The 113,892-nt window shown below is 61.4% G+C and carries 105 protein-coding genes, 2 pseudogenes and 1 riboswitch (1 of these 108 only partly in view); of the genes and pseudogenes, 47 read left to right on the top strand and 60 right to left on the bottom strand.

The window, feature by feature from the left end; all coding sequences use genetic code 11:
- On the top strand, positions 1–763 hold the 3' portion of the coding sequence (locus HT585_RS07290) for an inositol monophosphatase family protein (RefSeq protein ID WP_176352294.1). Its footprint begins 62 nt before the window's first position; the window shows 763 of its 825 coding nt (coding positions 63–825); its start codon lies beyond the left edge, outside the window; its stop codon occupies positions 761–763.
- Between the two features lie 71 nt (positions 764–834).
- On the opposite strand, the gene HT585_RS07285 is transcribed toward HT585_RS07290, so the two are convergent.
- The 8 genes and pseudogenes from HT585_RS07285 to HT585_RS07250 form a co-directional block, all read right to left on the bottom strand.
- Positions 835–2,127 (bottom strand): multidrug effflux MFS transporter, encoded by a 1,293-nt coding sequence (locus HT585_RS07285; RefSeq protein WP_176352293.1) that lies wholly within the window; start codon positions 2,125–2,127, stop codon positions 835–837.
- Between the two features lie 54 nt (positions 2,128–2,181).
- Positions 2,182–3,417 (bottom strand): multidrug effflux MFS transporter, encoded by a 1,236-nt coding sequence (locus tag HT585_RS07280; RefSeq protein ID WP_176352292.1) that lies wholly within the window; start codon positions 3,415–3,417, stop codon positions 2,182–2,184.
- A gap of 392 nt (positions 3,418–3,809) precedes the next feature.
- Positions 3,810–4,148 carry a Grx4 family monothiol glutaredoxin gene (gene grxD, locus HT585_RS07275; RefSeq protein WP_025427160.1) on the bottom strand — a complete coding sequence of 113 codons (339 nt, stop codon included), beginning with the start codon at positions 4,146–4,148 and terminating at the stop codon, positions 3,810–3,812.
- Between the two features lie 134 nt (positions 4,149–4,282).
- Complete coding sequence (locus HT585_RS07270) at positions 4,283–4,525, bottom strand: hypothetical protein (protein ID WP_176352291.1); 243 nt, start codon at positions 4,523–4,525, stop codon at positions 4,283–4,285.
- Between the two features lie 7 nt (positions 4,526–4,532).
- Complete coding sequence (locus HT585_RS07265) at positions 4,533–4,766, bottom strand: BolA/IbaG family iron-sulfur metabolism protein (RefSeq protein ID WP_053247510.1); 234 nt, start codon at positions 4,764–4,766, stop codon at positions 4,533–4,535.
- Between the two features lie 19 nt (positions 4,767–4,785).
- On the bottom strand, positions 4,786–7,026 hold the full coding sequence (gene purL / locus HT585_RS07260; RefSeq protein ID WP_176352290.1) for a phosphoribosylformylglycinamidine synthase subunit PurL: 2,241 nt from the start codon (positions 7,024–7,026) through the stop codon (positions 4,786–4,788).
- Between the two features lie 196 nt (positions 7,027–7,222).
- Positions 7,223–7,402, bottom strand: a pseudogene (locus HT585_RS07255) (acyloxyacyl hydrolase); the annotation flags it as partial.
- Positions 7,374–8,792, bottom strand: a complete 1,419-nt coding sequence (locus HT585_RS07250) for an aminotransferase-like domain-containing protein (protein ID WP_176352289.1) — start codon at positions 8,790–8,792, stop codon at positions 7,374–7,376. The gene HT585_RS07250 and the pseudogene HT585_RS07255, both read right to left, overlap by 29 nt.
- A 31-nt stretch (positions 8,793–8,823) precedes the next feature.
- On the opposite strand from HT585_RS07250, the gene HT585_RS07245 reads away from it, so the two are divergent.
- Complete coding sequence (locus HT585_RS07245) at positions 8,824–9,129, top strand: DUF1127 domain-containing protein (RefSeq protein WP_246707598.1); 306 nt, start codon at positions 8,824–8,826, stop codon at positions 9,127–9,129.
- Positions 9,130–9,236: 107 nt separating this feature from the next.
- Here HT585_RS07245 and HT585_RS07240 read toward each other — a convergent pair whose 3' ends face one another.
- From HT585_RS07240 to purC, 4 genes are all read right to left on the bottom strand, one after another.
- Positions 9,237–9,644, bottom strand: a complete 408-nt coding sequence (locus tag HT585_RS07240) for a hypothetical protein (RefSeq protein WP_176352288.1) — start codon at positions 9,642–9,644, stop codon at positions 9,237–9,239.
- 55 nt (positions 9,645–9,699) lie between these two features.
- On the bottom strand, positions 9,700–10,371 hold the full coding sequence (gene purQ / locus HT585_RS07235; protein WP_176353223.1) for a phosphoribosylformylglycinamidine synthase subunit PurQ: 672 nt from the start codon (positions 10,369–10,371) through the stop codon (positions 9,700–9,702).
- Between the two features lie 259 nt (positions 10,372–10,630).
- Positions 10,631–10,873: a phosphoribosylformylglycinamidine synthase subunit PurS gene (purS, locus tag HT585_RS07230; RefSeq protein ID WP_112804939.1), complete on the bottom strand. Its 243-nt coding sequence runs from the start codon at positions 10,871–10,873 to the stop codon at positions 10,631–10,633.
- Positions 10,874–10,907: 34 nt separating this feature from the next.
- Positions 10,908–11,672, bottom strand: a complete 765-nt coding sequence (purC, locus tag HT585_RS07225; RefSeq protein WP_025427151.1) for a phosphoribosylaminoimidazolesuccinocarboxamide synthase — start codon at positions 11,670–11,672, stop codon at positions 10,908–10,910.
- 390 nt (positions 11,673–12,062) lie between these two features.
- Between purC and HT585_RS07220 the strand changes: the two genes are divergently transcribed.
- Positions 12,063–12,380, top strand: coding sequence for a DUF1476 domain-containing protein (locus HT585_RS07220; RefSeq protein WP_173420056.1), 318 nt, complete (start codon positions 12,063–12,065; stop codon positions 12,378–12,380).
- Between the two features lie 57 nt (positions 12,381–12,437).
- Here HT585_RS07220 and HT585_RS07215 read toward each other — a convergent pair whose 3' ends face one another.
- The gene (locus tag HT585_RS07215; protein WP_176352287.1) at positions 12,438–14,990 is read right to left on the bottom strand and encodes an EAL domain-containing protein; all 2,553 of its coding nucleotides are present in this window, start codon (positions 14,988–14,990) and stop codon (positions 12,438–12,440) included.
- A gap of 91 nt (positions 14,991–15,081) precedes the next feature.
- Positions 15,082–15,636, bottom strand: a complete 555-nt coding sequence (locus HT585_RS07210) for an RBBP9/YdeN family alpha/beta hydrolase (RefSeq protein ID WP_176352286.1) — start codon at positions 15,634–15,636, stop codon at positions 15,082–15,084.
- 161 nt (positions 15,637–15,797) lie between these two features.
- Here HT585_RS07210 and HT585_RS07205 point away from each other — a divergent pair, with 161 nt between their 5' ends.
- Positions 15,798–16,613, top strand: a complete 816-nt coding sequence (locus tag HT585_RS07205) for a DUF2189 domain-containing protein (RefSeq protein ID WP_176352285.1) — start codon at positions 15,798–15,800, stop codon at positions 16,611–16,613.
- A 57-nt stretch (positions 16,614–16,670) separates the two neighbouring features.
- On the opposite strand, the gene HT585_RS07200 is transcribed toward HT585_RS07205, so the two are convergent.
- The 7 genes from HT585_RS07200 to HT585_RS07170 all read right to left on the bottom strand — a co-directional run bounded on the left by HT585_RS07200 (position 16,671) and on the right by HT585_RS07170 (position 22,707).
- A complete protein-coding gene (locus HT585_RS07200; RefSeq protein WP_176352284.1) occupies positions 16,671–16,976 on the bottom strand; it encodes a PilZ domain-containing protein in 306 nt (101 codons plus the stop codon).
- Between the two features lie 227 nt (positions 16,977–17,203).
- Positions 17,204–18,505 (bottom strand): adenylosuccinate lyase, encoded by a 1,302-nt coding sequence (purB, locus tag HT585_RS07195; RefSeq protein WP_176352283.1) that lies wholly within the window; start codon positions 18,503–18,505, stop codon positions 17,204–17,206.
- Positions 18,506–18,568: 63 nt separating this feature from the next.
- Complete coding sequence (locus HT585_RS07190; protein ID WP_246707597.1) at positions 18,569–19,126, bottom strand: hypothetical protein; 558 nt, start codon at positions 19,124–19,126, stop codon at positions 18,569–18,571.
- Positions 19,123–19,866 (bottom strand): DUF2259 domain-containing protein, encoded by a 744-nt coding sequence (locus tag HT585_RS07185; RefSeq protein WP_176352281.1) that lies wholly within the window; start codon positions 19,864–19,866, stop codon positions 19,123–19,125. The genes HT585_RS07190 and HT585_RS07185 overlap by 4 nt, the downstream gene beginning before the upstream one ends.
- Complete coding sequence (gene rpe, locus HT585_RS07180) at positions 19,863–20,540, bottom strand: ribulose-phosphate 3-epimerase (RefSeq protein ID WP_176352280.1); 678 nt, start codon at positions 20,538–20,540, stop codon at positions 19,863–19,865. The genes HT585_RS07185 and rpe overlap by 4 nt, the downstream gene beginning before the upstream one ends.
- 74 nt (positions 20,541–20,614) lie before the next feature.
- Positions 20,615–21,622, bottom strand: coding sequence for a P1 family peptidase (locus HT585_RS07175; protein ID WP_176352279.1), 1,008 nt, complete (start codon positions 21,620–21,622; stop codon positions 20,615–20,617).
- Positions 21,619–22,707: a branched-chain amino acid ABC transporter substrate-binding protein gene (locus HT585_RS07170; RefSeq protein ID WP_176352278.1), complete on the bottom strand. Its 1,089-nt coding sequence runs from the start codon at positions 22,705–22,707 to the stop codon at positions 21,619–21,621. Before HT585_RS07170 ends, HT585_RS07175 begins: the two co-directional genes overlap by 4 nt.
- 338 nt (positions 22,708–23,045) lie before the next feature.
- On the opposite strand from HT585_RS07170, the gene HT585_RS07165 reads away from it, so the two are divergent.
- The 7 genes from HT585_RS07165 to HT585_RS07135 all read left to right on the top strand — a co-directional run bounded on the left by HT585_RS07165 (position 23,046) and on the right by HT585_RS07135 (position 28,818).
- The gene (locus tag HT585_RS07165; protein ID WP_246707635.1) at positions 23,046–23,495 is read left to right on the top strand and encodes a flavin reductase family protein; all 450 of its coding nucleotides are present in this window, start codon (positions 23,046–23,048) and stop codon (positions 23,493–23,495) included.
- A gap of 121 nt (positions 23,496–23,616) precedes the next feature.
- Positions 23,617–24,546: an AAA family ATPase gene (locus HT585_RS07160; RefSeq protein WP_176352277.1), complete on the top strand. Its 930-nt coding sequence runs from the start codon at positions 23,617–23,619 to the stop codon at positions 24,544–24,546.
- Between the two features lie 2 nt (positions 24,547–24,548).
- A complete protein-coding gene (locus HT585_RS07155; protein WP_176353221.1) occupies positions 24,549–25,838 on the top strand; it encodes a vWA domain-containing protein in 1,290 nt (429 codons plus the stop codon).
- A 1-nt stretch (position 25,839) separates the two neighbouring features.
- Positions 25,840–26,172: an XdhC family protein gene (locus HT585_RS07150; protein ID WP_176352276.1), complete on the top strand. Its 333-nt coding sequence runs from the start codon at positions 25,840–25,842 to the stop codon at positions 26,170–26,172.
- A gap of 3 nt (positions 26,173–26,175) precedes the next feature.
- Positions 26,176–26,883 (top strand): XdhC family protein, encoded by a 708-nt coding sequence (locus tag HT585_RS07145; protein WP_176352275.1) that lies wholly within the window; start codon positions 26,176–26,178, stop codon positions 26,881–26,883.
- Entirely contained in the window at positions 26,880–28,496 is a 1,617-nt protein-coding gene (locus HT585_RS07140; RefSeq protein WP_176352274.1) for an NTP transferase domain-containing protein, read from the top strand. Before HT585_RS07145 ends, HT585_RS07140 begins: the two co-directional genes overlap by 4 nt.
- Before the next feature lie 4 nt (positions 28,497–28,500).
- Positions 28,501–28,818: a TfoX/Sxy family protein gene (locus HT585_RS07135; RefSeq protein WP_176352273.1), complete on the top strand. Its 318-nt coding sequence runs from the start codon at positions 28,501–28,503 to the stop codon at positions 28,816–28,818.
- Positions 28,819–28,910: 92 nt separating this feature from the next.
- Here the strand turns inward: HT585_RS07135 and HT585_RS07130 are convergent, their stop codons facing one another.
- From HT585_RS07130 to bcp, 5 genes are all read right to left on the bottom strand, one after another.
- The gene (locus tag HT585_RS07130; protein WP_176352272.1) at positions 28,911–29,348 is read right to left on the bottom strand and encodes an NUDIX hydrolase; all 438 of its coding nucleotides are present in this window, start codon (positions 29,346–29,348) and stop codon (positions 28,911–28,913) included.
- Between the two features lie 7 nt (positions 29,349–29,355).
- Positions 29,356–30,864, bottom strand: coding sequence for a DEAD/DEAH box helicase (locus HT585_RS07125; RefSeq protein WP_176352271.1), 1,509 nt, complete (start codon positions 30,862–30,864; stop codon positions 29,356–29,358).
- Positions 30,865–31,062: 198 nt separating this feature from the next.
- Positions 31,063–32,394 carry a peptidoglycan DD-metalloendopeptidase family protein gene (locus HT585_RS07120; protein ID WP_176352270.1) on the bottom strand — a complete coding sequence of 444 codons (1,332 nt, stop codon included), beginning with the start codon at positions 32,392–32,394 and terminating at the stop codon, positions 31,063–31,065.
- 88 nt (positions 32,395–32,482) lie between these two features.
- The gene (locus HT585_RS07115; RefSeq protein WP_176352269.1) at positions 32,483–33,313 is read right to left on the bottom strand and encodes a ferritin-like domain-containing protein; all 831 of its coding nucleotides are present in this window, start codon (positions 33,311–33,313) and stop codon (positions 32,483–32,485) included.
- A gap of 20 nt (positions 33,314–33,333) precedes the next feature.
- Positions 33,334–33,801: a thioredoxin-dependent thiol peroxidase gene (bcp, locus tag HT585_RS07110; protein WP_176352268.1), complete on the bottom strand. Its 468-nt coding sequence runs from the start codon at positions 33,799–33,801 to the stop codon at positions 33,334–33,336.
- A gap of 276 nt (positions 33,802–34,077) precedes the next feature.
- On the opposite strand from bcp, the gene HT585_RS07105 reads away from it, so the two are divergent.
- Positions 34,078–37,524, top strand: coding sequence for a YhdP family protein (locus tag HT585_RS07105; RefSeq protein WP_176352267.1), 3,447 nt, complete (start codon positions 34,078–34,080; stop codon positions 37,522–37,524).
- A 51-nt stretch (positions 37,525–37,575) separates the two neighbouring features.
- Here HT585_RS07105 and tyrS read toward each other — a convergent pair whose 3' ends face one another.
- A complete protein-coding gene (gene tyrS / locus HT585_RS07100; RefSeq protein ID WP_176352266.1) occupies positions 37,576–38,829 on the bottom strand; it encodes a tyrosine--tRNA ligase in 1,254 nt (417 codons plus the stop codon).
- A gap of 124 nt (positions 38,830–38,953) precedes the next feature.
- On the opposite strand from tyrS, the gene HT585_RS07095 reads away from it, so the two are divergent.
- A complete protein-coding gene (locus HT585_RS07095; RefSeq protein ID WP_176352265.1) occupies positions 38,954–40,090 on the top strand; it encodes an anhydro-N-acetylmuramic acid kinase in 1,137 nt (378 codons plus the stop codon).
- Between the two features lie 137 nt (positions 40,091–40,227).
- Positions 40,228–41,430: a GGDEF domain-containing protein gene (locus HT585_RS07090; protein WP_176352264.1), complete on the top strand. Its 1,203-nt coding sequence runs from the start codon at positions 40,228–40,230 to the stop codon at positions 41,428–41,430.
- 18 nt (positions 41,431–41,448) lie between these two features.
- Here the strand turns inward: HT585_RS07090 and HT585_RS07085 are convergent, their stop codons facing one another.
- Positions 41,449–42,126, bottom strand: a complete 678-nt coding sequence (locus HT585_RS07085) for an alpha/beta hydrolase (protein WP_025427123.1) — start codon at positions 42,124–42,126, stop codon at positions 41,449–41,451.
- A 222-nt stretch (positions 42,127–42,348) separates the two neighbouring features.
- Here HT585_RS07085 and HT585_RS07080 point away from each other — a divergent pair, with 222 nt between their 5' ends.
- The 9 genes from HT585_RS07080 to HT585_RS07040 all read left to right on the top strand — a co-directional run bounded on the left by HT585_RS07080 (position 42,349) and on the right by HT585_RS07040 (position 51,520).
- Complete coding sequence (locus HT585_RS07080) at positions 42,349–43,515, top strand: cysteine desulfurase family protein (protein ID WP_176352263.1); 1,167 nt, start codon at positions 42,349–42,351, stop codon at positions 43,513–43,515.
- 152 nt (positions 43,516–43,667) lie between these two features.
- Entirely contained in the window at positions 43,668–45,137 is a 1,470-nt protein-coding gene (gene sufB, locus HT585_RS07075) for a Fe-S cluster assembly protein SufB (RefSeq protein WP_176352262.1), read from the top strand.
- Positions 45,138–45,214: 77 nt separating this feature from the next.
- Positions 45,215–45,970, top strand: a complete 756-nt coding sequence (gene sufC, locus HT585_RS07070) for a Fe-S cluster assembly ATPase SufC (protein ID WP_112804995.1) — start codon at positions 45,215–45,217, stop codon at positions 45,968–45,970.
- 22 nt (positions 45,971–45,992) lie between these two features.
- Positions 45,993–47,270 carry a Fe-S cluster assembly protein SufD gene (gene sufD, locus HT585_RS07065; protein ID WP_176352261.1) on the top strand — a complete coding sequence of 426 codons (1,278 nt, stop codon included), beginning with the start codon at positions 45,993–45,995 and terminating at the stop codon, positions 47,268–47,270.
- A gap of 27 nt (positions 47,271–47,297) precedes the next feature.
- Positions 47,298–48,539: a cysteine desulfurase gene (locus HT585_RS07060; protein ID WP_176352260.1), complete on the top strand. Its 1,242-nt coding sequence runs from the start codon at positions 47,298–47,300 to the stop codon at positions 48,537–48,539.
- A 71-nt stretch (positions 48,540–48,610) separates the two neighbouring features.
- Complete coding sequence (locus HT585_RS07055) at positions 48,611–48,991, top strand: SUF system Fe-S cluster assembly protein (RefSeq protein WP_173420028.1); 381 nt, start codon at positions 48,611–48,613, stop codon at positions 48,989–48,991.
- Positions 48,992–49,089: 98 nt separating this feature from the next.
- A complete protein-coding gene (gene sufA / locus HT585_RS07050; RefSeq protein ID WP_176352259.1) occupies positions 49,090–49,482 on the top strand; it encodes a Fe-S cluster assembly scaffold SufA in 393 nt (130 codons plus the stop codon).
- 93 nt (positions 49,483–49,575) lie between these two features.
- Entirely contained in the window at positions 49,576–51,081 is a 1,506-nt protein-coding gene (locus HT585_RS07045; RefSeq protein ID WP_176352258.1) for an ATP-binding protein, read from the top strand.
- Between the two features lie 10 nt (positions 51,082–51,091).
- Positions 51,092–51,520: a response regulator gene (locus tag HT585_RS07040; protein WP_176352257.1), complete on the top strand. Its 429-nt coding sequence runs from the start codon at positions 51,092–51,094 to the stop codon at positions 51,518–51,520.
- Positions 51,521–51,558: 38 nt separating this feature from the next.
- On the opposite strand, the gene gcvP is transcribed toward HT585_RS07040, so the two are convergent.
- Genes gcvP through gcvT form a run of 3 tightly spaced genes read right to left on the bottom strand, consistent with a single transcriptional unit; the run spans position 51,559 to position 55,941 of the window.
- Positions 51,559–54,423 carry an aminomethyl-transferring glycine dehydrogenase gene (gene gcvP, locus HT585_RS07035; protein WP_176352256.1) on the bottom strand — a complete coding sequence of 955 codons (2,865 nt, stop codon included), beginning with the start codon at positions 54,421–54,423 and terminating at the stop codon, positions 51,559–51,561.
- Entirely contained in the window at positions 54,423–54,785 is a 363-nt protein-coding gene (gene gcvH / locus HT585_RS07030) for a glycine cleavage system protein GcvH (protein WP_025427112.1), read from the bottom strand. Before gcvH ends, gcvP begins: the two co-directional genes overlap by 1 nt.
- Positions 54,786–54,801: 16 nt before the next feature.
- The gene (gene gcvT / locus HT585_RS07025; protein ID WP_176352255.1) at positions 54,802–55,941 is read right to left on the bottom strand and encodes a glycine cleavage system aminomethyltransferase GcvT; all 1,140 of its coding nucleotides are present in this window, start codon (positions 55,939–55,941) and stop codon (positions 54,802–54,804) included.
- Between the two features lie 145 nt (positions 55,942–56,086).
- A riboswitch (glycine riboswitch) is annotated at positions 56,087–56,174 on the bottom strand.
- Between the two features lie 161 nt (positions 56,175–56,335).
- On the opposite strand from gcvT, the gene HT585_RS07020 reads away from it, so the two are divergent.
- Both HT585_RS07020 and HT585_RS07015 read left to right on the top strand, forming a co-directional pair.
- Entirely contained in the window at positions 56,336–56,725 is a 390-nt protein-coding gene (locus tag HT585_RS07020; protein ID WP_176352254.1) for a hypothetical protein, read from the top strand.
- Positions 56,726–56,819: 94 nt separating this feature from the next.
- Positions 56,820–57,797 (top strand): DUF1775 domain-containing protein, encoded by a 978-nt coding sequence (locus HT585_RS07015; protein ID WP_176352253.1) that lies wholly within the window; start codon positions 56,820–56,822, stop codon positions 57,795–57,797.
- Between the two features lie 30 nt (positions 57,798–57,827).
- On the opposite strand, the gene HT585_RS07010 is transcribed toward HT585_RS07015, so the two are convergent.
- The 3 genes from HT585_RS07010 to HT585_RS07000 form a co-directional block, all read right to left on the bottom strand.
- On the bottom strand, positions 57,828–58,187 hold the full coding sequence (locus HT585_RS07010) for a hypothetical protein (protein WP_176352252.1): 360 nt from the start codon (positions 58,185–58,187) through the stop codon (positions 57,828–57,830).
- Positions 58,188–58,596: 409 nt separating this feature from the next.
- Positions 58,597–58,911 carry a chaperone modulator CbpM gene (locus tag HT585_RS07005; protein WP_176352251.1) on the bottom strand — a complete coding sequence of 105 codons (315 nt, stop codon included), beginning with the start codon at positions 58,909–58,911 and terminating at the stop codon, positions 58,597–58,599.
- Entirely contained in the window at positions 58,908–59,828 is a 921-nt protein-coding gene (locus tag HT585_RS07000; protein WP_176352250.1) for a DnaJ C-terminal domain-containing protein, read from the bottom strand. The genes HT585_RS07005 and HT585_RS07000 overlap by 4 nt, the downstream gene beginning before the upstream one ends.
- Before the next feature lie 253 nt (positions 59,829–60,081).
- On the opposite strand from HT585_RS07000, the gene HT585_RS06995 reads away from it, so the two are divergent.
- A complete protein-coding gene (locus HT585_RS06995) occupies positions 60,082–60,324 on the top strand; it encodes a hypothetical protein (protein ID WP_176352249.1) in 243 nt (80 codons plus the stop codon).
- 299 nt (positions 60,325–60,623) lie between these two features.
- Positions 60,624–60,755, top strand: a complete 132-nt coding sequence (locus HT585_RS32055; protein ID WP_256372322.1) for a hypothetical protein — start codon at positions 60,624–60,626, stop codon at positions 60,753–60,755.
- 219 nt (positions 60,756–60,974) lie between these two features.
- On the opposite strand, the gene HT585_RS06990 is transcribed toward HT585_RS32055, so the two are convergent.
- Positions 60,975–63,071 carry a catalase gene (locus HT585_RS06990; RefSeq protein WP_176352248.1) on the bottom strand — a complete coding sequence of 699 codons (2,097 nt, stop codon included), beginning with the start codon at positions 63,069–63,071 and terminating at the stop codon, positions 60,975–60,977.
- A gap of 411 nt (positions 63,072–63,482) precedes the next feature.
- Between HT585_RS06990 and HT585_RS06985 the strand changes: the two genes are divergently transcribed.
- Positions 63,483–64,652, top strand: coding sequence for an extracellular catalytic domain type 1 short-chain-length polyhydroxyalkanoate depolymerase (locus tag HT585_RS06985; protein WP_176352247.1), 1,170 nt, complete (start codon positions 63,483–63,485; stop codon positions 64,650–64,652).
- A gap of 195 nt (positions 64,653–64,847) precedes the next feature.
- Here the strand turns inward: HT585_RS06985 and HT585_RS06980 are convergent, their stop codons facing one another.
- The 6 genes from HT585_RS06980 to uvrA all read right to left on the bottom strand — a co-directional run bounded on the left by HT585_RS06980 (position 64,848) and on the right by uvrA (position 74,861).
- Positions 64,848–65,276: a GNAT family N-acetyltransferase gene (locus HT585_RS06980; RefSeq protein WP_176352246.1), complete on the bottom strand. Its 429-nt coding sequence runs from the start codon at positions 65,274–65,276 to the stop codon at positions 64,848–64,850.
- 123 nt (positions 65,277–65,399) lie between these two features.
- On the bottom strand, positions 65,400–65,816 hold the full coding sequence (locus HT585_RS06975) for a peptidase associated/transthyretin-like domain-containing protein (protein WP_176352245.1): 417 nt from the start codon (positions 65,814–65,816) through the stop codon (positions 65,400–65,402).
- A 180-nt stretch (positions 65,817–65,996) separates the two neighbouring features.
- Entirely contained in the window at positions 65,997–69,800 is a 3,804-nt protein-coding gene (locus HT585_RS06970) for a vitamin B12-dependent ribonucleotide reductase (RefSeq protein WP_176352244.1), read from the bottom strand.
- Positions 69,801–70,581: 781 nt separating this feature from the next.
- Entirely contained in the window at positions 70,582–71,385 is an 804-nt protein-coding gene (locus HT585_RS06965) for a DUF72 domain-containing protein (protein ID WP_176352243.1), read from the bottom strand.
- Positions 71,386–71,421: 36 nt separating this feature from the next.
- Positions 71,422–71,892 (bottom strand): GNAT family N-acetyltransferase, encoded by a 471-nt coding sequence (locus tag HT585_RS06960; protein WP_176353220.1) that lies wholly within the window; start codon positions 71,890–71,892, stop codon positions 71,422–71,424.
- Between the two features lie 47 nt (positions 71,893–71,939).
- Positions 71,940–74,861 (bottom strand): excinuclease ABC subunit UvrA, encoded by a 2,922-nt coding sequence (gene uvrA, locus HT585_RS06955; protein WP_176352242.1) that lies wholly within the window; start codon positions 74,859–74,861, stop codon positions 71,940–71,942.
- A gap of 280 nt (positions 74,862–75,141) precedes the next feature.
- Between uvrA and HT585_RS06950 the strand changes: the two genes are divergently transcribed.
- A complete protein-coding gene (locus tag HT585_RS06950) occupies positions 75,142–75,693 on the top strand; it encodes a single-stranded DNA-binding protein (RefSeq protein ID WP_176352241.1) in 552 nt (183 codons plus the stop codon).
- 194 nt (positions 75,694–75,887) lie between these two features.
- On the opposite strand, the gene HT585_RS06945 is transcribed toward HT585_RS06950, so the two are convergent.
- Positions 75,888–76,517 carry a MarC family protein gene (locus HT585_RS06945; RefSeq protein ID WP_176352240.1) on the bottom strand — a complete coding sequence of 210 codons (630 nt, stop codon included), beginning with the start codon at positions 76,515–76,517 and terminating at the stop codon, positions 75,888–75,890.
- A 324-nt stretch (positions 76,518–76,841) separates the two neighbouring features.
- Here HT585_RS06945 and gyrA point away from each other — a divergent pair, with 324 nt between their 5' ends.
- The gene (gene gyrA / locus HT585_RS06940) at positions 76,842–79,619 is read left to right on the top strand and encodes a DNA gyrase subunit A (RefSeq protein WP_176352239.1); all 2,778 of its coding nucleotides are present in this window, start codon (positions 76,842–76,844) and stop codon (positions 79,617–79,619) included.
- 64 nt (positions 79,620–79,683) lie between these two features.
- Here the strand turns inward: gyrA and HT585_RS06935 are convergent, their stop codons facing one another.
- The gene (locus HT585_RS06935) at positions 79,684–80,580 is read right to left on the bottom strand and encodes a LysR family transcriptional regulator (RefSeq protein ID WP_176352238.1); all 897 of its coding nucleotides are present in this window, start codon (positions 80,578–80,580) and stop codon (positions 79,684–79,686) included.
- Between the two features lie 93 nt (positions 80,581–80,673).
- Between HT585_RS06935 and HT585_RS06930 the strand changes: the two genes are divergently transcribed.
- Positions 80,674–81,708, top strand: a complete 1,035-nt coding sequence (locus HT585_RS06930) for an SDR family NAD(P)-dependent oxidoreductase (RefSeq protein ID WP_176352237.1) — start codon at positions 80,674–80,676, stop codon at positions 81,706–81,708.
- On the opposite strand, the gene HT585_RS06925 is transcribed toward HT585_RS06930, so the two are convergent.
- Positions 81,698–82,651, bottom strand: a complete 954-nt coding sequence (locus tag HT585_RS06925) for a lytic transglycosylase domain-containing protein (protein WP_176352236.1) — start codon at positions 82,649–82,651, stop codon at positions 81,698–81,700. The two genes, HT585_RS06930 and HT585_RS06925, sit on opposite strands and share 11 nt — an antisense overlap.
- A 79-nt stretch (positions 82,652–82,730) precedes the next feature.
- Entirely contained in the window at positions 82,731–83,240 is a 510-nt protein-coding gene (locus tag HT585_RS06920; protein ID WP_176352235.1) for a GNAT family N-acetyltransferase, read from the bottom strand.
- A 36-nt stretch (positions 83,241–83,276) separates the two neighbouring features.
- On the opposite strand from HT585_RS06920, the gene HT585_RS06915 reads away from it, so the two are divergent.
- Complete coding sequence (locus HT585_RS06915) at positions 83,277–83,846, top strand: helix-turn-helix domain-containing protein (RefSeq protein ID WP_176352234.1); 570 nt, start codon at positions 83,277–83,279, stop codon at positions 83,844–83,846.
- A gap of 131 nt (positions 83,847–83,977) precedes the next feature.
- Here the strand turns inward: HT585_RS06915 and HT585_RS06910 are convergent, their stop codons facing one another.
- From HT585_RS06910 to trxB, 4 genes are all read right to left on the bottom strand, one after another.
- A complete protein-coding gene (locus HT585_RS06910; RefSeq protein WP_176352233.1) occupies positions 83,978–85,099 on the bottom strand; it encodes an alkene reductase in 1,122 nt (373 codons plus the stop codon).
- Between the two features lie 43 nt (positions 85,100–85,142).
- The gene (locus HT585_RS06905) at positions 85,143–85,433 is read right to left on the bottom strand and encodes an ArsR/SmtB family transcription factor (RefSeq protein ID WP_173420003.1); all 291 of its coding nucleotides are present in this window, start codon (positions 85,431–85,433) and stop codon (positions 85,143–85,145) included.
- A 617-nt stretch (positions 85,434–86,050) separates the two neighbouring features.
- Positions 86,051–86,947, bottom strand: coding sequence for a LysR family transcriptional regulator VtlR (locus HT585_RS06900; protein WP_038577011.1), 897 nt, complete (start codon positions 86,945–86,947; stop codon positions 86,051–86,053).
- A gap of 116 nt (positions 86,948–87,063) precedes the next feature.
- The gene (gene trxB / locus HT585_RS06895; RefSeq protein WP_176352232.1) at positions 87,064–88,038 is read right to left on the bottom strand and encodes a thioredoxin-disulfide reductase; all 975 of its coding nucleotides are present in this window, start codon (positions 88,036–88,038) and stop codon (positions 87,064–87,066) included.
- A gap of 335 nt (positions 88,039–88,373) precedes the next feature.
- On the opposite strand from trxB, the gene HT585_RS06890 reads away from it, so the two are divergent.
- The 4 genes from HT585_RS06890 to HT585_RS06875 all read left to right on the top strand — a co-directional run bounded on the left by HT585_RS06890 (position 88,374) and on the right by HT585_RS06875 (position 91,256).
- Positions 88,374–88,745: a hypothetical protein gene (locus tag HT585_RS06890; protein ID WP_176352231.1), complete on the top strand. Its 372-nt coding sequence runs from the start codon at positions 88,374–88,376 to the stop codon at positions 88,743–88,745.
- Between the two features lie 105 nt (positions 88,746–88,850).
- Positions 88,851–89,321, top strand: coding sequence for an Lrp/AsnC family transcriptional regulator (locus tag HT585_RS06885; protein ID WP_176352230.1), 471 nt, complete (start codon positions 88,851–88,853; stop codon positions 89,319–89,321).
- An 83-nt stretch (positions 89,322–89,404) separates the two neighbouring features.
- Positions 89,405–90,226: a glycosyltransferase family 2 protein gene (locus tag HT585_RS06880; RefSeq protein ID WP_176352229.1), complete on the top strand. Its 822-nt coding sequence runs from the start codon at positions 89,405–89,407 to the stop codon at positions 90,224–90,226.
- 7 nt (positions 90,227–90,233) lie between these two features.
- A complete protein-coding gene (locus HT585_RS06875; RefSeq protein WP_176352228.1) occupies positions 90,234–91,256 on the top strand; it encodes a glycosyltransferase in 1,023 nt (340 codons plus the stop codon).
- A 20-nt stretch (positions 91,257–91,276) separates the two neighbouring features.
- Here the strand turns inward: HT585_RS06875 and HT585_RS06870 are convergent, their stop codons facing one another.
- Positions 91,277–92,332 carry a glycosyltransferase gene (locus HT585_RS06870; protein WP_176352227.1) on the bottom strand — a complete coding sequence of 352 codons (1,056 nt, stop codon included), beginning with the start codon at positions 92,330–92,332 and terminating at the stop codon, positions 91,277–91,279.
- Positions 92,333–92,417: 85 nt separating this feature from the next.
- Positions 92,418–92,894: a transcription elongation factor GreA gene (gene greA, locus HT585_RS06865; protein ID WP_025427081.1), complete on the bottom strand. Its 477-nt coding sequence runs from the start codon at positions 92,892–92,894 to the stop codon at positions 92,418–92,420.
- 301 nt (positions 92,895–93,195) lie between these two features.
- Here greA and HT585_RS06860 point away from each other — a divergent pair, with 301 nt between their 5' ends.
- On the top strand, positions 93,196–94,680 hold the full coding sequence (locus tag HT585_RS06860; RefSeq protein WP_425513733.1) for an MFS transporter: 1,485 nt from the start codon (positions 93,196–93,198) through the stop codon (positions 94,678–94,680).
- On the opposite strand, the gene HT585_RS06855 is transcribed toward HT585_RS06860, so the two are convergent.
- The 3 genes from HT585_RS06855 to HT585_RS06845 form a co-directional block, all read right to left on the bottom strand.
- Entirely contained in the window at positions 94,681–95,001 is a 321-nt protein-coding gene (locus HT585_RS06855; RefSeq protein WP_176352225.1) for a DUF6894 family protein, read from the bottom strand.
- Between the two features lie 245 nt (positions 95,002–95,246).
- On the bottom strand, positions 95,247–98,738 hold the full coding sequence (gene carB / locus HT585_RS06850) for a carbamoyl-phosphate synthase large subunit (protein WP_176352224.1): 3,492 nt from the start codon (positions 98,736–98,738) through the stop codon (positions 95,247–95,249).
- 218 nt (positions 98,739–98,956) lie between these two features.
- Positions 98,957–99,985, bottom strand: a complete 1,029-nt coding sequence (locus tag HT585_RS06845; protein WP_176353219.1) for a zinc-dependent alcohol dehydrogenase family protein — start codon at positions 99,983–99,985, stop codon at positions 98,957–98,959.
- Positions 99,986–100,253: 268 nt separating this feature from the next.
- Between HT585_RS06845 and HT585_RS06840 the strand changes: the two genes are divergently transcribed.
- Positions 100,254–100,538: a DUF2306 domain-containing protein gene (locus HT585_RS06840; RefSeq protein WP_176352223.1), complete on the top strand. Its 285-nt coding sequence runs from the start codon at positions 100,254–100,256 to the stop codon at positions 100,536–100,538.
- Positions 100,539–100,640: 102 nt separating this feature from the next.
- The gene (gene ypfJ, locus HT585_RS06835) at positions 100,641–101,588 is read left to right on the top strand and encodes a KPN_02809 family neutral zinc metallopeptidase (RefSeq protein ID WP_176352222.1); all 948 of its coding nucleotides are present in this window, start codon (positions 100,641–100,643) and stop codon (positions 101,586–101,588) included.
- Between the two features lie 66 nt (positions 101,589–101,654).
- Here the strand turns inward: ypfJ and HT585_RS06830 are convergent, their stop codons facing one another.
- The gene (locus HT585_RS06830) at positions 101,655–102,650 is read right to left on the bottom strand and encodes an aldo/keto reductase (RefSeq protein WP_176352221.1); all 996 of its coding nucleotides are present in this window, start codon (positions 102,648–102,650) and stop codon (positions 101,655–101,657) included.
- Positions 102,651–102,766: 116 nt separating this feature from the next.
- On the opposite strand from HT585_RS06830, the gene HT585_RS06825 reads away from it, so the two are divergent.
- The 3 genes from HT585_RS06825 to HT585_RS06815 all read left to right on the top strand — a co-directional run bounded on the left by HT585_RS06825 (position 102,767) and on the right by HT585_RS06815 (position 106,683).
- Positions 102,767–103,675, top strand: coding sequence for a LysR family transcriptional regulator (locus HT585_RS06825; RefSeq protein ID WP_176352220.1), 909 nt, complete (start codon positions 102,767–102,769; stop codon positions 103,673–103,675).
- 168 nt (positions 103,676–103,843) lie between these two features.
- A complete protein-coding gene (locus HT585_RS06820) occupies positions 103,844–105,142 on the top strand; it encodes a TCR/Tet family MFS transporter (RefSeq protein WP_176352219.1) in 1,299 nt (432 codons plus the stop codon).
- A 143-nt stretch (positions 105,143–105,285) separates the two neighbouring features.
- Entirely contained in the window at positions 105,286–106,683 is a 1,398-nt protein-coding gene (locus HT585_RS06815; protein WP_176352218.1) for an MATE family efflux transporter, read from the top strand.
- 132 nt (positions 106,684–106,815) lie between these two features.
- Here HT585_RS06815 and HT585_RS32050 read toward each other — a convergent pair whose 3' ends face one another.
- Complete coding sequence (locus tag HT585_RS32050) at positions 106,816–106,944, bottom strand: hypothetical protein (RefSeq protein WP_281410667.1); 129 nt, start codon at positions 106,942–106,944, stop codon at positions 106,816–106,818.
- A gap of 361 nt (positions 106,945–107,305) precedes the next feature.
- Between HT585_RS32050 and coaD the strand changes: the two genes are divergently transcribed.
- The 5 genes from coaD to tgt all read left to right on the top strand — a co-directional run bounded on the left by coaD (position 107,306) and on the right by tgt (position 111,233).
- Complete coding sequence (gene coaD / locus HT585_RS06810) at positions 107,306–107,800, top strand: pantetheine-phosphate adenylyltransferase (RefSeq protein ID WP_176352217.1); 495 nt, start codon at positions 107,306–107,308, stop codon at positions 107,798–107,800.
- Between the two features lie 36 nt (positions 107,801–107,836).
- The gene (locus tag HT585_RS06805) at positions 107,837–108,409 is read left to right on the top strand and encodes a peptidylprolyl isomerase (protein WP_176352216.1); all 573 of its coding nucleotides are present in this window, start codon (positions 107,837–107,839) and stop codon (positions 108,407–108,409) included.
- Between the two features lie 22 nt (positions 108,410–108,431).
- Entirely contained in the window at positions 108,432–108,941 is a 510-nt protein-coding gene (locus HT585_RS06800; protein ID WP_176352215.1) for a peptidylprolyl isomerase, read from the top strand.
- A gap of 78 nt (positions 108,942–109,019) precedes the next feature.
- Positions 109,020–110,102 carry a tRNA preQ1(34) S-adenosylmethionine ribosyltransferase-isomerase QueA gene (queA, locus tag HT585_RS06795; RefSeq protein ID WP_176352214.1) on the top strand — a complete coding sequence of 361 codons (1,083 nt, stop codon included), beginning with the start codon at positions 109,020–109,022 and terminating at the stop codon, positions 110,100–110,102.
- The gene (gene tgt, locus HT585_RS06790) at positions 110,103–111,233 is read left to right on the top strand and encodes a tRNA guanosine(34) transglycosylase Tgt (RefSeq protein WP_176352213.1); all 1,131 of its coding nucleotides are present in this window, start codon (positions 110,103–110,105) and stop codon (positions 111,231–111,233) included.
- 13 nt (positions 111,234–111,246) lie between these two features.
- On the opposite strand, the gene HT585_RS06785 is transcribed toward tgt, so the two are convergent.
- From HT585_RS06785 to HT585_RS06770, 4 genes and pseudogenes are all read right to left on the bottom strand, one after another.
- Positions 111,247–111,669, bottom strand: a complete 423-nt coding sequence (locus tag HT585_RS06785; protein ID WP_176352212.1) for a DUF4864 domain-containing protein — start codon at positions 111,667–111,669, stop codon at positions 111,247–111,249.
- Positions 111,670–111,893: 224 nt separating this feature from the next.
- Positions 111,894–112,418, bottom strand: coding sequence for a hypothetical protein (locus HT585_RS06780; protein ID WP_176352211.1), 525 nt, complete (start codon positions 112,416–112,418; stop codon positions 111,894–111,896).
- Positions 112,419–112,835: 417 nt separating this feature from the next.
- Positions 112,836–113,078: pseudogene (locus HT585_RS06775) on the bottom strand (helix-turn-helix domain-containing protein); the annotation flags it as partial.
- A 175-nt stretch (positions 113,079–113,253) separates the two neighbouring features.
- Positions 113,254–113,892 (bottom strand): IS30 family transposase (locus HT585_RS06770; protein ID WP_176352210.1); only part of this gene is annotated, 639 nt, incomplete at its 5' end.

Genomic DNA, 113,892 nt, shown 5'->3' with positions numbered 1-113,892 from the left:
AATCCTGCCGCGGTTTCGCAATCTCGGTGCGGGCGATGTCCGGATGAAGTCGGAAGCGATCGATCTCGTCACCGAAGGCGACGAGGCGGCCGAGCGGCTGATCAAGGCGCGCATGGACGAGATTGCGCCGGGTGCAGTGTTCATCGGCGAAGAATCCGTTGCGGCCGACCCGGCCTTGCTCGAAAAGCTGGCGGACGCCGATCTCGCCGTCGTCGTCGATCCGATCGATGGTACCTTCAACTTCGCAGCCGGCCTGCCGCTCTTCGGCGTGATGGCGAGCGTCGTGTCCAAGGGCGAGACCGTCGCCGGCATCATCTACGATCCGCTGGGCAACGACTGGGTGATCGCCGAAAAGGGCTCGGGCGCCTGGATGTGCCGTCCTGACGGTTCGCAGGAGCGCATGGCAGTGACCGCAGGCGTTCCGCTCGAATCCATGGTTGGCGGCGCGTCGACGGGCTTCTACAAACAGGAAGCGCGGCGCGAGGTCATGGCCAACATGGCCAAAGTGCGGATCGCGACGAGCTACCGCTGCGCCGCACACGAATACCGCATCCTTGCCGGCGGCTACATCCACTTCCTGATGTACCAGAAGCTGATGCCCTGGGATCACCTGGCCGGCACGCTGATCGCCCAGGAGGCGGGCGCCTATGCCGCGCGTTTCGACGGTTCGCCTTATCTGCCTGCCCATCTCAACGGCGGCCTGCTGCTCGCCACCGACAAGGACAGCTGGGAAACGCTGCGCCGCGAGGTCTTCACCGTTTAAGGCTATTGCCCAGAAAACAGGAAAGCCCGCCTGGATCGCTCCAGGCGGGCTTTTTGTTGGTTTGGCCGATGTCACATATGGCCGCCGCCATGGTCGAGCGAGACGTCCTTGTCGCCGGGATGGGTGAAGAGCTTGCCCTTCTCAGCCCAAAGGGTGGCCACGATCGTCACGGCGCCGAAGAGCGCAAAGCCCCCGAGCAACGGTTGCAGCGTGCCGTTGAACAGCTGGCCGACGACGCCGCCGATCAGCGCACCGCCTGTTGTCGAGACGAAGCCGGTGATCGCCGTCGCGGTGCCGGCGAGGTGTCCCATCGGCTCCAGGCTGATCGCGGTGAAGTTGGTGGCGATGACCGCGAAGAACATCAACAGCACCGAGAACATCAGGTAGCTGACGACGAAGGCCGGCGTACCCGAAAGCGCCATGGCAAAGCCGATGCCGGAAATCAGCGTGAACAGAATCATCGACACGTGCGAGATGCGACGCATGCCGAAGCTGCGCACGAAGAAGCCGTTGGCGAAGTTGGCAACGGCAATGCCGCCCGCAGTACCGGCAAAGGCGATCGGCAACCATTCACCGAGGCCATAGACCTCGCCGAAGATCTGCTGAACGGTGACGATGTAGGCGCAGATGACGGCGGTGAACATCGTCATGCCGATCATGTAGCCGCAGGTGATGCGATTGGTCAGCACGGTCTTGAAGCCGGATGCGACCGACTTGACGGACAGCGGCAGGCGCTCTTCCTTCGGCAGCGATTCCTTCATGCGGGCGAGTGCCCACACGAAGAGGATCGCGCCGATGATGCCGATCAGGATGAAGATCCAATGCCAGTTGGCATAGAGGATGACCAACTGACCGATTGACGGAGCGACGATTGGAACGACCATGAAGACGATCATGACGTAGGACATCACCCGCGCCATCTCGCGGCCGCCGAAGCAGTCGCGCACGATCGCCATGGTGGTGATGCGCACGGCGGCCGCGCCAATACCCTGGACGAAGCGCAACACCAGCAACATCTCGAAGCTCTGGGTGAGGGCGGCTGCAAACATCGACACGGTGAAGAAGGCAAGGCCGCCGAGCAGCACTGCGCGCCGTCCGAACGTGTCGGACAGGCTACCGAAGAAAATCTGCGAAAGGCCAAAGCCAAGGAAGAAGACGCCGATGACGAGCTGTGTGTCGTTTGAGTTGGCGACATTAAGCGACTGGCCGATGCTCGGCAATGCCGGCAGCATGCTGTCGATGGCGATCGCCACGCTCGCTGTCATGACGGCGATGGTGATGATGAATTCGAGGAGGCCCATGTTCAGGCGCGCGGCGCCCGAAACCCCGTCGACATGGTCTGATTGTGTGGTGATCGTGGTCATTGTGCGTACCCGTAAAGAGCAGATCTGGGAGGAGAATCTGTTGGCGGGCTCAAATCAGCCCGCCGGATTGTGTGCCTTGAACAGCTTTCCGCGTTCGGCGATGAGAACGAAGACAATGCCGATCGCCGCCACTGTGAAATAGCCGATTGCAAGCGGTGCGGCCGTTCCGTCGAAGGCCTGGCCGATGAAGGCGCCGATGACGCCACCGCCGATGGTCTGCGTAAAGCCGAGCACCGAGGAGGCCGTGCCGGCAACGTGGCCGAGCGGCTCCATCGCCATCGCGTTGAAATTCGACGCGATCAGCCCGAACTGGAACATCGCCGCGCCGTAGAGCACCACGAAAAGCGGGAAGGGCACCGGCCCGTAGAGCGATGCCAACATCCAGAGGAAACTCGCAAAGGCAAAGCCGAGCAATGCGGCGTGAGACAGTGCCCGCATGCCGAATCGCCGAACGAGCTGCGAGTTGGTGAAGGACGCTACCGCCATCATGCCGGCAAATGCAGCGAACACGACCGGGAACCAGAGGCCCAGGCCGTAGACCCCGACCAGAATCTGCTGCGCAGAATTGATGAAGCCGAAGAGCGCGCCAAGGATCACGGATGTCGCCAGCGTATAGAACAGCGACAAGCGGTTGGTCAGAACGATCTTGAAGCCGCTGAGGATGACCGAAGGCGTGAACGCGCGGCGATGATCCGGGTTCAGCGTTTCCTGGAGTCGGAACACGACAAGCGTGGCCATCGCAAAGGCAAAGACCGCGATGACGACGAAGATCATGTGCCACTCGGCAAAGATCATGATCAGCTGCCCGATGCTCGGTGCCACGACCGGCACGATCATGAACACCATCATGATTAGCGACATCACTTCGGCCATGCGCCGACCACCATAGACGTCGCGAACGATCGACACGGTGATGACGCGGGTGGCAGCTGCGCCGATGCCCTGGACGAAGCGGAGCGCCAGCAGGGCGCTGAAGGTCGGCACGATGGCGATTGCGACCGCGCAGAGACCATAGATGCCGAGGCCGGCAAGCAGCGGTCCCTTGCGGCCGAAGCGATCCGACAACGGGCCGAAGAACAGCTGCGCCACACCCATGCCGATGAGATAGGCGGTGATGACATACTGCCGATGATTTTCGTCGGTCACGCCGAGGCTCGCACCGATCTGCTGCAGACCCGGCAGCATGATGTCGATCGAGATCGCATTGACGGCCATCAACATCGCCATCAGCGCGATGAACTGAAATTTGCTGAGGCCGGGTGCGGCCGCTTCGTCTGTCGTGCTCGTCATAGGCAAAATCCTTGCGGCGCGCCGGGCGCAACCGAAATAGGTCAAGACCGGAGTTTGTTCCGGAAAGAGGCGACGTCGGCTGGCAAAATGCCGGTCGGCATGTCGAGTGTCGTTTGAGGGGACGGGCCTGGTCCGGCAAAGCGGTGCAAGCGGCATCCGATGTGAAGCGAAAGGGACTTTCGACGACGGCAGCCGGGCGAAGCCGGAGCGTGGGGACGGGCAAACGCCCTTTCAAGCTGCTTATGCCGAGTTATCGCGACCGCTTCATGACAGAACGAGAGTGCGTTCCACCTAGAAAAGAACAACGAAAATTAGATGATCCGGATATATTTCCGGAATCAAAAAAGGCGGTCACCCGCCTTTTCCGACAAGATCGGAGTTGGCGGCCTGACTTAGGCAGCGGCACCCTTGACCGAAATTCCCTGTTCCTGCAGGTGCGACTGAAGCTCGCCAGCCTGGAACATCTCGCGGACAATGTCGCAACCGCCGACGAACTCACCTTTCACGTAAAGCTGGGGAATGGTCGGCCAGCTTGAGTAGTCCTTGATGCCCTGGCGCAGGTCCGCATCGGCAAGGACATTGATGCCCTTGTAGTCGACGCCGATGTAATCGAGAATCTGAACAACCTGACCGGAGAACCCACACTGTGGGAACTGCGGCGTACCCTTCATGAAGAGCACCACATCGTTGGTCTTGACTTCGTTCGCGATGAATTCGTGAATTCCGCTCATCTTTTCATCCTTCCTGCGCCGGCTTCAAGGACCGGATATCTGTTTGGCCTTAGATAGCATGCATATCGGTGATTTTCACCACCCAAGTGCAACAAATATTGATGGGCCTCAAGATGTGGTTTTAATACAACTTCTCAGGCCGGGCGTCGGCGTGTCTTGCTGCGCGCGCTGGCTGTTCGCGGCCGGCTCACCTGCTTCTTCGCCGGTTTGCCGATGGCGGCTTCCAGGATATCGCCCAGAATGCCGCCGGTCGCCGCCTTTCGCGTCCGGCGCTTGGTCCGCTTCGTCGCAGTCCGCTTGACGCCGGTCTTCTTCAGGATTTCCTTTAGCGCGCTATCAACGACGCCACTGACCAGTTCCTTGATCAGGTCGGCCATATCAGGCTTACTCCGGCGCGCTGGTCTGAAGGGCAAGGGCGTGCAGAACGCCGCCCATGTTGCCCTTCAGCGCATTGTAGACCATCTGGTGCTGCTGCACACGGGTCTTGCCGCGAAACGCTTCGGCTACGACTTCGGCGGCGTAGTGGTCGCCGTCACCGGCCAGATCGCGGATCGTGACCTTGGCGCCGGGGATTCCTGCCTTGATCATGTCTTCGATGTCGCCTGGTGCCATGGGCATGATACGCCTACTCCCTTTCTTATTCGGCGGCGGCAGCAGCGTTGCTGGAGCCGTCCATGAAGTCAGGGAACCACGATTCATGGGCAGAGCGCAATTGCTGAATTGCGACAGCGCGCGCTGCACCAAGCTTGACCGAATCGCCACCCGTCTTGCCGATTTCCGGCAGGGAAACGCCCGCCTTGTCCGCACGGGCGCGAACGGCAGCGACGTTGGCGTCGGCGACCGTCAGCACGTAGCGGCCCTGGTCCTCGCCGTAGAAAACAGCAACCGGATCATGGCCTTCGACAGCATCGACCGTCGCGCCGATATCCGACGACATCGCCATTTCCGCAACGGCAAGAGCGAGGCCACCCGACGAGCAATCGTGAACTGCGGTCGCCAGACCGTCGACGATCAGACTGCGGACGAAGTCACCGACCTTGCGCTCATGCGCCAGATCCACATAGGGTGCCGGACCATCGGTGCGGCCATGAACATCGCGCATATAGACGGACTGGGCGATATGCGAACCAAGCCCCTCAGGCGCACCGGCAAGCAGGATCGTTTCGCCGGCGGCGGCAAAACGGATGCGCGCCATCGTCGACCAGTCCTTGATCAGGCCGACGCCGCCAATGGTCGGGGTCGGCAGGATCCCCTGGCCGTTGGTCTCGTTGTAGAGCGACACGTTGCCGGAAACGATCGGGAAATCGAGCGCCGTGCAGGCTTCGCCGATGCCCTTGATGGCATGAACCAGCTGGCTCATGATTTCAGGGCGTTCCGGGTTGCCGAAGTTGAGGTTGTCGGTGGCAGCCAGCGGCAGCGCGCCGGTTGCCGTCAGGTTGCGCCAGCATTCGGCGACCGCCTGCTTTCCGCCTTCGAACGGATCCGCCTCGACATAACGGGGCGTCACGTCGGAGGAAAAGGCCAAGGCCTTCGTCTGGTGGCCCTCGACGCGCACGACGCCGGCGTCACCGCCCGGCAGCTGCAGCGAGTTGCCCTGGATCAGCGTGTCATACTGTTCGTAGACCCAGCGGCGCGATGAATTGTTGGCGGAGCCGACCAGCTGCAGAAGCGCGTCAGCAACATCCGCCTGCGGGATGTCGTTGGTCGCAAGTGCTGTCGGGACCTTCGCCGGCGTCCAGGGACGGTCATACTCGGGCGCTTCGTCGCCCAGTTCCTTGATCGGCAGGTTCGCGACTTCCTCGCCCTGGTGCAGAATGCGGAAGCGCAGGTCGTCGGTGGTCTTGCCGACGATGGCGAAGTCGAGGCCCCACTTGACGAAGATCGCCTTGGCGACTTCTTCCTTTGCCGGTTCCAGCACCATGAGCATACGCTCCTGGCTCTCGGACAGCATCATTTCGTAGGCGGTCATGCGCTCTTCGCGCACTGGCACGGTATCAAGGTTGAGCTCGATGCCGAGGTCGCCCTTGGCGCCCATTTCGACGGCCGAGCAGGTGAGACCGGCAGCGCCCATGTCCTGGATGGCGATGACGGCGCCGGTCTGCATCAGCTCGAGGCAAGCCTCCAGCAGGCACTTTTCGGTGAAGGGGTCGCCGACCTGCACGGTCGGGCGCTTTTCCTCGATCGATTCGTCGAACTCGGCCGATGCCATGGTTGCGCCGCCGACGCCGTCACGGCCGGTCTTGGCGCCGAGATAGACGACGGGCAGACCCACGCCTTCAGCTTTGGAGTAGAAGATCGCATCGCTCTTGGCGAGGCCAGCGGCAAAGGCGTTGACCAGAATGTTGCCGTTGTAGCGGGCATCGAACTCGACTTCGCCGCCGACGGTCGGCACGCCGAAGGAATTGCCATAGCCGCCGACGCCGGCAACGACGCCCGAGACGAGGTGGCGGGTCTTCGGGTGATCCGGCGCGCCGAAGCGCAGCGCATTCATAGCGGCAACCGGACGGGCACCCATGGTGAAGACGTCGCGCAGGATGCCGCCGACGCCGGTCGCAGCCCCCTGGTAGGGCTCGATGTAGGACGGGTGGTTGTGGCTCTCCATCTTGAAGACGACACAGTCACCGTCATCGATGTCGACGACACCGGCGTTTTCGCCCGGCCCCTGGATGACGCGCGGCCCCTTTGTCGGCAGCGTGCGAAGCCACTTCTTCGAAGACTTGTAGGAGCAGTGCTCGTTCCACATCGCTGAGAAGATGCCGAGCTCGGTGAAGGTCGGCTCGCGACCGATCAGGCCGAGAATGCGCTCGTATTCATCGGGCTTGAGCCCGTGCGAGGCGATGAGTTCCGGGGTGATGGGGCGGGTGTTGGAAATCGTCATCGTCGACCGTCAAATCCTTCGGGCGGCGCGCAATCCTTCCACGGGATATGGCGCGTGCGAACCGCAACAGACACAGGGGGCGCTTTGCGGCTTCTTTAGCGTATGCTGCGGCGCGGCGCGACAGAAAAATACGGGCGATCAACAGCGGTTGCAGCGCTTTTTCGAGGCACTCGGGCGTCTCGCCGCTGCCAACCCGTCAGAACGCGTAGCCGAGGGCGAGACCGGCGCGGGTCAGGCCGTCGTTGGGACCGTCGCAAAGTTCGGCGTGGGAGGCATGCTCCACCGTCGCCGACAGGCTCCAATGCTCATCGAATTGGACGACGGCCGCACGTCTGTGCTTCGGGTTATCACTCGAAACTATCGTAGCCCGCCCGTCCGCTGTCGAGCAGGCGCCTCAATGTCTGGAAGCCGCGGCGCACTTCGGCGCGATCGGCCGGTGAGGAGAAGCCGATACGGATGCGGTGAAAGACGCGATCGGCGCGGCCGGCCTTGAACTCGTCCTCGTCGTCAACGAGCACGCCCTCCTGCAGAGCCGCCTGTTTGAACGTGCCGGAAAGCCACGGCTCCGGCAGCTTCATCCAGAGGAAGGGCACGCACGGGTGGGAGCTGAAGTCGATGCCCTCGAACACTTCACGGGCGATCGCCTCCCGCGCCCTTATTTCCTCGATGCCTTTGGCACGCAGGATGCTGGCCGACCCCGATAGAACCAGCCGCGAACACAACTCTGCCAGGATGAACGGCAGGCCGCCGCTGACCATCTTGTGGGCGATGCGGATGCGCTGGCTGAAATGCGGCGGGCAGGCGACCCAGCCGCCGCGAACGCCAGCGGCGACGGACTTGGAGAGACCACCGACCAGAAAGGTACGCTCGGGCGCAAGCTCAGCCAAAGGCGGCAAGGGATCGCCGGTCATGGCACCGTAAAGATCGTCTTCGACCAGCCATACGCCATATTTGCGGGCGATGTCGGCAATCGCCTGGCGCCGTGAAAGCGGCATGACGGCGACGGTCGGGTTCTGGGCGCTCGGCATCAGGAAGGCGAGCTTCGGATGCTGCTGCGCGCAGACCCGCTCGAAATCCTCCGGGATCAGGCCGAACTCATCCGATTCCATCAGCGTCGTGCGCCGCCCAATGAGGCCGGCGCTGCGGCTGACCTGGGAATAGGTCAAGGTCTCGAAGGCAATGCGGTCACCGGGCGAGGTGACTGCCGCAATCACGGCAATGACGGCTGCGTGCGCGCCCAAGGTGGGAACAATCGTTTCAGGCGAGGGACGAAAGCTGCCGCGCGCCAGCCACTGGCAACCGGCCTCAAACCAATGGTCCGGAAAATTGCGGGCGTAACTGGCAATATCGGCGTGGTGATCGCGGCTGATTTCGCTCAGGAGATCGCTCAACACGAAGCCCTGGCCGATATCCGGCGCCGCGGTGCTGTCGAAGCGCAACTTGCCGGCAGGTGCAATCAGCGGCCGGGTGCCAGCCAAGGACGTGGTCAGCGGGTCCGCCTGCTCAGGCGGGCGGCTTTCCTGGTGGTCGAGCACGTAAGTTCCACGTCCGACCTCGCCGCTGACGAGTCCCCGTTCGCGCACCATATTGTAAGCGCGCCCGATGGTGCCAATGGTGACACCAATGTCATAGGCAAGGTTGCGCTGCGGCGGCAATTTCGCGCCGACGGGCAGGGCGCCTTCGCCGATTGCCTGTTCGATCTGGTCCGCGATCCGCGCATAAAGCGGACCATGACCCTGCTGAATGTCCGGGAGCCAATTTGTCATAGTGACAATTATCTAGATTACACTACGAATTATGTCAATTATCACCAACGCAATGATGTCAATCGATGCATTGGAACAAACAATGAGTACAATCGATACAATTTGCTCAACTGCCGTCGAAAAACCCGCTCGCGCGCGACGCAAGACCGGATTCGACGTCGATTTTTCGGGACGCGCGAAGAACACGCTTCACCAGCTCTGGCGGCTTTACTGCTTTTTGGCAGCCAAACGGCGCAGCCGCCTTGCGCTCGAAGAGATGAGTGACTGGCAACTGAGCGATATCGGCGTCAGCGAAAGGGATGCACGGCGGGAATCGTCAGTGCCGTTCTGGCGATAGGGCTTTTCCGAGAGGATTCGCGGCAGCGTCTCGCCACTCGACGGACGCAAACAAATGGGCGCTGCAGGTGTCAAACCTGCAGCGCCCGTTTTTTTACGGTACTCTGATTATTTGCAGCCCTGGCCGCCAGCCGCCCAACGGCGGATATCTGCACTCATGCGCGTGCCGACGGGTTCGCTCATAAGCGGTCCGAACGCCTGCAGTCGCGCCGGCTGGCCTTCCGCCTGGACCACGGCCAGCGGCCGGGCTTCGGGCGACTTGCGCGGCACGATCAGGATGCGGGGACGACCCGAGAAGGAGTTGAGCTCAGGCGCGAGCCGGTAACTCTTGAATGCCGGGTCGCCCGATTTGAACCAGCAGCTGTTCGCACCAAGCGCAACGCGCTCCATCGTCGGCAGTGCCGCCGTGTTTGCCGTCGGCGCCGGTGGGCGCGGCGATTGGCATGACGCCAGAAGCGCCACGGCGAATGCCGCGCAAGCAGGGCCGATCAGGCGTCCAGTAAAGAATGAAGGCATCGACGGTCTCGCTTGCGTTAAGGGGATGGTCGGATGCCTTCTATCAGCGGGACAGTTAAGCGGCGATTACTTCGAGAGCCGAAGCGAAGATGCCACGACCGTCGGATCCGCCATGGGCGGCCTCGATCAGGTTCTCCGGGTGCGGCATCATGCCAAGCACGTTGCCGGCCTTGTTCATCACGCCGGCAATGTCACTCATCGAGCCGTTCGGGTTGGTGCCTTCGGCATAGCGGAAGACGATCTGGCCGTTGCCTTCGATCGACTTCAGCGTTTCCGCATCGGCGAAGTAGTTGCCGTCATGGTGAGCGACCGGGCTGCGGATGATCTGACCCTTGGCGTAGGCGCGGGTGAAATCCGTATCGGCGTTGACGACCTCGAGCTTGACCTCGCGGCAGACGAATTTGAGCGAGGCATTGCGCATCAACGCGCCGGGCAGGAGACCGGCCTCGACCAGGATCTGGAAGCCGTTGCAGACGCCGAGGACCTTGACGCCCTGTTCGGCCTTGGCCTTGATCGCCTGCATCACCGGCATGCGCGCAGCAATGGCGCCGCAGCGCAGATAATCACCGTACGAAAACCCGCCGGGGATGACGATCAGGTCGACATCAGGCAGCTCCGTTTCCGTCTGCCAGACGGTCACGGGCGCCTTGCCGGAAATCTTGGTGAGGGCGGCGATCATGTCGCGATCGCGATTAAGGCCTGGAAGCTGGACGACGGCTGACTTCATGGTGCGGTTCAAACCCTGCCTGCGCCTCTTGAAGCTCATGCAATTCGAGGCGGTTTCCGATGCGGCCAAAGCGCTATTCTACGCGATCGGGCCGATATTCGATGCAATACGCATCCTGCTACTTCGAAACTACCGAGCCGCGGAGCAAACATCCATCTGCAACGCTTGGTCCGATCTGCTTGAGCGGCCCACGATGGCCCGCTCAAAACTCAGAGATCAGCCAAGCCGCACATTGGGCGATCCGCAGCACTCCCCGCCGTTAGGCGAAAGAGATGCTGTAGTTTTCGATCACCGTGTTGGCGAGCAGCTTTTCGCACATCGCCTTGAGGTCGGCTTCGGCCTTGGCCTGGTCGCCGGTTTCGATCTGCAGATCGAATACCTTGCCCTGGCGGACCTGGCCTATGCCGTCGAAACCGAGTGCGCCGAGTGCGCCTTCGATTGCCTTGCCCTGCGGATCGAGAACGCCGTTCTTCAGCGTCACGGTTACACGTGCCTTGATCACTTTACACTTTCCCCGAACTAACTTTGACCAGAACTTACTTGACCAGAACCGGACCGGTGCCACGCACGGGCTCGTTCTCGTTCATGATGCCGAGACGGCGGGCCACTTCCTGGTAGGCTTCGACCAGACCACCGAGATCGCGGCGGAAGCGGTCCTTGTCGAGCTTTTCCTTGGTTTCGATGTCCCACAGACGGCAGCTGTCCGGCGAAATCTCGTCGGCCAGGATGATGCGCATCATGTCACCTTCGAACAGGCGGCCACATTCGATCTTGAAATCGACGAGCTGGATGCCGACGCCGAGGAACAGGCCGGTCAGGAAATCGTTGATGCGGATGGCAAGCGCCATGACGTCATCCAACTCCTGGGGGCTTGCCCAGCCGAACGCGGTGATGTGCTCTTCCGAGACCATCGGGTCGTCGAGCGCATCGGCCTTGTAATAGAACTCGATGATCGAGCGGGGAAGGACGGTGCCTTCCTCGATTCCGAGACGCTTCGCCAGCGATCCGGCGGCAACATTGCGCACGACGATCTCAAGCGGGATGATCTCGACTTCCTTGATCAACTGCTCGCGCATGTTGAGACGGCGGATGAAGTGCGTCGGAATGCCGATGCGGTTCAGATGCGTGAAGATATACTCGGAAATCCGGTTGTTCAGCACACCCTTGCCGTCGATGACGTCATGCTTTTTCTTGTTGAAGGCGGTCGCGTCGTCCTTGAAAAACTGGATCAGCGTGCCCGGCTCGGGACCCTCATAAAGGATCTTTGCCTTGCCCTCGTAGATACGGCGGCGACGATTCATGGATGTTGTCTCTGTGGTTGTTGGCGCTCTTGGGTCGCGCTAGTGGAGTCTTGTCCGGGGGTCCATAGCTGAAATGAACAGATTTAACAATCGGTGCATCTTCCGATCCCCTGATTTACCCAAAGCGTGTCACCACCTACCGGATTCACTCCTTGCGCCCTAGATCCCTGGTTTGTGGCAAGCGGTGATCGCAAATGCGCTTCGCACTTTTCCGCAGCATGCTTTGCAATCTTTCGCATGCCGTTGTCGGAAAACCGCTGCACACTTTTCAGCAGCATGCTTACGGTACCACGAAAGTCGCGAAAGAAGAAAACTTCGCATTGCACTTTGACCACTGTTTTGGTTTATGGCCATAACTCTTCACGGCATGGAATTCTCACGGGAGATCAATTGATGACTGGTATGCAGGATCGCGAAAAGGCCTTCGAAGCGAAGTTTGCGCTGGACGAAGAACTGAGATTCAAGTCGGAAGCACGCCGCAACAAGCTGCTAGGCCTTTGGGCTGCCGGTTTGCTCGGCAAGTCCGATGCGGAAGCCTATGCCAAGGAAGTCGTTGCGGCCGATTTCGAGGAAGCCGGCCACGAGGACGTCGTACGCAAGATCAAGGCGGACTTCGATGCAGCCGGCGTTGCGCAGACCGAGGAGCAGATCCGCGTGCGCATGCTCGAGCTTCTGGGCGAGGCGATCGAGCAGATCCAGAACAAGTAGTTTCTGGCAGACAGAAGACCCAGACATCGCCGCTCGGCCGAAAGGCCGGGCGGCGTTTTATTTTGCGGCCCTTATGCGCGGCCGCTTCTGCGCCGTCGCATCGCCTTGCGGCGAGGGTTTCCAGCCGCGTTTGATACGGTCCTCGAAATCCTGACGGCTCATCGGCCTTGCCAGCGCGTAGCCCTGCAGAATGTCGCAGCCAAGATCCTTCAGGATCGCCGCATGCTCCCAGGTCTCGACGCCCTCCGCCACCACCTTGATGTTGAGCGAGTGGCCGATGTCGATGATGGCGCGGACGAGTTTGGCCTGCTTGGCGCTTTCGGTGATCGGTCCCACCAGCGCCCGGTCGATCTTCAGGCGGGCCGGGTTGAGGTTGAGCAGGCCGATGATCGAGGCGTGGCCTGTGCCGAAGTCGTCGATCTCGATCTCGATGCCGAGTGCGTTGAGCGCAGCGATCGTCTCGGCAATCTCGTCTTCGAGATCATCGAGGAAGATGGATTCCAAAAGCTCGAACGACATGACATCGGGTGGAATGCGCATGGCGCGAAGGTCGGAGATCAGGCTCTGGTCGCGCAGCCGCCGCGAGGAGACGTTGACCGAAATCTTCGGCACCACCAGACCGGCACGGCGCCAGGCTTCAAAATCGGCATAGGCCATCTCGACGATGTTCTTGTCGATCGCGGGCAGGGCGTTGATCTCTTCGGCCACCTTCAAGAAATGGATCGGGGCGAGGATGCCGCGTTCAGGATGGTCCCATCGCACCAGGGTCTCGACGCCGGTGAGTTCCAGTGAGCGGGCGTCGAATTGCGGCTGGTAGTAGGGCACGAACTGCCCTTCCTCGATCGCCTGGCGAATATCGTCGCCGGTTCGCTTGGCGCTGAGGATCTGGTTCTGGATCTGCTCTGAAAACGCCTCGAAGCGATCACGGCCAAGGCTCTTGGCTCGATAGAGCGCGATATCGGCATTCATCAGCAATTGTTTGGGATCCGTGTCGCTCTCGCCCCTCCAGGCAATGCCGATGCTGGCGCCAAGCCGGCAAAGCTGGCCGTCGTAAGGGATGGGGCGCCGGAAGGCGTGTACGATGCGGGCAGCGAGATCGCCGAGCTCGTCGAGGCTGCGGCCGCGCCGGCAAAGAATGACGAATTCGTCGCCGCCGATGCGGGCGATGAAATCGTCCTGGTCGGCATGAGACCGCAAGATCGCGGCCGCATGGGTCAACATCGCATCGCCGGCCTGATGCCCCAGCGTGTCGTTGATCTGCTTGAAACGATCGAGGTCGAGATGGAGGATGGCGTTGAGCGTCGGGTCGTCAGCCAGAATCTGGTCCAGATAACGCCGGTTCGGCAAATCCGTCAGATAGTCGTGCAGTGCATTGTATTCGATGCGGATGCGCGCTTCCTCGAGCTCGCGGTTGCGGGCCTCGGTTGCGGCCTTGGCCTTGCGCAGTTCCTCCTGCAGCGCGATGTCTTCGGTCACGTCCCAATTGGCCCCGATCAGCTTGCGGGTGCCGTCGCGGTCGACGTAAAATGCGGTGTTGGCACGAATGTGCCGGATTTCACCATCCGCCAGGATAATGCGGAAGGCATTGGTGAAGGGCGCCCCCGCCGCAACGCCTTGGTTGACGCGCGCAATCGCCATCTCGCGGTCATCGGGATGCAGCATATCCTCCCAGCTGCCGCCGCTCGGTGCGCCGTCATCAGGATTGAGACCGTAGATGGCCAGGATACGTTCATCCCAGATGGTCTCCTGGGTTTCGAGATTGTGGTCGAAAACACCGATCTTCGAAACGTCGAGCGCAAGCCTCAGGCGCCGCGAGATTTCCTCAAGGCGCGCTTCGGCCTCCTTTCGTGGGGTGATATCCGTGTCGGTGCCGATGATGCGGCTGGGCTTGCCGTCCGGCCCGTATGCGACGGACGCACCTCGGCTTTCGATCCACACCCAGTGACCGTCCGCATGGCGTTCGCGGTACTGGAATGTGTTGTAGGTGACCTGCCCAGTGTCCTGACGTTCGATCGAGGCCAGGACGTGGGCTCGATCGTCCGGATGCACGTTCTCAATCCAGGTATCGAGCGAGCCGTCGACGACGGCATCTTCCGCCATGCCGCGAAGACGCTTCCATGTCGCGGAATAGAAGAGGTTTCCGGTCGAAAAATCGTGGTCCCAGACGCCTTCGAGCGCACTATCCAGAGCATATTTCCATCGCGTCTCGTCGTTGCGAAGCCCGGCAATCTCGCAGATCAGGTGGTCGACCGGGAGCATCAGCAGCAAACTGTTGTTTGCGATTGCCGAAGAGGTGCATACCACCGAAACGGTGTCGTCTGCGCCATGCAAGCGGATTGTCTGGGCGGACGCGGACGTTTGTGACATCGCCGCTGAGGCCAGCAGGTGATGGTCGTCGGCATGAACGATTTCATGGATAGACCGGTCGAGCAACTCAGACGGCGGCAGGCGAAGAAGGTCACAGAGATAAGGGTTCGCCGAAACGATTTTCCCTTCCTCGTCGACAACGAGGGCTGCCATCGGCAGCTGGTCCAGCGCCGACTGTGTCAGAATTTTCGGCTTCGCCAGCACGCGGCGTTCACCCTTGATGGGATCTTTCGGTCCTGTCACGTATCCCACGATCCAGCATTGTTGCCGGCAGATCATGATCGCGGACCATGAACTTCGGATTAATGCCGAGTCGTCTTATTCGCAGTAGGGGTCAGGGCTGAAGACGGCTGAGGAACTGTGCAAAGACCATCGTGCCTTCCGGCCAGGGGCCGTGCCCGGACTCGGTATTGAGATGGCCGGATTCCCCGGCGTCCACCAGCAACGAACCCCAGGATCGCGCAATCTCGTCCGCATGTTCATAGGAACCGAACGGGTCGTTGCGGCTTGCGACCATCAGCGACGGGAACGGCAACGGGTCGCGCGGATAGGGGCCGAACGTCATCAGGTGCTTCGGTCGGATCGCCGCGTTGGCAACATCCGGCGGGGCGACCAGGAAAGCGCCGGCGACTTTCTTCTCAAAATGGGGCAGGGCATGGACTGCGGTCGCGACGCCGAGCGAATGGGCCACGATGATCACCGGCTTTTCGGCGGCGTTGACCTCTTCCACCATGCGCGCCACCCAATCCTCGCGAACTGGCTTGGCCCACTCGGCCTGCTCGACGCGGCGTGCGGTGGACATTTTTCGCTCCCAGCGGGACTGCCAATGGTCAGGGCCGGAATTGGTGTAACCGGGAACGATCAGGATATGGGCGTCGGAAAGTTTCATAATGGCCGCGATGTGGCGTCGAAAATCGTCGAAGTCAAGGCGTAGGCGACAGAGGCCGCATTTTATGTATAATCGACAATGCAGGTCGCGGTCGATGCGGCTCGAGTTTTGCCGTTGTCGCTGGTCCGTGGCCGCCCTGTGGTGGTTGAGGAGTGTGAGCCATGACAACATTCCATGTTCTGTCGGGAGCGGACGCTAACGTCGCCCATCCCGGAATAAGAAAGATCGGCCTGGCGGACGTGATGGACGCGTTGCGCCTCGGGTTCAACGACTTTCGCGAAAAGCCGTCTCACTATGTTTTTCTCTGCTTGATCTACCCCATCGCCGGCGCCGTGCTCATGACATGGAGCGCGGGCGCCAACATGCTGCCGCTGCTCTATCCGCTTGCATCCGGCTTTGCCCTTATCGGGCCGGTCGCCGCGATCGGGCTCTATGAAATCAGCAGACGGCGTGAACTCGGCATGGACACATCCTGGCCTCATGCGCTCCGTCTGCATCGTTCTCCGGCGCTGCCATCCATCATCGCCGTCGCGGCGATGCTTTTTGTCATCTTCATCGCCTGGCTACTGGTCGCACAGGCGCTCTACGTCCGGATCTTCGGCGCCGAACCGCCGGCGTCGCTCGCCGCCTTCTGGAACGGCATCGTCAGCACGGAGCAGGGCTGGAATCTGATCCTGGTCGGCAACGCCGTCGGCTTCGTCTTTGCCGTCATCGTGCTGTCGATCAGCGTGGTGTCGTTCCCGATGCTGATCGATCGTGACGTCGGCGCGGTGGCTGCCGTCGAGACCTCGATCCGCGCAACCCTCGTCAACCCCATACCGGTTGCCTTCTGGGGCCTGATCGTCGCGGCCGGCCTCCTGATCGGGTCGATCCCGGTCTTTGTCGGCCTCGCCGTGATCATGCCGATCCTCGGCCACGCGACATGGCACATGTATCGCAAGATGGTTGAGCCTCAGGTTCGCAACCGGCCACGATAACGACAAAAGGCCAGCCCACGGAAGGCTGGCCCTTTCTCGCGCAATGATCGCTCGATCCTACTTGAAATGTTTGTAGTAGGAGGAAATCTGGGCGGCTGTGTTCGACGAGAGATTGAGCTTGATGCCGATCTTGTCACCGCGATACCAGCGCACCATTCCGGTCAGGAATCCGAGCTCTTCGCTGCGGATCGTCACTTCTTGCCCAGTTCGTGCATTGATGTCGAAATAGAGCTGAAAGCAGATGCCTTCGGCGGAAAGATCCGTGACGATACCGTTGCTTGCGCCGGTCTTGACGGTGACCGTCCCGGTAATCTTCGTCTGCGTGCGCGCTGCCGTGCGCTGAACACTGTCCTTGTAGGCCATGTGAACCCTCGATCTGGATTGATCAGCCTCGATCATCTCACGCAAAGATTGAATTCCTCGCTAACAAAAAAGCCCGCATTCGAGCGAATTGCATCAAATGCGGGCACATTAGCGAACCACAACAGAAACGTGCTGGTTCTCACACGAACCGGGCGGTTTGCGCGCCCGGCTCTTATGTCTTGCGTCTGTGGTCGCAAAAGCCGCAGCGCAGCTTTGCGCGGCGTGCGTCAGCCAAACACCCGGCCGAAGATCGTGTCGACGTGCTTGGTGTGGTAACCGAGGTCGAACTTTTCGCGGATGTCGGCTTCCGACAGGGCCGCGCGGACCTCGGCGTCGGCAAGCAGCTCCTCAAGGAAGTCCTTGCCCTGTTCCCAGACCTTCATCGCATTGCGCTGAACGAGACGATAGGCATCCTCGCGCGACACGCCGGCCTGCGTCAGGGCGAGCAGGACACGCTGCGAGTGAACGAGGCCGCGGAACTTGTTCATGTTCTTGGTCATGTTGTCCGGGTAGACGAGCAGCTTGTCGATGACGTTGGTCAGGCGCGCCAGCGCGAAGTCGAGCGTCACCGTCGCATCGGGGCCGATCATGCGCTCGACCGAGGAATGTGAGATATCGCGTTCGTGCCAGAGGGCCACGTTTTCCATTGCCGGAATGGCGAATGCGCGGACCATGCGGGCAAGACCCGTCAGGTTTTCCGTCAGGACCGGATTGCGCTTGTGCGGCATCGCCGAAGAGCCCTTCTGTCCCGGCGAGAAATACTCTTCCGCTTCGAGGACTTCGGTGCGCTGCAGGTGGCGGATTTCGGTTGCCAGGCGCTCGATCGAGGAAGCGACGACGCCGAGGGTGGCGAAATACATCGCGTGGCGGTCGCGCGGGATGACCTGGGTGGACACCGGTTCCGGCTTCAGGCCAAGCGCCTTGGCGACGTGTTCCTCGACGCGCGGGTCGATATTGGCGAAGGTGCCGACAGCGCCGGAAATGGCGCAGGTCGCGATTTCTTCACGGGCCGCGATCAGGCGCTGCTTGCAGCGGTCGAACTCGGCATAGGCGAGCGCCAGCTTGACGCCGAAGGTCGTCGGCTCGGCATGGATGCCGTGCGAGCGGCCGATCGTGACCGTGTCCTTGTGTTCGAAGGCGCGGCGCTTCAGCGCTTCCAGCAGCTTGTCCATATCGGCCAGCAGCAGGTCGGTCGCGCGCACAAGCTGGACGTTGAAGCAGGTGTCGAGCACGTCGGAGGACGTCATGCCCTGATGGATGAAGCGGCTGTCCGGACCGACGAACTCTGCCAGATGCGTCAGGAACGCGATCACGTCGTGCTTGGTGACGGCTTCGATTTCATCGATGCGATCGACGTCGAACGTGGCGGCGCCACCTTTTTCCCAGATCGTCTTTGCGGCATCTTTCGGGATCACGCCGATTTCGGCCAGCGCATCGCAGGCATGGGCCTCGATCTCGAACCAGATGCGGAACTTGGTTTCCGGCGACCAGATGGCCACCATTTCCGGTCGGGAATAACGGGGGATCATGGGCTCTCAGCTTTCGTCATCAGTGGAGGATGGCTGTGCCTCTAGCAAAGATGCCCGGCAAGCTCAACGTTGTTGACGCGGTTGCGCGCTTGCAAGCCACAGGCTGACAGCAAGAAGTGCGGCGCCGCCGACGGGAAGATAGAGCCGAACGCCCAGCACCAGGAACTGGTAGAAAGCGACAAGCGACGTGAACGCGAACTGGTAGAGCCAGGTCCGAGTACCTGTATCGGCATGCCAGCGCGCGTAGAAGACGCGATAGTCGAGCGCAAACAGCATCGCTGTCACTGCGATCGTGCCGAGTGACAGGCACAGCAGATAAGCGGCGAACCGGGTCTCGGCGGGACGGCCAAGCGTTGCGAAACGCGCGAGAAAAACGGCAAGCGGCCAGGCCAGCATACCCCCCAGGCCATACATGACCAGCAATTCCGTCAGATGAAAGGTCAGGCCGCCCTCGCGCAGCCAGAGCGCAGCCCAGGCGGAAGCGACCATCAGCAAGCCCCACGCTGGGGTGCCGAAAACAAGTTCTGATGCGGACGGGAATGCCCGCACGAACCGCGAGCGTTTCGGGGCCGGTGCAGCATATGCTGGTTTCACGTCAGCCCCGGCGCCCGTGTCATTCATTTTGCTATCCGTGTCGGAACCGCAATCCATCGTCCATCGGTCGTACCCTCAAACCCGAGTGACTTGACCAGCATCATCACAACATGGGTCTGCGTGCCGTCGTCGTTCATATGGGTCATCGCACCACCGATGCGGTAACCCGTCGGGCAACGGCGGCTTTCCGGTACGCGCGTATCGTCCTGAAGCACGTCGGCTGCCGGCTTTCCAGCCTTCATCGTCATGGACAGGCGGAAACCTTTGACCTCTTTCAGAAAATCCTTGCACAGCCCGCCCGGTTCGAAGCTCTTTTCCTCGAGTTTCAGGCTGTAGGTCTCGCGGAAAGCGTCGTCAGCTGGAAAGGCATCGTAAGTCAGCGCCAGCGGCGTTGCGTTGGCTTCCGTAATCGGATTGTAGGCCGCAAGCAGGCCCGGCGCATCGGCCAGCCTGTAGGCATCGATCAAGGGGGCTGCGCGGCGATGCGCCTCGTGTCTCGTCCGGTGCAGCGGAGCGCCGTCCTCGCGACCGACGGCGCGCACGGGCGCGCCCGGCATGAACGTGTCATTGCGCGTATCGATGACATAGATGGTCGAATAGGGGAAACCAGAGCCGTCCTGAACGCCGTATTCCTCAAAAGCGAAGACATTGCCGTCGGACGAAAAACCGATTGGCTGGAAGGCTGCGTAGTCACCGGCCGACGCCTGCGACGCCACAAGCGCAACCGCCCCCAAAAGCAGCCCTGACGTCGCCAGGCGCGCCGTCATCGGCGGGCCTTTTCGGCGGGGGCGCGGATCGCCTGGATGGCCGAACGATAGGCCTCGACCGAACCGCCCTTGAAGATCGCAGAACCGGCGACGAGCACGTTTGCGCCAGCGCCGGCCGGGATTGCTGCCGTTTCCGGTGAAATGCCGCCGTCGACTTCGATCTCGATCGGCCGGTCACCGATCATCGCCTTGATCCGGCGGATCTTTTCCGCCGTCGCGTCGATGAACTTCTGGCCGCCGAAACCTGGGTTGACCGTCATCACCAGCACCAGGTCGACGGTGTCGAGCACATATTCGATGGCGCTTTCCGGCGTTGCGGGATTGAGCGAGACACCCGCCTTCTTGCCGAGCGAGCGAACGGTCTGCAGCGAGCGGTGCAGGTGCGGCCCGGCTTCGGCATGAACCGTCAGGATATCGCAACCGGCCTTGGCAAAGGCTTCGAGGAAACCATCGGCGGGCGAGATCATCAGGTGGCAATCGAAGGTCGCCTCGGTATAGCGTCGCAGCGACTTGATCACGTCGGGCCCAAAGGTGATGTTGGGCACGAAGTGGCCGTCCATGACATCGAGATGGATCCAGTCCGCGCCGGCATCCACGACATCGCGGACTTCCTGTCCGAGCTTGGAGAAATCGGCCGCCAGGATCGACGGTGCAATGCGGATGGGATGGGTCATGGGAAGCTCCGGCTGTTTCCCGCGCAATAGCACTCCGCAGCCGCGCAAACAACATGCGCGGTGGCAATCGCGCTTTATCTGCGGCTCGACCAGCTCGGCAATGGATCGTTTTCCGCAGGTGTCGCGTCATGAACGCCGCGGGCGATCGCACGCGCCATCGTCGCCGCGGCAGCCGCGCCGAGGTCGATGAAATCCTCGAGCTCCAATGTCCTGCCGCTTGCGCCGGTCGCCAGCGCGAAGACCAGGTCACCGTCGAGCGGCGTGTGCGCCGGCCACAATGCCCGGGAGAAACCGTCATGCGCCGCGATGGCGAGCCGCTTGGCCTCAGCCTTCGTCAAAACCGCGTCGGTGGCGATGACCGCGATCGTCGTGTTGGCGGCTGCCGACAGGTTGGGGCGCAGTTTCGTGCGGATATCGGATGCATCAGCCGGCAGGGGATGGGGTAGACCGAGCCCGCCGAACTCTTTGAGTTTCTCGAAGGGAGCAGCCCAGAAATGCCGGGTGCCGCCGACGGTCGCCGAGCCGAGTGCGTTGACGGCAACGAGCGCGCCGATGGTGATCCCGTTCGGCAGCACGATCGAGGCGGAGCCGAGACCACCTTTGAATGTCGCGGTCAGGGCGCCGGTGCCGGCGCCCGCCGAACCCGTCGTAAAGCCCGGGCCGGCCTTGCGCACGGCTTCATAGCCAAGGTCGCGATAGGGCGGAAACTTGCTCCAATCTTTCTCACCGCCGTTGATCAAGTCGAAGAGAATGGCCGACGGTACGATCGGCACGCGGTGCGGCCCGACGGCAAATCCGCGCCCCATCTCCCTGAGCGCCGCCTGCGCACCGGAGGCGGCATCCAGCCCAAAAGCCGAACCACCTGACAGAATGATCGCATCGACCGTCTGCACGGTGTTGTGCGGCTCGAGCAGATCCGTTTCGCGCGTGCCGGGCGCGCCGCCGAGCACCTGAACGGCAGCCGTTGCCGGCGGATCGCAAACGATGGCGGTTACGCCGGATTTCAAACGATGGTCTTCGGCGTTGCCGGCGGAAAGACCGGCGACATCGGTGATGAGGTTGCGCGGGCCCGGCAACATCATTGCGCTCCGGCAGGGTCCGCAACCGGCACCAAGCGACCGGCCTGCCACTGCATCAACCGATAGGGATTATCGGCGCGCTCATGCCCGGCATCGAAAGCTATCGGCCCCAGGACGGTCGGGTAGGGTCCATTGAGCAGGGCTTCCAACAACGGTTTTTCGTCCTTCTCAGCCTGGTCCTTGGCCTGTTCCAACACAGACATGGCGCCGAATGCCGGCAGCACGTAGCCTTCCGGCTCGATACCGGCTGCACGCATGGCGTCGGCGACCGGCTTGCCTTCGGCCGACTGTGCCGCATCGGGCAATGTAACAGCCAGAACGCCATCGGCCAGCGGCACGCTCACGTCGGCTGCGTTCAACGTATCGCCGCCGAGCAGGGTCAGGTTTGCGCCTTCCTCCGTCGCATCGCGCGCGATCACGGCGGTATCCTGCCGGTCGCCACCGGTGAAGACATGGGTGGCGCCGCTCTTGACGAGGCGGCGTACGAGACTGACCTGCTGCTCCTGTGCAGGGCGATAGGCATCCGTGAAGACCGGTGTCAGCCCTATTTCGCTAAGCGCTGTGCGCACGCTTTCGACCAGTTCGCGGCTATGGATGGTGCCGTCGTCGATCAAGGCGATCGGCTTGTCCTTCCAAAGCGCGGTAATGGCGGCAACGATGCTTGCGGATTCGGCCTTGCCGCTGGGCGCCAGGCGGAACAGCGGCCAATTCTTCTTGAGCACGTCCTCCATCAGGATGTCGGAGCGCACACTCAGCGTCATCGCTGGGATGTTGGCCTCTGCGAGTGCCGGCAGTGTCGCCTGGAGGCTCTCGGTGCAGAGGAAGCCGATGGCCGCCTCGACGCCTGCCGCCAGAAGAGCCTTGGTCAGCGCATCAGCGCCAGCCGCATCGCAAGTTTCCGGGATGACGACGATTTCGCTGCCGCGATCGCTCGCCTGGAAGGAGGCGCCATCGATGATCTGTTTGCCGAGCAAGGCGAACGGCCCTTCGACGGGTGCGACGACCGCAACCTTGACACCGGCAGCGGCGGCAGGTGCGGCTTGTGCCATTCCCGCTACGATGAGGCTCAAAACGATCGATCGAAGCATGCAATTCCCCGCTGCTGCATAATTCCAAGCCCGGAATGGTTTCAAGGAGCGGTTATGCAGCGAGTCTAAAAAGGCTACCGCTTTCCTCGGCGTGACCTTCATCACCCGCGGCGCTGTCGTTGCCGCATGTTTTAAGGATGTGGCCACCGGCGTCAAAGGAAAAGATGCGAGTGGAAACAACCGCCATCCGATCCGCGCCATGGCCATGTCGCGCATCTGCAAGAATCTCCGTCCGGCGGGTTTCATATTTTCCACCAGCGGCTATATGTGCCTGACATCGCCCGGAGAGAGATGTGTTGGAGAGAACCCGACTGGACCCGATAAGTTATCGCGACGCGATGAGCCGCCTGGCTGGCCACGTGCAGCTCATCACCGCCGCCAATGGTGGCGAGCGCCGCGGCGTGACAGTCACGGCCTCCTGTTCGGTTTCCGACAGTCCGCCGACCGTCCTCGTCTGCCTTAACGGCGCCAACCCGCGCAACGACATCTTCGTGCGCGGCGACAGCTTTGCCCTGAACCTGCTTGGCGACGAGCATCGTGCGCTTGCCCATGCCTTTTCCGGCCGCGACCAGCTCGACATGGACCGCCGCTTCGCTCTCGGGCAATGGACGCAACTGGCAACCGGTTCACCGATCCTCGTCAATGCGACGGCCGCGTTCGATTGCCGGCTGATCGAGGTCAAGACAATCGCAACGCATCTGGTGCTGTTCGGCGAGGTCGTCGACGTCGCGCTCGGCCCGACGCGTCCGCCGCTCATTTATGTAGACCGCGGATATCACTCGCTGTAGGTTCTCAAGAGAGGCGACACGTCCTCTACGAGAACATGAGAAAATTTCTGCAAGTAGATGATATAAGAGATCATCTCTAAGACGCTTCCTAGTGACTGAAACTGGCCGTGGCGGAGGATGCATGGCGGCACCGGCGACAGGCGTATTGCCCCAATCCATCGACGAAACGATGGCGATGCTTGAGGCACAGGATTATCTCGCCGGTACGGCATTGGCGACGGTGCTGTTTCTGGCGCTCAGGATGAAGCGCCCGCTCTTTCTCGAAGGCGAGGCCGGTGTCGGCAAGACCGAGATTGCGAAGGTGCTTGCCCGCGCCCTTGATCGCCCCTTGATCCGCCTTCAGTGTTACGAGGGGCTGGATGTCGCCTCGGCCGTCTACGAGTGGAATTACCCGGCGCAAATGCTGGAGATCCGGTTGTCGGAAGCGGCCGGAACAGTCGACAGGCGCAGGGTCGAAAGCGACATATTCTCGGAACGATTTCTCATCCGGCGCCCGGTGCTTCAGGCCATTTCCGGTGAGAGCGGCCGGGCACCGGTGTTTCTGATCGACGAGCTCGACCGCACCGACGAAGCCTTCGAGGCATTCCTGCTCGAGGTCCTCTCGGACTTCCAGGTGACCATTCCGGAACTCGGCACCATCCGCGCCACTGAGCCGCCCGTTGTCATCATCACCACCAATCGCACGCGTGAGATCCACGACGCCTTGAAGCGACGCTGTCTCTATCATTGGGTCGATTATCCCAAGGCGACCCAGGAACTCGAAATCATCCGCCGCAAGGTTCCGGGCTGCAACGCGGCGCTGTCGCGCGAAATCATCGCCTATGTGCAGCGACTCCGTACGATCGATCTTTTCAAGAACCCCGGCGTCGCTGAGACGATCGACTGGGCAACAGCCTTGACCGAGCTTGACCGGCTCGCGCTCGACCCCGAAACGATCGCCGATACGCTGGGCACGCTGCTGAAGTATCAGGACGACATCGCCAGGATCGACGGCGCCGAAGGGCGCAAGCTGCTCGCCGAGGTCAAGGCCGAACTGCTGGCGGCCGGTTGACCATGGAGCCGGGAGAACATCCGCCTGATGGTGCCATTCTCCCGCCGATCCCGCCCGGCGACGGAAAGCTCGCCGATAACATCGTGTACTTTGCCCGCGCCCTGCGGCGCGCCGGGATGAAGGTCGGGCCTGGGGCAGTGGCCGACGCCATTGATGCGGTCACGCTGATCGGCATCGGTGCCCGCGACGAATTCTACGCGGCCCTTCAGTGTATTTTCGTCAAGCGCCACGAGGATCAGCCGGTGTTCGACGAGGCTTTTCGGCTGTTCTGGCGTTCGCGCGGCCTGGTCGAGAAGATGATCGCGATGATGTCTCCGCTCGCACCGGAACGCGACAGCGAGCGGCAGCGGCGACGGGCAGGCGAGACGCGTGTCAGCGATGCGTTGATGTCCGGCCATGATCACGCCCGGCCGCCGCGCGAGGAACCGGAGATCGAGGTCGACGCCCGCTATACCGTTTCGGGCCGGGAGCTTTTCCGAAAGGCTGATTTCGCCCAGATGACCGCGGCCGAGATCACCGAGGCGAGGCGAGCGCTATCGTCATTGGTGCTGCCGCTCGACCAGGTGCGCACCCGCCGATACCGGCCCTCCTCGCGGCAGATCCGCATCGATCCGCGCGCGACGATGCGCGACGCCATGCGCTTCGGCGGCGAACTGATCCTGCCGCGCTTTCGCGAACGGCGGCTCGTTCACCCGCCGCTGGTCGTGCTTGCGGACATTTCCGGGTCGATGAGCCAATACACCCGCATCTTTCTGCATTTCCTCCATGCGCTGAGTGAAAAGCGCCAGCGCGTTCACACCTTCCTTTTCGGCACGCGGCTGACGAATGTTTCGCGGCCGATGCGAAACCGCGACCCGGATGTCGCACTCGACGAATGCATCTCTGCGGTCAAGGACTGGTCCGGGGGCACGCGCATCGGCGAAACCCTGCATGAGTTCAACCGACGCTGGTCGCGGCGGGTGCTGGGACAGGGCGCCATCGTGCTTTTGATCACCGACGGGCTCGAGCGGGACGACACGTTGGAGCTGGAGCGGGAGATGGACCGCCTGCACCGCTCCTGCCGTCGACTGATCTGGCTCAATCCGCTGTTGCGATTCGACGGCTTCGAGGCACGGGCTCGCGGCGTCAAAGCGATGCTGCCGCATGTTGACGAATTCCGGGCCGTGCACAATCTTGAGTCAGTGGGCGAGCTCGTCAAATCGCTGTCGGGCCAGAGGTCGCGGGAGGCCGACCCTCGACGGTTCATGGACGAGCATCGCACCGTGCTGGGTGGCCGGGCTGGGAGGACGTGACATGCAGGCATTGGTCGATACCCTCGATCCACTCGCGGTTGCCGAAGCCTGGGTTGGCGAAGGGCGCCAAGTGGCAATTGCAACGGTGATCGAAACCTGGGGGTCCGCACCGCGCCCGGTCGGCAGCCATCTGGTGATCGACGGGGCCGGCAATTTCGAAGGTTCGGTTTCCGGCGGATGTGTCGAGGGTGCGGTGATCAGCGAAGCGGCGGATATTCTGGAGACCGGCAAGGCAAAAATCCTTGAATTTGGCGTAGCCGACGAGACCGCATGGCGTGTCGGTCTTTCCTGTGGCGGCCGGATCCGGGTGCTTGTCGAGCGGGTTGACGGCTGAGCCATGGATCGCGCAACCCTTCAGGCATTGAATGCAGCGCGCGCGGGCAGGCGAGCCGCCGTCGTCTTTACCGACCTCGAGACCGACCGAAGCGTGCTCTGTGTCGAGGGTGAACGCTGTGCGGACGAATGGATCGATGCGATGACCGCCGCACTTCGGTCTGGCAAACCCGGAATGATCATGGCCGGCGGGCGGTCCCTATTCCTCAATGTGTACCTGCCGCCACCGCGCATCCTCGTTGTCGGCGCGGTCCATATCTCGCAAGCGCTTGCGCGGATGGCGGCTATCGCCGGCTTCGACCTTACCATCCTCGATCCGCGCACCGCCTTTGCGACGGCCGAACGCTTTTCCGGCGTCGAACTGATCGCGGAGTGGCCGGAAGACGTCCTCACGGCCCGGCCGCTTGATCGGTTCACGGCGGTGGTCGCCGTCACACACGACCCGAAGATCGATGACGAACCGATCCGGGCAGCCCTTACTGCTGGCTGTTTCTATGTCGGCGCCCTTGGCAGCAGAAAGACGCATGCAAGCCGCGTCGAGCGCCTGCGGCGGCTCGGGGTCTCCGACGACGCGCTCGCCCAGATCAAGGCGCCGATCGGGCTCGACATCGGCGCGGCGAGCCCGGCGGAGATCGCGGTTGCGATTCTCGCCGAAATCATCGAAGCGCTCAGGCGGCGGCATATCCTGTCCGGTAGCGAGGCGCATCGATGAAATTTGGGTCCACCAAGCTTTCCGCGGCTGAAGGCGCCGTGCTCGCGCACGCCGTCAAGGCCGGCGACCTACGCTTGCCGAAAGGGCACGTGCTCACCTCAACAGATCTTGCCGTGCTGATGCAGGCGGAGATCGACGAGATTATCGTCGCCCAACCGGATCGGGGCGATTTGCTGGAAGATGAAGCGGCGGCGCGGATCGCCGCGGCGATTGCTCCCGACCATCTGCGGTTTTCCTCGGCGGCAACCGGACGCGTCAATATTTATTCGCGGGTACACGGGCTATTCGTCGCCACCCGCGAAACCGTCGACCGGCTGAACCGCATTGATCCGGCCATCACGCTCGCCTGCCTCGCCGACCATGTGCCGGTGCAGCCTGGCGACATGGTGGCGACGATCAAGATCATACCCCTGGCAGTGGCAGGATCGCTGGTGGAGCGGGCAGAGATGTTGCTTCGCGATGCCAATGCCTTTGCGGTGAAACCTTTTTCCGCGCGCAATGCCGCACTGATAGCAACTGAGTTGCCTTCATTGAAACGCCAGGTCATGGACAAGACCCATGCGGTGCTCTCCGCACGCCTGCGGCAATCCGCAAGCGCGTTGGCAACCGAGCGGCGCGTTGCCCACACGGAAGACGCCGTGGCTGCGGCCATCGGCGATCTGAAGGCCGACCACGACCTCATCATCGTCTTCGGCGCCTCGGCAGTTGCCGATTCGCACGACGTCATTCCCGCTGCGATCCGCAGGGCAGGCGGCATTGTCGATCACGTCGGCATGCCGGTCGACCCCGGCAATCTCATCGTGCTCGGCCGCGTCGGAACCGTGCCGGTGATCGGCGCACCGGGCTGCGCCCGCAGCCCGCGCGAGAACGGTTTCGACTGGGTGCTCGATCGCATTCTCGCCGGCGAGTGGCCGAGCCCGCATGACATCACCGGGCTCGGTGTCGGTGGCTTGCTGAAGGAGATACCCACCCGGCCACAGCCGCGCGAGCCCGCCGCGCCTGTGGCTTTGGGGCCGTTGGAAATCGTCGTGCTGGCGGCAGGCCGCGCCAGCCGTATGGGCCCTGAGGGCGGCCACAAGCTGTTGGCGACCTTCGATGGCGTTCCGCTCATCCGCCGCACGGTCGTCAGTGCGCTTGCAGCCGATATCGGCCGGGTGATCGTCGTCACCGGACATCGCGAGCCGGAAATCCGGGCAGCGCTCGGTGATCTGCCGGTCGTTCTCGTCTCCAACCCGGATTACCTGTCCGGCATGGCGTCGTCGCTGACGGCTGGCCTTGCCGCGCTCGATCACGCAGCCGGCGGCATGCTGGTGATGTTGGCAGACATGCCGGGGATAACGGCGGCGGACCTGCGCCGGATCGCCGATGCGTTCGTCGCGGAAGGGGGGCGTGCCGTGATCCGCGCCACGGCTGACGGTCAGCGTGGCAACCCGGTTGTCCTGCCGCGCCAGACGTTTCCAGCCGTGAGCCAATTGCTTGGCGATGTTGGCGCAAGGCATATCATCGAGAGATGCGGACTGCCGGTCATCGATGTCGAGTTAGGTGCTGCCGCCCGTCTCGACCTCGACACACCAGAGCAAATCATCGCTGCCGGCGGAACTTTGGAGGAATAGGCGCTTGGAAAATGCTGCAATCGAGGAAATGTTCGAAACGCTTGGACCCGTGACCATCAAACGCATGTTCGGCGGCAAGGGCGTCTATTTCGAAGGCGTCATCTTCGCGCTCGAAGTCGATGGAGAAATTCTCCTGAAGGGCGACGACAGGACAGGCCCGACCTTCGAGGAGGCCGGATCCCGGCGATGGGCCTATGACGGCAAGGGAAAACCGGTGAAGATGCCCTATTGGAGCATCCCGGAAGAGGCCTACGACGATCCCGATGAAATGGCGCGCTGGGTCAGACTAGCCTACGAGGCGGCGTTGCGGGCCAAGAAATAGGCGGGCCGACACGCCTAACGTTTCTGGTTCGGAAACCACGTAAACGCTCCATCTCTTTGTTTCTGGTATTCCCCGACGGGAAACCGCTTCGCTCAGACAGCGCCAGCGAGCGCCTTCGTATGCGTGCTGATGGCGCGGACGGCGTCAGCGGCAAACCGCGAAAGCGGTTGGGGTAGGGCATCGAGATCGTACCAGCCGATGTCGGACAGCTTGTCCGGCTCGGTCAGTTGCGGTTCGCCCGAAAAATCGTCGGTCACGTAGATCATCGAGATCCAGTGCTGACGATCGGCTTCGATCAATTGCTCGCTGAGGCAGAGAAAGCGGGACGAACGGATCGACAGGCCGCTTTCCTCTTCCGCTTCACGGCGCGCGGCAAGTTCGCTGCGCTCCATGTGATCGACCTTGCCGCCCACAATATTCCAGTGGCCGGCTTCGGGCGCCTTCAAGCGCTTGCACAGCAGCAGCTTGCCGTCGCGCATAATCGCCAGTCCGCAGCCGAAGCCCGGAAAGTCGATGCCTGGCCGACCCATTTCTGGGTCAGGCCTTGCCGGCGATCAGCATGAAAGCAGGGATTTCGTCGCCGAACCCAACGGGAGTCGGGCCGTCGTCGTGGTCGCGACGGTGGCGATTGCGGCGATCACGGTTGTCGTCGTTGGCGGGGCTTGCCGCACGAACCGGACGTTCCGGGCGGTGGCCGTTGCTCTGCTTTGTCTCTGCGTTGCGTGCCGGTTTCACCGCTTCCACCCTTTCGACGACTGCTTCAATTTCTGCCTCACTATCGGCACGAACCGTATCGGTTTTGTGATCGGAACGGCCACGCGGTGCGCGGTCCCCATCTTTTTTCCGGTCCTTGCGACCGTCACGACCGCGTTCACGGCGACCGGTGTCGTGGCTTTCCATCGGTTCGGGAAGGTTCGACAGATCACCGTTCAGCCACTCGACCTTCTGGCCGATCAGCTTCTCGATGGCGTCGGAGAACTTCATGTCGCGCTTGGTGACCAGCGTGAAGGACGCACCGGAGCGGCCGGCACGGCCGGTACGGCCGATGCGGTGAACGTAATCTTCCGCATGGATCGGCACGTCGAAATTGAAGACATGGCTGACATCGGGGATATCGAGACCGCGGGCAGCCACATCGGACGCAACGAGCAGCGTGATGAGGTTGTCCTTGAAGCCGGCAAGCATAGCCATGCGCGAGCGCTGGTCCATGTCGCCATGCAGGGCGCCGACCGAGAAGCCATGACGCTCGAGCGAGCGGAAGAGATCGGCGACATCCTTCTTGCGGTTGCAGAAGATGATCGCGTTCTTCAGGTCGTCCTGGGCGCGGATCAGATCGCGCAACACGGCGCGCTTTTCGTAATCCTTGCCGTGCGTGGCGACGAAGCGCTGCGTCACCGTCTGCGCCGTCGATGCCGGACGGGCAACCTCGACGCGCTCCGGGTTCTGCAGGAAGCGGTCAGCAAGCTTCTGGATCTCCGGCGGCATGGTCGCCGAGAAGAACAGAGTCTGGCGCGTGAAGGGGATCATCTTGGCGATGCGCTCGATGTCGGGAATGAAGCCCATGTCGAGCATGCGGTCGGCTTCGTCGATCACCAGGATCTCGACGCCGCTCATCAGGAGCTTGCCGCGCTCGAAATGGTCGAGCAGGCGGCCGGGCGTGCAGATCAGCACATCGGCGCCGCGCTCCAGCTTGCGATCCTGCTCGTCGAACGAGACGCCGCCGATCAGAAGCGCAATGTTCAGCTTGTGGTTCTTGCCGTACTTGTCGAAGTTCTCAGCGACTTGGGCCGCCAGTTCGCGCGTCGGCTCCAGAATCAGCGTGCGCGGCATACGCGCACGAGCACGACCCTTTTCGAGCAGGGTCAGCATCGGCAACACGAACGAGGCCGTCTTGCCTGTTCCCGTCTGCGCGATGCCGAGAATATCACGGCGCTGCAACGCCGGAGGAATGGCGCCAGCCTGGATCGGGGTCGGGATTGTGTAGCCCGCATCGGTTACTGCGGAGAGAACTTTTTGGCTAAGGCCAAGGTCAGCAAAATTGGTCAAAGGGAAATCTGTTTCCGTTCCGGTTCGATAAGAACACTGCTCGATCGGTGGAAAACACACCACCGCGTGGCCGGGCTCTTAAGCCGAATACGGTCGAAAGTCAAGAAATCCAGCACGTTGAAGCAGGAAAAGGTTGATGGCAACGAATCTGTTGTGTTTCTTGTCAAGTGGCGGGGGCAGAACGCGTCGGCATCCTAGTCATTTCATGTAGCTCGCGAGCTTGGTGCCGGCGTTGAGAAACCGCATGGGATCGACTGCCTGACCGTTCAGCCGGATTTCGTAGTGCAGGTGCGGACCTGTCGAACGGCCCGTATTGCCGGACTTTGCGACGACATCTCCGGCCTTGATCCGGTCGCCGACCTTGACCAGAACCGTCGAGAGGTGCGCATAGCGGCTGGCAACGCCATTGCCGTGATCGATCTCGACCATGTTTCCGTAGCCGCCCGTCTGGCCGGCATTGGTAACGGTGCCCGGAGCTGTCGCGCGGATGCGGGTGCCGACCGTGGCGCGAAAGTCGATACCTGCGTGCAGCGCCAGGCGACCGAGAAACGGATCAAGCCTGTTGCCGAAGTCGCTGGTGATATCGCTTGCCGGCGACGGGTTGCCGAAGGGCAGTTCGCGGACCTGAGAACGCGTCCGCTCGAGTTCGATGAGAGCCGAATCGAGCGCTGCAAGCGACTGGCCGAAGCCGTCGTCGTTGACCGGCTCGACGAAGGGGCCGCCGATCGCGGCGTCCGTGGAACTTGTCGCTTCATCTGCGGGCGCCAACTCTGCGACGTCATTTTCGGGAAGCGCAACACCTGTGCGCCCGACGATCTTGCGGATCGCCTGCGACGTTCTCGCGGCGCCATCGGTCAGTTGCTCGAGCCGCTGCATCTGGTCACGCTCCACATCTTTCAACGAGAGCGTCACCTTCGAGAAAAGCCGATCGGCGCGATCGGAGGTGCTTTCGCCTGGCGAAGGCCGAGCGTAGGCAAGGGCGGCGACACGGGCAGGTGCGGCAGCTTGCCCACGGCTCAACCCCATCAGCTTTTCGATCGCCTGCACACCACCGGTGACATCGGCACGTTTTTCGTAGGCGAGGGGTTCGACCGGTGCCGGCTGGGTGAAGTCGGTCGACAGTCCGGAATTTTCCGCCCGCTCGATCAGCGCGCCGAGCTTGCCGTTGCGAGAGGAAAGCGCCTGCTGCTGCTGAAGCAGCTTCTCGACCTTCTCTTCGACGACTTGCTGATCCAGTAGCTGTCGGCTTGTCACGCGATCGACCTGAGCCCGCAGCGCGGTGATTCGGTCTTCGTATTCGTGCTGCATGCGCGCCTGGCGTGCGATCGTCCCGCCGATCAGATCATCGCGAAGAACGAGATAGGAGGTGGCTGCGAGGTAGCCGATGCTGAAGACGCCCACCGCCGAAACGGCAAAGGCAGCCATCCACGGACGCACCGTCATATGGCGAACCTTGTCGCCGCTCGCCAGGATCAGGACATGGTTTTGCGCGCGCTTTCCGAAGGTGCGATTTGCCGAACGTGCAGACACTCCACCACTCCCGCCATCTGCGAATTGTCTCGCATTGCTTGACGGGCATTACACTTCGTTAGGGTTAATATTTGGTTGAGTGCCTGCATTACGAGAGGTTGGTGGAAGCCGTCATCGAGCGGTAGAAGGATGGTGTCAGGCCGGCTTCGGCGCGGGCGATGTCGTTGAACGGCGCCTTGAGCGGGCCGCGAAAATTGGCGCGAACGAGCTGCTGGAAGGTCGCTGCGGGATCCTTCTTTTCCCGCGCGCAGAGGAAGCGGAACCATTTGGCGCCGACGGCCACATGGCCTTTCTCGTCCTCGTAGATGACGTCGAGTACGGCTGCGGTCTCGAAGTCTCCGGTCTCACGCATCCGCGCCTGCAGCGCCGGCGTCACGTCCAGCCCGCGCGCCTCCAGAATCAACGGTACGACGGCAAGCCTCGCGGTCAGGTCGTTGCGGGTGTCGTGCGCAGCTTGCCAGAGACCATCGTGGGCAGGCAGGTCGCCGTAGTCGGCGCCGAGGTCGTTCAGCCGCTGGCGCACCATACGGAAGTGCTTGGCCTCCTCGAACGCGACCTTCATCCATCCGTCGAAGAACGAATTCGGCACTGATTCGGACGCAAAACGCGCGACGATATCGAGCGCGAGATCGACGGCATTGAGTTCGATATGGGCGATCGAATGCAGGAGGGCGATGCGCCCCTTGAGAGAGCCCAGCGATCTCTTCTTCACTTGGGTTGGCGGTGTCAGAACAGGTTTCTCGGGCCGCCCCGGCCGGAGCGGAACAGGTCGGTCGAGCGGTGAACGCAATGACAGCGCGCGGCGCTGCCAACGGCGCGAGGCTTCCTGGGCAAGCTCGGTCTTGACGTCGAGGTCTGCGGCACTGATCGCCTCGACAGCGGCTCCACGCAGGCTGTGGAAGATGGGAAGGGTCGTCATCGCGGTCTCTTCGCTTTCACTCAGAGCGCCTTTGCGGCCCCGAGCACTTCATTGGCGTGGCCGTCGACCTTGACCTTCTCCCAAACGCGAGCAATCCGGCCATCGGCCGCGATCAGGAAAGTGGTGCGTTCGACGCCCATGTATTTGCGGCCGTAGAGGCTCTTTTCCACCCAGACGCCATAGGCGTTGGCGACGGACTTTTCCTCATCGGCAGCAAGCGTGACCGTCAGATTATATTTTTTGGCGAAGCGGTCGTGACGTTTCACCGAATCAGGCGAGAGCCCGATCAGCTCGACGCCGGCTGCGGTGAATTCCGGAGCAAGCTCGGTGAACGAGATCGCCTCCATCGTGCAACCTTTGGTGTCGTCCTTGGGATAAAAGAACAGCACGACAGGGCGACCGCGAAACGCCGAGAGAGAAATCGAACCGCCGCCGTCGCGCGGAAGTGTGAAATCAGGAGCGAGATCTCCGGTGGTGAGTCCTGCCATGAATAAACCTTCCTTGCGCCAAGATTTGTGAACAATCGCCGGCTAGGGCATATCGAAATTCGGCGACCGGCGTCCAGCGGATTTGTGCTAGATTTGACAGGTTCCGGATGGGTTGCGCCGCTAGGACCCTTCGCCCGGCATTCGCTTACGCGAAACCCACGGATGTGTGAATGCTTTCCACAGCATGGTCGGCGCGGCGTGGTGACACCGTCCGGCCAGATGTGGTCTACGTGACGGTGACAATGACCCGTCGACCCATTGCCGCATGATGCGTCGATGGGAGAGGCGGGCTTTCTCGTCTTGAACTGGAGGGCGTCCGCGCCGATGAGTGATATCCGCGGCGAAAAAGTCGGCTTTCGCAAGAAAGACATCGTCGCTTTGCATGCGTTGCCCTCGGCGCAGGCACACGAACCCGTTATCGTGCATGCACCACACAAGCGCGGGCTGCTGCGCCTTCTCAGCAAGATCGCTCTTTGCGGTTTTCTGTTCACCTTCATCCTTGCAGCCGGCCTGATCGCCGTCGTTGAGAGCGGCGCAATCGACCGTACGCTCAACGCGCGCGCCCGCACTGCCCTGAACGCAGCACTCGGCGGGGCCTATCGCGCCGAGGTTGGCAGCACCGTCGTACGGATGACCTCAAATGGGGCACTGGCCCTGAAGGCCCGGGAAGTGGCGCTGAGCGAAACCACATCCGGTCAGCCGGTCGCAAACTTGAGTTCCATATCCATTGCGCTCGACCCTATCGCGTTGCTGACGGGCCGGATTGCGGTTTCGCGCCTCGAAGCGGAAGGCGGTGACTTCGACACCGGCCTGCTACCTCGCGGCAAGCCTATCGATCTGACCAAGATCAAGATCGCGGATGTCGGCGAGGCACTGGAGACGCTCTTTGCGCACGTCGATCGCATGTCGCAGATGGCTGCGGGGCGCGGCGACCAGACGGTCTTGCTGTCCAATTTTTCCTTCACGGTTGCCGGTGCGCGTGACTACATCGTGCCTGTTGATGCGAAGGAACTGGAGTTCAATCGTGATGTCGATGGCTCGATGCATGTCAAAGGCAGCCTCACCGTCGACGGCGTCGATGTCGATCTGAACGCCAACGCTCTTGGCGCGAAGAATCATGTCGCCGGTTTCGAAGCGTCGATCTCCAACCTTCCATTGAAACCGTTCTTCTATCACGGCCCCTTCGGAAAAGAGGCAGCCTTCGGCATCGACGCGACAGCGGGACTGACGCTTACGGCGACGCGCGCCGCCGAGGGCGCCAAGCCAGATCTTCGCGTTGCTGTCAGGACGTCCGAAGGCGCGTTCCACGCTGGCGGACTCGTCTCGACGATCAATCCCTCCCAGATGGATATCGCCTATGATTTCGAGCGGGCTTCGGTCGAAATCCTGCCGTCCACCGTCAATGTCGGCCGCTCTGTTTTCCCCTTTACCGGCGCTGTGAAAGATCTTGATCGGATCGCAGGCGCAACCGACCAGGGCTTTGCGATCGACCTCCTCTTCAGGAACGCCAGCTCGGCGCCGGAGGATATTGCCGAACGCCCCTTGATCTTTGACGCCAAGGCGAGCGGTCGCTTCACATCCGACGCGCGCCACCGCCTGATCTTTGATCAGCTCGCCGTTTCCAGCCCGCTCGGCTCGATGTTCGGGTCGCTCTCGGTCGCCTTCGGCAAGACCTCGCCGCAGGTGAGCTTTGCCGCCATCAGCGATCGAATGCAGCCGACGGCCGTCAAGCAGCTCTGGCCGTGGTGGCTCGCGAAGGGCGCCCGCCGCTGGGCGATCCGCAATCTCTTCGGCGGCACGGTTACAGATGCGCGCATCGAGGTGTCGGTGGCGGAGGGGCGGATCGCCGCCAACGAAGGCGAGCTGAAGCTGGACGAGAAAGAACTGAACATCACGTTCAATATCGACGATACACGCATCAACATCGCCGGCGAGATTCCGCCGCTGCGCGACACATCGGGCACGTTCAAGCTGAGCGGCCAGCGCATGGAAGTCGGCGTCAAACAGGGGGCGGCCTATTTCCCCTCCGGGCGATCGGTCGCGCTCAACGGCGGCGACTTCATCATTCCCGATGTCTACACCAAACCATTGATTGCCGAGATGAAGATCGAGGTCGGCGGCGAGGCGGATGCGATCGCCGAACTCGTCACCTTTAAGCCGATACAGGCGCTGCAAAAGACACCCTTCGTGCCCGGCGACTTTTCCGGCCAGGTTACGGCACAGGTCGGCGCGCGGTTTGGCCTGGTGACCGACCAGCACCCGCCGCCGCCACTCTGGCAGGTGGAGATGCAACTCGATGACGTTGCCGTCACGCGCCCGATCGCCGGACGCGCCCTCTCCAACGTTACCGGTACATTCCGGGTCGACAATGAGCAGGCCGTCCTTGATGCCCAGGCAATGGTCGAGGGCGCCAAGATCAAACTTGCATTGATAGAACCCGTCGACAGCAAGTCGAAGGTCAAGCGCAAACGCGAAATCAGCGGTACCATCGATGATGCCGCCCGGGAGAAGCTTGCACCCGGCCTGTCGCGGATCATTTCCGGGCCGATGGGCGTCGATCTGGTGATCGACGAGGCGAATATCCAGCATGCCACCATCGACCTGACCAAGGCTAAGCTCTCGCTCCCGTGGATCGGCTGGAGCAAGGGCGCAGGCATTGCTGCCGAGGTGCGATACACATCCGATATCAACGACAGCGTCACAACCATCAAAGACTTTGCAATCGCCGGCGATGGTTTTGGCGCACGCGGCACCCTGCAAGTTGACGCCGCCGGCATCGCGAACGCCAAGCTCAGCAACGTCCGCCTGGCACAGGGCGACGACTTCAACGTCACCATCGATCGCCGCAAGGGCGTCCATGTCGTGACATTGAGCGGAACGGCCGCGGATATTCGCCCGATCCTCGCCCAGATGAAGAGCAGCCCAGGTGGCAACGGCGGTGGCGGTGGCGATGACATAACGATCCAGGGCCAGCTCGGTCGCGTTGTCGGCTTTAACGGCGAGGCGCTGTCAAACGTCAACCTCGTCTATTCGGAACGCGGCCAGCAGATCGAAGACATCAATCTGTCAGCCGTGACCGGTAGCGGCCAGGCGCTCGTGGCCAAGCTCGCCAAATCCGGCGCCGACAACATCCTTGAACTGACGACCGGCGATGCCGGTTCGCTTGCCCGCTTTGCCGACATCTACAGCAACATGCGCGGCGGCCTGTTGAACCTGAAGCTGCGTGATCGCGGCGGACGATCCTGGCGCGGCTCGATCGACATCCGCAAGTTTTCACTCGTCGGCGAGCAACGCCTGCAGTCGATGGTGTCGACCCCGGCTGGCCAGGACGGACGGAGCCTCAACCAGGCGGTAAAACGCGACATCGACGTCAGCACCGCGCGCTTCGAGCGCGGTTTTGCCCAACTGGCGCTTGATCGTAGCGCCATTCGCGTCGACGGCGGCGTTCTCCGCGGAACCGATGTCGGAGCAACCTTCCAGGGAACCGTGCGTGACGGCAACGGCATCATGGACATGACCGGCACCTTCATGCCCGCCTACGGTTTGAACCGCATTTTCGGGGAATTGCCGTTGATCGGCGTTCTACTCGGCAATGGCCGCGACCGCGGCTTGCTCGGCATCACCTTCAAGCTCAACGGCCCGTTCAACCAGCCGAATTTGACGATCAATCCGCTTTCGATCATCGCGCCCGGCGTCTTCCGCAGCATCTTCGAGTTCCAATGAAAAAGGCCGGCGCAACGGCCGGCCTTCGATACGATCTGACGTTCGCTTAACTCAGGCGGGGCGAACCAGGATGTGTTTCTTCTTGCCGAGCGACAGCTTGACGATGCCATCCGACGTCACGTCACCGCTGCCGATCAGCCGGCGTTCGTCGCTGATCGCCTGGTCGTTGATGCGCACGGCGCCACCTTGAACGTGGCGGCGGGCTTCACCGTTGGATGCGGCAAGTCCGGCACGAACAACCAGCGACAACAGGCCGATACCGGCGTCAAGTTCGGAGGCAGGAACATCGACCGAAGGCAGGTTTTCGGAGACGGCACCTTCTTCGAAGGTCTTGCGGGCCGTCTCTGCTGCCTGTTCCGCAGCGGCGCGGCCGTGCAGCATGGCGGTGATCTCGGTCGCGAGGATCTTCTTGACCTCGTTGATCTCCGAACCGCCGAGCTTCGAAAGCCGCTCGATCTCGACCATCGGCAGCGTCGTGTAGAGTTTCAGGAAGCGCGTTACGTCGGCATCCTCGGTGTTGCGCCAGTACTGCCAGAAATCGTAGGCCGACAGCATGTCCGGGTTGAGCCAGATCGCGCCGTTGACCGACTTGCCCATCTTCGCGCCAGACGACGTCGTCAAAAGCGGCGAGGTGAGGGCATAGAGCTGCGTCGTTCCCATGCGGTGGCCAAGGTCGATACCGTTGACGATGTTGCCCCACTGGTCCGAGCCGCCCATCTGCAGCCGGCAACCCGTGCGCTTGTGCAGTTCGACGAAGTCGTAGGCCTGCAGGATCATGTAGTTGAACTCGAGGAAAGACAGCGACTGCTCGCGCTCAAGCCGTGTTTTGACGCTGTCGAACGACAGCATGCGGTTGACCGAGAAGTGACGGCCGACATCACGCAGGAACTCAAGGTAGTTGATGCCAAGCAGCCAGTCGGCGTTGTTGATCATCAGCGCGTCCTTGGGGCCGTCGCCGTAGGTCAGGTAGTTCGAAAACACCGTCTTGATACTGGCGATGTTGGCGTCGATTGTCGCCGGCGTCATCAGCTGGCGCGCCTCGTCCTTGAATGAGGGGTCGCCGACCATGCCGGTGCCGCCGCCCATCAGCGAGATCGGCCGGTGGCCGGTCGCCTGCAGCCAATGCAGCATCATGATCTGGATGAGGCCGCCGGCGTGAAGGCTCGGCGCCGTCGGGTCGAAGCCGATATAGGCAGTCACGGTCTCCGTCCGGAACAGATGGTCGAGGCCGGCATCATCGGAACTCTGATGAATGAAACCGCGCTCGCTGAGGGTGTGGAGGAAATCGGACTTGAACTCGGACATGACCTGTCTCTTTCGGCTGGGTAGAACGTCTGCGCGCGGCGTTTAGCATTGTTTGGGCAAAAGTGCACGTCTTTGCTTGGGCGATGTTTTTGCTATGTAGACAAGCAACGCCTTGGAGGAATGCATGGGCAAGATCATGGCAGCGATCGGCTTGATGAGCGGGACGAGCATGGACGGGATCGACGTGGCGCTGCTGCGCACCGACGGCGACGCGCTTGTCGAGCGAGGGCCTTCTGCCGGCTACGCCTACGATCCCCGTTTCCGCGACACGCTGAAGCAGGGCCTCGAAGACGCAAGGTCGATCACAAGCCGCGAGCAGCGGCCAGGCAGCCTGGCCGAACTGGAACAGGAACTGACTCTGAGGCACGCCGAAGCGGTAAAATCCTTCATTCAGAATAACAATATTTTACCAGATGATATTGATATCATTGGATTTCATGGACAAACAATTCTTCACCGGCCCGACGATGCCTTGACCGTCCAGATTGGCGACGGGGCGCTGCTCGCTCGGGAAACGGGCATCGATGTCGTCTATGACATGCGCGCCAACGACATGGAGCATGGCGGCCAGGGTGCGCCGCTCATCCCCGCCTACCATGCAGCACTCGCCCACGGTGCGGCTGCGACCGGCGCGCTTGTGGCACCGGTGGTCTTCGTCAACATCGGCGGCATCTCCAATCTGACGTTCATCGGATCGGATGACGGGCTGATTGCCTACGACAGCGGCCCCGGCAATACGCTGATCGATCAATGGGTCGAGGCACATGCCGGCATTCCCTACGACCAGGGCGGTATGATCGCCAGCGAAGGCAGCGTGCTGCCGCTGCTCGCCGAACGCTATCTGCTCAATCCCTTCTTCTCGGCGCACAGGCGTCGTTCGCTCGATCGCAACGATTTTGCACCGCCAGAAGGAAAAGACGCCAATCTCGAAGACGGCGCGCGCACGCTGGCCTATGTGACGGCAGCCGCGATCATCAGATCGGCCGGTCACCTGCCAACAACGCCCCGGACCTACATCGTGTGCGGCGGCGGTCGGCTCAATCCGGTGATCATGCGGGATCTCGAGTCGCAGGCGAAAACCCATGGCGCAAATGTGCTTGCGGCCGAAGCGATCGGCTTCAATGGCGATTCGATGGAGGCAGAGGCCTGGGCTTATCTCGCTGTGCGCGCGCGGTACGGGCTGCCGCTCACCTATCCCGGCACAACCGGGGTGAGACAACCGGTTACCGGCGGGAAGTTCGCTTTCCATAGCGCGGGCTGACGGCGAGTTTGCTCGCTGCGCTTTCCTTTGACCGATTAATCAAATTTTCGCCTGCCGCTCTTAGTATCGTCCGGCGCTGCCATATGCGGTGGCGCGAAACGGCCCTGCCGTAGCAACAGACAATTCAGGTTCCGTCGATGGGTGGTGCTATTTCTCTGCTGGCTGTGAACTTCGTCATCGCCCAGATTTTCACTGCAGCCTTTCTTGTTATAGCGGCAAAGAGCCGGTCCAGACGGGCCGCACTCTGCTGCGCCGGCGGTTTTGCCGTTGCATCCCTCGCGGCTGTGTTCGAAACCGTCGTGCCGTTTACATCCACTCCACGTCTCTTCGCGATAGGCGCGTTTGCGAGCGTGCTGGCCGGTTTCTGCCTGCTGCGTTTTGGCTTGGGTGTCTTTTATCGCGTACCGGCCAACTGGCAGGTGCTTGCCGCGTTTTTCCTGGCTTCGGTCGCCCTTGATCTGGTCATCTATCCATGGCCGAGAGGAACGCTGCAGCACTCGGCCCTTTATCAGTTGCCGTTCTTCATGATTCAGGCGTGGTCAGCGTCCGTCGTCATCCGCTCCAAGCGACGCTCGGCGGCGGATAGAGTATTGCTGTCTCTGCTGGCTCTGACCGCCGGCTACTACGTGCTGAAGGTCTTTGTGGCTGTGGCCGCCGGATCGGGAGCAACGGCGCAGGACTATGTTTCAAGCCCCTTCGCGCTGATTTCCCAGGCGCTCGGCGCGGTCCTTATCGTCGGCACAGGTCTTGCCATCCTTGGCGTGATGGTCATGGAAATTGTCGACGACGCACGCGCTCGCTCCGAGATCGACCTGCTTTCCGGGCTCTTCAACAGGCGTGGGTTTACCGAACGGGTCGCCCCTATGCTTCAACGTCGCGAAGGCCGCCTGCCGGGCACTTTGATTCTGGCGGATCTGGACCGCTTCAAACTGGTGAACGATAGCTACGGCCACCACACCGGTGACGAGGTGATCCGCCAGTTCGCGCGCGTGCTGAAGGATGTCATGCCGAACCACGCGGTTGCCGGTCGTCTCGGCGGCGAAGAATTTGCCGTGTTCCTGCCGTCGACCGAGCTGGAGGAGGCGCGGGTGGTGGCGCACGGAATGCGCGCCGCGATGATGTCACAGCAGATCGACGGTCTGGCGGAACAGGCGAGGGTGGTGACGGCAAGCTTCGGCGTGGCAGCCATTGCAAAGGACGAGCCGCTCGAACAGACGATGCAGCGCGCCGACAAGGCTCTCTATGCGGCGAAGGAAAACGGTCGCAACCGGGTGGAATGCGCCGCAGCGCCGCAGACCGTGGTCAATCCACAGGTCCCACAATGGATCGGGCGGCCTTGAGGGCCGCCCGGATCTTGATCAGCGGATGCGCTTGGCAGCCGGTTCCGGCGTCAGTTCGCCGTTGAGGCGGCGATCGAGGTAATCCTCGCATTCCGCCATCAGGCCTTCGACCTGGCCGTTGAAGAAATGGTTGGCGCCCGGCACGGTCTTGTGGGTGATGAGAATACCCTTCTGCGCCTTCAGCTTTTCGACCAGTCCGTTCACGTCCTTCTCGGGTGCCACCTTGTCCGAATCACCATTGATGATGAGACCGGAGGACGGGCAGGGCGCCAGGAACGAGAAATCATAGGTGTTGGGCTGCGGCGCGACGGCCATGAAGCCTTCGATCTCCGGACGGCGCATCAGCAGCTGCATGCCGATCCAGGCACCGAAGGAATAACCGGCAACCCAACAGCTCTTCGAATCGGGATGCAGGCTCTGCACCCAGTCGAGCGCCGATGCGGCATCCGAAAGCTCGCCGGCGCCGTGATCGAATTCGCCCTGGCTGCGGCCGATGCCACGGAAATTGAAACGCAGCGTCGTAAAGCCGCGCTTCTGGAACATGTAGAAAAGCTGGTAGACGATCTGGTTGTTCATCGTGCCGCCGAACTGCGGGTGCGGATGCAGGATGATGGCGATCGGGGCGCTCTTCTGCTTCGAAGGCTGATAGCGGCCTTCGAGGCGGCCGGCAGGTCCGTTGAAGATAATTTCGGGCATTGGCTCTCCGGGGGGGTTCCTGGTTCGAATCTTGGTTTCGGATCGCGATGAGTCTTGACGCAAGCACTCAGCTTTTCTAAAACCTAGTTTAGAACCGTTCAAAACTTCTGTGCGGGCATTCCGCCGTGTCTCGTCTCATAAGGCAAGCGGTGCGGAAAATTCAAGGAAAATGCATCGTCAGTGGTTGTCTGCGATGAGCCTATTGTTCTAGCGAAGGAAATTATGTCGACCTCGCGCATCTATATGGACTGGAACGCCACGGCGCCGCTTCTCACCGAAGCGCGCACTGCGTGCCTGTCTGCGCTCGACCTGGTCGGCAATCCTTCCTCGGTCCATGGCGAGGGCCGGACGATCCGCACGCTGATCGAAAACGCCCGGCGCGACGTGGCAGCGCTTTGCGGCGCAAAGGCGGCGAGCGTGATCCTTACCAGCGGCGCGACTGAAGCGGCCAACATGGTGCTGACACCCGATTTCCGCATGGGTCGCACGCCGCTTAAAATCGGCAGGCTCTATGCGTCTGCGATCGAGCACCCGGCGGTGCGCGAGGGCGGGCGCTTTGCGCGCGAGGCCGTATCGGAAATCCCGGTGACAGCAGCCGGTGTCGTCGATCTCGAAGCCTTGCGTGCACTCCTGACCGCCCACGATCGCGAAAGCGGGTTGCCGATGATCGCGGTGATGCTGGTCAACAACGAAACCGGCATCGTCCAGCCCATTGCCGATATTGCCGAGATCGTTCGCGGCCACGGCGGCATATTTGTCGTCGACGCGGTGCAGGCTGCCGGCCGTTTGCCGCTCGCAATCGAAGAGCTTGGCGCGGATTTTCTGATCATCTCGTCGCACAAGATCGGCGGCCCCAAGGGCGCTGGCGCGCTCGTTGCCCGGGGCGAGATCATGATGCCCGCGCCGTTGATCCGCGGCGGCGGTCAGGAAAAAGGCCATCGGTCGGGCACCGAAAACGCAGTTGCGATCGCCGGCTTTGCTGCAGCAGCCCGCAAGGTGGCAGACAACCTCACTGACCGGATGATTTCCGTCGCAGCACTTCGCGACCGGCTGGAGCAGGACATGCAGGCCTCGGCACCGGATGTGGTGATCCACGGTCGCGACGTTTCGCGCGTTGGCAACACCATTTTCTTCACGCTTCCTGGCATGAAGGCGGAGACCGGACAGATCGCGTTCGATCTCGAAGGCGTGGCCTTGTCTGCGGGCTCGGCCTGCTCGTCCGGCAAGGTCGGCCAGAGCCACGTGCTGACGGCGATGGGCTACGACCCACGTCAGGGTGCGCTGCGCATCTCGATCGGGCCGACCACAACGGAAGCCGAAATCGAACGTTGCGCGGCGGTGTTCGCCAAGGTCGCCGCGAGGCGCCGAACGACAGGTCAGGCCGCATGAGAACGCGTCGTTGAACGAAATTGCGGAAAAGCAATTTTCCGCTTGGCAAATGGGGTGAAAAGCGCCTTTTAGCCATTACATAAGCGGTGCGCCAAGTTCGCATCGTGTTGACAAGCTACCGGACCTTGGATCCGGAAAGATTGGAGAACGACATGCCTGCCGTGCAGGAGACTATTGATCAGGTCCGTCAGATCGACGTAGACCAGTACAAATACGGTTTTGAAACCACCATCGAAGTCGAGAAGGCGCCGAAGGGCCTTTCCGAAGACATCATCCGTTTCATCTCGGCCAAGAAGAGCGAGCCGGAATGGATGCTCGAATGGCGCCTTGACGCCTACCGCCGCTGGCTGACGATGGAAGAGCCCACCTGGGCGCGCGTCAACTATCCGAAGATCGACTTCAACGACATCTATTACTACGCCGCGCCGAAGGGTACGACGGGTCCGAAGTCGCTCGACGAGGTCGACCCCGAACTGCTGAAGGTCTACGAGAAGCTCGGCATTCCCTTGAAAGAACAGGAAATGCTGGCCGGCGTGCAGAAGTCGAAGATCGCCGTCGACGCCGTCTTTGACAGCGTTTCGGTTGTCACGACCTTCAAGGAAGAACTGAAGAAGGCCGGCGTGATCTTCATGTCGATCTCGGAAGCGATCCGCGAGTATCCCGATCTCGTGAAGAAGTATCTCGGCTCCGTTGTACCGCCGACCGACAACTACTACGCGACGTTGAACTGCGCCGTCTTCACCGATGGCTCCTTCGTCTACGTGCCAAAGGGCGTTCGCTGCCCGATGGAACTGTCGACCTACTTCCGTATCAACGAGAAGAACACCGGTCAGTTCGAACGCACGCTGATCATCGCCGAAGAGGGCGCCTACGTTTCATACCTCGAAGGCTGCACGGCGCCGCAGCGCGACGAAAACCAGTTGCACGCGGCTGTCGTCGAACTGGTTGCGCTGGATGAGGCCGAGATCAAGTATTCGACGGTCCAGAACTGGTATCCTGGCGACAAGCACGGCAAGGGCGGCATCTACAACTTCGTCACCAAGCGTGGCGATTGCCGCGGCAAGAACTCCAAGATCTCCTGGACCCAGGTGGAAACCGGTTCGGCGATCACCTGGAAGTATCCGTCCTGCATCCTGCGCGGCGACGGTTCGCGCGGCGAGTTCTACTCGATCGCCGTATCAAACGGCCATCAGCAGATCGACTCGGGCACCAAGATGATCCATCTCGGCAAGAACACGTCGAGCCGCATCGTCTCCAAGGGCATCGCTGCCGGCGTTTCGGAAAACACCTACCGCGGCCAGGTTTCGGCCCACCGCAAGGCCGAGAACGCCCGCAACTTCACCCAGTGCGATTCGCTTTTGATCGGCGACAAGTGCGGTGCGCACACCGTGCCCTACATCGAGGCGAAGAACTCGACGGCACAGTTCGAGCACGAAGCGACGACCTCTAAGATCTCCGAGGACCAGCTGTTCTATTGCCTGCAGCGCGGTATCCCGACCGAGGCGGCGATCGCGTTGATCGTCAACGGCTTTGTCAAGGAAGTCATCCAGGAGCTGCCGATGGAGTTTGCCGTCGAAGCGCAGAAGCTGATCGGCATCTCGCTCGAAGGCTCGGTCGGCTAAGGCTTCGAAACCACAATTGAATGGCGCGCATCGCCTTGCGCGCAAACAGACGTTCGTTTCCCAAGAGGACGATAGAAATGCTTGAAATCAAGAACCTGCACGCCCGCATCGCCGAAGACGGCACCGAAATCATCCGTGGCCTGAACCTGACCGTGAAGGCCGGCGAAGTCGCCGCCATCATGGGCCCGAACGGCTCCGGCAAGTCGACGCTGTCCTACATCCTGTCCGGCCGTGAGGACTACGAAGTCACCGAAGGCGAAATCCTTTACAACGGCGAGAACATCCTTGAGCTGGAGGCTTCCGAGCGCGCCGCCAAGGGTATCTTCCTGGCCTTCCAGTACCCGGTCGAAATCCCGGGTGTTGCCACCATGCAGTTCCTCAAGGTCGCGATGAACGAACAGCGCAAGTATCGCGGCGAAGACGAACTGACGACGCCTGAATTCATGCGTCGCGTCAAGGAAGCAGCAGCCGAGCTGAAGATCGCGCCGGAAATGCTGCGCCGTCCGCTCAACGTCGGCTTCTCCGGCGGTGAGAAGAAGCGCGCCGAAATCCTGCAGATGGCGCTGCTCGAGCCGAAGCTGTGCGTGCTCGACGAAACCGACTCCGGCCTCGACATCGATGCCCTGAAGATCGTCGCCGACGGCGTCAACGCGCTGCGTTCGCCCGACCGCGCCGTGATCGTCATCACCCACTACCAGCGCCTGCTCGACTACATCGTCCCGGACACGGTCCACGTCCTCTACAAGGGACAGGTCATCAAGTCGGGCGACAAGACGCTTGCACACGAACTCGAAGCCAACGGCTACGCTGACATCATCGAAGCTGCAGCCTAGGGCCTGTTGAAGGAGTGTTCGAATGAATATGCAACAGGCAATCAAAATGACGGCAGCCGAAACGGCGCTCGTCGATGCCTACACCGCGCAGATCGGCGATCTGCCCGGCGACGGCTCGGTGCTGTCGGTTCGTGACACCTTGGTGCACGAACTGAAGACAGCGGGCCTTCCGACCCGCCGCGTCGAATCCTGGCACTATACCGACCTTCGCACGCTGCTGCGCGCGGTGCCGGCCGCCGACCCCTCGGCTTTCGCCGATCGCGTCGACGCGCTCGTCACGGGCGCGACCGTGCTTTCGGTGCGCAACGGCCATGCCGACGTCAAGGGCAATGCGCCCGAAGGGGTGACGATCCGCTCCTACACGGACAGCCTGCTTGACGGCTCTGCCGCCGCCGGCCTTGCCGTGCTCGGCTCGGACGACGCCATCGGCCGCATCAATGGCGGCCTCGTGCGTGGTGGTCTGGAGCTTTCGATCGCGGATGGAACCGAGCTCGAAGATCCGCTGGAAATCCAGCTGGTGCAGAGCCTCGGACAGGCGCATACGCGATTCCCGGTCTCCTTCGGTGCAAATACGAAGGCGACCGTGATCGAGCGCCACCTGTCGACCAATTCCGCGGAAAGCCTGATCTCGTCGGTCAGCGACATCGTGGTTGGCGAAGGCGCTGACATCACCTGGATCGTCCTGCAGCAGCAGGGTGCGGCTGATACCCATCTCGGTCAGATCCGCTTCGATCTCGCCAAGGACGCCAAGCTGCATCTCTTCCTCATCAATGCCGGTGGCAAGCTGGTGCGCCAGGAGATTCACGGCAAGACGAGCGGCGAGGGTGCTGATTTCAAGCTGCGCGGCATCAACCTGCTCGGTGGCGAAAGCCACACGGACGTGACCTTCACGCTCGGCCACAACGTTCCGCACACCACATCGACGGAAATCATCCGCAACGTCGTTTTCGACCGCGCCAAGGGCGTGTTCCAGGGCAAGATCCTGGTCGCAAAGGATGCGCAGAAGACCGATGCGAAGATGGCCTGCAACACACTCCTGCTTTCGGACGATGCCGATCTGTCGGCAAAGCCCGAGCTCGAAATCTTCGCCGACGACGTGCAGTGCGGCCACGGCGCCACTGTTGCCGATATCGACCACACGCAACTCTTCTACCTGATGGCGCGTGGCATACCGGAGAACAAGGCGCGGGGCATGCTCGTCAATGCCTTCGTTGCCGAGATCGTCGAAGAACTTGATGACGAGCCGCTGGTCGAAGCGCTGGAAAGCGTGATCTCGACCTGGCTCGAAAAGCACGCCTGATCGGCGCGTCTGATTGGATTGAATGACATGGAACACACTGTGCCGGTGCCCGCCTACGACGTCGAAGCGATCCGCAGGGATTTTCCGATCCTGTCGCGGACCGTCTATGGCAAGCCGCTTGTCTATCTCGACAACGGCGCATCGGCGCAGAAGCCGCAGTCGGTTATCGACGCGGTGAGCCATGCCTACTCAAGCGAATACGCCAACGTGCATCGCGGGCTGCATTTTCTCTCCAATGCCGCCACTGAAGCCTACGAAGCGTCGCGCGAAAAGGTGCGCCGCTTCCTGAATGCGCCATCGGCCGACAACATCATCTTCACCAAATCCTCCACCGAGGCGATCAATACGGTCGCCTATGGCTACGGCATGCCGAAGCTCGGCGAGGGCGACGAGATCGTGCTGTCGATCATGGAGCACCACTCAAACATCGTGCCGTGGCATTTCATCCGGGAACGCCAGGGCGCCAAGCTGGTCTGGGCGCCGATCGACGACGACGGTGCCTTCCACATCGAAGATTTCGTCAAGTGCCTGACGGAGCGCACCAAGCTCATCGCCATTACCCACATGTCGAATGCGCTCGGCACCGTGGTTCCGGTCAAGGAAATCTGCCGTATCGCCCGCGAGCGCGGCATTCCGGTGCTAGTCGACGGCAGCCAGGGCGCCGTCCATATGCCTGTCGACGTGCAGGACATCGATTGCGACTGGTACGTGATGACCGGTCACAAGCTCTACGGGCCCTCGGGCATCGGCGTGCTTTACGGCAAGATGGACCGCCTGAAGGAAATGCGCCCCTTCATGGGCGGCGGCGAAATGATCGAGGAAGTGACGGAAGACCGCATCACCTACAATGATCCGCCGCATCGTTTCGAAGCCGGAACGCCGCCGATCGTTCAGGCGATCGGGCTCGGCTATGCGCTCGACTACATGGAAAAGATCGGCCGGGCGGCGATTACCCGGCACGAAGCCGATCTGACCGCCTATGCCACCGAGCGCCTCTCCAGGATCAATTCGCTGAAGGTGTTCGGCAATGCGCCGGGCAAGGGCAGTATCTTTTCCTTCGAGATCGCAGGCGTTCACGCCCATGACATCTCGACGGTCATCGACCGTGCCGGTGTTGCCGTGCGGGCCGGCACCCATTGCGCGCAACCGCTCTTGAAACACTTTGGCGTCACCTCCACATGCCGAGCATCCTTTGGCCTCTACAATACGCGGGCCGAAGTGGACGCGCTGGCTGACGCGCTGGAACATGCGCGCAAGTTCTTCGCCTGATCGAATTTGGAAAGTGGTTCATCTTTGCCATTCAAGCATCTGAACCAAAAGAGAAAGTCTAGGAGGCCGATATGAGCCTGGATGCAACGCAAGACAAAATCGACGTCCGCGAGGGCATTGTGCATTCGGCAATCCCGGCCGAAGAACTGGCACGGCTGAGCGATGATATCATCAGCGCGCTCAAGACGGTCTACGACCCGGAGATCCCGGCTGACATCTTCGAACTCGGCCTGATCTACAAGATCGACATCGAAGACGACCGCATGGTCAAGATCGACATGACTCTGACGGCACCCGGTTGCCCCGTTGCCGGCGAGATGCCCGGCTGGGTCGAAAATGCGGTTGGCGCCGTCGAGGGTGTGTCGGGCGTCGAGGTCGCGATGACCTTCGACCCGCCGTGGACACCGGACCGCATGTCGGAAGAGGCCCAGGTGGCAATCGGCTGGTACTGACCGCAAGGCGCCATATTGATCCGTTAAGCTGCGGACACTACATTTGATTCTGGAAGGCGCCGGGCCTTAACCCCGGTGGCGACAAGGAGATAAGGCCGATGGGCTTTGCCGTGATGAGCTTGACTGATGCTGCCGCCAACCGCGTCCGGTCGATCGTGGAGAATGCCGGTGACGATGCCCTCGGCATTCGTGTCGGCATCAAGAAGGGCGGATGCGCCGGCATGGAGTATGCCGTGGATCTGGTCACCGAGCCCAATCCGAAAGACGATCTGATCGAGCATGGCGGCGCAAAGGTTTGGGTCGCGCCTGAAGCGGTGCTTTACCTGCTTGGCACGCAGATGGACTACGAGGTAACGACGCTTCGCTCCGGTTTCACCTTCAACAATCCCAACCAGACCTCAGCCTGCGGATGCGGCGAATCGGTCGAGCTGAAGCCTGCCGACCTGGCAGCGCTTGCCGCGCGCGGCGACGCCGTGGTGCCGGCGAACTGAGACGCTTATTGCGTTGCAAGAGATGGCAGGCCCGGGTTTTCGCCGGGCCTTTTTTCTGTTGATATGCAGCCGGATGACGGAGGGGAGAAGGGCGTGACGGCGTTCGACGAGGAGCTTGTCTTCAAGGCGCTCTATGAGACCTTTCCGGATCCGGTGATCATCCTTGATGCGCAGCGCATTATTCGCTCGGCCAACCCGGCGGCTCTGGCGCAATTCGGCTACGCAGCCGATGCGTTCATTGGCCAACCGGCGCGCCTGATCTATGCCGACGACAGCGAATATGCGAGGCGCCTGCACAATCGCGCGACGAACGTCGACGAGAGGATCGCACGCACCTCGACCTACAGCTATGTCAGGCGTGATGGCTCGACATTCTCCGGTCATTTGCGCACAACACCGCTCGTCGATGCGGGCGGGCGGGAACTGGCCCTGATAGGCATCATTCGCGATGTCTCGGACCTCGCCAAGGCAGTGCTGGAGCGGCAGCAGGCGTCGGACATGCTTGACGCAGCGCTCGACGTCATGCCCGAGGGCTTTGCGATCTTCGATGCCGAGGAAAGGCTGCTGGTCTACAATCGCGCCTATATAACGGTCTGTGGCCCGGCCGGCCCTTTGCTTCGCCCCGGCATGACCGCTGAAGAGATCCTTCTGCTTGCACAGAGAGCTGGTCACTATCCCGAAGCCTTGCCGGGCAACCCGGACTGGCCGGCCTGGGTGGCGCACCGTCTGCAGGACTTTCGTCAACCGGACAACCAGCCGAAGATCTACCGCTATGCCGACGACCGGTGGCTGAGGGTGGAAAATATCAAGACCAAGGACGGAAACACCGTCGTCCTGCGCGTCGACGTAACAGAACTGAAGCGCGCGGAACTGGCGCTCGAGCGCCAGCGACAGGAGCTTGAGCACAAGAACGAGGCTCTCGATCAGTTCACGGCAACCGTGTCTCATGATCTGAAGGCGCCTCTACGGCACATCTCGATGTTCTCTGAGATGATCGAAGACGAGTTGGCTGCCGGCAACCAGCATGAGGTTTCAGCCAGCGCCCGCCACCTGCGCGACAGCGCCAAGCGGATGAACCGGGTTATCGACAGCCTCCTCGATTATGCGCAGATCGCCTATCAGATCAGCACCTGGTCCGATGTCAACCTCGGCGAAATCGTCACCGACACGCTGAGCGTTCTCGGCAGCCACGCTCGGGAGGCGAATGTTACGTTCGAGGTCGGTGCGTTGCCGAAGGTCCAGGGCGATCCGGAGCTCTTGCGCCGACTGGTGCAAAACCTTGTTGGCAATGCCATCAAGTATCGTCATCCGGATCGCGGCGCCGTCGTGCGCGTCAACGGCCGCACCTCCGGCCAGCAGGTGGAGCTTGTCGTCGAAGACAATGGCATCGGCATCGACCCTCGATTCGCGACGCGAATCTTCGAAGTGTTCCAGCGCCTGCATCACGATGAGAATACCTATGACGGCACGGGAATCGGTCTTGCACTCGCCAAACGGATCGCCGAAAGCCACAACGGAACGATCCATCTTGACACCGGCTTTGCCGAAGGTGCACGATTTGTGGTGACGCTTCCGAAGCGGATGCGGAAGACCAGATAAGGCGACCGGCTTGGCCAAGTCACCGAAGCGATTGCTTGTGGTGGAAGACAACGCGCACGACGCGCGATTCGTCACGCGTGCCCTGTCGCAGACCGACGATACGCTCTACATCGTCCATGTCACCCACGCCGACGAGGCCGTCGCACGCCTCGAACACGAGCACTTCGACTATGTGCTTCTGGATATCAAGATGCCGGGAATCGATGGGATGGAATTGCTGCAGCGTATTCGCAGCAATGAGGGCACGTCGGTGGTGCCGGTCATCGTGTTGACGTCATCAACCAATCCGAGCGACGTGCTGCGATCCTACAAGGCCGGCGCGAACGCCTACTCGGCCAAGCCGTCATCGCTCTCGGGCTACCGACAGTTTGCAGAGGCCTTTGTTCGCTTCTGGATCGAGAACACGCTGCCGCCTGGCGGCACCATGCTCCATCAGTAGAACGAGGCGCACCATGTGGCGCGCCCCGCGTATCAGAATTACTCAGCTGCTTCCGCGTAACTTTCCAGCGGCGGGCAGGTGCAGACGAGGTTGCGGTCACCGAAGACGTTGTCGACGCGATTGACCGGCGACCAGTACTTGTCGACCCGGAAGGCGCCCGGCGGGTAGCAGGCCTGTTCGCGCGAATAGGGACGATCCCAATCGCCGACCAGGTCTTCGACCGTGTGCGGTGCGTTCTTCAGCGGGTTGTTGACCTTGTCCATCCGGCCTTCCTCGATGGCGCGGGCTTCCTCGCGGATTGCCAGCATCGCGTCGCAGAAGCGGTCGATTTCAGCCTTGGTTTCCGATTCCGTCGGCTCGATCATCAGCGTGCCGGCAACCGGCCAGCTCATGGTCGGAGCATGGAAGCCGCAGTCGATCAGGCGCTTGGCAACGTCGTCGACAGTCACGCCGGCGCTTTCGACCAGCGGACGGGTGTCGATGATGCATTCGTGCGCGACACGGCCCTTCGACGACTTGTAGAGCACCTCGTAGGCGCCCTTGAGCCGGGCAGCGATGTAGTTGGCGTTGAGGATCGCCACCTTCGTCGCCTGGGTCAGGCCTTCGCCGCCCATCATCAGGCAGTAGCTCCAGGAGATCGGCAGGATCGAAGCCGAGCCGAAGGGAGCCGCCGAAACCGCACCGTCATTGCCGTCCGTTTCCGGGTGGCCGGGCAGGTAGGGTGCCAGGTGCGCCTTGACGCCGATCGGACCCATGCCGGGACCGCCGCCACCATGCGGAATGCAGAAGGTCTTGTGCAGGTTGAGGTGGCTGACGTCGGAACCGATGTCGCCGGGGCGGGCAAGACCGACCATGGCGTTCATGTTGGCACCGTCGAGATAGACCTGGCCACCGTGCTTGTGCACGATCTCGCAGACCTCACGGACGTTCTCTTCGAACACGCCGTGCGTCGAGGGGTAGGTGATCATGCAGCACGAGAGGTTTTCCGCGTACTGCTCGGCTTTCGCACGGAAATCGTCCATGTCGATGTCGCCGTTTTCGCTCACCTTGATCACGACGACCTTCATGCCGGCCATCTGGGCGGACGCCGGGTTGGTGCCATGCGCGGAGGTCGGGATCAGGCAGACGTCGCGATGATCGTTGCCTTGTGCCAGATGATAAGCGCGGATCGTCAGCAGGCCGGCATATTCCCCTTGCGCACCGGAGTTCGGCTGCATGGAGATCGCGTCATAGCCGGTCACGGCGCAGAGCTTTTCCGACAGATCTTCGATCATGTGCTGGTAGCCGGCTGCCTGATCCTTCGGAACGAAAGGATGGATCTCGGCGAATTCCGGCCAGGTGATCGGAAGCATCTCGGCGGTCGCGTTAAGCTTCATGGTGCAGGAGCCGAGCGGGATCATCGCCCGATCGAGCGCGAGGTCGCGGTCGGAAAGACGACGGATGTACCGCGTCATCTCGCTTTCGGCGCGGTTCATGTGGAAGATCGGGTGCGTCAGGTACTCGCTGGTGCGCAGCAGCGGCTGCGGCAGGCGGTAGCCCGGCTCGAATTCTTCCACCTTGAAGTCGCCGCCGAAGGCGCGCCAGACGGCTTCGAGCGTGACGGGGCGCGAACGCTCGTCGAGGCTGATGCCGATCTTGGTCTCTCCGATCTTGCGGAGGTTCACTTCCTCGGCGACGGCAGTCTTGAGGATGATGCCCTGCAGCTTGCCGACATCGACGGTGATCGTGTCGAAGAACACGTCCGGCTCGACGGTGTAGCCGAGCTTTTCGAGGCCCATGGCGAGACGAACGGTCTTCTGGTGAACGCTCTGGGCGATCGCCTTGATGCCCTTCGGTCCATGGAAGACGGCATACATCGAGGCCATGACGGCGAGCAGCACCTGCGCGGTGCAGATGTTCGACGTCGCCTTTTCGCGGCGGATATGCTGTTCGCGGGTCTGAAGCGACAGGCGATAGGCGCGGTTGCCGCGCGCATCGACCGAGACGCCGACGAGGCGGCCCGGCATCGAGCGCTTGTGCGCGTCCTTGACGGCCATGTAAGCGGCGTGCGGACCGCCATAACCGACCGGAACGCCGAAGCGCTGGGTGCAGCCGATGGCGATATCGGCGCCCATTTCGCCCGGCGACTTCAGGAGCGCCAGTGCCAGCGGATCGGCAGCGACCGTCGCAATTGCGCCGGTCTGGTGCAGGCGGGCGATCAGGCCGGTGAAGTCGTTCACTTGACCGTAGGTGCCCGGATACTGGAAGATGGCGCCGAAGACATCGACCGGATCGAGATCGGTGAAGGGATTGCCGATGACGATCTGCCAGCCGAGCGGCTCGGCGCGGGTCTTCAGAAGCGCGATTGTCTGCGGATGGCAGTTTTCGTCGACGAAGAATGCCTTCGCCTTGGACTTCGACACGCGTTCGGCCATCGCCATCGCTTCAGCGGCGGCTGTCGCTTCGTCGAGCAACGAGGCGTTGGCAACGTCGAGGCCGGTCAGGTCGCAGACCATGGTCTGGTAGTTGAGCAGCGCTTCCAGGCGACCCTGGCTGATTTCCGGCTGGTAGGGCGTATAGGCCGTGTACCAGGCCGGGTTTTCCAGGATGTTGCGCTGGATGACCGGCGGCGTGATCGTGCCGTAATAGCCTTGGCCGATCAGCGACACGAGCTTCTGGTTGCGGTTGGCGGTTTCGCGCATCTTGTCGAGCGCTTCGCGCTCGGTCATCGGCGCGCCCCAGGCGAGCGGCGTCTTCTGGCGGATCGACGGCGGCACGGTGTCGTCGATGAGCGCGTCGAGCGACGGATAACCGACCACTTTCAGCATCTCATCCATTTCCGCCGGCGACGGGCCGATATGACGCCGGTTGGCGAAGTCATACGGCTTGTAGTCGGTAAAGGTGAAGTCCTTGGGCATGCTCATCAGGCGACGAGCTCCTTGTAGGCCGCTTCGTCGAGAAGGGCGTCGGCTGCGTTCGGATCGGCGAGTTTCAGCTTGAAGAACCAGGCAGCGCCCTGCGGGTCGCTGTTGACCAGCGACGGGTCGTCGACGATCGCCTGGTTGACTTCGACGATTTCGCCATCAAGTGGACAATAGACGTCGGATGCTGCCTTGACGGATTCGACGGTTGCAGCGGTGTCGCCCTTGGCGAAGGTGGAGCCGGTTTCCGGCAGTTCCACAAAGACGAGGTCGCCGAGCTGGCCGGCCGCGTGTTCGGTGATGCCGACCGTTGCGACACCTGCTTCGACCTTCAGCCACTCGTGTTCGTCGGTGAACTTCAACATTTGCGCTCTCTCCTGATCAGCGTTTGTAGGTTTGTTTGACAAAGGGCAGGGCGGTGACGACGACAGGCAGATACTTGCCGCGCACCTCCGCATAGACGGTCGTGCCGTTGTCGGTATGGGTCGCGTCGACATAGCCCATGGCAATCGGGCCATCGACGGTGGGGCCGAAGCCGCCTGAAGTCACCTTGCCGACGAGCGTCTTGCCCTCGGTGTCGGCAAACAGATTGGCACCACCGCGCACGGGCGCCCGGCCCCCGGGCTTCAGGCCAACGCGGCGGCGTGACGCGCCTTCAGCGAACTGGCCAAGAATGCGATCGGCGCCGGGAAAGCCACCCTCGCGAGCGCCACCGGCGCGACGCGCCTTCTGCATCGCCCACTCGATCGCGCCTTCGACCGGCGTCGTGGTGGTGTCGATATCGTTGCCATAGAGACAAAGGCCGGCTTCCAGACGCAGCGAATCGCGCGCGCCAAGGCCGATCGGCTTGACATCAGGGTGTTCGAGCAGACGCTGCGTAACGTCGGCTGCCGATGCGGTGGGAATAGAAATTTCGAAACCGTCCTCGCCGGTGTAGCCGGAACGCGAGATGATGCAGGCGACATCGTGCAGGTCGGCTTCGGCAACGTCCATGAAGCGCATGGCCGAGACATCGGCCCACAATTCGCCAAGGACGGCCTCTGCGTGGGGGCCCTGCAGCGCAATCAGCGCCCGGTCGTCGAGCATCGTGACTTCGCAGCTGTCGGAGAGACCTTTCTTCAGGTGCTCGAAATCGGCGTCCTTGCAGGCGGCGTTGACGACCAGGAAGAGGTGGTCGCCGCGGTTGGCGATCATCAGGTCGTCAAGGATGCCGCCCTCGGCATTGGTGAAGATCGCATAGCGCTGTCGGCCTTCGCCAAGGCCGAGCACGTCCACCGGCACCAGCTTTTCCAGCGCAAGGGCCGCGTCCTCAATCTTGCCCGACTTCGGCCGGACGATGACCTGGCCCATATGCGAGACGTCAAACAGACCTGCCGCGGTGCGCGTATGCAGGTGCTCCTTCATCACGCCATCGGGATACTGCACCGGCATCTCGTAGCCGGCAAAGGGCACCATGCGGGCACCCAGCGAAAGGTGCAGCGCGCGCAACGGCGTATGTTTCAAATGGGAAATGTCTTCCAACTCCGGCCTCCAGGTCTGGCGCGCACGCGCGCCGGCTCACACTTCCGGCGTCAGACGCCGTCAAATTCGAGCCCCCTCTGTCCCTTTGCCTGAGATTGTTATCCCTTCGGCGAGCGTTAAAAGCGCTTCTCTCCAGAGTCCTACCGGCACCTTGCTGGTCCTTTGGCCTGAGAGTTTCCGGGGCGGTTGCTCCTTCGGCACCGGAGTGAACCGGTTTCTCCCAACAAGATCGCCTCCAAATAACGGCGAACCCGTGAACTTGGCAAGGGGGCGGTGTCGCGGTCAAACACATTTTTGTCGCAGCGATTTTCCGTCGCGACAAACGGGTGCGTCAATTCTGCCTTTGCATTCTCCTCCACTTGAGGATAACTCAGGATCGATACCGGGGACGACAATGACTAGGTGTAAGAGACATTTGCCGATTGCTGTGCGCATCGTCGCCGCATTCGCACTTGTCTTCCTGTCCTTCGCCCATAAGCCGGCGATCGCGAAAAGCCTGCCGCCCGGTGAGCTCGCAGCTTACCAGCTCCCCGATGGAACCATCGCCGACATCTGCTTCGGAATGGATGGCATCGACCACGATAGCGGCAAGTCGCAATCGATGGCCCCAGTCTGCGAAGCCTGCCGGCTCGCCGGTGCGGCCCTCCTGCCGACGCCGCCACGACAAAGCGAACGCGCCGAGACCGGCAACTGGCTTGCCGATTCGAAGCAGGCGCACGATGACGTCGCCATCAAGCAGGTCCGCCTGCTGCCGCCGCCGCGCGGACCTCCTCACCAGTCGTAACGCTTCCAGACGCATTCCATTCAATGCGCCGCATTCGCGGCATCGACCACGGCAGGACCGGGCTCCCACCGGCCCGTGGTCAGGAGATTACGACATGAACACGACCAGACTGACTTTCCTTACCCTCGGCTTCGCGCTCACGACCGCCGGCATCGCCCACGCTCATGCGACGCTCGAAACCGACAGCGCCCAAACTGAAAAGAGCTTCAAGGCGGTGCTGCAGGTGCCGCACGGCTGCGACGGCAAGGCGACGACCGAAGTGCAGATGAAGCTGCCCGAAGGATTCGTCTTCGCCAAGCCGCAGCCGAAGCCCGGCTGGGAGGTGGAAATCATCAAGGGCGATTACCAGAAGACCTATGACAATCACGGTGACAAGGTCTCGTCCGGCCCGGTCGAGATCCGCTGGAAGGGTGGCAATCTGCCAGACGAATTCTACGATACCTTCGTGGTCAAGGGTAAGATCTCGGGCTTTGACAAGGAAACCGTGCTTGCTTTTCCGACGGTGCAACTGTGCGGCACTGACGGCAAAGTGGTCTGGGACGAGGTTGCGGCCGAAGGGCAGAATGCACACGACCTGAAGAGCCCGGCCCCCACGGTGACGGTGAAGCTGGCCACAGGTGGCGACGAGCACGCCGGCCACATGGCCGCGGGCGCGTCAATCAAGCTGGGCGACCTCGAAATTTCAGGCGGCGCAGCCAAGGCGATGTTGCCTGGCGCCAAGGTCGGCGGTGGCTTCCTGACGATCAGGAACGGCGGCGGTGCCGATGATCGCCTCGTGGCAGTCGAGAGCCCGGTCGCGGGTCGCGTCGAGATTCATGAAATGGCGATGGAAAACGACGTGATGAAGATGCGCAAGCTCGATGACGGTGTCGTCATCCCGGCTGGCGAAACAGTCGAACTCAAGGCCGGCGGCCTGCATCTGATGTTCATGCAGGTTTCGAAGCCGTTTGCCGAGGGCGAAACGGTCCCGGTTACGCTCGTCTTCGAGAAGGCCGGCAAGGTCGATGCCAAGCTTGCCGTGGGAACGGCAGGCGGCAGTGCTGCCGCAACCGGCGGTCACTCGCACCACTGAAGAAAACCGCATAAAGCGAACGGCGTTGCCTCACGCGGCAGCGCCGCTCTCATCGTCATCGCCGGCGGGATCGTCCTGCCGGTTTTCGCTTTCGTGCCCTTCAGGCATGTCACCATCGTCGCGCATGTATTCCAGATAACGGCGCAACGTTTCCGCCTCTGACTGTTGAGGCAGACGGCCATCCGCGCTCATCAGCATCAACGATAGCGGAAGCGCGCCCTTCATCTTGGGAACGGAAGCTGGGGTGATCGTCGGCTCGCTGGAACGGCGAGGCGAAAGCAGGGTGATCGCCTCGTCCGCCGGACCATCGCCGGACACGCGCGCCTTCGGCTTGACGGCTTCTGCCGCATAGGCCGCTGTGGTCGCGGATACCGTAACGACCTGAACCAAGGTCTTCACCTGCTTCGTTGTTGTCAATCCTTTACGTTTTGCGCGATTTCACTTGAAGCCCGGTGAAAACCGATAGCCGCCTTTTAGTCAAATCCTAACGATTGCCGGAAACGGCAGCACAGGATGCCCTCAGGCGACTGGTGATCGTGTCGGCAGGCGATGCCAATGCGGGCTCCCGTCTGGAAATGGGGGGCAATTCAGAAGGGGCGGAAGCCGACATGGCCGAAATGATGAAGGGGACATCGAGGTCCGTTCGAACAAGGCCGTTGCGCCAGATGCGTCGCAGTATGCGAAACGGATGCAGGCTATGGGCGAGATGATGCGCAACCACGATGGCTGCGCGAGTTCGCCAATATCTTGCTCTTGGCGAAAGCGTTGGAATTGTCGCAATTCCGGTGATTACACTCGATTATTCGTCGTCGACGCGAGACAGTATCAACCTCTGAACATCAGGATCCTGACTGCGGATCGCCGTCATCAAGGCGCCCAATCGGCCGCGCAGGCCGTGGATCTGATCCAGCAGTTGCATCGCGACGTCGACGCCGTCGTCGTTGACACCCATCGGGCCGGTCAGGTCCTGGATAAGGCGGGCGCGGGCAAGATCATCCTCTTCGAAGATCCAGCCGCTGTCGGCCCGGCGCGGCACCAGCCAACGCTGTTCGACCCAGACTTCAAGTACCGTGACCTCGATTTCGAGGTGTTCGCAAAACTCGCTGTCGTTCATGCGTTGCCTCCCAGGTTCTTGCGCGGATCCTCCGCCTTGCCGGCTGCCCAACCTTCCACGAAGGCAGCGAGCGCCGGATCGGCCTGCGGCGCAAGCGTGATCTTCAACGTCACATAGGCATCACCATGGCCACCACCCGGCTTGCGTATGCCCTTGCCCTTCAGGCGCAACACCTTGCCGGTGTTGGAGTTGGGCGGGATGGTGACATTGACCGCACCATCCATGGTTGGAACGCGGATCTTGCCGCCAAGCACCGCTTCGCTGAGCGAAATCGGAATGTCGTAACGCACATCCTCGCCATCCACCTGGAACAGCGGATGCGGCCGTACGCGGATATCGATCAGCGCATCGCCGGCAGCGGCACCATTAAACCCTGGCTCGCCCTTACCGCGCAGTCGTAGCGTCTGGCCGTCGCGCGTGCCCGGCGGGATCGTCAGATCCAGGGCAGGGCCGCCGCCAGGTAGACTGATCTGCTTCTTGGCGCCATTAACCGCCTCGAGCAGGTCGATCTCCATCGAAAAGTGTGAATCCTGCCCACGCATGGATTGCTGACCCCGACCACGACGAGAAAAGAAGCTGGAGAAGATGTCGTCCTTGTCGCCGAAATCCTGAAAGCCGTGGGCGCTTTCGTAGCGCCCGGCAGTGCCACCGGCGCCGGCATAATCGCGGTAGTAGTTTCGCGGCGCCGTTTCCGCGCCGGTCTCATCGATCTCGCCGCGATCGAACTTGCCGCGTTTTTCCTCGTCGCTGAGCAGCGCATAGGCAGCCGATACCGCCTTGAAACGCTCCTCCGCTCCCTTGTCTCCGGGATTGAGATCGGGATGAAGCTTCTTGGCGAGCTTGCGGTAGGCGCTCTGAATGTCTTTCTGCGTGGCGTCCCGGCTGACACCAAGGGTTTCGTACGGACTGCTCGGCATGCGGACTCCTTCAGACTGAAGCGATCGGCAGCGGATTGGGTGGGGCAATACAGCTCACATGTCCCAATCCATTTGGGTGATCGGTCGCTTGAGAACAAGCATAGGGCACCCGCGCCGAAACGACAGGCAGAAAAACGAACGGCGACCGGTTTGTGCTCTCATTTCGTGCGGGGGCGGTTTCTGCTACAATCTAATTTCGGAACCATTCGGGAAAGGCAGCGTTCCCGCCGGGTGTTTTTAGACGGAGGCCGACATGTCCGTACGCTTACAGCTTGCCATCATGGTTGGGTTGATGATCAATGCGGTGCTGTTCGGCATCGGCGCGGTGATCGTCCTCTCCATTCCGGCGCTGGCCAACAACGCCAAGTACGCTCTGCCTGTCGTGGTCGTCACGTGTTTCGTCCTCACGCCCTTCATCGCCTGGCTGATGGCGCCACGCCTGAGGTTGCGCTACTGGCGAGAGCGGGAGCAATCGGGCAAACATCTGTCGACGTGAGATTTCGTCCGGGGTCTCCGGGGGCTGGCTTAACTCCAACGGGCAGATGCGGCGTATCGCTTTGTATCGCGCGTCCTTTAGCAAAAGCTGTGGCACCGTGCCGCGCCCAAAAAAATGCGCCACGGCATTACGCGCAGGCGTTGAAAACATCACAGACAAGCACAAATTAGCTTTAAACAATCAACGCCCTTGATCGATACTCCAGGGAGTATCATAGAATTGCTGGGTCAAATCGTCATGCGTCGCCTCGGCGGTAGCGCACGGCCGAATTTCAAACGACGCTGAAGGAGCAAAAGCCTATGAAAACCGCGATGTTGCTACTCGTTCTCACCACCCTGTCTGCCTGCGCGCAAACCACGGGTGGTAGTCTGGGTGTGGGTTATGTGGGCGGCGACGGCGACTATTATCAGGGCATCGTCGCGCCGAAGTAATCCGGTCAAGGCGGGTAGCAATCCCCTGGAAATGGCATTCGCCGAAACGGCTTCGGTTTCACAGGCGCGATCTCCCACGCTCCAGTAAACCGAACCGGTGATGGCGGCGGCAGTCATTGAAGAACAAAGCACCCGCATGGCGACACAAGCGGGGGCTTTGGCAGCCGGCAAGGCCAACGGTTGGACCTGCCCCAAGAGAACGGCTGATGGCGTTCGAAACTACGACAGCGCGCGAACCTTCGGCTCACGATCCCAATACCGCTTCGCGGCGGCCTCGACAAAAGTTGCGGCCAATCCGACAATTCCCGCATCCGGTATCACGCCCGCCTTATCCAGCAGAGGCTTCGATGCTTCGTTTGATCCTATTGCCTTCAAGTGGCCAAATGCATCCATAACCCATTGAACTGCACCTGCCTGCTTGGCGAGATCGTTGGCTGCCGCATTCGAGAGGACCAGCGCAACAGCGTCGAAAAGCTGAGACGGCGATCCAGCCAATTGCCCGTCCGCCTTCATGACCTTCCCATCCGAGAGCTTGGCGCCACCTATCCTCGGTGAAACAAGGAAGGGGGCGGCACCGGCTTTTTCGATCTCCGCCACAAACGTCTTCAGTTCTGCGGCATCGGTGCCATCAGCGATCAGAACGCCGACCTTGCGGCCTTCAAGGAGAGCCTTCATGTTTGCGTGGATACTCAGCGCAGGCGACGGCTCCATGGCGAAAGGTTCCCGCGCTGCGGGGCTCTTGTCCGGCAGCACCATACCGAGACCATCGGCCACACGCCTGGCCAGATCCTCGTCGACATTGCGCAGGTTGGCGAGCATGCGTGGCGGAACTTGCGCAAGTTGAACCTTGGACAACTCGAACACGAAGGACGAGGCGATATGGGCCTGCTCTGCCGGCTGCTGCGAGATCCAGAACAACCGGGCCTGGCTGTAATGATCGGCAAAAAGCTCACCGCGTGCACGTAACTTGTCCCCCTGTTCGTGCAGGTCGGCACGGCCTTGCGACGTACTGAACCCAGTCATCGGGCACTCGCGGGGACCACCATCTTCGCCGTGTTCGGCAAGACTGTTGGGCTCATAGTTCGCACGTCCCTTCGGGACGTTCATCTGCATTTGCCCATCGCGCTGAAAATTCATGACGGGACATTTGGGCGCATTGATCGGGATCTGATGAAAATTCGCCGTTCCGAGCCGAGATTTCTGCGTGTCGAGATAACTGAACAAGCGACCCTGCAGGAGAGGATCGTTGGAAAAATCCACTCCCGGCACGATGTTGGCCGGACAGAAGGCGACCTGCTCTGTCTCAGCGAAGAAGTTATCGGGGTTTCGGTCCAGGACCATGCGGCCGACGATCCGCACAGGAATGAGCTCTTCAGGTATGAGCTTTGTCGCATCCAGCACGTCATAGGGCTGCGCGTCGGCGAACGCCTGGTCGAATAACTGTATCCCCAGTTCCCATTCGGGAAAATTGCCGGTCGCAATGGCTTCCCAAAGATCGCGGCGATGATAGTCGTTGTCGGCAGCCTGCAGCTTCAGGGCCTCATCCCACACAGTCGATTGAATGCCGAGCTTTGGCTTCCAATGGAACTTGACGAAGGTCGATTTGCCTTTGGCGCTGACGAGACGGAAGGTATGGACGCCGAAGCCTTCCATCATGCGCAATGAACGCGGAATGGTACGGTCGGACATAGCCCACATCAGCATGTGGGTCGTTTCCGGCATCAGGGACGCCCAGTCCCAAAAAGTGTCGTGAGCGCTGCCGGCTTGAGGGAAGGCGCGATCGGATTCCATTTTGACGGCATGAACAAGATCAGGAAACTTGACGGCGTCCTGGATGAAGAAGACGGGAATGTTGTTGCCGACCAGATCCCAGTTGCCTTCCCGTGTATAGAACTTCACCGCAAAGCCGCGAACATCTCTTGGTGTGTCGACCGACCCTGCGCCGCCCGCCACCGTCGAAAAGCGCGCAAACAACGGCGTTTTCTCGCCCGCCCGCTGAAACAGGTCGGCTTTGGTTATATCGGCGAGAGATTCGAAGAGCTCGAAGTACCCGTGAGCGCCCGAACCTCGGGCATGCACGATGCGCTCGGGAATGCGCTCGTGATCGAAATGAAAGATTTTTTCCCGCAGGACGAAGTCTTCGAGAAGCGTCGGGCCACGCTCTCCAGACCTAAGGCTGTTCTGGTTGTCGCTGACGCGAATGCCCTGATTTGTGGTCAGATGGGCCGCATCCGCCTTGTCCCTGTCGTGGCCAGCGACTTGCTGATGTGTTTCGCCGCCTTCGCCCGTGCGGGTTTCAAAGGTATTCTTTGCCATGAGGTTTCATCCTTGCTTGCGCGTAACGTGTCGGCTGTGCCCGACAGCTGAGTTTGGAAGCCGGCTTGTGGCAGCGAGATCGCCGGTCCATCTCAAGACATCGCCGAGCGAAAATCCGGCGGATACGGTTATTGGCCACAGCGTGCCGCCGAATTCTGCATCCAAAGCTGCGACCGACATGAGCCCCCGAAGCTCCATCTGCTGTTGTCGAGAACACGAAGGCGCAACCCACCGGCGGACGGATAGTTCCCGGACGCCTGAAATAAACGCCTTCCGGGCTCCGCATAGAAAGCTGCCTGGTCTTGTGATGTCAGTCAGCAGTAATTTGTGCAGTGCAGCAACCAATCCGTTGCGAATGCGTTGGGAGGTGTCAGCGCCGTGTTGGCAATTTCACCATGAGGGATGCCTGAAATGAGAAATCTGCAGGATACCATTGCCCGCCTTGCCGCACTGAAAGCTGCCTATGGTCAGGTAAACGCACATTCCACCCGTGACCGCCTGAAGGATATGACCTCAGCGGGCGCCAACCCCGGTGCGCTCAATGCCCGGATGTTCGTCCCACAAAACCTCGCCGCAGGTGCTCCACTGGTGGTCGTCCTGCACGGTTGCACCCAGAGCGCCGCCGCCTATGACGAGGGGTCGGGATGGTCGGAATTGGCCGATCGATACGGTTTTGCGCTTCTTTTCCCGGAACAGCAGCGCGCCAACAATGCCAACCTCTGCTTCAACTGGTTTGAACCTGGCGATTCGAAACGCGACGCCGGTGAAGCGCGCTCGATCCGCGAGATGATCGAGACAATGGTTTCGACCTACAATTTGGACCGAAGCCGCATCTTCATTGTCGGCCTTTCGGCCGGCGGTGCGATGTCATCAGTGATGCTGGCGAGTTACCCGGAAGTTTTCGCGGGTGGAGCGATCATCGCCGGCTTGCCCTACGGCACGGCAACATCCATTCCGGAAGCGTTCGACCGCATGCGGGGGCATGGCGTTCCGGGCGAAGCGGGCCTGCAGAAGCTGGTTCGCAGCGCATCGTCCCACGAAGGACGATGGCCGACGATATCTGTGTGGCACGGAACCGCCGATGGCACGGTCGATGTTGCGAATATGGAGGCGATTGTCCGGCAGTGGGCGGGGCTTCACAACGTCGAAACGACAGAATTCACGAGCGAGCCTGGGAAAAGCCACCTGCGCCGGGTCTGGCGCGATGCCGATGGACGACAGGTCATCGAAACCTATGCCATCCAAGGGATGGGCCACGGCACGCCGCTGGCGACAGCCGGTCCGGATGGTTACGGCAAGGTGGGCCCTTATATGCTGGAAACCGGCATATCCTCCACGTTACGGATTGCGAGCTTCTGGGGGCTTGTGACCCTTGCTGCTGATCACAGGCAAGACGATGAGAAGGACGCGAAGTCGGAGGGTTTCGTCCATACGGGTGACATCCTTATGCCGGGCACGCTCGTCAGCGAGAATGAAGAGGAGCAGGCGAGGCGGCATCAGACCGGAGCGGGGAAGGTACCCCCCTCCGGCGTCCAGAAGATCATCGAAGACGCTTTGCGCGCCGCGGGGCTGATGAAATAGACCCGCTACGGCGTCCGGGCGACAACTCAGATCCGGGCGCGGCCGGCAGCAAATCGTATGGCGTCAATCAGCTGTCTGGCATGGCCGAGCCGGCTTTTCAGTCCCACTGGCAGGAGCCAGCACGATCCAATCGCCAACCGTTAGCGCCATGTCTGCGTCGCGAGACGCATGCCATCTGCATTGCGGGTGTCGAAACTAAAACCGCTTCTTCAGGAAGTAACGCGGTATTGCGCCGGGCCCGCCTTCCAACTGACCGAAAACTTCAAAGCCCAGTTTCTCGTAAAATGGCCGCGCCTGAAACTCGAACGTGTCGAGCCAAAGGCCGATGTAGCCGCGGTCCCGCGCGATCTTCTCCGCCTCCGCGATCAACCGTTGTCCCAGGCCCTGGCCGCGCAGATTTTCAGGTATTGCGAGATAGCGGATGAAGGCCCAACCATAGCCATCCGTCGCATAGAGCCCGCCGATAGCCGCTTTCGTTTCGGGATCGCGGATGAGGACCGCAAAGCCCGGCTGGTCGACCATACCGCTATGCGCCTCGTTATAGGCATCGAGCGTCGCGACGATCGCACGCAGATCGTCCTTGCCCGGATCTTCAAGAATGATGTCGATGATGGGGTCTGTCATTTGGGATCGAACCAGACAAGCGGAGTGAATGGGTAAGGCTGCGCATGCACCATGGCATGCGGTGGTCGGCAGGTGTCTCAATCGCCGTGACAGATACATGATCTGTGCCCGCTTCCAAGGGTGTCACCCAAAAGTCTCAGGCTCCTTACACGGTTGCGATATGCCTTCGCGCAGGACGATCGGTGACTTGGTGTTGAGCCAATCATCGTAACTCAGATGGCGCGTTTCATAGCCAGGTTTGGCGACGCACCACCGCCAAGCGAATACGTCATAGCCATGGACGACCAGCGCCTCAACACGCCACTCACTCTTGCTGCTAAAGCGCGCATTTCCTGACGTATCGGTCTCTTTCACCTCGCCAAGTCCGCGGCGACTGTGGGGAAAAACAATGGTCCAAAGGTGCACCTTCGCGCCGGCGATCGGCATCCCGTTGGCGTCTTGCACAGAGACATCCGCCGCAGGCTTCAGCTGCTTGTAAATTGGGTATGCGCAGCCAGCGGGCAAGAGCAGCAGCAATGGCAACAGACGCGTCACACGCATTTTAACGGCCTATTCTGTCCGAAAGAGCAAACCCAATCCATTACGTCGCGTCTGGGGCAATCAGGTTAGACGAAGATCCGGTGCCCGACGGAACGCGAAAGGCGCCCAAGCAAAAGGGCGCCTTTCGTTTCTAGTCTTGCACTGCACGCACGCAAACTCAATCTATGAGTGTAGCAATGATCAGCTGCAGCCACTGGTGGCGCCGCAGGTGTCGCACTTCTCGCAGGTGCCGTTGCGCACCATGGTGAAGTTCTGGCACTCGGAGCACATGTTGCCGGTGTAGCCCTGCATGATCGAGCGGGCGCGGCGTTCCGCTTCGAGCTTCTTGGCGTCCGACTTGGCCGATGCCGCTTCTGCTGCCGCCTTGTCGGAAAACAGCGCCGTCACTTCCGTTACCGTCTCGACCGTTTCCTCGGCGATCTCTTCGGCCAGTTCCGCCGCACGCTCTTCGTATTCGCGCTTGAAGGCGACGATTTCCGAGGTTGCGATCGACGTCGTCTGCTCGATCTTGCGCACGGTGTTGCCGGCAATCGAGGTGACCGTTGCACCGGAGGAGGCGCGGGCAGGGGCAGCCGTAGCCGAACCCTTCGGCTCACCGGCACGATCAGCCGTGCCGCCGACGATGGTCGGCTTGTAGCCGCGGGTCCAGCCGGTGGAGATCAGGTTGGTCTTGCCTTCCTGTATGCCCTTGCCGAGCGCCGTGTTGCTGAAGTCCGATGTGTCGACATGGGCCAGATCGTGGCGGCCGAGGTAGGACACGGCGAGTTCGCGGAAGACGTAGTCGAGGATCGACGTCGCGTTCTTGATCGCGTCGTTGCCCTGGACCATGCCGGCCGGCTCGAACTTGGTGAAGGTGAAGGCCTCCACATATTCTTCCAGCGGCACGCCGTATTGCAGGCCGAGCGAGATGGCGATGGCGAAGTTGTTCATCATCGCACGGAAGGCAGCGCCTTCCTTGTGCATGTCGATGAAGATCTCGCCGAGGCGGCCATCGCCGAATTCGCCGGTGCGCAGGTAAACCTTGTGACCGCCGACAACAGCCTTCTGGGTGTAACCCTGGCGGCGGTTCGGAAGCTTTTCGCGAGCGCGGATCACCTTTTCGATGACGCGCTCGACGATCTTTTCCGTGATGGTCACGGCCTGGGCTGCGGCCGGCGCCTGGATCAGATCCTCCAGCGCATCCTCGTCGTTCTCGTCCTCGATCAGCGAGGCGTTCAGCGGCTGGGAGAGCTTCGAACCATCGCGATAGAGCGCGTTGGCCTTCAGCGCCAGCTTCCACGACAGCATGTAGGCGTTTTTGCAGTCCTCGACGGTCGCCTCGTTGGGCATGTTGATCGTCTTGGAGATGGCGCCCGAGATGAACGGCTGGGCGGCAGCCATCATGCGGATGTGGCTTTCGACCGACAGGTAACGCTTGCCAATCTTGCCGCACGGGTTGGCGCAATCGAAGACCGGCAGGTGCTCGTTCTTGAGGAACGGCGCACCTTCAAGCGTCATCGCACCGCAGACGTGGATGTTGGCCGCTTCGATGTCCTTCTTGGAGAAGCCCATATGCTCGAGGAGGTTGAAGTCCATCTGCGCGAGCTGCTCGTCGGAGACCTTCAAAGCGCCCTTGAGGAAGTCCGCACCCAGCGTCCACTGGTTGAAGACGAACTTGATGTCGAAGGCCGACTTCAGGGCAGCGTTGACGGCCTCGACCTTCTCGTCGGTGAAGCCCTTGGCCTTCAGCGTCGAAGGGTTGATGGCCGGTGCCTGGTTGAGGTTGCCATGGCCGACAGCATAGGCTTCCATCTCGGCAAGCTGGCTCTCGGAGTAGCCGAGCGACCGCAGGGCTTCCGGGACGGCGCGGTTGATGATCTTGAAGTAACCGCCACCGGCGAGCTTCTTGAACTTGACCAGCGCGAAGTCAGGCTCGATGCCGGTGGTGTCGCAGTCCATGACCAGACCGATCGTACCGGTCGGCGCGATGACGGTCGACTGGGCGTTGCGGTAGCCGTGCTTCTCGCCGAGTTCCAGCGCCTTGTCCCAGGCGCTCATGGCGTGGATGACCAGATCCTGGTCGGGATTCTCGCTGTGGATGAGCGCTACCGGGTTGACCGAGAGGCCTTCATAGCCCGTCGTCTCGCCGTAAGCGGCGCGGCGATGGTTGCGGATGACGCGCAGCATGTTGTCGCGGTTCGGGGCAAAGCCGGGGAACGGACCGAGCTTGGCGGCCATTTCGGCGGAAGTGGCATAGGAAACGCCGGTCATGATCGCCGTCAGCGCGCCGGCAATGGCGCGGCCTTCGGTCGAGTCATAGGGAATGCCGGAAGACATCAGCAGGCCGCCGATATTGGCATAGCCAAGGCCGAGCGTGCGGTATTCGTAGGACAGCTCGGCAATCTCGCGAGACGGAAACTGCGCCATCATCACGGAGACTTCCAGTACGACGGTCCACAGACGCACGGCGTGTTCGTAGTCGGCGATGTTGATGCGCTTCGTCGCCGCATCCTTGAACATCATCAGGTTCAGCGAGGCGAGATTGCAGGCGGTGTCGTCGAGGAACATGTACTCCGAGCACGGGTTCGACGCGCGGATCGGGCCGGCAGCGGGGCTGGTGTGCCAGTCGTTCATCGTCGTGTTGAAGTGCAGGCCCGGATCGGCCGATGCCCAGGCGGCGTAGGAGATCGATTCCCAGAGGTCGCGCGCCTTCAGCGTCTTCATCACGCGGCCGTCCTTGCGGGCGGTCAGGTGCCAGTCGCCATCGGCTTCGACCGCGCGCAGGAAGTCGTCCTTGATGGAGACGGAGTTGTTGGAGTTCTGGCCTGAAACCGTGAGATAGGCTTCCGAATCCCAGTCGGTGTCGTAGGTCTTGAACTCGAGGTCCCTATAGCCTTGCTTCGCGAACTGGATGACGCGCTGGACATAGTTTTCAGGAACCAGAGACTGCTTGGCAGCGCGGATCTCGCGCTTGAGTGCCGGATTCTGCTTCGGGTCGTAGCAGGCGTCGTCGGTGCCTTCGCAGTTGACGCAGGCCTTCATGATCGCCTTCAGATGCTTGGCGACAACCTTGGAGCCGGTGACGAGCGCTGCGACCTTCTGCTCTTCCTTGACCTTCCAGTTGATGTATTCCTCGATATCCGGGTGGTCGATATCGACGACGACCATCTTGGCGGCGCGGCGGGTGGTGCCGCCCGACTTGATGGCGCCGGCTGCGCGGTCGCCGATCTTCAGGAACGACATCAGGCCAGAGGACTTGCCGCCGCCCGAAAGCTTTTCGCCTTCGCTGCGCAGATGCGAGAAGTTGGAGCCGGTGCCGGAGCCATACTTGAACAGGCGCGCTTCACGCACCCACAAATCCATGATGCCGCCCTCGTTGACGAGGTCGTCGGCAACCGACTGGATGAAGCAGGCGTGCGGCTGCGGGTGCTCGTAGGCCGACTTGGATTTGGTCAGCTTGCCGGTGAAGGGGTCGACATAGAAATGGCCCTGGCCGGGGCCGTCGATGCCATAGGCCCAATGCAGGCCGGTGTTGAACCATTGCGGCGAGTTCGGCGCGACGCGCTGGGTGGCGAGCATATAGGCAAGTTCGTCACGGAAGGCGGAGGCATCTTCTTCGCTGGCGAAATAGCCGCCCTTCCAGCCCCAGTAAGCCCAGGTGCCGGCCAGGCGATCGAAAACCTGGCGGGCATCCGTTTCGGAACCGTACTGTTCATCCTTCGGCAGCGCCTTCAGCGCTTCCGTGTCGGGGACAGAGCGCCAGAGGAAGGAGGGGACATCGTTCTCCTCGACGCGCTTCAGTTTCGCAGGCACGCCTGCCTTGCGGAAATACTTCTGGGCGAGAATATCGGCGGCAACCTGGCTGAACTGCGCCGGCACGTCGATATCGGCGAGACGGAAGACGATCGAGCCGTCGGGATTCTTGATTTCACTCGTAGCTTTGCGGAACTCTATCTCCGCATAGGCGGATTGCCCGGCCTTGGTGAAACGACGTTCGATCAGCATTGTCCCGTGTCCTTCGTGTTGCCATGCGCCCGCCACAGGCGCAATTGTCCCCGCCCGGCCGCGGAGCCATTCCGCAGCCAGTCTCAGCTTCCGTCCGTGAAGGGAAACCCAGATTTGGGTGACCCTGTATCTTGTGAGATAGGCTGGCTGCAAGCACTAAATATAGTATTAACAGCTTCCTGATGCCAGCCAAATGTTGCTCAAACGGGCCCGAAAAGACGCACAGAATTCCTCACTGCGGCTCAAGCGGGGAACCCGCGCTTGCCGCATGTCAGAACCGACGATTTCGTGAAATGAACCGGGCGCTAAACATTCCGGTCCGCCGCCGTCGCAACGTAAAATCCATTAACCGTGAATCGTCCCAAGGCGTCAAGGGGTGGTTTGTGACGGAAGTTTGAGCGCTATATGTTGTGTGGATCGACTGTGGAAAACGGGGAAAGCGGCCAACGCCTTGAAAATCAGGCACTTCGGCAGATTGTCTGTGACTCTGCCGCAGCGGCAGGCGAAAAATCAAATTTTTGAAGGGTAAAAAAGCATATAAATGGCATCCCCAAGGGTAGGCGCAGTTGCGCAAGCGGCGCCGATGTGACGGGCGGCGCGAATTGATTCGTTTCCAGATACAGCCGCCGCCGCATAAGGCTACGTTTGAAGGAGGCGCGAGGATATCACGCGCCGGAAACTGTGGTCAAAACAATGCACTAGACCACCTGCCTTGCAATAGGCTCGTGCCTAGAGGCCATGGTGATCGCCAAGCTGCAGCGCACTTTTGGTGCCGCAAGCTTCAGTCGACGCGCTTCTGCAACTCACGCGCACCGTTCGGCGCATTCACCTTGCCCTCGGTGATGAAGAAGGCGAAGACATCGCGCGGCTCCTTCTTTGCCCTGCGATCGGGCGCGCTCTTGGCAAGCCCGTCGGGCTCTCCGCCGGCAGCAAACGTCTTGGCACGATCGGCCCAGAGGTCGAGCTGATCAGGGGCGTAGCATGTCTTGATATCGTCGCTGCCCTTCTGCAGGCGCAGATAGACGAAATCTGCGGTGACGTCAGCAATCATCGGATAGTCCGCGTGCTCCGCCAGGACGACGGCAACCTTGTACTTTTCAAGCAGATCGACGAATTCGGGCACCTGGAACGTCGGATTTCGCACTTCGACGACGTGGCGCAACGGCAAACCGTCCTGCTCCTCCGGCAGGAGTTTGAGGAACCCTTCGAAATCCTCCGGCTCGAACTTCTTCGTCGGCGCGAACTGCCACAAGATCGGCCCGAGATGGGGCCCAAGCTCGGTCAGCCCCTGCGTCAGGAATTTCTGCATGGATTCACCGGCTTCGGCGAGAACCTTGCGATTGGTGACGAAGCGGCTCGCCTTCAGCGAGAAGACGAAATCTTCCGGCACTTCGGCTGCCCACCTGGCAAAAGTCTCCGGCTTCTGCGACGAGTAGTAGGTGCCGTTGACCTCGATCGTCCGCAATTCCTTGCCCGCGAATTCGAGCTGTCGCTTCTTCGACAGGGTGTCGGGATAGAACGTGCCTTCCCACGGCTCAAACGTCCAACCGCCGATACCAACGCGGATCTTTCCGGATTTCGTCATCCCATCCTCCTCATGGCGGCACAGTCAGGCCGCATGTCAATTTACTTCGGACGCCGTTTGCCCCACGGGCTTGGCCATATCCACCAGTATCCACCCTGGCCGATAGGGGTTTGGGCGGCGACCCGTTTCTTGAAAACCATAGGCACGGTAGAGCGCGATGTTCTTCTCCATCCGCGCATTGGTATAGAGCCGCACCTCCGCCATGCCCCATTCGACGGCCTGCGCATCCACAAACCGCAACAACTCGATCCCGAGACCCTGACGTTGGAAAGGCGGGGCGACCGCAAGACTGAAGATCAACAGGTGGTCCGCGTGCCGTTCGAAGACGGCGACCGCGGAAATCGCGACATCATCGACGCGAAGCCAGACTTCGTCTCGCGCGATGCGCGGCTCGTAATCCGCTGTCACAGGCAAGGGTGGCCCGCCGAGCAAGGCCGTGTAGGGTGCGTAGGCTGCCGCGGTAATATCCCGGACGGCCGCCAGGTCGTTGACCGTCGCCGGCCGCATCCTCGAGAAACCGGCGACAGCGCTTCCCCGACCGGCGCCCGACACGTTCACTCGGCCGCCTCGACCTTTTTCATCGGACGACGCTCCAGAAGCTCCTTCAGGAACTGGCCGGTATACGAACGCGGCTCCTTGACCACATCCTCCGGCGTGCCCTTGGCGATGACTTCGCCACCGCCGTCGCCGCCTTCGGGACCGAAGTCGATGACCCAGTCGGCCGTCTTGATCACCTCGAGATTGTGCTCGATGACAACGACCGAATTGCCCTGGTTGACGAGTTCATGCAGGACTTCAAGAAGCTTTGCCACGTCGTGGAAATGCAAGCCGGTTGTCGGTTCATCCAGGATATAGAGCGTGCGCCCAGTCGAGCGCTTCGACAGTTCCTTGGCGAGCTTGACGCGCTGGGCTTCGCCGCCGGACAGCGTGTTTGCCTGCTGGCCGACCTTGATGTAGCCCAGGCCCACCTGGTTCAACGTCACCAGCTTGTCGCGCACCGCAGGAACGGCAGCGAAGAACTCCACGCCTTCCTCGACGGTCATGTCGAGTACGTCGGCGATCGACTTGCCCTTGAAGTGCACGTCGAGCGTTTCGCGGTTGTAGCGCTTGCCGTGGCATACGTCGCAGGTGACATAGACATCCGGCAGGAAGTGCATCTCGATCTTGATGACGCCGTCGCCCTGGCAGGCTTCGCAGCGCCCGCCCTTGACGTTGAACGAGAAGCGACCGGGCTGGTAACCGCGGGCCTTCGCCTCCGGCAGGCCGGCAAACCAGTCGCGGATCGGGGTGAAGGCGCCAGTGTAGGTTGCCGGGTTGGAGCGCGGTGTACGGCCGATCGGCGACTGGTCGATGTCGATCACCTTGTCGATATGCTCGAAGCCATCGATACGGTCGTGTTCGGCCGGGTTTTCGCGCGCACCCATGATGCGACGGGCAGCCGCCTTATAGAGCGTCTCGATCAGGAAGGTGGACTTGCCACCACCGGACACACCTGTCACCGCCGTGAAAATGCCGAGCGGAATGGATGCCGTGACATTCTTCAGGTTGTTGGCGCGGGCACCGACGACGGTGATTTCCTTTTTCTTCTTCGGCTTGCGGCGTTCGCTTGGAACCGCAACCGACAGCTCGCCGGAGAGATACTTGCCGGTCAACGACTTCGGATTGGACATGACATCGGCAGGCGAGCCTTGCGCGATCACCTCGCCGCCATGGATGCCGGCGGCCGGGCCGATGTCGACGACATAATCGGCCGTCAGGATAGCATCCTCGTCGTGTTCGACGACAATCACCGTGTTGCCTATATCGCGGAGATGGCGCAGCGTCTCGAGCAGGCGGGCGTTGTCGCGCTGGTGCAGGCCGATCGACGGCTCGTCGAGAACGTAGAGCACGCCCGTCAGCCCCGAACCGATCTGCGACGCCAGCCGGATGCGCTGGCTTTCGCCACCCGACAGCGTGCCGGAATTGCGCGAGAGGCTCAGATATTCGAGACCGACATCGTTGAGGAAGCGAAGGCGGTCGCGGATTTCCTTGAGGATGCGAACGGCGATCTCGTTCTGCTTGGTGTTGAGGTGCGAAGGCAGAGCCTCGAACCAGTCACGGGCGACGCGGATCGACATTTCGGTGATCTGACCGATATGCAGCGTGTCGATCTTGACGGCGAGCGCCTCCGGCTTCAGGCGGTAACCGGCGCAGGCCGGGCAGGGCGCTGCCGACATATAACGCTCGATCTCCTCGCGCGCCCAGGCGCTGTCGGTTTCCTTCCAGCGGCGTTCGAGGTTGGGCACGATGCCCTCGAAATTCTTGGTAGTGTTATAGGAGCGCGCACCGTCTTCATAATGGAAGACGATCTTCTCTTCCGTGCCGTGCAGGATGGCCTTCTGCGCGTCGGCGGACAGTTCGCTCCAGCGATTGCCGAGCTTGAAGCCGAAAACCTTGCCGAGCGCTTCCAGGGTCTGATTGTAGTAGGGCGACGAGGATTTGGCCCACGGCGCGATGGCGCCGTCGCGCAACGTCCTGTGTTCCTCCGGCACGATCAGCGCTTCGTCGATCTTCTGCTGGCTGCCGAGACCATCGCAGGTCGGGCAGGCGCCGAAAGGGTTGTTGAACGAGAACAGCCGCGGCTCGATCTCGGAGATCGTAAAGCCGGAGACCGGGCAGGCGAATTTTTCCGAAAACAGCACGCGCTCGTGGGTTTCGTTGAGCGACTTGTTGGCCGAGCCGCCGGCGGCGGTCTCTTCCGGCGGCAGCGGCTTGTCGGCGAATTCGGCAACAGCGAGGCCGTCGGCCAGCGTCAGGCAGGTCTCCAGGCTGTCGGCCAGCCGCGATGCAAGATCCGGCCGCACGACGACACGGTCGACGACGACGTCGATGTCGTGCTTGTACTTCTTGTCGAGGGCAGGCACCTCGGCGATTTCGTAGAAGGTGCCGTCGACCTTGACGCGCTGAAAGCCCTTCTTCATCAGCTCGGCGAGTTCCTTCTTGTACTCGCCCTTGCGGCCGCGCACGAGCGGCGCGAGGATATAAAGACGGGTGCCTTCGCCGAAGGCGAGAACCCGGTCGACCATCTGGCTGACCGTCTGGCTTTCGATCGGAAGTCCGGTCGCCGGCGAATAGGGCACACCGACGCGCGCGAACAGCAGGCGCATGTAGTCGTAAATCTCGGTGACCGTGCCGACGGTCGAGCGCGGGTTGCGCGACGTCGTCTTCTGCTCGATCGAAATGGCAGGCGACAGGCCGTCGATCTGGTCGACGTCCGGCTTCTGCATCATCTCGAGGAACTGGCGCGCATAGGCCGACAGGCTTTCGACATAGCGACGCTGGCCTTCGGCATAGATGGTATCGAAGGCGAGCGACGACTTGCCGGAGCCGGAAAGCCCCGTCATCACGATCAGCTTGTTGCGCGGCAGATCGAGATCAATGCCCTTGAGATTGTGCTCACGCGCGCCACGAATGGAGATGGTCTTGAGTTCGCTCATCGGAAGCCAGCTTTTGCATGTCGGTTGAAAGCCCCCTATGTAATGACGCTAACGCCCATGTCGAGGCGCAATCGGCAAAACTGGTGGCCATTTCGATTCGGTTGACAGGATCATAGGGAAATACTAGAACAAATAAAGAACAAACATTGCGCAAATCGACTAAATCTGTTGTGGATTACGCATGATGCGGGGCGTATCGGCGGCTAGGGACCGCTAAGATGCGCGCTCTTGAAATTCGAAAGCCGTGCCGGTGGCGCGGCAAAACCACGGGAAAAGCAATATGGCTGGTAGCGTCAACAAGGTGATCTTGGTCGGAAACGTCGGGGCAGACCCGGAAATCCGGCGCACGCAGGACGGCCGGCCGATCGCCAACCTGCGCATCGCCACATCGGAGACCTGGCGCGACCGCAACAGCGGCGAGCGCAAGGAAAAGACAGAATGGCACACCGTCGTCGTCTTCAACGAAGGCCTGTGCAAGGTCGTCGAGCAATACGTCAAGAAGGGCGCCAAGCTCTATATCGAAGGCGCGCTGCAGACCCGCAAATGGCAGGACCAGACCGGCAACGACCGCTATTCGACGGAAATCGTGCTGCAGGGCTTCAACTCGACGCTGACCATGCTTGACGGTCGCGGCGAGGGCGGCGGTGGTGGCGTCAGCCGTGGCGGCGGTAGCGACTTCGGTGGCGCCAGCAGCGGTGGTGGCTACGACGATTACGACCAGCCGTCGCGCCAGTCCTCCGGTGGCGGTCGCTCCGGCGGCGGCCAGGGTGGTCAGGGCAGCCAGGGCGGCGGCAACTTCTCGCGCGATCTCGACGACGACATCCCATTCTGAGCCACGCTTCGAGCGCAGCGATCTACGGGCGCCTATGGCGACCGTAATCGGCCCGCGCAGTCATCTGCAGGCTATGTCATCACACGCAAGAAGGGCCGGGAAACCGGCCCTTCTTGCGTCCAAGTGGATGGCCAAGGAGATGGGCGCTGCCGCCTGCTCTCCAAAGCCGAAGCGCTGGAAACGTCACGATCGTCTCAGATCGCCATCGCCGATTTTACACCATCGACGACGAACTGCACCGCAAGTGCCGCAAGAATGACCCCGAGCAAACGAGTGAGGATCGCCCGGCCGGTGACGCCGAGAAAGCGGTCGATGCGCTCGGCGATGACAAGGGCGAGGAACAGGCTGAACATCGACAGCGCGATGACGATCAGGAGCTGCGTGCGCTCGACCGCGGTCGGGAACGAGCCGGCGAGCAGGATCGTCGCGGAGATCGCACCAGGCCCGGCAATCAGCGGCAGGGCCAGCGGGAACACGGCGATATTGTGAATGTGGTCCTTGACGGTAGCATTCTCGCCGGTCTTTTCCTTTCGCTCCTGACGCTTCTCGAAGATCATCTCGAAGGCGATCCAGAACAAGAGCAGACCACCGGCGATGCGGAAGGCGCCGATGGAGATGCCGAGCAGGCCGAGAATGCCGTTACCGAAGACGGCGAAGGCAGCAAGGATGAAGAAGGCGATCAGCGAGCCGCGCGTGGCCACCTGAAAGCGCTCCTGCCGGCTGAGGCCGACCGTGAGGCTCAGGAAGATCGGAGCCAGCCCCGGCGGATCGAGCGTGACGAGCAGCGTTGTGAGTGCGTTGACCAAGAGGTCGACATTGAACATCCGTTTCCCCTTCCGGATTATCATGCGCGCCCCGAGTTTTCCCGGTGGCAGGACGGCATTGTTAGGCAAGCAAGGGGGGCTTGGGAAGGGGTCGGTGGCCAAAGCTTGAGCAATAGCTTAATGAGGATGTGACTGAACCTTTTCACAGCCGTTCAGGCCCGGCAGCCGACTTTGTCGCCAGCACTTCCGATTTCCGCTGCAATGCCCTAGAAAAGCCTGTTCCGACGGCAAAAGACTGTTCACAACCACGGGCCAAAATTGGCGCTTCCAGGCGCATTCCGCTATAAATATCCGACTGATTCTGAACAAAGATCGTGATCACAATTGACTGAGCAAAGCACTCCCGGCGGCGGAAAGACTCCGCCAGGCATCGAGCCGATTTCCATCATCGAGGAAATGCAGCGGTCCTATCTCGATTACGCCATGAGCGTCATCGTCAGCCGCGCGCTTCCAGACGTGCGTGACGGTCTGAAACCCGTTCATCGCCGCATCCTCTACGGGATGAGCGAGCTCGGCATCGACTGGAACAAGAAGTACGTCAAATGCGCCCGCGTCACCGGGGACGTGATGGGTAAGTATCACCCGCACGGCAACTCGGCGATCTACGACGCGCTGGCGCGCATGGCGCAGGACTGGTCGCTGCGGCTGCCCTTGATCGACGGTCAGGGCAACTTCGGCTCCGTCGACGGCGACCCGCCGGCGGCAGAACGCTACACCGAATGCCGCCTGCAAAAGGCCGCGCACTCGCTGCTCGACGACCTCGACAAGGAAACGGTCGATTTCCGCGACAACTACGACGGCACGCTGAGCGAGCCGGTGGTGGTGCCCGCGAAGTTCCCGAACCTGCTCGTCAACGGCGCCGGTGGCATCGCGGTTGGCATGGCGACCAACATCCCGCCGCACAACCTCGTCGAAGTCATCAACGGCTGTATGGCGTTGATAGACAATCCGGCGATCGAACTGCCGGAGCTGATGGAAATCATCCCGGGGCCGGACTTCCCGACCGGTGCGCTCATTCTCGGCCGTTCGGGCATCCGCTCGGCCTACGAGACCGGCCGCGGCTCGGTCATCATGCGCGGCCGTGCGCATATCGAGCCGATGCGCGGCGACCGCGAGCAGATCATCATCACCGAGATCCCATTCCAGGTGAACAAGGCGACGATGATCGAGAAGATGGCCGAACTGGTGCGCGACAAGCGCATCGAGGGCATCTCTGACCTGCGCGACGAGTCCGACCGCCAGGGCTACCGCGTCGTCGTCGAGCTGAAGCGCGACGCCAATGCCGACGTGATCCTGAACCAGCTCTACCGTTACACGCCGCTGCAGTCGTCCTTTGGCTGCAACATGGTGGCACTCAACGGCGGCAAGCCGGAGCAGATGACGCTGCTCGACATGCTCAGGGCCTTCGTCTCCTTCCGCGAGGAAGTCGTTAGCCGGAGAACGAAGTACCTGTTGCGCAAGGCGCGCGACCGCGCCCACGTGCTCGTCGGTCTCGCCATTGCGGTTGCCAACATCGACGAAGTGATCAAGCTGATCCGGCAGGCGCCGGACCCGCAGACCGCGCGCGAACAGTTGATGGAGCGCCGCTGGCCGGCGCATGACGTCGACAGCCTCATCCGACTGATCGACGATCCCCGTCACCGGATCAACGAAGACAACACCTACAACCTGTCGGAAGAGCAGGCTCGCGCTATTCTCGACCTGCGTCTGCAGCGCCTGACAGCGCTCGGTCGCGACGAAATCGGCGACGAACTCAACAAGATCGGCGAGGAAATCAAGGATTACCTCGATATCCTGTCGTCGCGTCTGCGCATCATGACCATCGTCAAGGACGAACTCACCGCCATCAGCCAGGAGTTCGGCACGCCGCGCCGCAGCGAGATCGCCGAAGGCGGTCCCGACATGGATGACGAGGACCTGATCGCCCGCGAAGACATGGTCGTGACCGTCTCGCATCTCGGCTACATCAAGCGCGTGCCGCTGACGACCTATCGTGCGCAGCGCCGCGGCGGCAAGGGCCGCTCCGGCATGGCGACGAGGGACGAGGATTTCGTTACCCGGCTATTCGTTGCCAATACCCACACGCCAATTCTGTTCTTCTCTTCGCGTGGCATCGTCTACAAGGAGAAGGTCTGGCGTCTGCCGATCGGCACGCCGCAGTCGCGCGGCAAGGCGCTGATCAACATGCTGCCGCTGGAGCCTGGCGAACGCATCACCACGATCATGCCGCTGCCCGAGGACGAGACCACGTGGGAAAACCTCGACGTCATGTTCTCGACGACCCGCGGGACGGTTCGCCGGAACAAACTTTCCGACTTCGTCCAGGTCAACCGCAACGGCAAGATTGCGATGAAACTCGAGGAAGATGGAGACGAGATTCTCTCTGTCGATACCTGCACCGAGCATGACGACGTCATGCTGACGACGGCGCTCGGCCAGTGCATCCGCTTCCCGGTCGACGACGTGCGTGTGTTTGCCGGCCGTAACTCGATCGGCGTTCGCGGCATCAACCTTGGCGATGGCGACCGCATCATCTCGATGGCGATCCTCGGCCATGTCGATGCCGAGCCATGGGAACGGGCTGCCTATCTGAAGCGTGCAGCCGCCGAGCGGCGGGCAACCAACGGCGATGAGGAAGAAATCGCGCTGGTCGGCGAAGAAGTCACCGAAGGTGGCGAACTCAGCAACGAGCGCTACGAAGAACTGAAGGCACGCGAGCAGTTCGTGCTGACGGTTTCGGAGAAAGGCTTCGGCAAGCGTTCGTCGTCCTACGATTTCCGCACTTCGGGTCGCGGCGGCAAGGGCATCCGCGCCACCGACACCTCGAAGACGGCAGAGATCGGCCAACTGGTCGCGACCTTCCCGATCGAAGACAACGACCAGATCATGCTCGTTTCCGACGGTGGCCAGCTGATCCGCGTGCCGATCAATGGCGTCCGGCTTGCAAGCCGCGCCACCAAGGGCGTGACGATCTTCTCGACGGCCAAGGACGAAAAGGTCGTCTCGGTCGAGCGCATCAGCGAGCCGGAAGGCGACGAAGAGGGCGAGGAACTGGTGGCCGCGGAAAACGGCGCACCGGAAACGCCTGAAGCCGAAGCCTGATAGACAGCTTCAATCGACCGAAAAGCCCGCCAATTGGCGGGCTTTTCTATTTGAGTACGACACCTCACGGCTGGCGAATATAGGTTCTCAGGCCGCTGGCGAGCGCGTCGAAGACAACGCGGCAACGGGGCGCGGTCTTCAGGTTCTCATGCATGACGAGCCAGGTCTCAAGCTTCATTGCAAAACCGGCTGCCAGAACCGGGAGAATATCGGGATCACGGGCGGCAAGCGCGTTCTGGCAGATGCCGATGCCGAACCCGGCGCGAATGGCGGCAAGCTGAGCCAGGTTGCTATCGGCCTTGAATGCAAAGCGCACTTCAGGCAGTTCTGGCGTGCGGGCGATGATGGCGCGGATTGCCGCCGTCTCACGATCGTAGCCGATCAGGCTATGTCGGCTCAGATCGGCAAGCGTCTCGGGTATGCCGCGCCGGTCGAGATAGCGCCGATGGGCATGAAAGCCGAGCGGCACCGCACCGATGTGGAGCGCCACCAGCGCATCCTGGGCCGGCACTGCCATGCGCACTGCAATGTCTGCCTCCTGCCGCAGGATGTCCTCGATCGCATCGGAGGCCGACAGTTCGACGGTCAGATCCGGATATTGCGCATGCAGTTCTGCAAGGATCGGCGGCAGCACCTCGATGCCGATCACTTCGCTCGCGCTGATGCGCACCGTTCCGCTGACGGTGTCCTGTTGGCCGGAGGCGGCGCGAAGCAGGGCCGCTGACGTCGCCGCCAGCGTTTCCGCATAGGGTTGCAGCGCCCGGGCGGCATCGGTCGGCAGCAGGCCCTGTGGAGAGCGGGTGAAGAGCGGAAACCCGAGCATCTCCTCCATCGCATCGACATGACGCCCGACCGTCGGCTGCGTCAGGCCGAGCTCGCGTGCGGCCCCTGACAGCGAGCCCTCCTTCAGCACCATCAGAAATGTCCGGTAGTAGTCCCAGCTTGGCTCAATCTTGCTCATACATAAAAGTATAGCCATGAAACGGAAAACGACAATTCCGTTTATCTGCGCGTTGCAGGACATTGTTGCCATCAGAACCGATGGAGACAAGCAATGACCGACAATCTGGATAAGGCAAGAACAGTCCTGGTATTGGGCGCAACGGGCGGCATCGGTAGTGCCGTTGCTCGCGGCCTCAGCCAGCGCGGATGGAAAGTGCGCGCACTCAACCGCAATGTCGCCAAGGCTGCCCAGAAGGCGCCCGCGTACGAGTGGATCGCGGGCGACGCGATGAAGCGACTGGACGTGCGCGCCGCCGCCGAGGGCGTCGAACTGATCGTCCATGCCGTCAATCCACCTGGCTACCGCAACTGGGGCAAACTGGTCCTGCCAATGCTCGACAACACGATTGCCGCTGCAAAAGCGGAAGGCGCCCGCATTCTTCTTCCTGGAACGATTTACAATTTTGGCCCCGATGCTTTCCCTGCGCTGACCGAAGACAGCCCTCAGCACCCACATACGGACAAGGGCATCATCCGCAAGGAGATGGAACTGCGGCTCAAGGCTGCGTCAGAAGGCGGTGTCGGCGTGATCATCCTGCGGGCAGGGGATTTCTTCGGTCCTGATGCCGCCAACAACTGGTTTTCGCAAGGGTTGGTCAAGCCCGGCAAGCCACTAAGCGCAATCAGCTATCCCGGAAGGAAGGGTATTGCCCATCAATGGGCCTATCTCCCGGACGTGGCCGAGACGATGATCCGTCTGGTCGAGCGCGCCACGGACCTGCCGGCCTTCGCCGTCTACCATATGCGCGGTTTCATCGATGATGACGGCACGAAGATGATCTCGGCCATCCGTCGCGTTGCAGGACAGCAAAGAATTCCGGTACGCGCATTCCCATGGTGGCTGGTGACGCTCACTTCCCCCTTCGTGCCGCTCTTTCGAGAGTTGCGAAAGATGCGTTACCTCTGGCGCAAGCCGCTGCAGATGCCGAACGACAAACTGCTGACCTTACTTGGCGAGGAGCCGCATACGCCGATCGATGAGGCCGTGGCCAAGACCCTGAAGTCGCTTGCCTGCCTGCCGCAGGCTACCGGACACATCGGAGCCGACGAGGCGTTGGCGCCTGCGACGATGGCAGTCAGTTCCTGAAGACCAGACAGGCGCCACCATTTTTCCGGATGGTGGCGCAAAGCGCATTGGCTTCCGCCTGGCTGTCGCGGCCGATGCGGGCGGCATAGCGAATACGGCGACCGAAGCTGGCGTTGCGTTCACGCAGCAGCAACGCCTTCTCGCTGCGAATCGGGGCCGGCAACCGCTTGGCGGCGTTGACGAACAGTCGCTGCGCAACCGACTTCTGAAAATGAGCAGCAAGCTGCACGCCCCAGGGGGCCCACTCCGCCTCGTCGATCACATCGATCTCGCGCAGCTGGCGCGTGCTTGCCAGCGCCACGCAGCCTTCGAGGAAATTCTTGTTCTTGTCGAGCGTCAGATCGAGCGTCTTAGGGGGATTGTCCCGCCAGTCCTCAACGCTATAGGCGGTGATCGCCAGCACATAGTTGCGCGTCTCGGACGGCAGCCAATCCACCTCGAGAAAGCGCTCAAGCCCGTTCTCACCGGCATTGTAGGCAGCGGCTGCAAAACCGAGATTGCCGTAGCGCGCCTTGAGCTCCCCAAGATACTCCGCCGATTTTCCAAGGGCGGCAACAACGTCGAAACTGTTGGACAGGCCGCGCATTTTCGCCGTGCCCGGCATAAACTGCGCGATGCCCTCGGCCCCTTTCGGGCTGACTGCATTCGGCCGAAACAGGCTTTCACGCCAGATCAGACGCGCAAAGAAGGCCGGTGGCAGATCATTGGCAGTGGCGTAGTGATCGATGACGCCGCAGACGTCGCGCTCAAAGCGTTCCTTGCTGACGCATAACGATTTGGCAGGATCAGTGGCGGACCGGCCGACATAGATGCATTTGGCGCGCACCGGCAAATCATCGATGCGGGCATGGGCAACATCCGGACGCGCTATGCCGACAGCAAGCAGCAGCGCCAGCAAACATCTGACAGCAAATGCAAGACCTTCTGAGCTGCCGTTCCCCATACCGTGTCGCCCGTAATGCCTCGCCGAAACTGACCAGCTTCCTACATAGCATCTTGCGGGGCTCGGAAAAACAGGTCCTTCAGGCGGGTGAGCCGGTCGGCAGCACCAACTGCATGAAGGTCAGATCCAGCCAGCGCCCGAACTTCGCCCCCACTTCACGCATTCGACCGGTTTCGGTGAACCCCAGCTGCTGGTGAAGCCGGATCGAGGCGGTATTCTCGGATTCTATCCCTGCCACCATCACATGCTTGTCAAGGCGTTCGGCCTCAGCGATCAGGGCGATCATCAACTTGCGACCGATGCCGTCGCCACGGCTTTTGCGATGGACATAGACGGAATGCTCGACCGTGTGCCGGTAGCCGTCAAACGCCCGCCAGTCGCCGAAGGAGGCGTAACCGACGATGTCGCCAGAATCGGATACCGCTGTCAGCACCGGGTATCCGGCATCGCTTCGCGCCTTGAGCCATGCAGATCGATTGGCGACATCGACAATCGTCTCGTTCCAGATGGCGGTCGTGTTGGCTACCGCGTCGTTGTAGATGTCGCAGATGGCCTGGAGGTCATCTTCCCTTGCTTGCCTGATCAGCATGTTGCCCCGCATATTCGTACACTATATGACTATGCGATGGATACTAAAGTGTACAGCCTGGATCAACGCATCAGTGATCGCATTCGCCTCGAACGAGAAATCCGCGGCTGGTCGCTGAGCGAGCTGGCTGAGCGCTCCGGCGTCTCCCGCACGATGATCCACAAGATCGAGCGCGCAGACAGCAGCCCGACAGCAACGTTACTTGCACGGCTTTCGGGGGCTTTCGGCCTGACCATGTCGACGCTGATTGCCCGCGCCGAAATTCAGGAAGGCCGCCTTTCGCGGCGCGCGCTTCAGCCGGTCTGGAGGGATCCGCAAAGCGGATACATCAGGCGGCATGTCTCGCCCCACTCGGACCTTCCGCTGGAACTGATCGAGGTCGAACTGCCTGCGGGCGCAGACGTGCCCATGCCGGCGGCCGCCTATGCCATGTTCCGCCAATTGATCTGGGTGAAGAACGGTGCCTTGACCTTCACGGAAGGTGAGGAGACGCATGTGCTGGCAGCCGGCGATTGCCTCGAACTCGGACCGCCAACCGACTGTATCTTCCGCAATGGCGGCGAGGCGCCATGTGTCTATGCGGTGATCCTGATCAAGAGCCGCTAACGGCAGCCGATCGGGCTTGGTAGCACCCGGTTGTTGCGAACACCTGTTGAAGCGGTGGGCGACCAGGTGCAAACGCGCGTTACAAACGATCAAGCCCCGCCGACCAGCGGGGCTTGAGGGATGCGGCGGTATCAGGCGACCTGTTCAAGAGACGGGTAGTCGGTATACCCCTTGGCTCCACCACCATAGAACGTCGCCTGGTCAGGCGCGTTCAGCGGAGCGTTCTCCTTCAGGCGCTCGACGAGGTCCGGATTGGCAATGAACGGCTTACCGAAGGCGACCAGATCGGCCTCGCCGTCTCTGACCGCTTTTTCCGCGAGATCGCGGTCATAGCCGTTGTTCGTCATCCAGGCGGCCTTGCCACCGGCCGCAGCGTAGACGGCGCGCAGCGCGTCGTAGTCGAACGGACGTTCCCCCTGCTGATGGTCGCGCGGGCCGCCGGTCGCACCCTCGATGATGTGGATATAGGCGAGGGGATAGCGGGCCAGGTTCTTGACGACATAGCTGAACAGCGGCTGCGGTTCCGGATCGAAGGCGTCGTTGGCGGGCGTCACCGGCGAAAGCCGGATACCGACACGACCGGCCCCGATCTCAGATGTGATGGCCTCGACCACCTGAAAAAGGAAGCGCGCACGGTTCTCGATCGAGCCGCCATAGGCGTCGGTGCGCTCGTTCGAGCCGGACCGCAGGAACTGGTCGATGAGATAGCCATTGGCGGCGTGTATTTCGACGCCGTCGAAGCCGGCATCGATGGCAGCGCGGGCCGCCTTGCGATAGTCCTCGACGATCCCATCAAGCTCGGAGATTTCGAGCGCACGTGGCTCCGAGGTTTCAGCAAACGAGCCGGTCCCGTCAGCATTGATCAGGTACGTCTTCGACTTTGCGCGGATCGCCGAAGGCGCCACCGGCTTGCCGCCGCCCGGCTGCAGCGTGTCATGTGAGATGCGACCGACGTGCCACATCTGCACGACGATGCGACCACCTTTGGCATGAACCGCATCAGTGACCTTGCGCCAGCCATCCAGCGCTTCCGGCGTGTAGAGGCCGGGCACGTCGGCATAGCCTTGGCCCTGCTGGGTAATCGCGGTTGCCTCCGTGATCAACAGGCCTGCCGATGCGCGCTGTTCGTAATAGGTGGCGTTGAGCGTGTTGGGCACGGCCTTCGGCGAACGATTGCGTGTCAGCGGCGCCATGACGATGCGGTTTTGCAGCGCGATGTCACCAACGGTGATGGGGTCGAAGAGGGTAGCCATTGCAGGTCCTTTCGGTTTCAGTTTGGTCTTTGGGAGGAGGTGGTCACAGGCTGCCGATGTCCTTGAGGAATTCGGCAATTGTTTCTTCGTTGCGCTTGTAGAAGACCCACTGGCCGAGACGCTTGGTCGTCACCAGGCCGGCGCGCTGAAGGATCGCGAGATGCGAGGATACGGTGGATTGCGACAGGCCGCAGCGCTCGAATTGGCCGGCGCAGACGCCCATTTCGAACGGATGCTCCTGCGTTGGGAAATGCGCCTGCGGCTCCTTCAACCAGGCAAGGATGTTCACTCTTGCGGGGTGCGCCAGGGCCTTGAAGATTTCGTCTCGATCCATCGTTCATCACCATATCGTGGTTTATCGATAATTGTATCGCCAATTATCGATATACAAATCACAAGGACGTGAACGGGAAAATGGGCAAAAAAAGAGGGCCTCAAGAAAACTTGGGCCCTTGTAGTTGTGAAGGTAATTAGAACCTCCAGAGGGGAACAGCTGCTGCGGTGGCGGGGAGGAGAAAGCCACCAAGAATGCATCAGCTGCATTTTGATATGGGAAGCGAAGTACCAGCTTTCAATAGCCGGCTGTGAATTTCGTCACGGCTCGCCCGTGTCCTGACAGTAGACAAAAAAAGAGGGCCGCAAGAAGACTTGGGCCCTTATAGTTGTGAAGGTAATTAAACCTCCAGAGGGGAACAGCTGCTGCGGTGGCACTGGGAGGAGAAGCCACCAAAGATGCATCAGCTGGGTGTGGTATGCTGCTTTTTTGAGCGGGCAGCAATCATTTAATATGCATGTCAGCCATGTCATGTGCGCATCACTGCCCAATTCTGCATCGCAAGAACAAAGTGCGGCACACTGAATGCACCGCACTGCAGAAATTACATAGACAAATCAGACGGATATGCTTATGCCTGGCAGATGCTCACAAATTGAGCAATGGCGCGATCGGCGTCAGAAGCTCCAATTGCGGGCCTTGGCGACGATGTAGTCGCGGAAGACCTTAAGCTTGGCGGCATTCTTCATCTCGTCCGGATAGCAGAAATACGTGTCGAAAGATGGGATATCGGCACTAATCGGAAGTTGTATGAGGCCCGGGTCGCGGCCGACGATATAGTCGGGCAGCATCGCGATGCCGATGCCGAGAAGGCAGGCGCGCTTGATCGAGGTCTGGCTGTTGATCTGCAGATGCGAGGTCCTTGGATTGTCGGAATCGCGACCGGCGATTTCGAGCCAGTTGACGTCAAGCAAGTAGTTCGGCGCAGGCTCACCGAAGGTAATGATGCGGTGATTGTCCAAGTCGTCAAGCGACTGCGGCTCGCCGTGCTTGTTGATGTAGGAGGGCGCCGCGTAGACGTGCATGTGCACGGTGAAAAGCTTGCGCTGGATCAGGTCGGACTGTTGCGGCTGGCGCAGGCGAATGGCGCAATCGGCATGCCGCATGTTCACGTCCAGCTCCTCGTTGTCGAGGATCAACTGAACCTGAACGTCCGGATGCAGCGACATGAACTCCTGGATCTTGTCGGTGAGCCATCCCTGGCCAAGGCCGACCGTCGTCGTGATGCGCAGCTTGCCGCTCGGCTTGTCCGTCGTCTCGCTCAGCTGCACCTTGACGCTTTCGAGCTTCATCAGCACTTCGTGCGCGGTGCGGTAAAGGATTTCGCCCTGCTCGGTGAGGATCAGGCCGCGCGCATGGCGGTGGAACAGCTTGATGCCGACATCCTGTTCGAGCGAACTCACCTGACGGCTGATCGCCGACTGAGAGAGATGGAGCTTGTCTGCCGCATGCGTGAACGACCCAGCCTCGGCCGCCGCGTGAAAAATGCGCAGTTTGTCCCAATCCAGCGACATGAAGTCCCCCATATGAAACCACCCCGGGGGACGGGATCATGTCCTCCGGGTGCGGCTGATGTATCTGTTCCCACACGGGAAAGGCTCCTTGCGGGATGCCTCCCGATTCGCAGCTTCTATTCGGCTGCAATTGCGACGGGCATATGACCCGCCAGGTATTTCTCGGCCTCGAGCGCTGCCATGCAGCCCATGCCGGCAGCGGTCACCGCCTGGCGATAGATATCGTCCGTGACGTCGCCTGCGGCAAAAACGCCGGGCACGTCCGTCGCCGTCGAATCAGCCGCTGTCCAGAGATAGCCGTTCGACTTTTGCCGAAGCTTGCCCTTGAACAACTCGACAGCCGGCGCGTGACCGATTGCCACGAAGACGCCGTCGGTCATCATGTCGCTCAATTCGCCCGTCTTGGTGTTGCGCAGCTTGACGCCATTGACCGACGCCGGCATTGGCGGCTTCGGCGCAGAACCCAGATATTCGACGACCTCATGGTCCCAGATGATCTTGACGTTGGGCTTGGCGAACAGGCGTTCCTGCAGGATCTTTTCGGCACGGAACGAATCGCGGCGGTGGACGACCGTCACCGTCTTTGCGAGGTTGGAGAGGTAGAGTGCCTCTTCGACGGCCGAATTGCCGCCGCCGACGACGATCACGTCCTTGTTGCGATAGAAGAACCCGTCGCAGGTGGCGCAGGCCGAAACGCCGAAGCCCATGAAGGTCGGCTCGGTTTCGATTCCGAGCCACTTTGCCTTGGCCCCGGTGGCGATGATCAGGGCGTCAGCCGTCCAGTCATTGCCGCTGTCCGTCTTGATCCGGAACGGACGAGCAGAAAGGTCGACATCCGTCACCAGATCGTTGACGATCTCGGCACCGACATGGGTCGCCTGCTTCAGCATCTGCTCCATCATCCAGGGACCCTGGACCGGATCGGCGTAGCCCGGATAGTTCTCCACATCGGTGGTGATCATCAACTGGCCGCCCTGTTCCATACCGGCTATCAGAACCGGTTCCAGCATCGCACGCGCCGTGTAGATGGCAGCGGTGTAGCCGGCTGGGCCGGAGCCGATGATCAGCACTTTTACATGGCGGGCAGTCATGGTCTCGTCCTTCGCTCACCGGTCGGCCAAAGGGCCATTTCCGGTTCCGTTACATCGTGGGCAAATAGTGCCATACTTTAGGGATTCCCCCCCGGGAGTTTCAAGGGCGGCAGCGGTAATACACACAAGTGCTTGAGCCCGTTGAACCGATTTGACACCAGATCGGGCATTTTTGCACCGCTCGCACCGCAACCGCACAAGTCACAAGCACGTGATCACATAGCCGCGGCAACTTGATCGGGTCCCCAGGTGTCACATGGACAGACGCAATACTCCGGCGCCGTCGGTACTCTCCCGCACCCGACGCGCGAACCACGACAGGCGCAAAGGCGCGGATGAAACGATTTAACCCGGTACGACTGCCGGCGAAAGCCGGTTTTCGCGCGAATAGTCAGCGCGGATGCTTGTTGTCGGACCTGTTTGGCGATATTTCACGCGGATTCACTTTGCTGGAGAGGCATATGGGGTTGAATGCAAGCCGCGTTTGGCTCGACCGCGAACTCGCCGCAGGCGGCAGTTCAAGATCGCAGAAAAGCCTTCTCCCTGATGTGAGCACCGGATCGCATATGCATGTCCCCAATTCTGCAGAATTGTGCTGCGAAAGCGCCGGGCTCGTGCTGGCCGAGCAAGGATGCGGACGCGGCACCGGCCGCACCATGTCGGTCGGGCGGGCTGTCTCCGGCCAATCGGTCATCTGCCCATCCTGAAATCATAGGCTCGGTGGCGACGCCACGCCGGGCGCAAAGACAAGAATACTGCTGTTTCGACTTAGCCTGTGCGCAAAAGTCGCCGTGTGAAAAGGACGAACCTTCATGACGAAACAAGTCGAGCTCGACGCAATCGATCTCAAGATCCTTCGCGAGCTCCAGCGTGACGGCAGGATGACCAATGTGGACCTCGCGCAACGCGTCGGCATTTCAGCGCCGCCCTGTCTCAGACGGGTGCGCAAGCTTGAGGAAACCGGCGTCATCAAGGGTTATTACGCGCTTCTGAATGCGCCAGCCCTCGGCTTCGATCTCGTCGCGTTCTGCATGGTCGGCCTCAAGCGGCAGTCCGAGGCGGATCTCAAGGCGTTCGCCGCGGCAACCGCCGAATGGCAGATCGTGCGCCAGGCATGGACCGTCTCGGGGGAAAGTGACTTTCTGCTTCACTGCGTTGCGGAGAACCTGACGGCGTTCCAGGATTTCGTCATTGAAGTTTTGACGGCCAACGAGCGGGTCGATACGGTGCGCACGATGTTGACCATTCGTCAGGTCAAGGATATCGGGCTGGTCCAGATCTAGGATCCAGACGACTTGAGGATCCGCAACGGCAGCGAGGCTCCCTTGGAGAACGCAGACACGACCGGAGTTGAGTGGCGTCATCCATGAGCAAACTTCCGCTTTCAGCCTTCGTCATCTGCCAGAATGAAGAGGCCTATCTCGGCAATTGCATCGAGAGCCTCGAACAGTGTGCCGAGATCGTCATCGTCGATTCGGGATCGACGGATGGTACCGCCGCCCTCGTGCAATCCTTCGTCGACAAGGGCTGGCCGATCCGCTTCATGCACGAGCCATGGCGAGGTTATGCGGGCCAGAAGCAGTTCGCGCTAGACCAATGCACGCAGCCATGGTGCTTCAACATCGATTCCGACGAGCGTCTGGATGAATCGCTGAAGGCGCTTCTGCCCTCGCTTCTCGATGCCAATGCCGAAACCGTCGGCTGGCGTGTGGCGCGCCGCCCGTATCTGATCGGCTACGGATACACGCCGGAACGGGTGCACGAGCGCCGCAATCTGCGCCTGATCCGCAAGGGCAGGGGACGTTACGACCTCAATCAGAAAGTGCACGAGGGTATCGTGCCCGACGGCCAGGTGGGCGTCGCACGCAAGGGCAGCCTGCTTCACTATCGCCCGCTTGTCATCGACGAGCAGATTCTGAAAGAAAACAAATATTCGACGCTGAAGGCCGATCAGCAATTCGCCGCCGGAAAGCCGCCGCGGCCTTACAAAATGCTGGCGAGCCCGCCGCTCTATTTCTATCGTCTCTATTTCCGCAACGGGCTTTGGCGCTGCGGCTTCCCCGGCTTCATCGAAGCCATGACCGGGGCCGTCTATGCATTCCTGACCGCCGCCAAGATCTATCAGAGGCACGCGCTGAAGCGCCATCCGAACCATGACGACATGGATCGGCAGCGCCGCAAGCCGTGAGGTTCCCATGAAAGTCATGCACTACCACTTCGGCAAGGATGGAGGCGCGGAACGCTTCTTCGTCCACCTCGTCAACTCCCTGGCTGAGCGCGGTGTCGAGCAGACGGCCGTCATTCGTCCGGGACGGCTCTGGCGCAAGGACATCGAAGGCGCGACCCGAATTGTGGAAAGCAATTTCCGCAACCTCTCGCTCGACCGCATCCTGCTGCCGATGAAGGTCAGCAGCATGGCGCGGCGCGAGAAGCCGGACGCATTGTTCGCGTGGATGCCACGCGCGAGCCGGCTGATGCCGAACTACAAGGGATGCATCAAGATCTCGCGGCTCGGCGACTATCCGCTCCGTCTCGACTATTTCCGCAACACCGACTGCCTCGTCTGCAACACGCCGGGTATCGCCGAACACGTCCGCAACATCGGCTGGAAGCGCGATGTCGAGGTGATCTCCAACTTCACCAACACCGAACGTGTCGCCGCCGTCGACCGAGCGACGCTGGACACGCCGGACAATGTGCCGGTGGTGATGTCGATGGGTCGATTCGTTCCGCGCAAAGGTTTCCATACGTTGATCGAGGCGATCGCAAAGGTGCCGGATGTGCACCTCTGGCTGATCGGCGATGGCGAGCAGCGCGAAAACCTGGAAAAGCTTGCCGCGGACCTCGGTGTGACAAACCGTGTTCGCTTCGCCGGATGGCAGAAAGACGTGCGTCCGTTCCTGGCCGCCGCAGATATCTTCGTGATGGCGTCGAGCCATGAGCCGCTCGGCAACGTCGTTCTCGAAGCCTGGGCGCAAGGGACGCCGGTGGTTTCCAGCCGCTCTGAAGGTCCGCAATGGTTCATGCGTGACGGTGAGAACGGCCTGATGGTCGATATCGGCGATGCCGAGGGTTTCGGCCGCGCCATCGAGCGCATAGCAAACGACCGTCAACTCGGCTTGCGCCTGGCAGAACGCGGCCACGAAACCCTGATGAATCAGTTCTCGAAGCAAGCAATCACCGACGCGTACATGAAGCTGTTCGCCTCAAGGAAATAGCCGCCTGAACGCTCAGGCGGTCAGCGCATCAGCCGCTCATACACCCGGTTGATGGCGCCGGCTTCACCTTCGATCGCAAACGAGGAGGCGGTGCGCGCAAGGCCATTCGCGCCCGCCGCAATGCGTCGCCGGTCGTCATCCATGAAGGCGGCCGTCGCCTCGACCATGGCCTGAAGGTTGTCGGCCGGCACGATCGTGCCGGTTTGCGTGGTGCCGGTCGCGACCAGTTCAGAAAATGCGCCGACATCCGCGGCGACGACGGGAACGCCCGTTGCCATGGCCTCAAGCGGCGTCAGGCCGAAACCCTCCCAGCGTTGCGGCGCAACGAAAAGATCAAGCGCCCGGTACCAGTCCGGAATGTTGGTGTGCTCACCGACGAACAGGATACGTTCGGCAAGTCCTGCCTTCGCGACGCGTTCCTTGAGCTCGTTTTCAAACGCCACGTGCGGCCCAGTGGCGCGGCCGGCAACGATCGCGCTCCAACCAGGGCGGCAGGGTAGGAGTGCAATCATGCTGTCAACGAAAAGATCCGTGCCCTTCTGCCGACGGACGCGTCCGAAGCAGCCGACGAACTTTTGCGCCGGGTCGACGCCAAGGGCCGCTTTTGCTTGCGCCGGATCGACGGCAGGGTGGAACCGCTTGGTATCGATGCCGTGGAGGATGACGTCGTTAGGCACTTCGAGATAGGCGGCGGTCTTGCCACTGGTCGCGATCACCGCGTCCATCCGACCGATCAGGAATTTGCTCCAGCCCGTGTGGCGGCGTTGCGATGCCGAGGTGAAGGCGATCTTCAACTTCATGCGCAAGAGATCGCGCAGGATGATCGCCGGCAACATCTCCACATTGCGGCGCGCGTGCCAGACACGACAACGCCGGCCAAAAGGCGCCTTCCAAAGATGCAGGAGATCGAGAAACCGGATCGACGGCAGGCTCTCGGGAAGGCCCGGGCCAAGCACCGCAATCTTCTGACCCAGCGCGCGCTGGATCGGAATCAGTTGGATGATGGTCGAGGTAACGCCCGAGAGGCGCCGCTTGAAATTGGGAGCGATGACCTCGACGTCCCGGATATCGGCCACGGAAGCGCTCTCCTTGGGCATGCGACAAACAATGTCATGAAAGAAGCGGATTGGGGCGAAGCGGAACCGTCGCCCCAAGGGGCCATCAGCCCCAGTTTACCGCGAGGATTTCATATGCCTTCGAACCGCCTGGGGCGTTCACTTCGATGGAATCACCGACTTCCTTGCCGATCAGCGCGCGGGCGATCGGCGACGAAATCGAGATGCGTCCTGCCTTCACGTCAGCTTCCTGATCGCCAACGATCTGGTAGGTCTTTTCTTCCTCGGTATCCTCGTCGACAAGCTTCACCTTGGCGCCGAACTTGATCTTCGAGCCGGACATCTTCGAGAGGTCGATGACCTCGGCACGCGCGATCAGATCCTCGAGTTCGCCGACGCGACCCTCGTTGTGGCTCTGCGCTTCCTTGGCCGCATGGTATTCGGCATTTTCCGACAGGTCGCCATGGGCGCGGGCTTCGGCGATGGCCTCGATGATTCGTGGCCGCTCTTCCTGCTGGCGCCAGCGCAGCTCCTCCTGCAGGTTGACGAATCCACCCTGTGTCATCGGCACTTTGTCGACCATTTCAATGTCCTTCATCAAGAACGAGGCGCCGCTTGGGGGCGGCGCCAACGCAAAAGAAAACGGTCTCCGGCACGCAAGCGCCGGAACCGTCCGAAATATCCGAACCGTTCTTATAGCAGAAAGGAAACTGCCAATGCCAGATTTTTCGCCATGATCCACCGTCCGCTTGGGACAGTACGCAACCTGTAGGCGCCGGTGGAAAATCCATATCGTGAAAGAATCGGCTTTACCTCAACCGCGATTGAGGTCGTAACAGTTTCGTTTCCCGAATGACGAACAGACGGAAATGACAGCAATGAGCATGACAAAAGACGGTCGCATCACCGAAAAATCAGCCCCGCCCCAGGAGGAAGAAGGGCGTTGGGGCGAGTTGTTGCAACCCAACCATCTGGCGGCGACCGTGACGCTTTGCCTTGGTGTCGCGCTGTTCGCCTTCAACGAGTTCTTCATCTCCACAGCCCTCCCGACGGCGGTCGAGGAATTTGGCGGCGCGGCGTTACTCTCCTGGGCGTTCACGCTCTATCTTGTCTTTGCAATCATCGGCGGTGCATTGGCGGCAAACCTCAAGGCGCGGTTCGGCGCCCGCAACACGCTGATCGCGGCAGCACTTGTCTTTGTCACTGGCACGGTGGTTGCGACGCTGGCAACGAGCATGCCGCAGGTCCTGGTCGGACGGTTGTTTCAGGGGTTGGGCGAGGGCGTCATCGCCGCCATCTGCTATGCGTTGATCCCTGAACTCTTTCCGCCGAGGCTCGTCCCGAAAGTCTTCGGCGCCGAAGCGATCGTCTGGGCAAGTGCGGCGTTCAGCGGCCCGCTCATTTCAGGATTTCTTACCGAACATTGGTCGTGGCGCGCGGCGTTCTTCGTCAATATTCCCGCTGCCGCCATCTTCATCGCGCTTGTCGTCGCCATCGTGCCGAGGCAATCGGCTTCGGTGCGCAGCTCACAATCTATCCCTCTTCTTCGGCTTATGGCGTTCGGGCTCGGCATATTGCTGATCTCGGTTTCGAACATGCTTCAGAACGGATTTGCCATGGCGGCCCTGCTGGTCGTGGCGATCGCTATCCTCATCAACACTGTTCATCTCGATCGTCGCTCCGAACATTCGATCCTGCCGCTTGGGGCCTTTGCGATCGGACGTCCGCTCGGCACCGGCCTCTGGATCATCCTGCTGATGCCGTTGGCGCAGGCCTCCGGTTCCGTCTACCTTGTCTACGGCCTGCAGCACCTGTGGGACTTCAGCCCAACGGCAGCCGGTTTCTCCAGCGCGTTGATGGCGATGTCGTGGAGCTTGACAGCGATCCTGGTTGCTAGCCTTCGCTCGCATGAAGCGCGTGTGCGGCTGATCTCGGCGGGCCCCCTCCTTCTTTGCCTCGGTCTCATCGGACTAACGGTGGCGATCGCAACAGGTGAACCTCGGCTGGTCTTTGCAGGGCAGATTGCCATTGGTGCCGGTTTCGGCGTCTGCTGGGGCACCCTCAGCCAATTGCTGATGGATGTTTCGCCAGCGGCAGAAAGAGACAAGACATCGGCGCTGCTGCCGACGCTGCAATCGGCCGGTTATGCAATCGGTGCGGCCGTCTTTGGACTGACGGCCAACCTGCGCGGCTTCGATGAAGGTGCACGGGTGGCGGTCATGCGTGACGCGCTGCTGGCGGTCTTCGTCATCGCTTGCGTGATTTCGATCGGATCGCTGTTATTCGGCATCAGGACTGTCCGGCTTGCGCGCAGTCGAAGGTCAACGCGCTCAAAGGCGCGGACACAACGTCCCGTGGCCGTTGACTGATCACCAGGCTGTGCACAGGGCGATGACGGCTTCTACGGGGCGGCGGAACACGCCCGCCCTGTGGCGGCCGATTAGAGCGTCCTGTTCGCGGCCACGGCCATCGGAAGGCGCGATCACCGCCAGCAACTCGCCGTTGTCAGAGCGCACATGAACCTTCAGAGATCCGTAATCGGCGTCACGGCCGATCTTGTCGGCAATTCGCTGGCCGTAATACAACGCGGAGCCCTCGTCGAAGTGGCTGATGCCATCCTCGTCGACAAAACGCTCGTCGCCCCAATACAAATCAAAGAAATACACCTGCACGATGTTGCCCCATCCCATGCGCAGTGCCGGATGTTTCCGGCTTGGGAGCGCATGTGGGCATCTAACCATCCGCTGGCCGAATGCAGGCTGAACCCGGCATTCACTTGGCGTTCACAACCATGACGGCGAGGTTGCGCACTCGGTGCGACTTCGACTGGAGCAGCTGCTCATAAGCGCGGTGCCGGATTCGTGGGGACTGCACCGGCCCATAGGCAGAAGGCCAGAACTGCGCGCATACAGACATGCGCGCAGTCGTTGTTCGATCAGGCCTTGAAGTAGCTCTGGAGCGGGCGAACCTCGAGGTTGCCGGCCTTGAGTGCCTTGATGGCGCGTGCCGCCGCCTCTGCGCCGGCCATGGTGGTGTAGTAGGGCACCTTCTGCATCAGCGTTGCACGGCGAAGCGACTTGGAGTCGGAGATCGCCTTGTTGCCATCGGTCGTATTGATGACGAGCTGGACCTGGCGGTTGCGGATTGCGTCCTCGACGTGCGGACGGCCTTCCTGGACCTTGTTGACCTTGATCGCTGCGATGCCGTTTTCACCGAGGAAACGGGCGGTCCCACCGGTCGCCATCACCTTGAAGCCGATGTCGACGAGGATGCGGATCGCCGGCAGAACGCGGGTCTTGTCCTCGTCGCGGACCGAAACGAAGACCGTTCCGTCGCGCGGCAGATCGACGCCGGCGCCGAGCTGCGACTTGGCGAACGCCAGCGCGTAGTCGGTATCAAGGCCGATGACTTCGCCGGTCGAGCGCATTTCCGGGCCGAGCAGCGTATCGACGCCGGGGAAGCGGGCGAACGGGAACACGGCTTCCTTGACCGCAATGTGCTTCAGGTTGCGCGGGTCGGGCTTTTCGCCATAGGCGGCAATCGCCACATCCAGCGCTTCGCCGGCCATGATGCGGGCGGCGATCTTGGCGATCGGGGCGCCGATGGTCTTGGCAACGAAGGGCACGGTGCGCGAGGCGCGCGGGTTGACTTCGAGGACGTAGATCGTGCCGTCCTTGATCGCGAACTGCACGTTCATCAGACCGCCGACATTGAGCGCCTTGGCCAGCGCCGTGGTCTGGCGCTCCAGTTCGTCGACCATCGCGGAGTCGAGCGTGTGAACCGGCAGCGAGCAAGCGCTGTCGCCGGAGTGAATGCCGGCTTCCTCGATGTGCTCCATGATGCCGGAGACGAACACGTCCTTGCCGTCGCAGAGGCAGTCGACGTCCACTTCGGTGGCGTTGGTCAGGTAGCTATCGAACAAAAGCGGGTTCTTGCCGAGCAGCGTGTTGATCTGGCCGGTCTTGTCGTTCGGGTATCGCTGCTTGATGTCTTCGGGAACCAGGCCTGGAACCGTATCGAGCAGGTAGGTCTGCAGCATGCTTTCCGAATGGATGATCTGCATCGCCCGGCCGCCGAGAACGTAGGACGGACGCACTACCAGCGGGAAGCCGATTTCGGCGGCAACGAGGCGCGCTTGTTCGACCGAGTAGGCGATACCGTTGTTCGGTTGGTTGAGGTCGAGCTTCATCAGCAGCTTCTGGAAGCGATCGCGGTCCTCGGCCAGATCGATCATGTCGGGTGCGGTACCGAGGATCGGGATGCCGTTCTTTTCCAGCGCTTCGGCCAGCTTCAGCGGCGTCTGACCGCCGAACTGCACGATGACGCCGACAAGCTCGCCCTTTTCCTGTTCGGCGCGCATGATCTCGATCACGTCTTCGGCCGTGAGCGACTCGAAGTAGAGACGATCCGAGGTGTCGTAGTCGGTCGACACGGTCTCGGGGTTGCAGTTGATCATGATCGCTTCATAACCGGCGTCCTTCAGGGCGAAGGCCGCGTGGCAGCAGCAATAATCAAACTCGATGCCCTGACCGATCCGGTTCGGGCCGCCGCCGAGGATGACGACCTTCTTGCGGTCGGAGACATCGGCTTCGGATCGGGCCGCGCCCACGAAGGGCGTCTCGTAGGTCGAGTACATGTAGGCGGTCGGCGAGGCGAACTCGGCCGCGCAGGTGTCGATGCGCTTGTAGACCGGGCGGACATTGAGCGCGTTGCGCAGTTCCGCGACTTCCTTCGGGCGCTTACCGCCGAGTGTCGCGAGCCGGGCGTCGGAGAAGCCCATCGCCTTCAGCATGCGCAGGTTCTCGGCGTCCTGCGGCAGACCGTGCTCGCGGATGCGCGCTTCCATGTCGACGATCGCCTTGAACTGGGCGATGAACCACGGATCGATCTTGCTCGCCTCATGAACTTCGGCTTCGCTCATGCCGAGACGCAGCGCCTGGGCAACCATGCGCAGGCGGTCCGGCGTTGGTGTGCCGATGGCAGCGCGGATGGCGTTGCGGCCGTCGCCGTTCTCGTCCATGTCGGGAATTTCGATTTCGTCGAGACCGGTCAGGCCGGTCTCCAGGCCACGCAGCGCCTTCTGCAGCGATTCGGCGAAGGTGCGGCCGATCGCCATGACTTCGCCGACCGACTTCATCGCCGTGGTCAGCACCGGCGATGCGCCCGGGAATTTCTCGAAGGCAAACCGCGGGATCTTGGTGACGACGTAGTCGATCGACGGCTCGAACGATGCCGGCGTCGCGCCGCCGGTGATGTCGTTTTCGAGCTCGTCGAGCGTGTAACCGATCGCAAGCTTGGCCGCGATCTTGGCGATCGGGAAGCCGGTCGCCTTTGAGGCGAGCGCCGAGGAGCGCGAAACGCGCGGGTTCATTTCGATGACGACGAGACGGCCGTCCTTCGGGTTGACGGCGAACTGTACGTTCGATCCGCCTGTTTCAACGCCGATCTCGCGCAGAACCGCGATCGAGGCGTTGCGCATGATCTGGTATTCCTTGTCCGTCAGCGTCAGCGCCGGAGCAACGGTGATCGAATCGCCGGTGTGCACGCCCATCGGGTCGATGTTTTCGATCGAGCAGATGATGATGCAGTTGTCCGCGGTGTCGCGGACGACCTCCATCTCGTATTCCTTCCAGCCGAGAACCGATTCTTCGATCAGCACTTCGGTGGTCGGCGAGGCGTCGAGGCCGCTGCCGACGATGTCGAAGAATTCCGTGCGGTTATAGGCAATGCCGCCGCCGGTGCCGCCGAGCGTAAACGACGGGCGGATGATCGCCGGCAGGCCGACATCGTCGAGCGCCTGCGCGGCGATTGCCACGGCATGGTTCATGTAGCGCTGCTTGCGGTCGCCTTCGCCGAGGTTCCACTGGTTTTCCAGTTCGTCGAGCGCCTTGTCGAGATCGGGGCCGGAAAGGCGGCTCTTCAGTTCGGCACGCTCCGCTTCATGCACCTTGCGGTCGTGATCCTTGATGTCGGTGGCGTTGGCCAGACGCGACTTCGGCGTCTCCAGGCCGATCTTCGCCATCGCTTCGCGGAAGAGCGCGCGGTCTTCTGCCTTGTCGATCGCATCCGGCTTGGCGCCGATCATCTCGACATTGTAGCGGTCGAGAACGCCCATGCGGCGCAACGACAGCGCCGTGTTGAGCGCGGTCTGGCCGCCCATGGTCGGCAGCAGCGCGTCCGGGCGCTCCTTGGCGATGATCTTGGCGACGACTTCAGGGGTGATCGGCTCGACGTAGGTCGCGTCCGCCAGGCCCGGGTCGGTCATGATCGTTGCCGGGTTGGAGTTGACGAGGATGACGCGGTAGCCTTCCTCCTTCAGCGCCTTGCAGGCCTGGGTCCCGGAATAGTCGAATTCGCATGCCTGACCGATGACGATCGGCCCCGCGCCGATGATGAGGATCGATTTGATATCTTGGCGCTTCGGCATGGTCGGTCATCCGTTTCTAGCTGCGCGAAAAACCGGCCAAGGTGGGAGGTCACCGGCCGGGCACGCATTGATGGTCTTTTCAGGCTAGAAGCGGCTTATAGGCAAATGTATCCGCAAGCGAAACCCCGAAAATTCCGGAATCGACAGGAAAGCCGACATATTTCGGCATGCGCTTTCGCAAGGGATTGGATGGCCGCCCGAAAGGCGCATCGAAAGCGTCAAGCCCGGTTCGGCACCACCAGAACCTTGACCTCTCCGGCAGCAGGCGGATGCGCAATGACGCTGGCCGCCTCATCGAGCGAGACGCGCCGCGAGATCAGTTTGTCGATCTCGATTACGCCCGAGGCGACGAGGTCAGCAGCACGGCGATGAACGAACGGATTGATGAAGGATCCAAGCACGCGCAATTCCCTGAAGAGAATGTCGAACGGTTCGATTTCGACCGTCTCTCCCCGCGGCATGACGCCGAGAATGACGACGGTGCCGCCCGATTTGGCGAGCCGCGTCGATTGCTGCACTGTCTCGGCGACACCCGCGCATTCGATCACCACATCGACGCCGCCGGGCACAAGGCCTGCCGGACCGGCAATGGCTTCGACGATGTCGCTCGCGGAGGGATCGACGGTTGCCGTTGCTCCAACCTCCTCGGCGAGCCTGCGCTTGGCCGCCTGCCGCGTCGAGAGAATCACGGTCGTCGCACCCGCCAACCGCGCGAGCTGGACGGTCAGAAGGCCGATCACACCGCCGCCGAGAACGACGACAGACGATCCGGTACGGATGCCGGAGAGATCGATGCCATGCAGGCAGCAGGCGAGGGGTTCGCAGAAAGCGCCATGCACCGGATCGAGGCTGAGCGGGATTTCATGCGCCTGTTTTCGCGGAACGGTGACATAGTCGGCAAAGCCGCCATCGCGGTGGATGCCGATTGCCCTGAGCGCGTGGCAAAGGTTGACCCGGCCGGCGCGGCATTGCGAGCAGCGTCCACACGAAATGTTCGGATCGCCGGTGATGCGGGCACCGATCGCGATATCGCTGACATGATCGCCGATGGCTTCAACGATACCGCAGAACTCATGGCCGAGCGTGACGGGCGGTGTCGACGGAAACTCGCCGTGCAGGAGGTGCCGGTCCGTGCCGCAGATGCCGCAAGCCTCGACACGAACCAGAAGGTCGCCGGGACCGGGGGACGGAATGTCCACCTCACGCACGAAAAGATCGCCGATCGCCTCAAGCCGCAGCGCCTTCATGACCATGCCTCATTCACCGGTTTCCGTGGGGCGAATAGGATCGCCAAAGCGGGACACGGTCAAGGACCCTGCGGTGATTGCGGTCAACCCCGGCGTTGCCGCACGGCCGCAGCATAGGTTCGATTGACCGGCGCCTCGTTTCCATCCCCAAGCTGGATCGTCAGACGGCCGTTGTCACGCACGCACAAGCCGCGCGACGTGCGCGTCCGCCACCCATGAAATCAAACTGGTTGGCGGTTTCAGTCCAATTCACCTGCTGTCGATCTATGTGCTGTTTGGAAGCTGGCAAGCGATTGCGGCTGCCCGGCGGCACGACATCGCTGCGCATCACCGCCATGTGGCCGGCATGTATCTCGGCGGCATCGTCGTTGCCGGCCCCTTCGCGATGCTGCCCGGACGGCTGATGCATGCAAGCCTGTTTTCCGGGCTTTCGAACTGGCAGGCAGGAGCTACTGCAGCGGTGTTGGCTACGTTGCTGGTCGCCGCAACCGGCCTGGCGATCCGACAGGGCCGCCTTTTCGGTCTGCGCAAGTCCTCGAAAAGATTGGCATGATCGCAACCTTGCGGGCCCGATTGCGTTTTACAACTGCATTCGGCCCGACATATAAATGATCTGACCGATATTGCGTATCGACCCATGCCGGGAGGACAGATCATGGAATGGAAAGGCCGCCGCCAATCCGGGAACGTTGAAGACCAGCGCGGGGCAAGCCCCGGCGGCGGTCTGGGCGGTAATCCATTCGGCCGCGGTGGCGGCTTCCGCATGCCCGGCGGGGGCGGAGGCATGCGTGGCGCCGGCGGCGGCATGAGCTTCGGCACCATCATCTTTCTCGTCGTGCTCTACTTCATCCTGAAGGCGATGGGCATTGATATGCTGCAAGTGCTGGGCGGCGGTGGCGGTCCGGTGGCCCAACCGGGCTTCGAGCAGAGCGACGGCTCGCCGGCACCGCGCGGATCGGCGCAGGAAGAAGAGATGAAAGCCTTCATGTCGACGGTGCTGGCCGAAACCGAGGACACCTGGAACGGCATCTTCCAGGCCAGCGGCGAACAATATCAGGAGCCGAAGATGGTGCTGTTCAGCGGCTCCGTACGCTCGGCTTGCGGCTTCGCTTCTGCCGCATCCGGGCCGTTCTACTGCCCTGGCGACCGCAAGGTCTATCTCGACATGGGCTTCTTCGACGAGCTTGAACAGAAGTTCGGCGCATCCGGCGACTTTGCGCAGGCCTATGTCGTTGCCCATGAAGTCGGCCACCACGTGCAGAACCTCATCGGCGTGCTGCCGAAGTTCAATCAGATGCGCCAGTCGATGAGCGAGACCGAAGCCAACCAGATGTCGGTTCGCGTCGAGCTGCAGGCCGATTGCTTCGCTGGCGTCTGGGGCAAATACACCCAGCAGAAAGGCTTGTTGGAGCAGGGCGATCTGGAAGAGGCGCTGAACGCTGCCACTCAGATCGGCGACGACACGCTGCAGAAGCGCATGCAGGGCTATGTCGTCCCGGAAAGCTTCAACCACGGCACGTCGGAGCAGCGCATGCGTTGGTTCAAGCGTGGCTTCGACAGCGGCAAGATGTCTGCCTGCGACACCTTTTCCGGTCAGGTCTGATCTCAGACTGCGAGGGCAAGAACCGAAGGGGCCAGCAAAGATTGCCGGCCCCTTTCGTTTTGCACGCTAATGGCGCTCACTGTCCATATGGGCAAGCTGCGCCTCGGGATACCGCGCGCCTGAGGCCGCATCCCTCGGCACCGCCCGTTCGATGGCCACCAGATCCTCCGGCGTCAACCGAACAGACTGAGAGCCAAGCGCTTCGGCCAATCGGTCGCGCCGGCGGGCACCGATCAACGGCACGATATCCTCGCCTTGCGCCGCAACCCAGGCGATGGCAATCTGCGCGACAGAGGCGCCTTTGGCATCCGACACGCGCTTGAGGGCGTCGACGAGGGCCAGGTTTCTGTCCACATTGCCTTCCTGAAAGCGCGGGCTGGCGGCGCGAAAATCACCGCGCTCGGCGGCGCCCTTCTGCCAATGGCCGCTGATCAGGCCACGCGACAGCACGCCGTAGGCAGTGATGCCGATACCGAGCGCCCGGCATGTGGGCAGGATATCATCCTCGATGCCGCGCGAGATCAGCGAATATTCAATCTGCAGATCTGAAATGGGATGCACGGCTGCGGCCCTTCGAATGGTCTCCGATCCCAATTCGGAGAGCCCGATATGCCGGACGTAGCCGGCCTTTACCAAGTCGGCGATTGCTCCCACCGTTTCTTCGATCGGCACGTCCGGATCGAGGCGGGCAGGGCGGTAGATGTCGATATGGTCGACACCGAGCCGCTGCAGGGTGTAGGCGAGGAAGTTGCGAACCGCCTTCGGTCGGCAATCGTAGCCTAGCCAGCTGCCTGCGGCGTCTCGCAGCGCACCAAACTTCACGCTGAGGGTAACCCGATCTCGGTCCTGCCCCTTGAGCGCTTCACCGATCAACATCTCATTGTGGCCCATGCCGTAAAAGTCGCCGGTATCGATGAGCGTCATTCCGGCATCGAGCGCCGCATGAAAGGTGGCGATGCTTTCCGTCCGGTCAGAAGGGCCATACATGCCGGACATTCCCATACAGCCAAGGCCAATCTTGGAAACCGTTGGGCCGGCCTTTCCGAGTGAAACCTGATCCATACTCATTCTCCTTCGAGGGGCGCACCGTGCGTCCTTTTTCTTCCCCCATTGTTACGCCCGAGACAATCGTGCGATAATCCTGGACACTGCGAACAAGCTGTCCGGTATTTTGCACAATGAATGATCTTCCGCTGGCTGACCTCGATGCCTTCAGCGCCGTCGCACGCGAGCGAAGCTTTCGCGCGGCCGCCAAGAAGCGGGGCGTTTCCGCTTCGTCGCTCAGCGAAGCGCTGCGGCGGCTCGAAGCCAAACTGGACGTGCGTCTGCTCAACCGCACGACCCGCAGTGTAACACCAACCGAGGCAGGCATGCGGCTGCTCGAACGCTTGCAGCCGGCACTCGGCGAAATCGCCGGCGCGCTCGATCAGGTGAATGAACTGCGCGACAGCCCGGCCGGCACGCTGAAGCTGAACGTGCCTTCAGTCGTCGCATGCGAAATCCTGCCTTCGATCGTCGGGCGCTTCCTGAGGGCAAACCCAGCCGTTTCGCTTGAGGTGACGGCAGAGGACGGGTTCGTCGACGTTCTGGCAGCCGGCTTCGATGCCGGCATCCGCTACGAGGAACGGGTCGAGCGCGACATGATCGCCATCCCGATCGGACCGCGACAGCAACGCTACGTCACGGCAGCGTCGCCGGCGTATCTTGCGCGACACGGAGTGCCTCACCATCCGCACGATCTGCTGGAGCATGCCTGCATCCGACACCGCTTTGCGAGCGGTGTCGGCCTCGGCTGGGAATTCGGCGACGGCGAGGCAGCAATCACGATCACGCCGCCTGCCATTGTCACCGCGAACGCCGTCGACCTTGAAATTGCGGCCGCGATCGAAGGGCTCGGCATTATCAGGACCTTCGAGGAATTCCTGGCGCCGCATCTAACATCCGGTCGGCTGGTGACGATCCTCGATCCATGGGTGACGACCTTTTCAGGTCCGTTTCTCTATTACGCCAGCCGTCGTCACATGCCGGCGCCACTTCGAGCCTTCGTCGACTTTCTCAAGGCAGAGCAACGGTCACGGTTGCCCTGACGCGACGCGTTCCACAGGGGGCAATGGATCAACGAACCCGATCGTTCTCATAAAAAACTTTGAGATGTTCACGTATTGTTTCGATTGAAATCATGCGTTACACCTAAATTGGTAACGTCGTTCACGTTCTGTCTCCGCGCTGGCGACGGATAGCGCGAGGAAAGTTTGATGCTCGACGAGAAGTTCGTGCGACGCGGCCTGCTCCTCGTCTTCCTCATCCTGTTTCTCGACATCATCGGCATCGCGATCATAGTGCCGGTGCTGCCCACCTATCTGGAGGAACTGACCGGCGCAAATGTCAGCGACGCGGCGATCGACGGCGGCTGGCTTTTGCTGGTCTACGCTGCGATGCAGTTCCTCTTTGCGCCCTTCATCGGCAATCTCAGCGACCGTTTCGGGCGCCGGCCGATCCTGCTTGCCTCGGTGCTCACCTTCGCCATCGACAATCTGATCTGCGCCCTTGCGACCAGCTACTGGATGTTGTTTGTCGGCCGCGTTCTCGCCGGTATCAGCGGCGCCAGCTTCGGCACCGCCTCAGCCTACATTGCCGACATCAGCCATGATGGAAACCGCGCCAAGAATTTCGGCTTGATCGGAATCGCGTTCGGGTCCGGCTTTGCATTGGGGCCAGTCATTGGCGGGCTGTTGGGCGAATTGGGACCGCGCGTGCCGTTCTATGGCGCCGCGGCACTTTCCTTCATCAACTTCGTGCTGGGCGTTTTCCTGCTGCCGGAAACGCTGGACAGGGCGAACCGTCGCCGCTTCGAATGGCAGCGGGCCAATCCGCTCGGTGCGCTCAGGCAGATGCGCAACTATCCCGGCATCGGCTGGGTCGGGCTGGTCTTCTTCCTGTTCTGGATGGCACATGCAGTCTATCCGTCCGTCTGGTCGTTCGTCTCGTCCTACAGGTACGGTTGGAGCGAAGGCGAAATCGGTCTGTCGCTCGGCATCTTCGGCATCGGTGGCGCCCTGGTGATGGCGATCGTGCTGCCGCGCGTGGTGCCACGGCTCGGCGAATGGAGGACGGCCGTCCTTGGCCTGACTTTCACGGCACTCGGTGCCGCCGGCTATGCCGCCGCATGGCAGGGATGGATGATCTATGCCGTGATTATCGCCACCGCCCTCGAAAGCCTCGCCGATCCGCCTCTGCGTAGCATCGCCGCAGGTCATGTGCCTCCGTCGGCACAAGGCGAGTTGCAGGGCGCGCTCACCAGCATCGGGAGCATCACGACGATCATCGGCCCGCTGATCTTCACCCAGATCTTCGCCTACTTTACAGCGCCCACCGCCACCGTCTCTTTCGCCGGCGCACCCTATGCACTTGCCAGTTGTTTCGTGGTGGGCGCGCTTCTTGTCTTCTGGTTCAAGGTACCGAAGCGGCTCGCGGTTGCGGCAGAAGCTATTGAGCCTGTCGAACCGTCGATCGAAGAGCGCTATGCCGACCACGGCGCCATGCACCGAAATTGATCAATTTTCTTGATCCTTCGATGAAAAATTGAGCAGCCGAAGCTTTGTCACTGGTTCTTTTGACGGCCGTGTTCTATTTCCGTCATCCTTCCCTCCGTTCTGACCTGCGGCGTTTCGGCCGCGTCGACATCCAGGAATCCGTCATGCAGACCGCCAATGCGAGCCCGCCCCCGGTGCAGACCGACAATTCATGGCGCACCCATTATCGGGCAAGCCTCTATCTCGGCGTGCCCTTCATCGGCGCGCAGCTGGCACAACTTGCGATCAACACGACCGACGTCTTGATGGTGGGCAAACTTGGCGCGACGCAGCTCGCGGCGATCATCCTGGCAACGCAGATGTACTTCACCGTCTACATCTTCGGCAGCGGCTTTGCCAACGCCGTGGTGCCGATGGCCGCGCAGGCGCAGGGCAGGGGCGACAAGGTTTCGGTCCGCCGCTCCGTGCGCATGGGGCTCTGGGTGGTGCTCTGTTACGGCGTCCTGACGGCGCCGGTACTCTGGCTTGCCGAACCGATCCTGCTGCTTGCCGGCCAGCAGCCGGAGGTCGCAGCCCTTGCCGCCGAGTATCTGCACATTGCACAATGGGCGATCTTCCCGGGTCTGATCTTCATGGTGCTGCGCGCGTTCCTGAGCGGCCTGGAGCGGGCAGGGATCATTCTCTATGTCACCCTGGCAACGCTCGTCCTCAACGCAGCACTTTGCTACGTGCTGATCTACGGCCACTTCGGCTTCCCGCAACTGGGCATCTTCGGTGCAGCCGTCGCCGCCCTTGGCGTAGCGGTCCTCGGCACGGTGCTGACGGTCGCGTATATCAAGAGCAAACCGGAACTGAACCAGTATGAGCTGTTCGTGCGCTTCTGGCGCCCGGACTGGCCGGCATTCAGGGAAGTTGTCTATCTCGGCATCCCGATCTCACTGACCATTCTTGCCGAAGTCAGCCTGTTCACCGTCGCCTCGCTGCTGATGGGAACGATCGGCACGATCGAGCTTGCGGCCCATGGCATCGCGCTGCAGTTCGCATCGCTCGCCTTCATGATCCCGCTCGGAATTGCCCAGGCGGCAACCGTGCGCGTCGGCCTCTCCTACGGCCGCGGCGACATGCTCGGCGTCCGGCGCGCAGCAATTTCGGCACTGGTGCTTGGATCCGTCTTCGCGACCGTCGGCAGCGCGATCTTCGCACTCTTCCCGAGCCAACTCGCAGCACTTTATCTGGACACCAGCAGGCCGGATGCAGCCCAGGTGCTTGCCTTTGCCGCTCCGCTCATCGTGATTGCCGGCGCATTCCAGCTGGTTGACGGACTGCAGGCGATTGCCGCCGGCATGCTTCGCGGTCTCAAGGACACGAAAGTGCCGATGGTCCTGGCGATGATTTCCTATTGGCCGATCGGGTTCGTTTGCGCCTGGGCCTTCGCGTTTCCGCTCAATTTCGGCGGAACAGGCGTCTGGTTCGGATTCGTACTTGGCCTTGCCGCTGCAGCGCTGTTCCTGAACTGGAGGTTCTTCCGCATGATCCGAGCGCACAAGGTGTCGGCGGACTAGGCAGCGTCAGCTTCCGCACAAAGAAAAGCCGGACGGGCAGGGGATGCCGTCCGGCTTTAGAAAGCGACCGCTTCAGGGGAAGAATGGCGGGCGCTTATTTTGAAACTTCTGGAGGAAAGTTTCTGTATTTTACTAAACGTTGAACCCGCCGGTCTCGTTGGAGCCCATTCGATCGCGCTGGAGGTCGCGTATCGTGCGGGCAAAATCGACGAGGAAGACGAAACTGATTACCGCCGCGGCGGTCATGAAGACTGTCGCCATAACATTTTACCTTTAGCCGAAGATCTTACGGTTGCCTGAACGGTCGCGCTGCTCACGGGATTCGTCCCGGAGTGCATGTATGGTCGCAAAGATCATTGCGAAAAACATCGTCATCGAAAACAGAGCAAGTCCCATAGCCGTCATCCTTTCAGGTCGTAAACGGCAGTATCTTCAAAAAGGTTCCGTTCTTTCTTGCTTCACACTACAGTCTGCGATGTGAAACGCTCTTGAACATGGCATTCATCTAGCATTCATTTCTTTGGCGCCGCTGTTTCCCAGGGAACAGGGTTGCTGTCCTGCACAACTCTTGCGATCCGTCGCCGTCCATGACAAAAGGCTTCACCAAACGGAAACAGGTGCGATGACGACGGCATTCTACCCCGGCTCTTTCGATCCGATGACGAACGGGCATCTCGACGTACTTGTTCAGGCGCTGAACGTGGCGCGCAAAGTTATCGTGGCGATCGGCATCCATCCGGGCAAGGCGCCGCTCTTTTCGTTCGACCAGCGCGCGGACCTTATTCGCGAGTCGCTGCTCGAATTTGTGCCCGAGCGCGCCGCCGACATCGATGTCGTCTCCTTCGACAACCTCGTGGTCGACGCCGCGCGGCAGAGCGGCGCAAAGCTGCTTGTGCGTGGTCTGCGTGACGGCACGGACCTCGACTACGAGATGCAGATGGCAGGCATGAATCGGCAAATGGCGCCTGATGTTCAGACCCTGTTTCTGCCGGCGGGCACCGCATCGCGGCCCATTACGGCCACATTGGTCCGCCAGATCGCGGCCATGGGCGGTGACGTCAGCGCCTTCGTGCCCAAGGCGGTCCACGCCGCGCTGCAGGCCAAACGCAAGGCCTAGAGCCGCCACACTCCATTCACCACTCAGGGAGAAACCATGAAAATCCTCCACCTCGCTTTCGCCGGTGCCCTCACGCTTGCTTCCTTTGCGGGAACCGCATTTGCGCAGTCGGCTGACAACTTCCTTACCATCACGTTGAAGGACGGTCCTGTCGTCGTCGAGCTTCGCCCTGATATCGCTCCGAAGCATGTCGAGCAGATCAAGGCGCTGGCAACGGCCGGCGAATACAACAACGTCGCCTTCCACCGCGTCATCAAGGGCTTCATGGCCCAGACCGGCGACGTCCAGTACGGCGACATGGAAGACGGCTTCCAGCCCCAGGCTGCTGGCACGGGCGGCTCCTCCAAGCCGGACCTGCCGGCGGAGTTCTCGGACGTCCCGTTCGAGCGCGGCACGGTCGGCATGGCGCGTTCGCAGGATCCCAACAGCGCCAACTCGCAGTTTTTCATAATGTTTGCCCCGGGCGACTTCCTCAACGGCCAGTACACGGTCGTCGGCAAGGTCGTCTCCGGCATGGAGAACGTCGACAAAATCAAACTCGGCGACGACGCCAATAACGGCTCCGTCACCGATCCCGACCGCATGATCAGCGTCAAGGTCGGCAAGTAAAGTCAACAGAAGGAGAAAACCCATGGCCGAGATCAAAGATCCGGAAAACACGATCATCATGGAGACCACCAAGGGCAAGGTCGTCATCGAGCTTCTGCCGAATGTGGCTCCGGGTCATGTCGCCCGAATCAAGGAACTGGCACGCGAAGGCGCCTATGACGGCGTGGTGTTTCACCGCGTGATCGAGGACTTCATGGCACAGACCGGCGACGTCCAGTATGGCAAGACCGGCGGCGAACACTTCAACCCGTCGCGCGCCGGCATGGGCGGTTCGTCCAAGCCGGACCTGAACGCTGAATTCTCGAACGTCAGCCACATCCGCGGCACGTGCTCGATGGCTCGCAGCCAGGCGCCGAACTCGGCCAATTCGCAGTTCTTCATCTGCTTCACCGACGCTCCGTGGCTGAACAAGCAGTACTCGGTCTGGGGCCAGGTCATCGAAGGCATGGACAACATCGACAAGATCAAGCGCGGCGAGCCGGTGCGTGATCCCGATACCATCGTGTCGCTGCGGGTTGCCGCCGACGCCTGATTTGCGCTAATGCACAAACCCGCCCCGGTCGCGCCTGATGGCCCCGGGGCGGGTTTTGCTTTTTTTTCAGAAACGATCATGCGCGTAGACCTGTTCGACTTCGACCTTCCGGAAACCTCGATTGCGTTGCGGCCCGTAAGCCCGCGCGACAGCGCCCGCATGCTCGTCGTCGACCCGAACGCATCCGAACTGCTGACCGATCACGGCGTGCTTGACCTGCCGTCGTTCCTGCGCCCCGGCGACGCCTTGGTGTTCAACGACACGAAGGTCATTCCGGCGCAACTCGAAGGCATTCGCCGCCGCGGCGAAGAGATCACCACGCCGGTTTCTCTGACCCTGCACATGCGCGTCGCTCCCGATCGCTGGAAGGCGTTTGCCCGGCCGGCGCGTCGCCTCAAGGTTGGAGACCGCGTCGCCTTTGGCCATGGCGGCAACAACTGCATGCTCGGCACACTCGACGCGACCGTCGAGGAAAAGGGCGACGCCGGCGAAGTGACGCTGCGCTTCGATCTCTCAGGGCCGCTGCTCGACGAAGCGATCATGGCTACGGGGCATATTCCGCTGCCGCCTTACATCGCCTCGAAACGCGCCGAGGATGCGCAGGACCGCACCGACTACCAGACGGTCTATGCCCGCGAGGAGGGCGCCGTTGCTGCGCCGACAGCCGGTCTGCATTTCACAGAACGGCTGTTTTCCAAGCTGAACGAACTCGGCATCGAGCGCCATTTCGTGACCCTGCATGTGGGAGCTGGGACATTCCTGCCCGTCAAGGCCGACGATACCGATGACCACGTGATGCATCAGGAGATCGGCCATGTCGACGCTGAAACTGCCGCGCGCCTCAATGCCGTCAAGGCGAGGGGCGGCCGGATTGTCTGCGTCGGCACCACGTCGCTGCGGCTGATCGAAAGTGCCGCCGACGAACATGGCGCAATCCAACCCTGGTCCGGGCCGACCGGCATCTTTATCACGCCCGGCTACCGCTTCCGCGCCGTCGACATGCTGATGACCAATTTCCACCTGCCGAAATCGACACTGTTCATGCTGGTTTCGGCCTTCTGCGGCCTGGAGACGATGCGCGCAGCCTATGCATACGCGATCGAGACCGGCTACCGCTTCTATTCCTATGGCGATTCCAGCCTGCTTTTCCGGAAAGACTAGATGACCGAAACCTTCCAGTTCAAGCTGCACGCAACCGACGGCAAGGCGCGCCGTGGCGAGGTTTCGATGCCGCGCGGCACGATCCGCACGCCGGCCTTCATGCCTGTCGGCACCGTCGGCACGGTCAAGGCGATGTATCTCGACCAGGTCAAGGATCTCGGCGCCGACATCATCCTCGGCAACACCTACCATTTGATGCTGCGCCCAGGCGCCGAACGCGTGGCGCGACTTGGCGGCTTGCACAATCTCATCCGTTGGAAGGGCCCGATCCTCACCGACAGCGGCGGTTTCCAGGTGATGTCGCTTGCCGGCCTGCGCAAGCTCGATGAGCAGGGCGTCACCTTCAAGAGCCATGTCGATGGCGCACTCTTCCACATGTCGCCGGAACGGTCGATCGAGATCCAGGGGTTGCTCGACAGCGATATCCAGATGCAGCTGGACGAGTGCGTGGCATTACCGGCCGAGCCCAAGGAAATCGAGCGCGCGATGGAAATGTCTCTGCGCTGGGCCGAACGCTGCAAGGTCGCCTTCAGCGATCAGCCGGGCAAGGCGATGTTCGGCATCGTTCAGGGCGGTGACATTCCTGAATTGCGCGTACGCTCGGCAGAAGCTCTGAAGGGGCTTGACCTCAAGGGTTATGCCGTCGGCGGACTTGCCGTCGGCGAACCGCAGGAGGTGATGCTGAGAATGCTCGACATCACATGCCCCGCGCTACCAGTGGAAAAGCCGCGCTATCTGATGGGCGTCGGCACGCCGGACGATATCCTGAGATCGGTTGCCCATGGCATCGATATGTTCGACTGCGTCATGCCCACCCGCTCCGGACGCCACGGACTGGCATTTACCCGCCATGGTCGCATCAACCTGCGCAACGCACGCCACGCCGAGGACATGAGGCCGCTGGACGAGCAATCGTCTTGCCCGGCGACGCGCGACTATTCGCGCGCCTATCTGCATCACCTGATCCGCTCGAACGAATCGCTCGGTGGCATGCTGCTCAGCTGGAACAATCTGGCCTATTACCAGGAACTCATGGCGGGCATTCGCCTGGCGATCGAAGAAGGCCGCTTTGCCGACTTCATGGCCGAGACCCAGGAAACCTGGCGGCGAGGGGACCTGGCGCCTCTTTGAGGCCCGGAACAGTTCAGATCTCCGGCCCTGGCGCCGCCTGAAGCATCATCACGCCATTGATCTTGTAGCTCCCGTCGGGCTGCTTCATCAGCTGGTAGACCGCCGTCCAGTCCTTGCCATCTGGTGCCGAGATCAGCACCTCCTGAATGACCTGGTCGCCCGTCACCTTGGAGCGGCCAAATGCAAAATTGCCCGGCCGATAGACCGGCTGGTAGCCGCGCCTGACCATGTCGAAGAACACTGTCTTGTCGGGAAATTTTCCGCGAATGGCCGGCGAGGCGAAGGAGTAGGCGGCCTCCGCGTCGTCATTGAGAAAGGCCGCAATCTGGTCCTGGATGATCGAGCGCGCCGTATCAACAGGTTCGTCCGCCCTACATAAGCTCGCACCTGTCAGTTGCGCTGCGACACCAAGGGCAATGGCAAATGTCCTGATCATCACAGATCTCCGCCAGACGTTTTATTCCAACCTTAGAAAGCATAAGACGTTTGTGTGCTCTGGAAATGGGGCGAACGGTCGCCAAATGCATTTGCATTTCATGACAATGGTCAAAAATCACGCCCATTCAACGTGTTAGTCCGTGCATTTATACAAACGTCTTTAAACATCATAACTTAGTGATATTCGCAATTAAGCCGCGATAACACGTTAAGGCAATGATGTTACCGCGCATCTCGCTTCGCCTGGGCGACCGCACCGGCCTTTCTCGCCCGTCCTCGTTCCATGGGCCGCATGAGGCTTTTGCGCCTCGAACTTTCTATGGATTGCATTCCTTCCAGCGCACGACGCGAATTGTACGTTTCGTCCCGTTCTGTCTCGGATGCCTGCTTGGCCGCAAGCGCCGCACGCATGTTGGAGACCAATTGGGCCTTTCCGAGCATTTTACGACGCCTTGCATGCTCTCCGTTTAGCCGGCGCATGCTCATGGCCAGTATTTCGAGCTTGGCCCTTGTACCGATATCCTTTCGGGTGGGTTCCGCGCCTTTGGGGGCGGACTTCCCTCGGATCTCACGTCGTTGGCGATGAGCTTCGGCTTGTGATCTGTCGCGTCTCTCGCGCACTTGCTTCACGAGTTTCAGCAGGTCTTCGTCGGAAACGCCTTGTACCGCGGGATGGTGTGATTGGCGCACCAGATGCCACTCGTCCTCAGTGAGCAGGCGCTCCTCTTGCTTTCGCGAAATTGCCATTCGAAATACTCCTCCCAATTGTCTTTCCAAATGAATGAGTTCACTCGTCACTACCAAAAGGGCTATTTGCGCCGAGAGTACTGCCATAGGAAACTTGAGGTCGCTTGTGTGGAGTCAGCAACATCGGCGTTCGGATTTTGATCTCAAGGCGTAGGAGATGCAAGTCTGAGCGTTGGGGCGAGGGGGTACGCTGTACTGGGCACATAAGTCTTGGCTACATGGCTTAAACCAAGCGGCGTCCCCAAACTCCGAGGCGTTTCAGGTTTTGTAGTCGTCCTGCTTCCAAAAGCTCGCCGGACGACCACTGCTTCGTCCCGGCAAGCTGCAGGACTTCCGTCAAATGGCGGATCGATAGACGACCATCGCAAGGTTTCGTTCGTAGCTCACGCGCACAGTGCATGATGACGGCCAGCATTTCAGATCCAGCGCTGCATTACGGAACTCCTCGCTGTGGCGCCGATTGCTCGGCCGGGATCGCTTCTTCGAAACAAGACCGGCCGGACCATCCTGGTCATAGGCCTGCAGCAGCCTGTGGACCTGACTTCGACTGAGGTCGAGCAGTTCGGCAGCGTGAACAACGCTCAGGCGCTCGTCACGGATCTTCTGGATGACTTCGAGGCGATGCAACTCTTTCTGCGACATGGTGATCAAACAGGACATCACGACTCCGACCGCTCATGGTCTCGACCAGGCTGAAGATCGTCATCCTTGCTCCCAACGTTGGCTTTGACCAGTGCGTCGAGAGGCGAGACTGTCGCATCACTAACTGGCTTATATGTCGCATTTCTAAAATGCCTTGTGAGTTCATGGCGAACTGCGACTTTTGCGTGCAACGCTAACCGACACGTCGCATTTGCGCGAGCAGTTTCTTGCGGAAGACTTCCGCGGGCGTTCGGTAGCCTAAGCACTTCCGCGGTGTCGAGTTGAGCCGATCGCAAATGTCCTTCAGTTCACCGTCGGTGATCGAAAGCGGATCAACGTCTCTCGAAAGCCATTTGCGAACACGACGATTTGTGTTCTCGACCGTGCCCTTCTGCCAAGGCGACTGTGGGTCGCAGAACCATGTCTGCGTTCCAATGCCAGCCTGCAGATAGGGCCATTCGGTGAATTCCGTGCCACGGTCAAAGGTAATCGACCGGCGGGCGAGGTGAGGCAGGGTTTGCAACACCTGGATCAGCCCGTCCATGATCGGTCGAGAGTGCTGGTCGTTGTTGCGCAGGAAGACGGCAAAGCGGCTGACGCGCTCAACCAGTGACGTCACGTTGGCCTTGCCGAACTTCTTGCGAAACTGAATGAGATCGCACTCCCAATGACCGAACTGCTTGCGCTCGGCGACGGTGTCCGGACGGTGGAGGATGTTGAGTTCCGGGCTGAAACGGCGGCCATAGCGTCGCCTAGCATGCCGCGGTCGACGCCTTGCACGTCGTTCCGGCAGATGCCGCCATAGCTTGATCGCTTGGCCGTCTGCCGAATA

Source organism: Ensifer oleiphilus (assembly GCF_013371465.1).
Classification (GTDB): Bacteria; Pseudomonadota; Alphaproteobacteria; order Rhizobiales; family Rhizobiaceae; genus Ensifer; species Ensifer oleiphilus.
The sequence above is the reverse complement of the archived record's forward strand: the minus strand, read 5'-3'. Positions and strand labels throughout refer to the sequence as shown.

Bases quoted from the DNA above. Each gene is read 5' to 3' on its own strand.
- HT585_RS06815 (WP_176352218.1), top strand. From the start codon at position 105,286: ATGCAGACCGCCAATGCGAGCCCGCCCCCGGTGCAGACCGACAATTCA.
- purC (WP_025427151.1), bottom strand. From the start codon at position 11,672: ATGAATCGTCGCCGCCGTATCTACGAGGGCAAGGCAAAGATCCTTTAT.
- HT585_RS06880 (WP_176352229.1), top strand. From the start codon at position 89,405: ATGAGCAAACTTCCGCTTTCAGCCTTCGTCATCTGCCAGAATGAAGAG.
- HT585_RS07055 (WP_173420028.1), top strand. From the start codon at position 48,611: ATGAGCCTGGATGCAACGCAAGACAAAATCGACGTCCGCGAGGGCATT.
- HT585_RS07210 (WP_176352286.1), bottom strand. From the start codon at position 15,636: ATGAAACTTTCCGACGCCCATATCCTGATCGTTCCCGGTTACACCAAT.
- HT585_RS07165 (WP_246707635.1), top strand. From the start codon at position 23,046: ATGAGCCGCCTGGCTGGCCACGTGCAGCTCATCACCGCCGCCAATGGT.
- HT585_RS06855 (WP_176352225.1), bottom strand. From the start codon at position 95,001: ATGGGATGGGGCAACATCGTGCAGGTGTATTTCTTTGATTTGTATTGG.
- HT585_RS06990 (WP_176352248.1), bottom strand. From the start codon at position 63,071: ATGGCAAAGAATACCTTTGAAACCCGCACGGGCGAAGGCGGCGAAACA.
- sufC (WP_112804995.1), top strand. From the start codon at position 45,215: ATGCTTGAAATCAAGAACCTGCACGCCCGCATCGCCGAAGACGGCACC.
- HT585_RS06800 (WP_176352215.1), top strand. From the start codon at position 108,432: ATGGCCGAGATCAAAGATCCGGAAAACACGATCATCATGGAGACCACC.
- HT585_RS07170 (WP_176352278.1), bottom strand. From the start codon at position 22,707: ATGCTTCGATCGATCGTTTTGAGCCTCATCGTAGCGGGAATGGCACAA.
- HT585_RS07280 (WP_176352292.1), bottom strand. From the start codon at position 3,417: ATGACGAGCACGACAGACGAAGCGGCCGCACCCGGCCTCAGCAAATTT.
- HT585_RS06905 (WP_173420003.1), bottom strand. From the start codon at position 85,433: ATGGATCGAGACGAAATCTTCAAGGCCCTGGCGCACCCCGCAAGAGTG.
- HT585_RS06820 (WP_176352219.1), top strand. From the start codon at position 103,844: ATGCTCGACGAGAAGTTCGTGCGACGCGGCCTGCTCCTCGTCTTCCTC.
- HT585_RS07285 (WP_176352293.1), bottom strand. From the start codon at position 2,127: ATGACCACGATCACCACACAATCAGACCATGTCGACGGGGTTTCGGGC.
- HT585_RS07240 (WP_176352288.1), bottom strand. From the start codon at position 9,644: ATGCCTTCATTCTTTACTGGACGCCTGATCGGCCCTGCTTGCGCGGCA.
- carB (WP_176352224.1), bottom strand. From the start codon at position 98,738: ATGCCGAAGCGCCAAGATATCAAATCGATCCTCATCATCGGCGCGGGG.
- HT585_RS07105 (WP_176352267.1), top strand. From the start codon at position 34,078: ATGGGAGAGGCGGGCTTTCTCGTCTTGAACTGGAGGGCGTCCGCGCCG.
- HT585_RS32055 (WP_256372322.1), top strand. From the start codon at position 60,624: ATGAAAACCGCGATGTTGCTACTCGTTCTCACCACCCTGTCTGCCTGC.
- HT585_RS06965 (WP_176352243.1), bottom strand. From the start codon at position 71,385: ATGACGAAATCCGGAAAGATCCGCGTTGGTATCGGCGGTTGGACGTTT.
- HT585_RS06915 (WP_176352234.1), top strand. From the start codon at position 83,277: ATGGATACTAAAGTGTACAGCCTGGATCAACGCATCAGTGATCGCATT.
- HT585_RS07060 (WP_176352260.1), top strand. From the start codon at position 47,298: ATGGAACACACTGTGCCGGTGCCCGCCTACGACGTCGAAGCGATCCGC.
- HT585_RS06925 (WP_176352236.1), bottom strand. From the start codon at position 82,651: ATGGGGAACGGCAGCTCAGAAGGTCTTGCATTTGCTGTCAGATGTTTG.
- HT585_RS06890 (WP_176352231.1), top strand. From the start codon at position 88,374: ATGAAACGATTTAACCCGGTACGACTGCCGGCGAAAGCCGGTTTTCGC.
- HT585_RS06960 (WP_176353220.1), bottom strand. From the start codon at position 71,892: ATGCGGCCGGCGACGGTCAACGACCTGGCGGCCGTCCGGGATATTACC.
- HT585_RS07130 (WP_176352272.1), bottom strand. From the start codon at position 29,348: ATGGGTCGGCCAGGCATCGACTTTCCGGGCTTCGGCTGCGGACTGGCG.
- HT585_RS07185 (WP_176352281.1), bottom strand. From the start codon at position 19,866: ATGACGGCGCGCCTGGCGACGTCAGGGCTGCTTTTGGGGGCGGTTGCG.
- HT585_RS06845 (WP_176353219.1), bottom strand. From the start codon at position 99,985: ATGAAGGCGCTGCGGCTTGAGGCGATCGGCGATCTTTTCGTGCGTGAG.
- HT585_RS06785 (WP_176352212.1), bottom strand. From the start codon at position 111,669: ATGATCAGGACATTTGCCATTGCCCTTGGTGTCGCAGCGCAACTGACA.
- HT585_RS32050 (WP_281410667.1), bottom strand. From the start codon at position 106,944: ATGGCGACAGTCTTCATGACCGCCGCGGCGGTAATCAGTTTCGTCTTC.
- gcvH (WP_025427112.1), bottom strand. From the start codon at position 54,785: ATGTTGAAGTTCACCGACGAACACGAGTGGCTGAAGGTCGAAGCAGGT.
- HT585_RS07140 (WP_176352274.1), top strand. From the start codon at position 26,880: ATGAAATTTGGGTCCACCAAGCTTTCCGCGGCTGAAGGCGCCGTGCTC.
- HT585_RS06920 (WP_176352235.1), bottom strand. From the start codon at position 83,240: ATGCTGATCAGGCAAGCAAGGGAAGATGACCTCCAGGCCATCTGCGAC.
- sufB (WP_176352262.1), top strand. From the start codon at position 43,668: ATGCCTGCCGTGCAGGAGACTATTGATCAGGTCCGTCAGATCGACGTA.
- HT585_RS07150 (WP_176352276.1), top strand. From the start codon at position 25,840: ATGCAGGCATTGGTCGATACCCTCGATCCACTCGCGGTTGCCGAAGCC.
- purL (WP_176352290.1), bottom strand. From the start codon at position 7,026: ATGACGATTTCCAACACCCGCCCCATCACCCCGGAACTCATCGCCTCG.
- HT585_RS06885 (WP_176352230.1), top strand. From the start codon at position 88,851: ATGACGAAACAAGTCGAGCTCGACGCAATCGATCTCAAGATCCTTCGC.
- HT585_RS07020 (WP_176352254.1), top strand. From the start codon at position 56,336: ATGACTAGGTGTAAGAGACATTTGCCGATTGCTGTGCGCATCGTCGCC.
- queA (WP_176352214.1), top strand. From the start codon at position 109,020: ATGCGCGTAGACCTGTTCGACTTCGACCTTCCGGAAACCTCGATTGCG.
- HT585_RS07245 (WP_246707598.1), top strand. From the start codon at position 8,824: ATGTCAATTATCACCAACGCAATGATGTCAATCGATGCATTGGAACAA.
- trxB (WP_176352232.1), bottom strand. From the start codon at position 88,038: ATGACTGCCCGCCATGTAAAAGTGCTGATCATCGGCTCCGGCCCAGCC.
- HT585_RS07270 (WP_176352291.1), bottom strand. From the start codon at position 4,525: ATGGCCGACCTGATCAAGGAACTGGTCAGTGGCGTCGTTGATAGCGCG.
- ypfJ (WP_176352222.1), top strand. From the start codon at position 100,641: ATGGAATGGAAAGGCCGCCGCCAATCCGGGAACGTTGAAGACCAGCGC.
- uvrA (WP_176352242.1), bottom strand. From the start codon at position 74,861: ATGAGCGAACTCAAGACCATCTCCATTCGTGGCGCGCGTGAGCACAAT.
- HT585_RS06875 (WP_176352228.1), top strand. From the start codon at position 90,234: ATGAAAGTCATGCACTACCACTTCGGCAAGGATGGAGGCGCGGAACGC.
- purQ (WP_176353223.1), bottom strand. From the start codon at position 10,371: ATGAAGTCAGCCGTCGTCCAGCTTCCAGGCCTTAATCGCGATCGCGAC.
- HT585_RS06935 (WP_176352238.1), bottom strand. From the start codon at position 80,580: ATGAGCAAGATTGAGCCAAGCTGGGACTACTACCGGACATTTCTGATG.
- HT585_RS07090 (WP_176352264.1), top strand. From the start codon at position 40,228: ATGGGTGGTGCTATTTCTCTGCTGGCTGTGAACTTCGTCATCGCCCAG.
- HT585_RS06900 (WP_038577011.1), bottom strand. From the start codon at position 86,947: ATGTCGCTGGATTGGGACAAACTGCGCATTTTTCACGCGGCGGCCGAG.
- HT585_RS07085 (WP_025427123.1), bottom strand. From the start codon at position 42,126: ATGCCCGAAATTATCTTCAACGGACCTGCCGGCCGCCTCGAAGGCCGC.
- HT585_RS06910 (WP_176352233.1), bottom strand. From the start codon at position 85,099: ATGGCTACCCTCTTCGACCCCATCACCGTTGGTGACATCGCGCTGCAA.
- tyrS (WP_176352266.1), bottom strand. From the start codon at position 38,829: ATGTCCGAGTTCAAGTCCGATTTCCTCCACACCCTCAGCGAGCGCGGT.
- HT585_RS06830 (WP_176352221.1), bottom strand. From the start codon at position 102,650: ATGGATCAGGTTTCACTCGGAAAGGCCGGCCCAACGGTTTCCAAGATT.
- HT585_RS06825 (WP_176352220.1), top strand. From the start codon at position 102,767: ATGAATGATCTTCCGCTGGCTGACCTCGATGCCTTCAGCGCCGTCGCA.
- greA (WP_025427081.1), bottom strand. From the start codon at position 92,894: ATGGTCGACAAAGTGCCGATGACACAGGGTGGATTCGTCAACCTGCAG.
- HT585_RS07155 (WP_176353221.1), top strand. From the start codon at position 24,549: ATGGAGCCGGGAGAACATCCGCCTGATGGTGCCATTCTCCCGCCGATC.
- grxD (WP_025427160.1), bottom strand. From the start codon at position 4,148: ATGAGCGGAATTCACGAATTCATCGCGAACGAAGTCAAGACCAACGAT.
- HT585_RS06945 (WP_176352240.1), bottom strand. From the start codon at position 76,517: ATGTTCAATGTCGACCTCTTGGTCAACGCACTCACAACGCTGCTCGTC.
- sufD (WP_176352261.1), top strand. From the start codon at position 45,993: ATGAATATGCAACAGGCAATCAAAATGACGGCAGCCGAAACGGCGCTC.
- HT585_RS06970 (WP_176352244.1), bottom strand. From the start codon at position 69,800: ATGCTGATCGAACGTCGTTTCACCAAGGCCGGGCAATCCGCCTATGCG.
- HT585_RS07115 (WP_176352269.1), bottom strand. From the start codon at position 33,313: ATGACGACCCTTCCCATCTTCCACAGCCTGCGTGGAGCCGCTGTCGAG.
- gcvP (WP_176352256.1), bottom strand. From the start codon at position 54,423: ATGAGCATGCCCAAGGACTTCACCTTTACCGACTACAAGCCGTATGAC.
- HT585_RS07145 (WP_176352275.1), top strand. From the start codon at position 26,176: ATGGATCGCGCAACCCTTCAGGCATTGAATGCAGCGCGCGCGGGCAGG.
- HT585_RS07175 (WP_176352279.1), bottom strand. From the start codon at position 21,622: ATGATGTTGCCGGGCCCGCGCAACCTCATCACCGATGTCGCCGGTCTT.
- HT585_RS06930 (WP_176352237.1), top strand. From the start codon at position 80,674: ATGACCGACAATCTGGATAAGGCAAGAACAGTCCTGGTATTGGGCGCA.
- HT585_RS07200 (WP_176352284.1), bottom strand. From the start codon at position 16,976: ATGGCCTACAAGGACAGTGTTCAGCGCACGGCAGCGCGCACGCAGACG.
- HT585_RS06995 (WP_176352249.1), top strand. From the start codon at position 60,082: ATGTCCGTACGCTTACAGCTTGCCATCATGGTTGGGTTGATGATCAAT.
- HT585_RS07095 (WP_176352265.1), top strand. From the start codon at position 38,954: ATGGGCAAGATCATGGCAGCGATCGGCTTGATGAGCGGGACGAGCATG.
- HT585_RS07080 (WP_176352263.1), top strand. From the start codon at position 42,349: ATGTCGACCTCGCGCATCTATATGGACTGGAACGCCACGGCGCCGCTT.
- bcp (WP_176352268.1), bottom strand. From the start codon at position 33,801: ATGGCAGGACTCACCACCGGAGATCTCGCTCCTGATTTCACACTTCCG.
- tgt (WP_176352213.1), top strand. From the start codon at position 110,103: ATGACCGAAACCTTCCAGTTCAAGCTGCACGCAACCGACGGCAAGGCG.
- HT585_RS06985 (WP_176352247.1), top strand. From the start codon at position 63,483: ATGAGAAATCTGCAGGATACCATTGCCCGCCTTGCCGCACTGAAAGCT.
- HT585_RS06975 (WP_176352245.1), bottom strand. From the start codon at position 65,816: ATGCGTGTGACGCGTCTGTTGCCATTGCTGCTGCTCTTGCCCGCTGGC.
- purB (WP_176352283.1), bottom strand. From the start codon at position 18,505: ATGATCCCCCGTTATTCCCGACCGGAAATGGTGGCCATCTGGTCGCCG.
- HT585_RS06780 (WP_176352211.1), bottom strand. From the start codon at position 112,418: ATGGCAATTTCGCGAAAGCAAGAGGAGCGCCTGCTCACTGAGGACGAG.
- HT585_RS07015 (WP_176352253.1), top strand. From the start codon at position 56,820: ATGAACACGACCAGACTGACTTTCCTTACCCTCGGCTTCGCGCTCACG.
- HT585_RS07160 (WP_176352277.1), top strand. From the start codon at position 23,617: ATGGCGGCACCGGCGACAGGCGTATTGCCCCAATCCATCGACGAAACG.
- HT585_RS07000 (WP_176352250.1), bottom strand. From the start codon at position 59,828: ATGCCGAGCAGTCCGTACGAAACCCTTGGTGTCAGCCGGGACGCCACG.
- HT585_RS06805 (WP_176352216.1), top strand. From the start codon at position 107,837: ATGAAAATCCTCCACCTCGCTTTCGCCGGTGCCCTCACGCTTGCTTCC.
- HT585_RS06860 (WP_425513733.1), top strand. From the start codon at position 93,196: ATGACAAAAGACGGTCGCATCACCGAAAAATCAGCCCCGCCCCAGGAG.
- HT585_RS07005 (WP_176352251.1), bottom strand. From the start codon at position 58,911: ATGAACGACAGCGAGTTTTGCGAACACCTCGAAATCGAGGTCACGGTA.
- HT585_RS07190 (WP_246707597.1), bottom strand. From the start codon at position 19,126: ATGAATGACACGGGCGCCGGGGCTGACGTGAAACCAGCATATGCTGCA.
- HT585_RS07205 (WP_176352285.1), top strand. From the start codon at position 15,798: ATGACAACATTCCATGTTCTGTCGGGAGCGGACGCTAACGTCGCCCAT.
- HT585_RS06950 (WP_176352241.1), top strand. From the start codon at position 75,142: ATGGCTGGTAGCGTCAACAAGGTGATCTTGGTCGGAAACGTCGGGGCA.
- HT585_RS06980 (WP_176352246.1), bottom strand. From the start codon at position 65,276: ATGACAGACCCCATCATCGACATCATTCTTGAAGATCCGGGCAAGGAC.
- sufA (WP_176352259.1), top strand. From the start codon at position 49,090: ATGGGCTTTGCCGTGATGAGCTTGACTGATGCTGCCGCCAACCGCGTC.
- HT585_RS07265 (WP_053247510.1), bottom strand. From the start codon at position 4,766: ATGCCCATGGCACCAGGCGACATCGAAGACATGATCAAGGCAGGAATC.
- HT585_RS07250 (WP_176352289.1), bottom strand. From the start codon at position 8,792: ATGACAAATTGGCTCCCGGACATTCAGCAGGGTCATGGTCCGCTTTAT.
- rpe (WP_176352280.1), bottom strand. From the start codon at position 20,540: ATGACCCATCCCATCCGCATTGCACCGTCGATCCTGGCGGCCGATTTC.
- coaD (WP_176352217.1), top strand. From the start codon at position 107,306: ATGACGACGGCATTCTACCCCGGCTCTTTCGATCCGATGACGAACGGG.